This is a genomic window from Fictibacillus sp. WQ 8-8, assembly GCF_024494405.1.
GTDB lineage: Bacteria > Bacillota > Bacilli > Bacillales > Fictibacillaceae > Fictibacillus_C > Fictibacillus_C marinisediminis.
Window position 1 is genome coordinate 171,960 of the sequence record NZ_JAMXKG010000005.1, and the last position, 115,343, is coordinate 287,302.

Annotated in this window: 109 protein-coding genes and 3 other annotated features (1 of these 112 only partly in view); of the genes, 21 read left to right on the forward strand and 88 right to left on the reverse strand. The window is 43.3% G+C overall.

Annotated features, from left to right (window positions below):
* Nucleotides 1-49 precede the first annotated feature (49 nt).
* Nucleotides 50-643: a TVP38/TMEM64 family protein gene (locus M1K46_RS12785; protein WP_091004027.1), complete on the reverse strand. Its 594-nt coding sequence runs from the start codon at nucleotides 641-643 to the stop codon at nucleotides 50-52.
* A gap of 160 nt (nucleotides 644-803) precedes the next feature.
* On the opposite strand from M1K46_RS12785, the gene M1K46_RS12790 reads away from it, so the two are divergent.
* Together M1K46_RS12790 and M1K46_RS12795 are read left to right on the forward strand one after the other, a co-directional pair.
* Nucleotides 804-2,150, forward strand: a complete 1,347-nt coding sequence (locus M1K46_RS12790) for a cytochrome ubiquinol oxidase subunit I (RefSeq protein WP_053357617.1) — start codon at nucleotides 804-806, stop codon at nucleotides 2,148-2,150.
* Nucleotides 2,151-2,170: 20 nt separating this feature from the next.
* Nucleotides 2,171-3,196: a cytochrome d ubiquinol oxidase subunit II gene (locus M1K46_RS12795; protein ID WP_256226265.1), complete on the forward strand. Its 1,026-nt coding sequence runs from the start codon at nucleotides 2,171-2,173 to the stop codon at nucleotides 3,194-3,196.
* Between the two features lie 9 nt (nucleotides 3,197-3,205).
* Here M1K46_RS12795 and M1K46_RS12800 read toward each other — a convergent pair whose 3' ends face one another.
* The 28 genes from M1K46_RS12800 to M1K46_RS12935 form a co-directional block, all read right to left on the reverse strand.
* Entirely contained in the window at nucleotides 3,206-3,460 is a 255-nt protein-coding gene (locus M1K46_RS12800) for a DUF1294 domain-containing protein (protein ID WP_062233929.1), read from the reverse strand.
* 68 nt (nucleotides 3,461-3,528) lie between these two features.
* Complete coding sequence (gene rplT / locus M1K46_RS12805; RefSeq protein ID WP_053357614.1) at nucleotides 3,529-3,888, reverse strand: 50S ribosomal protein L20; 360 nt, start codon at nucleotides 3,886-3,888, stop codon at nucleotides 3,529-3,531.
* A gap of 36 nt (nucleotides 3,889-3,924) precedes the next feature.
* Nucleotides 3,925-4,128 (reverse strand): 50S ribosomal protein L35, encoded by a 204-nt coding sequence (gene rpmI / locus M1K46_RS12810; RefSeq protein WP_053357613.1) that lies wholly within the window; start codon nucleotides 4,126-4,128, stop codon nucleotides 3,925-3,927.
* Between the two features lie 25 nt (nucleotides 4,129-4,153).
* Nucleotides 4,154-4,657 (reverse strand): translation initiation factor IF-3, encoded by a 504-nt coding sequence (gene infC / locus M1K46_RS12815; RefSeq protein ID WP_053357612.1) that lies wholly within the window; start codon nucleotides 4,655-4,657, stop codon nucleotides 4,154-4,156.
* Nucleotides 4,658-4,725: 68 nt separating this feature from the next.
* Nucleotides 4,726-4,851, reverse strand: a sequence feature (ribosomal protein L20 leader region).
* A 331-nt stretch (nucleotides 4,852-5,182) separates the two neighbouring features.
* A complete protein-coding gene (gene thrS / locus M1K46_RS12820) occupies nucleotides 5,183-7,114 on the reverse strand; it encodes a threonine--tRNA ligase (protein WP_256226266.1) in 1,932 nt (643 codons plus the stop codon).
* Nucleotides 7,115-7,163: 49 nt separating this feature from the next.
* Nucleotides 7,164-7,389, reverse strand: a binding site (T-box leader).
* 59 nt (nucleotides 7,390-7,448) lie between these two features.
* Nucleotides 7,449-8,306, reverse strand: coding sequence for a sporulation protein YtxC (ytxC, locus tag M1K46_RS12825; protein WP_256226267.1), 858 nt, complete (start codon nucleotides 8,304-8,306; stop codon nucleotides 7,449-7,451).
* 108 nt (nucleotides 8,307-8,414) lie between these two features.
* Complete coding sequence (locus M1K46_RS12830) at nucleotides 8,415-9,074, reverse strand: amino acid ABC transporter permease (RefSeq protein ID WP_053357609.1); 660 nt, start codon at nucleotides 9,072-9,074, stop codon at nucleotides 8,415-8,417.
* 27 nt (nucleotides 9,075-9,101) lie between these two features.
* Nucleotides 9,102-9,887, reverse strand: a complete 786-nt coding sequence (locus M1K46_RS12835; RefSeq protein WP_053357608.1) for a basic amino acid ABC transporter substrate-binding protein — start codon at nucleotides 9,885-9,887, stop codon at nucleotides 9,102-9,104.
* Between the two features lie 130 nt (nucleotides 9,888-10,017).
* A complete protein-coding gene (gene mqnC, locus M1K46_RS12840) occupies nucleotides 10,018-11,124 on the reverse strand; it encodes a cyclic dehypoxanthinyl futalosine synthase (protein WP_256226269.1) in 1,107 nt (368 codons plus the stop codon).
* Nucleotides 11,125-11,290: 166 nt separating this feature from the next.
* Nucleotides 11,291-12,079 (reverse strand): glucose-1-dehydrogenase, encoded by a 789-nt coding sequence (locus M1K46_RS12845; RefSeq protein WP_256226271.1) that lies wholly within the window; start codon nucleotides 12,077-12,079, stop codon nucleotides 11,291-11,293.
* A 16-nt stretch (nucleotides 12,080-12,095) separates the two neighbouring features.
* Nucleotides 12,096-12,950, reverse strand: a complete 855-nt coding sequence (locus M1K46_RS12850; protein ID WP_091004011.1) for a GRP family sugar transporter — start codon at nucleotides 12,948-12,950, stop codon at nucleotides 12,096-12,098.
* A gap of 118 nt (nucleotides 12,951-13,068) precedes the next feature.
* Nucleotides 13,069-14,007, reverse strand: a complete 939-nt coding sequence (gene dnaI / locus M1K46_RS12855) for a primosomal protein DnaI (RefSeq protein ID WP_256226272.1) — start codon at nucleotides 14,005-14,007, stop codon at nucleotides 13,069-13,071.
* Between the two features lie 14 nt (nucleotides 14,008-14,021).
* Nucleotides 14,022-15,401, reverse strand: coding sequence for a replication initiation and membrane attachment family protein (locus tag M1K46_RS12860; RefSeq protein ID WP_091004008.1), 1,380 nt, complete (start codon nucleotides 15,399-15,401; stop codon nucleotides 14,022-14,024).
* 98 nt (nucleotides 15,402-15,499) lie between these two features.
* A complete protein-coding gene (gene nrdR, locus M1K46_RS12865) occupies nucleotides 15,500-15,961 on the reverse strand; it encodes a transcriptional regulator NrdR (RefSeq protein WP_053357602.1) in 462 nt (153 codons plus the stop codon).
* A 75-nt stretch (nucleotides 15,962-16,036) separates the two neighbouring features.
* Entirely contained in the window at nucleotides 16,037-16,432 is a 396-nt protein-coding gene (locus tag M1K46_RS12870; RefSeq protein ID WP_053357601.1) for a hypothetical protein, read from the reverse strand.
* A gap of 91 nt (nucleotides 16,433-16,523) precedes the next feature.
* Nucleotides 16,524-16,910 (reverse strand): adenosylmethionine decarboxylase, encoded by a 387-nt coding sequence (speD, locus tag M1K46_RS12875; RefSeq protein ID WP_053357600.1) that lies wholly within the window; start codon nucleotides 16,908-16,910, stop codon nucleotides 16,524-16,526.
* A gap of 309 nt (nucleotides 16,911-17,219) precedes the next feature.
* Nucleotides 17,220-18,257, reverse strand: coding sequence for a glyceraldehyde-3-phosphate dehydrogenase (locus tag M1K46_RS12880; protein ID WP_256226273.1), 1,038 nt, complete (start codon nucleotides 18,255-18,257; stop codon nucleotides 17,220-17,222).
* A gap of 130 nt (nucleotides 18,258-18,387) precedes the next feature.
* Nucleotides 18,388-18,981 (reverse strand): dephospho-CoA kinase, encoded by a 594-nt coding sequence (gene coaE / locus M1K46_RS12885; protein ID WP_091003999.1) that lies wholly within the window; start codon nucleotides 18,979-18,981, stop codon nucleotides 18,388-18,390.
* 18 nt (nucleotides 18,982-18,999) lie between these two features.
* Nucleotides 19,000-19,632, reverse strand: a complete 633-nt coding sequence (ytaF, locus tag M1K46_RS12890; RefSeq protein ID WP_053358507.1) for a sporulation membrane protein YtaF — start codon at nucleotides 19,630-19,632, stop codon at nucleotides 19,000-19,002.
* A gap of 59 nt (nucleotides 19,633-19,691) precedes the next feature.
* Complete coding sequence (gene mutM / locus M1K46_RS12895) at nucleotides 19,692-20,513, reverse strand: DNA-formamidopyrimidine glycosylase (RefSeq protein ID WP_256226274.1); 822 nt, start codon at nucleotides 20,511-20,513, stop codon at nucleotides 19,692-19,694.
* A gap of 60 nt (nucleotides 20,514-20,573) precedes the next feature.
* The gene (gene polA, locus M1K46_RS12900; protein ID WP_256226275.1) at nucleotides 20,574-23,213 is read right to left on the reverse strand and encodes a DNA polymerase I; all 2,640 of its coding nucleotides are present in this window, start codon (nucleotides 23,211-23,213) and stop codon (nucleotides 20,574-20,576) included.
* Between the two features lie 213 nt (nucleotides 23,214-23,426).
* Nucleotides 23,427-25,166 (reverse strand): two-component system histidine kinase PnpS, encoded by a 1,740-nt coding sequence (gene pnpS, locus M1K46_RS12905; protein WP_256226276.1) that lies wholly within the window; start codon nucleotides 25,164-25,166, stop codon nucleotides 23,427-23,429.
* Complete coding sequence (locus tag M1K46_RS12910) at nucleotides 25,166-25,876, reverse strand: response regulator transcription factor (RefSeq protein WP_053357594.1); 711 nt, start codon at nucleotides 25,874-25,876, stop codon at nucleotides 25,166-25,168. Before M1K46_RS12910 ends, pnpS begins: the two co-directional genes overlap by 1 nt.
* A gap of 547 nt (nucleotides 25,877-26,423) precedes the next feature.
* Nucleotides 26,424-26,900, reverse strand: coding sequence for a MaoC family dehydratase (locus M1K46_RS12915; RefSeq protein ID WP_091003982.1), 477 nt, complete (start codon nucleotides 26,898-26,900; stop codon nucleotides 26,424-26,426).
* 93 nt (nucleotides 26,901-26,993) lie between these two features.
* Nucleotides 26,994-27,935: a malate dehydrogenase gene (gene mdh / locus M1K46_RS12920; protein WP_256226277.1), complete on the reverse strand. Its 942-nt coding sequence runs from the start codon at nucleotides 27,933-27,935 to the stop codon at nucleotides 26,994-26,996.
* 134 nt (nucleotides 27,936-28,069) lie between these two features.
* On the reverse strand, nucleotides 28,070-29,338 hold the full coding sequence (gene icd / locus M1K46_RS12925) for an NADP-dependent isocitrate dehydrogenase (RefSeq protein ID WP_062233885.1): 1,269 nt from the start codon (nucleotides 29,336-29,338) through the stop codon (nucleotides 28,070-28,072).
* A gap of 98 nt (nucleotides 29,339-29,436) precedes the next feature.
* Nucleotides 29,437-30,552, reverse strand: coding sequence for a citrate synthase (gene citZ, locus M1K46_RS12930; protein WP_256226278.1), 1,116 nt, complete (start codon nucleotides 30,550-30,552; stop codon nucleotides 29,437-29,439).
* A 189-nt stretch (nucleotides 30,553-30,741) separates the two neighbouring features.
* Nucleotides 30,742-31,200, reverse strand: coding sequence for a DUF441 domain-containing protein (locus M1K46_RS12935; protein WP_062233879.1), 459 nt, complete (start codon nucleotides 31,198-31,200; stop codon nucleotides 30,742-30,744).
* Between the two features lie 54 nt (nucleotides 31,201-31,254).
* Here M1K46_RS12935 and ytvI point away from each other — a divergent pair, with 54 nt between their 5' ends.
* Complete coding sequence (gene ytvI, locus M1K46_RS12940) at nucleotides 31,255-32,367, forward strand: sporulation integral membrane protein YtvI (RefSeq protein ID WP_256226279.1); 1,113 nt, start codon at nucleotides 31,255-31,257, stop codon at nucleotides 32,365-32,367.
* A 226-nt stretch (nucleotides 32,368-32,593) separates the two neighbouring features.
* Here the strand turns inward: ytvI and M1K46_RS12945 are convergent, their stop codons facing one another.
* From M1K46_RS12945 to M1K46_RS12980, 8 genes are all read right to left on the reverse strand, one after another.
* Nucleotides 32,594-32,989, reverse strand: a complete 396-nt coding sequence (locus tag M1K46_RS12945; RefSeq protein ID WP_053357586.1) for an FxsA family protein — start codon at nucleotides 32,987-32,989, stop codon at nucleotides 32,594-32,596.
* A 106-nt stretch (nucleotides 32,990-33,095) separates the two neighbouring features.
* Nucleotides 33,096-34,847 (reverse strand): pyruvate kinase, encoded by a 1,752-nt coding sequence (gene pyk / locus M1K46_RS12950; RefSeq protein ID WP_256226280.1) that lies wholly within the window; start codon nucleotides 34,845-34,847, stop codon nucleotides 33,096-33,098.
* A 49-nt stretch (nucleotides 34,848-34,896) separates the two neighbouring features.
* A complete protein-coding gene (pfkA, locus tag M1K46_RS12955; RefSeq protein WP_256226281.1) occupies nucleotides 34,897-35,856 on the reverse strand; it encodes a 6-phosphofructokinase in 960 nt (319 codons plus the stop codon).
* A gap of 116 nt (nucleotides 35,857-35,972) precedes the next feature.
* Nucleotides 35,973-36,950, reverse strand: a complete 978-nt coding sequence (locus tag M1K46_RS12960; RefSeq protein ID WP_053357583.1) for an acetyl-CoA carboxylase carboxyltransferase subunit alpha — start codon at nucleotides 36,948-36,950, stop codon at nucleotides 35,973-35,975.
* Nucleotides 36,951-36,952: 2 nt separating this feature from the next.
* Nucleotides 36,953-37,807: an acetyl-CoA carboxylase, carboxyltransferase subunit beta gene (gene accD / locus M1K46_RS12965; protein WP_053357582.1), complete on the reverse strand. Its 855-nt coding sequence runs from the start codon at nucleotides 37,805-37,807 to the stop codon at nucleotides 36,953-36,955.
* A gap of 30 nt (nucleotides 37,808-37,837) precedes the next feature.
* Nucleotides 37,838-38,467 carry a FadR/GntR family transcriptional regulator gene (locus tag M1K46_RS12970; protein WP_256226282.1) on the reverse strand — a complete coding sequence of 210 codons (630 nt, stop codon included), beginning with the start codon at nucleotides 38,465-38,467 and terminating at the stop codon, nucleotides 37,838-37,840.
* Between the two features lie 25 nt (nucleotides 38,468-38,492).
* A complete protein-coding gene (locus M1K46_RS12975; protein WP_053357580.1) occupies nucleotides 38,493-39,731 on the reverse strand; it encodes an NAD(P)-dependent malic enzyme in 1,239 nt (412 codons plus the stop codon).
* Nucleotides 39,732-39,900: 169 nt separating this feature from the next.
* Nucleotides 39,901-43,293: a DNA polymerase III subunit alpha gene (locus M1K46_RS12980; RefSeq protein WP_256226283.1), complete on the reverse strand. Its 3,393-nt coding sequence runs from the start codon at nucleotides 43,291-43,293 to the stop codon at nucleotides 39,901-39,903.
* 118 nt (nucleotides 43,294-43,411) lie between these two features.
* Between M1K46_RS12980 and M1K46_RS12985 the strand changes: the two genes are divergently transcribed.
* The 3 genes from M1K46_RS12985 to M1K46_RS12995 all read left to right on the forward strand — a co-directional run bounded on the left by M1K46_RS12985 (nucleotide 43,412) and on the right by M1K46_RS12995 (nucleotide 44,553).
* Nucleotides 43,412-43,741: a YtrH family sporulation protein gene (locus M1K46_RS12985; RefSeq protein ID WP_053357578.1), complete on the forward strand. Its 330-nt coding sequence runs from the start codon at nucleotides 43,412-43,414 to the stop codon at nucleotides 43,739-43,741.
* A 1-nt stretch (nucleotide 43,742) separates the two neighbouring features.
* Nucleotides 43,743-44,246, forward strand: coding sequence for a sporulation membrane protein YtrI (gene ytrI, locus M1K46_RS12990; protein ID WP_256226284.1), 504 nt, complete (start codon nucleotides 43,743-43,745; stop codon nucleotides 44,244-44,246).
* Nucleotides 44,247-44,370: 124 nt separating this feature from the next.
* Complete coding sequence (locus M1K46_RS12995; RefSeq protein WP_053357576.1) at nucleotides 44,371-44,553, forward strand: hypothetical protein; 183 nt, start codon at nucleotides 44,371-44,373, stop codon at nucleotides 44,551-44,553.
* 39 nt (nucleotides 44,554-44,592) lie between these two features.
* On the opposite strand, the gene M1K46_RS13000 is transcribed toward M1K46_RS12995, so the two are convergent.
* On the reverse strand, nucleotides 44,593-45,543 hold the full coding sequence (locus M1K46_RS13000) for a DHH family phosphoesterase (RefSeq protein ID WP_053357575.1): 951 nt from the start codon (nucleotides 45,541-45,543) through the stop codon (nucleotides 44,593-44,595).
* Nucleotides 45,544-45,639: 96 nt separating this feature from the next.
* Between M1K46_RS13000 and M1K46_RS13005 the strand changes: the two genes are divergently transcribed.
* Entirely contained in the window at nucleotides 45,640-45,948 is a 309-nt protein-coding gene (locus tag M1K46_RS13005) for a YtpI family protein (RefSeq protein WP_053357574.1), read from the forward strand.
* A gap of 124 nt (nucleotides 45,949-46,072) precedes the next feature.
* On the opposite strand, the gene M1K46_RS13010 is transcribed toward M1K46_RS13005, so the two are convergent.
* From M1K46_RS13010 to M1K46_RS13020, 3 genes are all read right to left on the reverse strand, one after another.
* A complete protein-coding gene (locus M1K46_RS13010) occupies nucleotides 46,073-47,389 on the reverse strand; it encodes a DRTGG domain-containing protein (RefSeq protein WP_256226285.1) in 1,317 nt (438 codons plus the stop codon).
* 85 nt (nucleotides 47,390-47,474) lie between these two features.
* Complete coding sequence (locus M1K46_RS13015; protein ID WP_256226286.1) at nucleotides 47,475-47,729, reverse strand: hypothetical protein; 255 nt, start codon at nucleotides 47,727-47,729, stop codon at nucleotides 47,475-47,477.
* 61 nt (nucleotides 47,730-47,790) lie between these two features.
* A complete protein-coding gene (locus M1K46_RS13020; RefSeq protein ID WP_256226287.1) occupies nucleotides 47,791-48,468 on the reverse strand; it encodes a metal-dependent hydrolase in 678 nt (225 codons plus the stop codon).
* A gap of 205 nt (nucleotides 48,469-48,673) precedes the next feature.
* On the opposite strand from M1K46_RS13020, the gene M1K46_RS13025 reads away from it, so the two are divergent.
* Nucleotides 48,674-49,774 carry a M24 family metallopeptidase gene (locus M1K46_RS13025; protein ID WP_139223354.1) on the forward strand — a complete coding sequence of 367 codons (1,101 nt, stop codon included), beginning with the start codon at nucleotides 48,674-48,676 and terminating at the stop codon, nucleotides 49,772-49,774.
* A gap of 43 nt (nucleotides 49,775-49,817) precedes the next feature.
* Here M1K46_RS13025 and ald read toward each other — a convergent pair whose 3' ends face one another.
* The 5 genes from ald to M1K46_RS13050 form a co-directional block, all read right to left on the reverse strand.
* On the reverse strand, nucleotides 49,818-50,936 hold the full coding sequence (gene ald / locus M1K46_RS13030) for an alanine dehydrogenase (protein ID WP_062233842.1): 1,119 nt from the start codon (nucleotides 50,934-50,936) through the stop codon (nucleotides 49,818-49,820).
* 99 nt (nucleotides 50,937-51,035) lie between these two features.
* Nucleotides 51,036-51,797 (reverse strand): SDR family oxidoreductase, encoded by a 762-nt coding sequence (locus M1K46_RS13035; protein WP_062233839.1) that lies wholly within the window; start codon nucleotides 51,795-51,797, stop codon nucleotides 51,036-51,038.
* Between the two features lie 193 nt (nucleotides 51,798-51,990).
* Nucleotides 51,991-52,149, reverse strand: coding sequence for a hypothetical protein (locus M1K46_RS13040; RefSeq protein WP_156316352.1), 159 nt, complete (start codon nucleotides 52,147-52,149; stop codon nucleotides 51,991-51,993).
* Nucleotides 52,150-52,223: 74 nt separating this feature from the next.
* Nucleotides 52,224-53,597, reverse strand: a complete 1,374-nt coding sequence (gene argH, locus M1K46_RS13045) for an argininosuccinate lyase (RefSeq protein ID WP_062233836.1) — start codon at nucleotides 53,595-53,597, stop codon at nucleotides 52,224-52,226.
* Nucleotides 53,594-54,799: an argininosuccinate synthase gene (locus M1K46_RS13050; protein ID WP_256226288.1), complete on the reverse strand. Its 1,206-nt coding sequence runs from the start codon at nucleotides 54,797-54,799 to the stop codon at nucleotides 53,594-53,596. Before M1K46_RS13050 ends, argH begins: the two co-directional genes overlap by 4 nt.
* Nucleotides 54,800-55,024: 225 nt before the next feature.
* On the opposite strand from M1K46_RS13050, the gene M1K46_RS13055 reads away from it, so the two are divergent.
* Complete coding sequence (locus tag M1K46_RS13055) at nucleotides 55,025-55,339, forward strand: hypothetical protein (RefSeq protein WP_091003940.1); 315 nt, start codon at nucleotides 55,025-55,027, stop codon at nucleotides 55,337-55,339.
* Nucleotides 55,340-55,456: 117 nt separating this feature from the next.
* Here M1K46_RS13055 and M1K46_RS13060 read toward each other — a convergent pair whose 3' ends face one another.
* The 6 genes from M1K46_RS13060 to M1K46_RS13085 form a co-directional block, all read right to left on the reverse strand.
* Nucleotides 55,457-56,293 (reverse strand): EcsC family protein, encoded by an 837-nt coding sequence (locus M1K46_RS13060; protein WP_256226289.1) that lies wholly within the window; start codon nucleotides 56,291-56,293, stop codon nucleotides 55,457-55,459.
* Between the two features lie 376 nt (nucleotides 56,294-56,669).
* On the reverse strand, nucleotides 56,670-57,860 hold the full coding sequence (locus M1K46_RS13065; protein ID WP_091003936.1) for an acetate kinase: 1,191 nt from the start codon (nucleotides 57,858-57,860) through the stop codon (nucleotides 56,670-56,672).
* Between the two features lie 198 nt (nucleotides 57,861-58,058).
* Entirely contained in the window at nucleotides 58,059-59,051 is a 993-nt protein-coding gene (locus M1K46_RS13070; protein ID WP_053357562.1) for a class I SAM-dependent methyltransferase, read from the reverse strand.
* 126 nt (nucleotides 59,052-59,177) lie between these two features.
* Complete coding sequence (gene tpx / locus M1K46_RS13075; RefSeq protein WP_091003931.1) at nucleotides 59,178-59,675, reverse strand: thiol peroxidase; 498 nt, start codon at nucleotides 59,673-59,675, stop codon at nucleotides 59,178-59,180.
* 507 nt (nucleotides 59,676-60,182) lie between these two features.
* Complete coding sequence (ytfJ, locus tag M1K46_RS13080) at nucleotides 60,183-60,692, reverse strand: GerW family sporulation protein (protein WP_256226292.1); 510 nt, start codon at nucleotides 60,690-60,692, stop codon at nucleotides 60,183-60,185.
* Nucleotides 60,685-61,362: a DUF2953 domain-containing protein gene (locus M1K46_RS13085; protein WP_256226454.1), complete on the reverse strand. Its 678-nt coding sequence runs from the start codon at nucleotides 61,360-61,362 to the stop codon at nucleotides 60,685-60,687. Before M1K46_RS13085 ends, ytfJ begins: the two co-directional genes overlap by 8 nt.
* Before the next feature lie 134 nt (nucleotides 61,363-61,496).
* Here M1K46_RS13085 and M1K46_RS13090 point away from each other — a divergent pair, with 134 nt between their 5' ends.
* Nucleotides 61,497-62,300 (forward strand): NAD kinase, encoded by an 804-nt coding sequence (locus M1K46_RS13090; RefSeq protein ID WP_256226293.1) that lies wholly within the window; start codon nucleotides 61,497-61,499, stop codon nucleotides 62,298-62,300.
* 70 nt (nucleotides 62,301-62,370) lie between these two features.
* Here M1K46_RS13090 and M1K46_RS13095 read toward each other — a convergent pair whose 3' ends face one another.
* The 6 genes from M1K46_RS13095 to ezrA form a co-directional block, all read right to left on the reverse strand.
* Nucleotides 62,371-63,969 carry an amidohydrolase gene (locus M1K46_RS13095; protein WP_256226294.1) on the reverse strand — a complete coding sequence of 533 codons (1,599 nt, stop codon included), beginning with the start codon at nucleotides 63,967-63,969 and terminating at the stop codon, nucleotides 62,371-62,373.
* 105 nt (nucleotides 63,970-64,074) lie between these two features.
* The gene (mbcS, locus tag M1K46_RS13100; protein ID WP_091003913.1) at nucleotides 64,075-65,661 is read right to left on the reverse strand and encodes an acyl-CoA synthetase MbcS; all 1,587 of its coding nucleotides are present in this window, start codon (nucleotides 65,659-65,661) and stop codon (nucleotides 64,075-64,077) included.
* 149 nt (nucleotides 65,662-65,810) lie between these two features.
* Nucleotides 65,811-66,014: an alpha/beta-type small acid-soluble spore protein gene (locus M1K46_RS13105; RefSeq protein WP_053357555.1), complete on the reverse strand. Its 204-nt coding sequence runs from the start codon at nucleotides 66,012-66,014 to the stop codon at nucleotides 65,811-65,813.
* A 106-nt stretch (nucleotides 66,015-66,120) separates the two neighbouring features.
* Entirely contained in the window at nucleotides 66,121-67,326 is a 1,206-nt protein-coding gene (thiI, locus tag M1K46_RS13110) for a tRNA uracil 4-sulfurtransferase ThiI (RefSeq protein WP_091003910.1), read from the reverse strand.
* 5 nt (nucleotides 67,327-67,331) lie between these two features.
* Nucleotides 67,332-68,471 (reverse strand): cysteine desulfurase family protein, encoded by a 1,140-nt coding sequence (locus M1K46_RS13115; RefSeq protein WP_256226295.1) that lies wholly within the window; start codon nucleotides 68,469-68,471, stop codon nucleotides 67,332-67,334.
* Between the two features lie 260 nt (nucleotides 68,472-68,731).
* Nucleotides 68,732-70,423 carry a septation ring formation regulator EzrA gene (gene ezrA / locus M1K46_RS13120; RefSeq protein WP_256226296.1) on the reverse strand — a complete coding sequence of 564 codons (1,692 nt, stop codon included), beginning with the start codon at nucleotides 70,421-70,423 and terminating at the stop codon, nucleotides 68,732-68,734.
* A 276-nt stretch (nucleotides 70,424-70,699) separates the two neighbouring features.
* On the opposite strand from ezrA, the gene hisJ reads away from it, so the two are divergent.
* On the forward strand, nucleotides 70,700-71,536 hold the full coding sequence (gene hisJ, locus M1K46_RS13125) for a histidinol-phosphatase HisJ (protein ID WP_256226297.1): 837 nt from the start codon (nucleotides 70,700-70,702) through the stop codon (nucleotides 71,534-71,536).
* Here the strand turns inward: hisJ and refZ are convergent.
* A complete protein-coding gene (gene refZ, locus M1K46_RS13130) occupies nucleotides 71,504-72,187 on the reverse strand; it encodes a forespore capture DNA-binding protein RefZ (RefSeq protein WP_256226299.1) in 684 nt (227 codons plus the stop codon). The genes hisJ and refZ overlap by 33 nt on opposite strands.
* Nucleotides 72,188-72,340: 153 nt before the next feature.
* Between refZ and M1K46_RS13135 the strand changes: the two genes are divergently transcribed.
* A complete protein-coding gene (locus M1K46_RS13135; protein ID WP_053357549.1) occupies nucleotides 72,341-72,826 on the forward strand; it encodes a GAF domain-containing protein in 486 nt (161 codons plus the stop codon).
* A 176-nt stretch (nucleotides 72,827-73,002) separates the two neighbouring features.
* Here M1K46_RS13135 and megL read toward each other — a convergent pair whose 3' ends face one another.
* The gene (megL, locus tag M1K46_RS13140; protein WP_256226457.1) at nucleotides 73,003-74,214 is read right to left on the reverse strand and encodes a methionine gamma-lyase; all 1,212 of its coding nucleotides are present in this window, start codon (nucleotides 74,212-74,214) and stop codon (nucleotides 73,003-73,005) included.
* A 347-nt stretch (nucleotides 74,215-74,561) separates the two neighbouring features.
* Between megL and rpsD the strand changes: the two genes are divergently transcribed.
* Nucleotides 74,562-75,164: a 30S ribosomal protein S4 gene (gene rpsD, locus M1K46_RS13145; RefSeq protein WP_053357547.1), complete on the forward strand. Its 603-nt coding sequence runs from the start codon at nucleotides 74,562-74,564 to the stop codon at nucleotides 75,162-75,164.
* A 368-nt stretch (nucleotides 75,165-75,532) separates the two neighbouring features.
* Here the strand turns inward: rpsD and tyrS are convergent, their stop codons facing one another.
* Nucleotides 75,533-76,792, reverse strand: coding sequence for a tyrosine--tRNA ligase (gene tyrS / locus M1K46_RS13150; protein ID WP_256226300.1), 1,260 nt, complete (start codon nucleotides 76,790-76,792; stop codon nucleotides 75,533-75,535).
* A 53-nt stretch (nucleotides 76,793-76,845) separates the two neighbouring features.
* Nucleotides 76,846-77,063, reverse strand: a binding site (T-box leader).
* A 143-nt stretch (nucleotides 77,064-77,206) separates the two neighbouring features.
* On the opposite strand from tyrS, the gene M1K46_RS13155 reads away from it, so the two are divergent.
* Entirely contained in the window at nucleotides 77,207-80,032 is a 2,826-nt protein-coding gene (locus M1K46_RS13155) for a transglycosylase domain-containing protein (RefSeq protein WP_256226301.1), read from the forward strand.
* Between the two features lie 25 nt (nucleotides 80,033-80,057).
* On the opposite strand, the gene acsA is transcribed toward M1K46_RS13155, so the two are convergent.
* Nucleotides 80,058-81,773, reverse strand: a complete 1,716-nt coding sequence (gene acsA, locus M1K46_RS13160; protein ID WP_256226302.1) for an acetate--CoA ligase — start codon at nucleotides 81,771-81,773, stop codon at nucleotides 80,058-80,060.
* 165 nt (nucleotides 81,774-81,938) lie between these two features.
* Between acsA and M1K46_RS13165 the strand changes: the two genes are divergently transcribed.
* From M1K46_RS13165 to M1K46_RS13175, 3 genes are read left to right on the forward strand one after another with little or no spacing between them, the layout of a single operon-like run.
* Nucleotides 81,939-82,571 (forward strand): GNAT family N-acetyltransferase, encoded by a 633-nt coding sequence (locus M1K46_RS13165; protein WP_256226303.1) that lies wholly within the window; start codon nucleotides 81,939-81,941, stop codon nucleotides 82,569-82,571.
* Nucleotides 82,572-82,592: 21 nt separating this feature from the next.
* Nucleotides 82,593-83,240: an acetoin utilization AcuB family protein gene (locus M1K46_RS13170; RefSeq protein WP_256226304.1), complete on the forward strand. Its 648-nt coding sequence runs from the start codon at nucleotides 82,593-82,595 to the stop codon at nucleotides 83,238-83,240.
* Nucleotides 83,237-84,397 carry an acetoin utilization protein AcuC gene (locus M1K46_RS13175; protein WP_256226305.1) on the forward strand — a complete coding sequence of 387 codons (1,161 nt, stop codon included), beginning with the start codon at nucleotides 83,237-83,239 and terminating at the stop codon, nucleotides 84,395-84,397. The genes M1K46_RS13170 and M1K46_RS13175 overlap by 4 nt, the downstream gene beginning before the upstream one ends.
* Before the next feature lie 34 nt (nucleotides 84,398-84,431).
* Here M1K46_RS13175 and M1K46_RS13180 read toward each other — a convergent pair whose 3' ends face one another.
* The 7 genes from M1K46_RS13180 to M1K46_RS13210 all read right to left on the reverse strand — a co-directional run bounded on the left by M1K46_RS13180 (nucleotide 84,432) and on the right by M1K46_RS13210 (nucleotide 91,327).
* On the reverse strand, nucleotides 84,432-85,133 hold the full coding sequence (locus M1K46_RS13180) for a 5'-methylthioadenosine/adenosylhomocysteine nucleosidase (RefSeq protein ID WP_091003861.1): 702 nt from the start codon (nucleotides 85,131-85,133) through the stop codon (nucleotides 84,432-84,434).
* A gap of 138 nt (nucleotides 85,134-85,271) precedes the next feature.
* Entirely contained in the window at nucleotides 85,272-86,279 is a 1,008-nt protein-coding gene (gene ccpA / locus M1K46_RS13185; RefSeq protein WP_053357540.1) for a catabolite control protein A, read from the reverse strand.
* A 222-nt stretch (nucleotides 86,280-86,501) separates the two neighbouring features.
* Nucleotides 86,502-88,406, reverse strand: a complete 1,905-nt coding sequence (locus M1K46_RS13190; protein WP_256226306.1) for an LTA synthase family protein — start codon at nucleotides 88,404-88,406, stop codon at nucleotides 86,502-86,504.
* Between the two features lie 442 nt (nucleotides 88,407-88,848).
* Complete coding sequence (locus M1K46_RS13195) at nucleotides 88,849-89,910, reverse strand: bifunctional 3-deoxy-7-phosphoheptulonate synthase/chorismate mutase (protein WP_256226307.1); 1,062 nt, start codon at nucleotides 89,908-89,910, stop codon at nucleotides 88,849-88,851.
* A gap of 126 nt (nucleotides 89,911-90,036) precedes the next feature.
* Nucleotides 90,037-90,363: a bacillithiol system redox-active protein YtxJ gene (gene ytxJ, locus M1K46_RS13200; protein ID WP_053357536.1), complete on the reverse strand. Its 327-nt coding sequence runs from the start codon at nucleotides 90,361-90,363 to the stop codon at nucleotides 90,037-90,039.
* A 77-nt stretch (nucleotides 90,364-90,440) separates the two neighbouring features.
* On the reverse strand, nucleotides 90,441-90,869 hold the full coding sequence (locus M1K46_RS13205) for a YtxH domain-containing protein (protein ID WP_053357535.1): 429 nt from the start codon (nucleotides 90,867-90,869) through the stop codon (nucleotides 90,441-90,443).
* Between the two features lie 11 nt (nucleotides 90,870-90,880).
* On the reverse strand, nucleotides 90,881-91,327 hold the full coding sequence (locus M1K46_RS13210) for a DUF948 domain-containing protein (RefSeq protein WP_053357534.1): 447 nt from the start codon (nucleotides 91,325-91,327) through the stop codon (nucleotides 90,881-90,883).
* Nucleotides 91,328-91,518: 191 nt separating this feature from the next.
* On the opposite strand from M1K46_RS13210, the gene M1K46_RS13215 reads away from it, so the two are divergent.
* A complete protein-coding gene (locus M1K46_RS13215) occupies nucleotides 91,519-92,631 on the forward strand; it encodes an aminopeptidase (RefSeq protein WP_091003854.1) in 1,113 nt (370 codons plus the stop codon).
* Nucleotides 92,632-92,739: 108 nt separating this feature from the next.
* On the opposite strand, the gene murC is transcribed toward M1K46_RS13215, so the two are convergent.
* From murC to M1K46_RS13250, 7 genes are all read right to left on the reverse strand, one after another.
* On the reverse strand, nucleotides 92,740-94,068 hold the full coding sequence (murC, locus tag M1K46_RS13220; RefSeq protein ID WP_256226308.1) for a UDP-N-acetylmuramate--L-alanine ligase: 1,329 nt from the start codon (nucleotides 94,066-94,068) through the stop codon (nucleotides 92,740-92,742).
* A 297-nt stretch (nucleotides 94,069-94,365) separates the two neighbouring features.
* Entirely contained in the window at nucleotides 94,366-95,463 is a 1,098-nt protein-coding gene (locus M1K46_RS13225; protein WP_091003848.1) for a nicotinate phosphoribosyltransferase, read from the reverse strand.
* Between the two features lie 215 nt (nucleotides 95,464-95,678).
* The gene (locus M1K46_RS13230) at nucleotides 95,679-98,453 is read right to left on the reverse strand and encodes a DNA translocase FtsK (protein ID WP_256226309.1); all 2,775 of its coding nucleotides are present in this window, start codon (nucleotides 98,451-98,453) and stop codon (nucleotides 95,679-95,681) included.
* A gap of 316 nt (nucleotides 98,454-98,769) precedes the next feature.
* Nucleotides 98,770-99,582 carry a DUF1444 domain-containing protein gene (locus M1K46_RS13235; protein ID WP_053357529.1) on the reverse strand — a complete coding sequence of 271 codons (813 nt, stop codon included), beginning with the start codon at nucleotides 99,580-99,582 and terminating at the stop codon, nucleotides 98,770-98,772.
* Nucleotides 99,583-99,697: 115 nt separating this feature from the next.
* Nucleotides 99,698-100,114 (reverse strand): preQ(1) synthase, encoded by a 417-nt coding sequence (gene queF / locus M1K46_RS13240; protein ID WP_062233742.1) that lies wholly within the window; start codon nucleotides 100,112-100,114, stop codon nucleotides 99,698-99,700.
* A 69-nt stretch (nucleotides 100,115-100,183) separates the two neighbouring features.
* Nucleotides 100,184-100,513: a thioredoxin family protein gene (locus tag M1K46_RS13245; protein WP_053357527.1), complete on the reverse strand. Its 330-nt coding sequence runs from the start codon at nucleotides 100,511-100,513 to the stop codon at nucleotides 100,184-100,186.
* Nucleotides 100,514-100,528: 15 nt separating this feature from the next.
* The gene (locus M1K46_RS13250; protein ID WP_305585190.1) at nucleotides 100,529-101,524 is read right to left on the reverse strand and encodes a PTS transporter subunit IIC; all 996 of its coding nucleotides are present in this window, start codon (nucleotides 101,522-101,524) and stop codon (nucleotides 100,529-100,531) included.
* 197 nt (nucleotides 101,525-101,721) lie between these two features.
* On the opposite strand from M1K46_RS13250, the gene M1K46_RS13255 reads away from it, so the two are divergent.
* Entirely contained in the window at nucleotides 101,722-103,869 is a 2,148-nt protein-coding gene (locus M1K46_RS13255) for a methyl-accepting chemotaxis protein (RefSeq protein ID WP_256226311.1), read from the forward strand.
* 39 nt (nucleotides 103,870-103,908) lie between these two features.
* Here M1K46_RS13255 and M1K46_RS13260 read toward each other — a convergent pair whose 3' ends face one another.
* The 5 genes from M1K46_RS13260 to queD all read right to left on the reverse strand — a co-directional run bounded on the left by M1K46_RS13260 (nucleotide 103,909) and on the right by queD (nucleotide 107,462).
* A complete protein-coding gene (locus tag M1K46_RS13260; protein WP_053357525.1) occupies nucleotides 103,909-104,409 on the reverse strand; it encodes a DUF84 family protein in 501 nt (166 codons plus the stop codon).
* 20 nt (nucleotides 104,410-104,429) lie between these two features.
* Nucleotides 104,430-105,494: a M42 family metallopeptidase gene (locus M1K46_RS13265; RefSeq protein ID WP_091003836.1), complete on the reverse strand. Its 1,065-nt coding sequence runs from the start codon at nucleotides 105,492-105,494 to the stop codon at nucleotides 104,430-104,432.
* A 97-nt stretch (nucleotides 105,495-105,591) separates the two neighbouring features.
* The gene (gene queC, locus M1K46_RS13270; RefSeq protein WP_053357523.1) at nucleotides 105,592-106,263 is read right to left on the reverse strand and encodes a 7-cyano-7-deazaguanine synthase QueC; all 672 of its coding nucleotides are present in this window, start codon (nucleotides 106,261-106,263) and stop codon (nucleotides 105,592-105,594) included.
* Nucleotide 106,264: 1 nt separating this feature from the next.
* Complete coding sequence (locus tag M1K46_RS13275) at nucleotides 106,265-106,996, reverse strand: 7-carboxy-7-deazaguanine synthase QueE (protein WP_256226312.1); 732 nt, start codon at nucleotides 106,994-106,996, stop codon at nucleotides 106,265-106,267.
* Nucleotides 106,980-107,462 (reverse strand): 6-carboxytetrahydropterin synthase QueD, encoded by a 483-nt coding sequence (queD, locus tag M1K46_RS13280; protein WP_256226313.1) that lies wholly within the window; start codon nucleotides 107,460-107,462, stop codon nucleotides 106,980-106,982. The genes M1K46_RS13275 and queD overlap by 17 nt, the downstream gene beginning before the upstream one ends.
* Before the next feature lie 243 nt (nucleotides 107,463-107,705).
* On the opposite strand from queD, the gene M1K46_RS13285 reads away from it, so the two are divergent.
* Nucleotides 107,706-108,035, forward strand: coding sequence for a PepSY domain-containing protein (locus M1K46_RS13285; protein ID WP_256226314.1), 330 nt, complete (start codon nucleotides 107,706-107,708; stop codon nucleotides 108,033-108,035).
* A 36-nt stretch (nucleotides 108,036-108,071) separates the two neighbouring features.
* On the opposite strand, the gene M1K46_RS13290 is transcribed toward M1K46_RS13285, so the two are convergent.
* The 3 genes from M1K46_RS13290 to trmB all read right to left on the reverse strand — a co-directional run bounded on the left by M1K46_RS13290 (nucleotide 108,072) and on the right by trmB (nucleotide 110,334).
* Nucleotides 108,072-108,614 carry a hypothetical protein gene (locus M1K46_RS13290; protein WP_091003824.1) on the reverse strand — a complete coding sequence of 181 codons (543 nt, stop codon included), beginning with the start codon at nucleotides 108,612-108,614 and terminating at the stop codon, nucleotides 108,072-108,074.
* A 121-nt stretch (nucleotides 108,615-108,735) separates the two neighbouring features.
* Nucleotides 108,736-109,569, reverse strand: coding sequence for a YtnP family quorum-quenching lactonase (locus M1K46_RS13295; protein WP_256226315.1), 834 nt, complete (start codon nucleotides 109,567-109,569; stop codon nucleotides 108,736-108,738).
* Between the two features lie 117 nt (nucleotides 109,570-109,686).
* A complete protein-coding gene (gene trmB, locus M1K46_RS13300) occupies nucleotides 109,687-110,334 on the reverse strand; it encodes a tRNA (guanosine(46)-N7)-methyltransferase TrmB (protein WP_256226316.1) in 648 nt (215 codons plus the stop codon).
* Nucleotides 110,335-110,535: 201 nt separating this feature from the next.
* Between trmB and M1K46_RS13305 the strand changes: the two genes are divergently transcribed.
* Nucleotides 110,536-110,820, forward strand: coding sequence for a YtzH-like family protein (locus M1K46_RS13305; protein WP_256226317.1), 285 nt, complete (start codon nucleotides 110,536-110,538; stop codon nucleotides 110,818-110,820).
* Between the two features lie 48 nt (nucleotides 110,821-110,868).
* On the opposite strand, the gene M1K46_RS13310 is transcribed toward M1K46_RS13305, so the two are convergent.
* From M1K46_RS13310 to M1K46_RS13325, 4 genes are all read right to left on the reverse strand, one after another.
* Complete coding sequence (locus M1K46_RS13310; protein ID WP_256226318.1) at nucleotides 110,869-111,663, reverse strand: phosphotransferase family protein; 795 nt, start codon at nucleotides 111,661-111,663, stop codon at nucleotides 110,869-110,871.
* 142 nt (nucleotides 111,664-111,805) lie between these two features.
* Nucleotides 111,806-113,977: a type I pullulanase gene (gene pulA, locus M1K46_RS13315; RefSeq protein ID WP_256226319.1), complete on the reverse strand. Its 2,172-nt coding sequence runs from the start codon at nucleotides 113,975-113,977 to the stop codon at nucleotides 111,806-111,808.
* A 198-nt stretch (nucleotides 113,978-114,175) separates the two neighbouring features.
* On the reverse strand, nucleotides 114,176-115,111 hold the full coding sequence (locus M1K46_RS13320) for a diacylglycerol/lipid kinase family protein (protein ID WP_256226320.1): 936 nt from the start codon (nucleotides 115,109-115,111) through the stop codon (nucleotides 114,176-114,178).
* Nucleotides 115,112-115,165: 54 nt separating this feature from the next.
* Nucleotides 115,166-115,343 carry the 3' portion of a hypothetical protein gene (locus M1K46_RS13325; RefSeq protein WP_256226321.1) on the reverse strand. Its footprint extends 569 nt past the window's final position, so only the last 178 of its 747 coding nucleotides appear in the window; the start codon falls outside the window, past its right edge; the stop codon is at nucleotides 115,166-115,168.

The window sequence follows — 115,343 nt, forward strand, 5'->3', positions numbered from 1 at the left end:
ACACACCAAAAAACCCCAGGTTGGAGTCCCCTGAGGCTGGATCGCGTTATCATGCACTTTTCGCAGGTGTATTCTCTTTTTTTTCAAAAAAGTCCTCCCATTTGACAATCCATTCTTTCTTTCTGAGGAGATGAAACAGGACGAGCATCATGGCTGCAATTCCGATTCCCCAAACCACAGAGAGATGAAAGATATAATGGCCGAACGTAGAGTACATGAAGGCAAGCGGAACGTTGGATACCACGCTTGCTTTTGTATATTCCTTAAAACTTTTCGTTATCTCCAGGACAAACAGAGAGAGCAGGGAAAAATGGATGAAAGGAATTAGCTTTAAAATTGCGATTTGGCCCAATGAGAACGGCATTCGTTTGCCTACGATTTTCCGCTTGATTTTCATGAACCGGTTGAGCGACTTCGGCATTTTTCTCAGCAGTCCGTAGAACAGCAAACTGGACAGGGTAATGCCGATTATCGAATAAAGCGTCCCATAAACCGACCCGAACAAGACCCCGCCTGCCATACAGATCAAACCTACTGGCAGAAAAAGAAACTGCCTCATCATATGGAGCAGAATGAAAAAGACAGGAGCAAAAATACCTGCAAACTTCAAAATTCCAAGGATCTCTGTGAGCTCATGCTGCATGATTCAACCCTCCTTTATCGCCATCTTATGACATAAGACGAGCAGTTATGCTCTTCCTTCTTCCAGATCCATGAATATTTCCATAACTTTTATGACAGGTTAAAGATTAGAAAAGCTGGTTTTCTTTTACAGATAACCATTAGGTTGAGGAGTGGTTTTCATGGATACAGTCGTGTTGGCTCGTGCTTTTTTCGGAACGTCTCTTGCCTTTCATATCATTTTTGCAACGCTTGGTGTTGGTATTCCCCTCATGATCGTCATCGCAGAAATTCTTCATCAAGTAAAAAAAGACAATGATTATGCCATAATGGCTAAACGCTGGACAAAGGCCTTTGCTGTTCTGCTCGGTGTGGCTATCCCTTCAGGAACGATCGTCGGGGTCCAGCTTTCTTTGCTTTGGCCAGGTTTTATGGAGATTGTAGGAAAGGTTATCTCGCTTCCTTTCCAGATTGAACTTTTCGCCTTCTTTATTGAAGCTTTGTTCATGTCCATCTACGTTTACGCAGCAGACAGGCTGCCAAAGTATTTCAGGATCATCTCTGTCATCTTGGTGGCGTTTGGAGCTGTAGCATCCGCCATTCTAATCACCGCTGTCAATACGTGGATGAATACACCTGACGGATTTAAGATTACAAAGGACGGCACTATTTATGATGTCAATCCATGGGATGCCTTTTTCAATCCGAGTTTTCTTTCAACAGCCTTCCATGTATCAGTGACTGCGTATATGACTGGCGGTTTTGCCCTGGCTTCTGTAGGGGCTTATAAGCTTTTAAGAGGGAATCTTACGAAGAAAGAATCTGTCTATCATAAAAAAGGATTTTTAATGGCCATTGTCGTTGGTTTGATTTTTTCATTGATTTCAAGTTTTTCAGGTCATCACTCTGCACAGATCCTGCATGAACACTCACCCGAGAAGCTAGCCGCAGCCGAAGGCTTATTTGAAACCCAGCGATATGCTCCTCTTGCGATCGGAGGTTTCACCGATCCCAAAACAGAAGAAGTGAAATATGGAATTGAGATCCCATGGATGCTCAGCTGGCTCGCTGCCGGCAAGTTTGATACCGAAGTCAAAGGCCTCTATGAATTCCCGCGTGAAACCTGGCCTCCTTTTTATGTGCACACCCTGTTTAATATCATGGTTGGGATTGGGTTTTTCCTGTTGGGACTGGCTGCAGTCGCTTTGTTTTTCTGGTGGTATTACGGCAAAAGAAAACAGAAGCCTTTTCCAAAATGGCTTCTGTTCACCTTAATCTTTTCCGGTCCACTTTCCATGCTTGGCATCGAATTCGGATGGATTTTCAGCTGCAGCGGAAGACAGCCCTGGACGATTTACAGGGTCCAGACCACAGCAGAAGCAGCTACACAATCAGAAAATCTTGCTCCCTTGTTTCTATTGTTCATCGGTCTCTACCTGCTTCTGAGCGTCCTGACGATCCTGATTCTTACAAGCTATTTTAAACGGCATCCGGTATCCAAGGACTTTGAAAAATACTCTGGCTATTAAATGACGAAAGAGGGAGCATAATGAACGAAGAAGTTATTGCCATATTGGTCTTATGGACCTTTATCTTCATCTATAGCATTTTTGGATCGATTGATTTCGGGGCAGGATTCTGGGCGATGATCTACAATGACCATCGGACCTTTGCAGGAAAAATAGCCAACCGATTTCTTTCACCGACCTGGGAAATTACAAATGTTTTTCTTGTTCTTCTCGTAGTCGCCTTTGTCGGTTTTTTTCCGAAAGGCGCCTTTACACTCGGAACCGTGCTGCTGATCCCGATTTCGCTGATCTTGTTTCTGCTTTCCATACGGAGTGCCTTTATGGTTTTTTCTTATTCCGTTCAAGGATACAGAAAGACGATGTTCTTTATTTCCGGTGTGTGCGGAGTTTTGATACCGGCACTCCTGATCACGGTACTCCCTGTAAGCCAGGGTGGTTTTATTGAAGGTATGAACGGAAAAGATACCCTTCTCCTTGGAAAGCTGTTTACGAGCCCTTCCTTATATATGTACATTTTGTTCGGGCTTACTTCTGAACTGTTCTTGTCATCCTTGTTTCTCGCGGATTACTCAAGGGTCTCTAAACAAGAAGGCGCCTATAGGCTCTACAGGGGGAACGTACTGATTCTTGGCCCCTCCACCCTTCTTGCTGCTGTGATCACACTGCTGGTCATACAGCCTGAGGCCGGGTGGCTGCTCGATAATCTGTATGATCAAAGGATATGGTTCATCCTTTCCACCCTGGCATTCATCGTGGGCTATGCCTCTCTATGGCTCAGTAACAAAGATGGGAAAGCAGCAGGTAAACCCCGTGTGGCTCTGCTCGCAACTGTCGCACAATACGGCTTGGCGAGTTACGGATATGGAATGGCTCACCTGCCTTACATCGTTTATCCGAGCCTGACCATATACGATGCCTTTACAGCGAAAGAAACGTTCTATTCGCTCATGATCATGTATGCTGTTGGTTTAGCGATCCTTACTCCCGGCTTTTATGTGTTTTGGAGGCTCTTCCTTAAGGATAAACGCTATCTGCAGCAGGATTAAGAGTGCAGATTAAATGAAGTACCTGGCAATGATGAAAATGTCGGCAAGCACAAGCAATGGCACTCCGACTTGAAAGCTTGGATGCTTTGTTTTATGCCGAAATTGCACCATCCCTGCCCAAATCCCGCAGGCGCCTCCTATGATCGCAAACAGCCACAGGCGGCGTTCCGGCGTCCGCCACTTCCCTGCCTTGGCCGCTTCCTTATCATGATGCATCAGCCAAAAGGCAATAACGTTAACGAGAATTAAATAAATGTAGATCATACAAACTAAATCTCCTTTTATAGAAAAAAGCCATTTCCTTCATGGAAAATGGCTTTTTGGTTCTTAATTTATGCTTTTAGGCTGTCTTTTGCTTTAGAAGCAAGTTCACCGAATGCTTTTTCATCAGAAACAGCGATTTCAGCAAGCATTTTTCGGTTGATGTCGATGCCTGCAACTTTTAGGCCATGCATTAAACGGCTGTAAGAAAGACCGTTTGTGCGAGCTGCCGCGTTGATACGAGTGATCCAAAGTTTACGGAAATCACGTTTCTTTTGACGGCGGTCACGGTATGCATACATAAGAGATTTGAAAACTTGCTGTTGAGCAACTTTAAATAACTTATGTTTGGATCCGAAATAACCTTTAGCTAACTTTAATACTTTTTTACGACGACGACGTGACACATAGCCACCTTTTACTCTTGGCATTTTAATACCCTCCTAGATATATACGATCAGTTATTATTATTTTTTCTTGTAAGTTAATAGTGTACGGATACGTTTGTAATCTCCGCTTGTAACAATCTTCGCTTTGCGAAGTTTACGCTTGGCTTTAGTAGATTTGTTAGCGAACATATGGCTTGTAAACGCACGTGCACGCTTAAGTTTACCTGTTCCAGTCTTTCTGAAGCGCTTTGCAGCACCTTTATGTGTTTTCATTTTAGGCATGATTGGATTCCTCCCTGGAAAGTAATTATTTTTCGGTTGTTGGTGCTAAAATGAGGAACATGCTTCGGCCTTCCATTTTTGGTCGAACTTCAACCGTAGCAACGTCTTCACATTCTTTAGCTAATTTTTCAAGCACAGTTTTTCCGATCGAGGAGTGCGTGATGGCACGGCCCCGGAAACGAATGCTTGCTTTCACTTTATCGCCTTTTTCAAGGAACTTGCGGGCATTTTTAAGCTTTGTGTTAAAATCATGCTCCTCAATTGTAGGGCTTAAGCGAATTTCTTTCGTTGTAACAATCTTTTGATTCTTACGTGCTTCTCTGTCTTTTTTCTGCTGCTCAAACTTAAACTTACCATAGTCCATGATACGGCACACTGGCGGTTTAGCGGTTGGTGCAACAAGTACAAGATCAAGATTGGCATTTGCCGCAATATCAAGAGCTTCATGACGTGTTTTAATCCCTAGCTGGCTGCCATCAGCCCCGATAAGTCTTACTTCACGAGCACGTATGCCCTCATTGACAGACATGTCCTTACTAATAGTAAGTCACCTCCAAGAAATTTATGTGAGTAGTCATTAACTCAGCACTTTGTAAACAAATAAAAAAAGCGTCGGCACATACTGCACCCACACGACCTCATCATCATTTCTGAAAGTTCGGTTGACCAGCCAACAGCACAATGCGTTGATCAGGTGAGAAGCGGGTGCTTCTGCTTTTGTTCGAAACTCAACTTATTTAATTACCTAAATTAATATACCATTGACAAGAACCTCTTGTCAACTAATGTTCTTTGTTCTTCACAACAGAATTTATTTTACAGTACTACTTGTTGTTTTGCAAGCACTAAAATAGTTTTTTCCTCGCACTCAAGTGATTAAAGAAGGGAAAATCAATTTACAGGCCAAAATTGATATTTACCCGCCGAAATGAAGGATTTACCCTCCAAAACATCAGGCTTTACCCGCTAAAACTCAGTTATGTAAACAGGGTGCCAGGCACCGCTAAGGGGCTGCAAAAAAAAGAACTGCGAATGAATTCGCAGTTCTCTAATTTTATCCTCTTTTATTCACTTGCTCAAGAATGCTTGATTTGAACGCATCAAAGGATACAGTTTCTGATTTTTGCTCACCGTATTTACGGACGTTGACGGCTTGATCGGAAATTTCCTGATCACCGAGCACGAGCATGTATGGGATTTTTTGCATTTGCGCTTCACGGATTTTATATCCCAGCTTTTCATCGCGGTTGTCGACTTCGACGCGAATGCCTTCTTCCAGCAGTTCCTCACTAATCTTTCTTGCGTACTCTTCATGAACAGTGGATACAGGAATAATCTGTACCTGTACAGGAGCAAGCCATACCGGGAACGCACCCTTGTATTCCTCGATCAGGAAGGCGACAAAACGTTCCATTGTGGAAACGACTCCGCGGTGGATAACGACCGGACGGTGATCCTTTCCGTCGCTTCCTTTGTACGTTAGGTCAAAGCGTTCAGGCAAGTGGAAATCAAGCTGTACAGTAGACAGCGTCTCTTCTTTTCCGAGCGCAGTCTTCACCTGAACATCAAGCTTCGGCCCGTAGAACGCGGCTTCCCCTTCTGCTTCTATATAATCCAAGTCCATATCTTCCATAGTTTCTTTAAGAAGAGCCTGTGCTTTTTCCCACATCTCATCGTTGTTTACGTATTTTTCTTTGTCCTCAGGATCACGGTAAGAAAGACGGAACCTGTATTCTGTAATGCCAAAGTCTTTGTACACACGCTGGATGAGCTTTACTACGCGGATAAACTCATCTTTTAATTGATCCGGGCGGGCAAAGATATGAGCATCATTCAATGTCATGGAACGGACACGCTGAAGGCCAGCCAATGCTCCTGACATCTCATGGCGATGCATCGTTCCAAGCTCAGCAATACGGATTGGAAGATCACGGTAGCTGTGCATGCTGTTCTTGAACACCATCATGTGATGCGGACAGTTCATCGGACGAAGAACAAGCTGCTCGTTGTCCATTTCAATCGCAGGATACATATCTTCTTTATAATGATCCCAGTGTCCTGATGTTTTATAGAGCTCTACACTGCCTAGATGAGGAGTGTAGACATGGTCGTAGCCAAGTCTTACTTCTGTGTCGACAATATAACGCTCGATGATACGGCGGATCGTCGCACCCTTTGGAAGCCAGACCGGCAAACCTTGTCCAATCTTTTGGGAAACAGTGAAAAGATCCAGCTCTTTTCCAAGTTTCCGGTGATCTCGCTCTTTCGCCTCTTGAAGGTAGACAAGATGCTGATCCAGCTCTTTCTGGTTAAGAAAAGCTGCTCCATAGATGCGCTGAAGCATCTGGTTATCGCTGTCTCCTCTCCAATAAGCGCCTGAGATGCTCATCAATTTAAAGGACTTGATTTTTCCAGTGGATGGAAGATGCGGCCCGCGGCAAAGGTCAAAAAACTCGCCTTGTTCGTAAATGGTAATAACCGCATCCTCCGGAAGATCACGGATGAGCTCCAATTTTAAATGGTCGTCAATGCCTTCAAAAATCGCGATGGCTTCTTCCCTGGTCACTTCTTTTCGGATGATCGGCAGGTTTTCGCTTACGATCTTTTTCATTTCCTTCTCAATCTTAGGCAAATCTTCCGGTGTTAAAGCTTCTTGAAGATCGATATCATAATAAAAACCGTTCTCGATGACTGGCCCGATGCCGAGTTTGACATCCTTATAGATGCGTTTGATCGCCTGTGCCATCAAATGGGCTGTACTGTGGCGTGTCATCTCGAGTCCTTCAGGTGAATCTTGTGGAACGATCTCAATGGATGCATCCGCCTCGATCGGACGTGTGAAATCGTACAATTCCCCGTTTACTTTACCGGCAACGGACTTTTTCTTCAGGCTGGAGCTGATGGATTCTGCTACTTGTTCTGCAGTGATTCCTTTCGGATACTCACGGATAGAACCATCAGGAAAAGTAAGCTTAATGTCTGTCATTCATAATCTCTCCTTGTTCAAAATAAAATACAAAAAACACCCGTCCACAAAAAGGGACGAGTGTTGTACTCGTGGTTCCACCCTTGTTCCACTGCAGGATTCTGCAATGGCACTCGGTCAAGATTTAACGGCTTTGGGCCGTCAGCGATTACTCTACCTTCACCGCTGAAGTTCAAAGGGGGTAAGACATTTTTCCGTGTTAGAATGCTTTCAGCCTCAGGCATCCCTCTCTATAAACCGTAAAAAATATCCGTTGTCCTTATCTTTACTGATTTTGGTATCCAATTTATACAATTATTATATTCATACTATACTGCAAAATCAAGAGCAATCCTTATCTACCGTCCATCTTTTCGATAAATTTGTTTCTTGAACCATAAAACAGCTGAAGGGGCCTTTTAATCAGTCTCTCCTGGAATACGTTCTGCAATGTATGTATCATGCCGTGATTTTCTTCTTCCAGGTACAAATACAACACTTCCGGAGCTAAACCCATGATCGGACCCAGCACTTTTTCGTCGAGATTAAACTCCTTGGTCAGAACCAATGCTCTTTCATGCATAAGCTGAAGCATTTTTTCACTGTATAGCCGGTATTCCTCATCATACAGCTTAAATTTACCGTCGAAGGCCACGTGAACCTCGGCTGTGAGAAACGGCTGATTGGCTGCACACTTACGCAATTGATCGATGAAGGACTGGTATTCAAGCTCGAGTTTGTATTCATCGATCGCACATTCGACGTAAATTTGTAGAAGATCAAGGTACTCCCGTAAACGGAACTGTACAAAAGACTCAAATGTAAATGATAGCCCTTCTTCGGTTAAGATTTTTCTCCAGGCTTCTTTCACATGATAATCGCACGTATCCAGATCTTTTACCGCCGGCACTTCCTCCCGTTCCTGTTCGATAAATTCCTTGGCGATCGCTGCAATTTCTGCTTGCTCCTGCTTATCCGTGAAATAAAAAAAATGTTCAATAAAAAACAGGATTCGTGATTCCTCCAGTTTTTTACGAGTATAGCAAGCCAGCACCTGAACAATTGAATCCAGATGCTCTTTTGTATTCAATAATAATGAACGGCTTTCGGATTCTAAAAAGGAAGGTTTTATGTTAAGTGATCGAGCCATCTGCTTCAGTTCCTTTTGTAATTGGTTACATTCTTCATGATCTGCAAATATAAGTTCTGCCAACCCTGTCCCTCCCCCAAACACTCGATGTTACACTATATGGGACAACGTCATGAAAAATGAACTCTTTTAAAAGATTAATAAAAAAACAGCAGGTTTCCCTGCTGCCGGTTAATCCAGTGCATATTTGCGTTCAAGAAAGTTTAGCAGTTGTGTCAACGTAAGAGTAAGAATCAGATAAATAAGCGCTACCGTCAAAAAAGGTTCCCAAGGACGATAGTATTCTCCCATCATCGCTCTTCCCCAGTACATCAGTTCTTCAGTCGCAATGACGGCTGCCAGTGAAGAATCTTTAATTAAAACAATGAATTCATTTCCTAAAGGAGGAATCATGCGTTTAGATGCCTGAGGAATGATAATATGCCTCATTGTCTGTCTATGCGTCATCCCCAGCGAACGGGCTGCCTCGGTCTGGCCTTTATCAATAGATTGGATACCCGCCCTAAAGATCTCCGCGATGTAGGCCGCTGCATTTAAGGAGAGAGCCGTAATGGCAGAAACAAGTGCAATAGGAGGCTTCATGAAAAGCGGCATGACCGCAAAGTGAATCAAGAAAAGTTGAACAAGTAGCGGTGTTCCCCGAAAAAAGTTTATATACCAAATGAACGGCTGCCGAATCACCTGGACTGAAGACATTTTTCCGAGTGCGATGAATAGTCCCAAGAGGGTTCCGAAAATAATGCTCGCAACTGAAATTTCGATCGTAACCCATGTTCCTTTAATAAAAAAAGGTAAATACTTCTCTACGAGATCAAATTTATAGAAATCCATGTGTTCCTCCGGTCATTCTGAGTAGGTTTATTTTTTCAGCACATCCAGGTTCGGTTCTACTTTAAACCACTGTTTATAAATTTTGGTGTAGGTTCCATCAGCAATGACCTTCTTCAAAGCTTTGTCAACTTTTGCTTTATCTTTGCTGCCCTTAGGAAAAGCAATACCATAGAATTCAGATTCAAAGTTTGTTTTATCATTTACGACTGAGAGCTTTTTGTCCGGATTGTTTTTTGCATACTCATCTACAACAGTGTTATCAGCAACAACCGCATCCACTTCACCGCTTATTAGTGCCTGAATAGCCAACACATTACTGTCGTATTTTTTGACATTGGTATTTTCTTTCCCAAATTTCTTTTCCAAGGCAGCTTGTCCGGTCGTTCCATTTTGAACACTGACCTTCTTTCCTTTTAAATCATCCACACTTTTTATCGGTGACCCTTCTTTTGTAAGAATCTTATTAATGGACTCAAAATATGGAGATGAGAAGTCATATGATTTTTTTCGATCATCATTAATGGTTATCGCTGAAATACCAGCCTGGACCTGTTCGCTTTGTAAAGAGGTAAACAGAGGATCCCATCCTGTGTTTTTCAACTTATAATCCAGCTTTGCTTCCTTCATAACGGCCTTGAGCAAATCAACATCAAAACCGACAATCTTCCCATCTTTTAAATACTCAAATGGAGCATATGCAGCGTCTGTTCCTACAACCAATTTCTCAGACGGGCTTCCTGACGTGGATTTCCCTCCACATGCTGCCAATGTCAGCAAACTCCCAAGCAATAATAACAACACTACTTTTTTCATCTTTGTCCCCCTTAAATTATGTAATCCTCTTTATTATAACAAAATTATCAAAAATGAGAATATTCCAATAATTAATTGTGCAAAAAAACCCAGCCCTCTACAAGAAAGGCCGGGATTCTATGTTTTTCTATCAGTTCTGCATGACAAAGTCTTTTTCTGCGGTTTCTTCTTCGTCGAACACACGCAGCGTTTCGTATTTGGTGTTGCGCTGTGCCGGGATTTTACCCGCTTCCCGTATAAGGCGCAGTGTCAGATTCGTATTGACTTTATGGGTCGTTCCGGCAGCTGAGACCACGTTCTCTTCCATCATCGTGCTTCCGAAGTCGTTGCAGCCGTAATGAAGAGACTTTTTGCCGACCTCAGGTCCCATCGTCACCCAGGAAGACTGGAAGTTTGAAATGTTATCCAAGAAGAGGCGTGAGATTGCCACATTTTTAAGATATTCTCTTGGCGTTGTTTTCTCACCCTTTAAGTTCGTGTTATCTGGCTGGAACGTCCATGAGATAAAGGCTAAGAAACAGTTGGTCTCATCTTGAGCATCACGGACACGCTGAAGATGCAATGCTCTCTCTTCAAAGGTCTCGCCGAAACCGATAACCATGGTAGCCGTGGAATGAAGACCGACTTTCTTCGCCGTTTTCATGCAGTCGATCCACTCTGTCCATGATCCTTTTAAGCGGCTGATTTTTTTCCTCGTACGGTCATCAAGGATCTCGGCTCCGCCGCCAGGCAGAGAGTCAAGTCCTGCATCCTTCAGCTCTTTTAGGACTTCTTCCAGTGAGAGGCCTGAAACTTCGACCATCTTCCAGATCTCAGCCGGAGAGAAGGAGTGCATCGTAATATCAAAGCGCTTTTTAATATTGCGGAGCAGATCAGTGTAATAAGAGAACGGCAGATTCGGGTTTGTTCCACCCTGCATCAAGATCTCTGTTCCGCCTACATCGATCGTTTCCCGGATTTTTTGGAAGATCACTTCATCATCCAGCACATAACCTTCCTTGCTTCCAGGCGGACGGTAGAATGCACAGAAACGGCAGTATGTATCACAAAAATTGGTATAGTTCACGTTTCGCCCGATAACAAAAGTAGTAATCGGTTCTGGATGCCACCGCTTCATGATGACGTCGGCCGCCTCACCCATTTTTTCAACTTCATCACTCTCATACAGAGCAACAGCATCCTTAACGGTCAATCGTGTACCATCAAGGGCTTTCTGCAAAATCGCATCAATGCTCATCTATATTACCTCCAGTTACGGACATCTTATGTAGCATTCTATTATCCTATCACATTTTAAAAAATTTTGCGAAATGAATACAGCTGCAGGAATGCAATGATAAAAGAGAAAGACAAACCGAGCAAGCCGGTTTGTCTTAGTTCGTTTCATCTTAATTATTTAAGGCTTATCCACGGCCTGCCTGGAAAGAAGGATATAATGTCATTCCTCCATCAGCAATGAGCGTATGTCCTGTTACATATCTTGATTCCTTGGAAGCGAGCCACACGGCGACAGAAGAAATTTCGTCAGGTTCAGCAATATAGCCCAATGGAATTAGTTTTTCTACATCCGCTTTTTTGCCAGGATCTGAAAACTTTTCGGCATTGATTGGTGTGTTGATGGCACCTGGCGCAATGGCATTTACCCTGATTTTCTTTGGTGCATATTCCATCGCTAGCGTCTGAGTCATGAGCTTTACACCGCCCTTACTCGCTGCGTAGTGCACAAAGTGCGGCCAAGGGATGATCTCATGAACGCTCGACATGTTAATAATACTGCCTTCAATGTTATTCTTCAGAAAATACGAGATTGCTTCACGGCAGCCAAGAAATTGCCCCGTCAAATTCGTGGAGATAACCTTATTCCAATCTTCAAGAGATAGCTCGTGCGACGGAACCTCATTTTCAATCCCCGCGTTGTTAATCATAATATCCAGTCTTCCAAAGGATTCCACTGTGCGTTCGACCAGATTTTTAATATCTTCTTCCTTTGTCACATCTCCCTGAACGGCGATCGCTTCTCCGCCGAGATCTCTTAATTCCTGGAGAAGTTCTTCCACTTCATTATCCTTTTCACTAAAATAATTTACAGTGATCTTTGCTTTTTCTTTTGCAAAACGTTGGGCACAGGCTTTTCCGATTCCTGTACTCGCTCCTGTGATAATGACTGCTTTTCCTTCTAGATCTGTAAACATGTTTTTCATCCGCTCCTTAACGTTTTGTAATCCCGAGCATAACACCGCCCGCGATAATAAGTAGACATCCTGCAATAACGAAGATGATCTGCCGTTTTGATTTCTTTTCTTTTAAAATAAAAATTCCGCCGAGAGTGGAGATGATGATTCCCGTTTGTGAAAGCGAAAAACTTGTCGCTACACCAATCTTCGGCAATGAAAGCAACAAAGTGATGTTTCCTGTACTCCATAGAATTCCGGTTAAAATATTTCTTACAGCAAATTTATTAAACGGTTTACCTGTAAAAGTGAGAAGTAAACCGCCGATAAACATACCCGCTGCCTGTGGAAGTATCGCTTCCCATCCTCCAACCTTAAACCAATTGACAATAACCACATAGCCAACATAGCCTGCGGTGGATAGCAGCAAGATAAGGTAACCTCTTTTATAATTGGTCCTGCCGTCCTCTTTGTTGTTCTTATCCCTGATCGATGTAAAGACGGCTCCTAAAATGATAACAACGATAGCGATGATTCCAATAATGATCTCTGTCTTTGTTTTCCACTCATGAAACACGAGTACGCCAAAGAGTGTTGTCCCAAATAGCTGCATACCCGTTGAGAGAGGCACCGTTTTTGCCACACCGAGGTGATCAACAGTCGCAAATTGAAACCGTTGGCCGACAACCCATAAGGCACCCGAAATCGCTCCTACAATGATTACAAGAGAGTTCATATCAGGTTGAACGATAAAAAATGTAATTACCGAAAAGACAAGGGCACCGATGGTCATCCCCAATGTCTGGCTGTATGAATCTCCCCCCAGTTTTTGGCTGACCAATACAATGCTTCCCCAGCAAACTGCTGTGATGACTGCAAGAATTATTCCCATATTCATTTCCTTTCTGTCTGCTGATTCTATAGGTAGTATTTGCATCTTCCCGAAGATTCATCAGACTAAACAAAAAACCTCTATCTTTTATGATAGAGGTTAATCAAGTAGATCTATTTTACTGAAAAGTTCTGAAGTTTTTATCTCCACCGATAAAGATCGGCACGGCAAGATGGCGAATACGCTCCATGATCCGTTTTGCTTTTGCTTGCTCGAGGCCGCCTTTTTGCGAGTAGGAAAAATGCTCTTCAAGCAAGGTAAAATCATAATTGGAGGAGTACAGCGTCGGCAGCCTCTCCATCATACGATATTGAAGTATGACACCAATGATTTCATCCCTGACCCAATTTGTCATGTTTTCGGCACCAAGATCGTCAAGCATGAGGACAGGAACGGTTTTGAGCAGCTCCATTTTTTCGTTGAAACTTCCGTCAGAAAGGCTGCTTTTTATCTCCCGCAAAAACTCGGGAGTATGAACGAGCAATGAAGGAATCTGCCGCTCAGCCAACGCGTTGGCTATCGCACCCAGCAGATAGGTCTTTCCAACACCAAACTTGCCGTAAAAGTAAATCCCTTTCGCCCCTTCTCCAGAAGAAGCCGCTTTGACAAAATCCCATGCAGCACCAATCGCTTCTCTTCTGTCTTGATCAATGCTGTGAAGACGGTCAAAGGATGCCTGCAGGATATCTTTCGGGATAAAATAGCTTCGGATGAGGGCACTCATCGACTTCTGCTTTTCATCCTGTTTTTTCAGCGAACATTTTTCATAATAAATTTCGATCGTATTTCTTTCTGCCGCCAGTTCCGGCTGATACCCTTGCATCAGGTTTGGGCAAAGATTCAGCCCTGGGCAATTGGAACAATGGTTCTTTTCCTTGGAATATTCATAGAGCTTCGTCAATCCTTTTTCAATGCTTGATTGATTCAAATCAGGGTTCTGCTCCAGGAATGAGATAACATAAGGATCTGTGAGTACATGCTGCTTAATTCGGTCATATTCCTTTTTAAGCTGACCGTACCCTTCCATTTTTTTAACGGCGTCCATAATCGATTCCATTTTCGTTCCCCCCTTTAGATTTCTTTAAGCAGGTTTTCAAGCCATTGCTGGTTTTGCTCTTCAAGCTCATTATTATTATTGTTCTTTTCTTTTTTCTCTGCCGTTGCCTCTTCATCCTTCAGCCAGTCGGGCAGACGGGCGCTCTTTTTCTGGGTTCCATTACGCTTATAATTTGTATTCTTACGCTCCTGCCACTCTTTGTACTTCTTCTGTTCTGAACGAGCTAGCGCCATGGCTTCCTGAACGGTTTGTACTTTTTTCCTGGCCCAGTGGCTCGCAATTTTTTCGACGAATGAACGTGTAAGTTTTAGATCATTGGTCTTCAGTACATAGTCGATCAAAACATTGACCACACCCGGAGTCATTTTTTGCTCAAGCATGAGATACGTAACAATATTCAAATCCACTTCCGCCGGCTTTGTTCCAGATTGGAGTTCCAGCAATTGAAAAGGTGATACTTCTTCAAAGAATTTTATCACTTTTTCTTCTTCTGTGACAGGCTCTCTGCCTGCAGCTGATTTTAAGCTCTGCGGCTGAGTACGGAGAGCCATCTGCGGCAGCTGGTTGTTGTTTTCAATCCTGTACCATTTTTGAACTTCCTTCCGGAGATTTTCGGCAGTCAACTCTCCATGAAGATGGTACGCGTTTTGGATTTGCCTGCTCATCTCAAGCGGTCCCATCTGGTAAACGTATGCCAGTTTAAGGATGGATTCCCTTATGGAAGGAGTTATGACTTCTTTCGGAAGAATAAAGCTTGAAATGCTGGAGATCAACAAATCAAAATCAAAGTCCTCAGAAGTGATGGACAACGGATTGCCTGGTTTTCTTTCTGCCAGACTTCCGCCTGATCCCTCCTGAATTTCCGAATAAGTCCCTGCTGTCATTTCAGAGGGATGAAGCGATACGAAAACATCATTAAATGATGACGTCATCTCCACGTATTCTTCCATCTCAGTTTCTTCTTGAATAAAATGGTCTCGCATCTCGCAATATTTTGTTTTGCCTAATCGATTATAAAGATAGATGTTCAAGACCCCATCGTTGAAAAATTCATCCGGTGACAGAGGGGTTTGCAATTCATATAAGTAAACCCTCGAATCTTCTTTATCCCGTTTATAAGTTTTCAGCAGGCCGATGGCTTCCAGCTTTTTTCGGGCGGCAATAATATCCTTCAATGAAAATTGGGTCACATTCATGAGCCTCTGATGCGTTTGCTCTTTTGGCGTTTTCATTTCGGCATCACACCAAAATGTCATATATAAACTATAGGCAAAAGCGCCTATTAACGGCTGGTACAGCATGGTCAATACTTTGCGGTCTATATTATGGAGATAGCCGCTAAATTGAACCTCATATGTATCCACCGGGACAATTTCTTTCCAGTGTACACTCATGGTTCTCACCTTTCAAAAAAAAGTTTTTTTCTAAGTCTATAGAGAAAAACAAGCATTCCGATAAAAAAAAGCGTAAAACTGGTACTGTCTTACGCAAGTTAGTGCTCGTCTTTTTTTATTAATTCTTTCAGTTCCTGTATGAATACATTGATGTCCTTAAATTGCCGGTAGACCGAAGCAAATCGGACATAAGCTACTTCGTCCGTGTCCGCAAGATAATCCATGACTTTTTCGCCGACTTCTTTGCTGTTTATTTCAGAAACCCCTTGGTTCCGCAGGTCCTTTTCTATGTTGTCCACGATATTTTCAAGAACTTCTAAAGGTACAGGGCGTTTCTCACAAGCTTTTATAAGTCCGCGAAGAATTTTTTCACGGCTGAATTCTTCCCGGGTACCTTCCTTTTTCACAACAATCAGCGGTATTTCTTCAACCGTTTCAAAGGTTGTAAATCGATAGGTGCAAGACTCGCATTCCCGCCTGCGGCGAATCGATCTCCCCGAATGGACCGGTCTAGAATCAAGCACTTTTGTACCGTTATACTGACAGGACGGACAACGCAAAGCAGATCAACTCCAAAAATTAATTAACCTCTATTATAATTCTATCTTAGACAAAAGGAGGGCATGTGACAAGAATTAATTGTTTTCAAGCAGAGATGTGCCAATAAATTCAAGCTTTCCTTTCAATCCTTCATTAATAGCAAGGATCACCTTTCTGCTGTATCCAAAATCGATCGGAAGCGGCGATTCAGACGTGACATTAATATCGACTGCCGTTTTAAATGGTCTGAGAGAGGTCGCAGTGATCACGGCAAAAGCCTTCCTTGGAGCTGTAACTTCAAAAGATAGCTCGCCCCGTTCTTTTGATGATCCAAGCAGTTTATAATGGCTTTGCTGCCGGACAAGTTCTTCAATGGCATCCATGACTTTTGTGCGGTTCGCTTTGAAATAATGGGTTTGCAGTAAAGGATCTTGGTGGTTCTCGGAAGTTTCCGAATGATTCTTCAAGATATTTTGCAATTGTCTAAGCATGGTACCCCTCCTCTAAACTCCTCCATGCAAAAGCGGAAAGTAAAAAAAGAGGTGCAAATAACACACCTCTTTTTCGACTTAGCATTCATTTTTATTTATTAGCAGCAACTTTATTTTTAGCAACTTTAACAGGACCCATTCCACGTGGAACTTCTAAATTTTCACGGCTGTTCGCTTCCAAAGCCTGTGAAATGTAATCAGCAGCCACATTTGGATCAATACGATCCCCACAAGTGTATACGTCAATGCTTGCATAACCATGCTCTGGAAAACTGTGGATTGTCAAATGTGATTCAGAAATAATAACAACCCCACTCACGCCATGCGGCGCAAACTTATGAAAAGCAACCTCACGAATTTCTGCACCTGCTTTAAGGGCAGCGTCAACAAACGTCTCTTCAATAAACCTCATATCATTTAGCTTTTCACTGTTGCATCCCCATAGTTCAGCAATTACGTGTCTTCCCATTGTATCCATATTAGCATAGTCCCCCTTAAAAATTTTTCATGCCTTCAAGCATGCGGTATTGAACATCTACCACGGGGGAAAGTTAGTCCTAAGAGGTCCTAACCCTTTAAGTAGAATCCAACGCCTTGGTTTGCTTTATTTGAAGTTCACGAATCATAGTATACTTGTTTTATTTTTCATTTGCAATAATTTGTTTGAAATTTCCCTCTAAATTTTCATATGAAAACTAATGACATAAAATAGGTGGATTTTGTTTAAAAACAAAAAGAACGGACAGCGCCAGAAACCGGCTCCATCCGTTCTTTTTTAATTTTTGCTTTATGAAGGAATCCTCATATCCGCCTTTTGAGCTAAACCTGCAGCAACAAGACCTGCCAGATCAACAACACGGCAAGAATAGCCCCATTCATTGTCATACCAGGCAAGCACTTTTACTTTTTTATTCTCAATAACCATTGTTGATAAACCATCAATGATTGAAGAATTCTCATTACCGTTATAATCAATGGAAACCAGCGGCTGTTCGCTGTATCCAAGAATACCGTTTAATGCACCCTCAGACGCAGTTCTTAAAGCCTCATTTACCATCTCTTCTGTCACATCCGTTTTTAGATCGACCACTAAATCAACTAATGATACATTTGGAGTCGGGACTCGGAGTGCCATTCCATTCAATTTTCCTGTGAGATGAGGAAGAACCTTGGAGATTGCTTTTGCCGCCCCGGTAGACGTTGGAATGATGGATTGGCCGCAAGCTCTTGCACGTCTGAGGTCCTTATGCGGGTTATCAATATTTTTTTGATCATTTGTATAGGCATGTACGGTAGTCATCATTCCTGATTCAATCCCGAACTGTTCATCGAGTACTTTTACTACAGGTGCCAGACAGTTCGTTGTGCATGAAGCATTGGATAAGATATGATGTTCGTCCGCTTTGTAATCGCTGTCATTTACACCCATAACAATCGTGATGTCTTCATCTTTTCCAGGTGCAGTAATAATAACCTTCTTCGCTCCAGCTTGCAGATGGTAGCCTGCCATTTCCTTTGTTTTGAATTTTCCAGTGGCTTCAATCACGATATCGATGCCGAGCCCTTTCCATGGCAGTTCTCTTGGGTTGCGGGAATTGAGCAGAAGCACTTTTTGCCCGTCCACCATTAAGTAGCCTTCATGGGCACTAACTTCACCATCAAACATTCCGTGAATTGAGTCATACTTAATCATATGTGCTAACGTTTCAGGAGGATAGCTTGCGTTGATTGCTACAACCTCAAACTCGTTATTTTCCTCCATCATCTTACGAAATACCATTCTTCCGATCCGCCCGAGTCCATTAATCGCTACTTTTGCTTTCATGGTGTGCTCCCTCCATATATGTTATACTTTTTTGCCTCTTTTTCTACAATTAGTATAGCATATTTAAATAAAAAAAGAACATCATTTTATAAAAACGGGCAAAAAATAAACCCTCTGCCTAGACAGAGGGCTAAATAATATTCCATTCCTTAAGCTGGGCATCCAGTTTCACTTTGAGCTCTTCCAAAGATCCATTGTTTGTGATCACCGCATCCGCCAGCTTTACTTTATCTTTAAGGGGCATCTGGGAAGCAATCCTGCTCCTTGCCTCATCCTCCGTGAAGTGGTCTCTCATAACTAATCGGCTGAACTGGACTTCTTCATCAACAAAGATCAGGAGTGTGCGGTCCACCATATGGGTCAAATCGCTCTCAAACAACAGTGGAATATCCATGACCACATGGCTGAATCCATCATTAAGATAATGTGCTGCCTGGCTCTTCATTTCATGCCGTACAGCCGGATGAACAATCTCATTCAGCACCTTCCGTTTGGCAGAATCGTTGAATATGACGCTGCCAAGTTTTTTTCGATCGAGGTTCTTTTCTTCATCTATTACTTCTATCCCAAAGTTCTCGACAATTTTAACGTAGGCGGGCTGGCCTTGCTCCACAACCTGACGCGCGATTAAATCTGCATCAACAACAGGTATGTTATAGCTCCGCAAAAGGTTGGAAACTGTGCTTTTTCCACTGGCAATTCCGCCGGTCAGGCCTATGATCATGATTTTACGATCCTCCTGTTACATTTTCAGTAATCCTATAATAATCAGTAATATCCCTGGAAGAAAGGTAAGCTTCTTCATCCACGTAATCCTGGACACTGCAAACCCTAATTTCATGCCACCAAGTACAAATATCGAGCTCATGGAGGCTACCGTAAATGCTGTAAGAAAAGGAGGCATATCAACCATCGCTGCTCCGATTCCCGCTCCGAAAGCATCCAATGAAAGCGCGACGCCCAGCAAGACCGCCTCCCAGCCATTGATAGAGCCGGATTTATCAAGATCTGCGATTGTCGGCTTACTTAAGATTTGAATCATGATTCCCAGAGATTTTATTTCTAATTTTACAATAGTCTTCTCTTCAGGTACAGCCGCGGCCTTTTTTTCAGGTTTGGCTACTTGGTACAAAAAATATGAACCGAGACCTAAAAGGATCAAGCCGCCAGTTACCTGCCCGGCATGCGGCGATAAAAAGCGTTCTAAAAAATGGCCGAATCCCATTGCAATAAAAAAGGTAATGGCCGAACATGAGGAAATGATAATGACAGATTTTAACGGAATCTTTATTTCCTTCATGCCATAAGTCAGCCCCGTACCAAAGCTGTCAAGACTTACTGCAAACGCCAGTAAGAGCATCGAAAAGGACACCATAACGGCAAAAGCTCCTTTCATACCACGTTCTGTAGTATATGAAAGGAGCTTGGAAACTGTTATTTTTGGCAGCTGCTGCAAAAATGAGTGCCTCGTCCTGCAACAACGGATCTAGTAATTTCACGGCCGCATTTTTTGCATGGCTCTCCCTTTTTTCCATAAACAAAAAGCTCCAGTTGAAAGTTACCGGCTTTCCCTTCGGAATTCACATAAGAGCGAATCGTACTGCCGCCTTTTTCGACTGACTCTTTCAGGATCGATACCATGTTTTCCTGCAGCTTTTTTAATCGCTGCAGCGATAATCCGTTCGCTTTTTGTTCGGGGTGTATACCCGATGCAAAAAGAATTTCATCAACATAGATGTTTCCCAGACCTGTTATGAGAGACTGGTCCAGCAGGACTGCTTTCACCGGCCTGCTTGTCTTCGAGAACATCTTCTTTAAAAGAGATGGAGTAAGTTCTGTGGAAAAAGGCTCATAACCGAGTTTGGATAACGGCTGCCGCTGTTCTTCTTCCCCTTTTCGATACAGATGCATCGTACCGAATTTCCTGACATCCCGGTACCGGAGTTCACTTCCGTCAGTAAACTCAAAGAGAACATGCGTATGTTTATCAAACGGTTCTTTCTTTTGGTTTAAGGCATACTTCCCCTCCATTCTCAGATGGGAAACAAGAACGTCATCATCAAGAAAAATCTTAAGGAACTTGCCTCTTCGCTCTACATGTTCTATGGTCTGGCCGCTGAGCCGGATTTTGAATTCATCGAGCTCAGGATGTTTAATAATATTGCTCCATAAGACTCTAACTTCTTTAATCGTTTTTCCGCCAACCAGTCTGTTCAGTGTGTTTTTTACGTTTTCTACCTCTGGCAATTCAGGCATATCTTTCACCTCAAATCAAACGGAAAACAGCCAAATCGGCTGTTTTCTCTTCTCTTTTTTTTATTTTGCGTCGTACCATGTATCTCCGTAATTCAAATCAACTTTTAATGGAACATCAAGGCCGAGTGCAGATTCCATCACTTGCGGAACGAGAGTACACAGCTTTTCAATTTCATTTTCCGGTACCTCAAAGATCAGCTCATCATGCACCTGAAGCAGCATCAAGGATTCCAGATTTTCGTCTTTCAGCACCTGATCCATTTCAACCATCGCCTTTTTAATAATGTCAGCCGCTGTTCCCTGAATCGGAGTATTCATGGCTGTACGTTCAGCAAAACTTCTTAAATTGAAGTTTCTGCTCGTAATCTCTGGCAGGTATCGGCGGCGGTGCATAAGCGTTGAAACATAGCCGTCCTGTTTCGCCTGTCGGACGATCGATTCCATATATTCTTTTACACCAGGGAAAGTTTTCAAATACTGTTCAATGAACTCTCCGGCTTCTTTTCTTGTAATATTCAAGCTTTGCGACAAGCCATAGTCACTAATTCCGTATACGATACCGAAGTTAACTGCTTTGGCATGCCTTCTCATTTCTGAGGTCACTTCATCCATCCCCACATGAAAAACATCCATTGCGGTCTTCGTATGAACGTCCATTTCCTTTTTAAAGGCTTCCATCAGGTTTTCGTCCTGTGAAATATGGGCAAGGACACGAAGCTCAATTTGAGAATAGTCAGCGGCAAGAATTTTCCAGCCTGGTTTTGAAGCAACGAAGGCTTCCCTGATCTTTCTTCCCGCTTCAAGCCTTATCGGGATATTTTGCAGATTTGGTTCTGTTGAACTCAGCCGTCCTGTTTGAGTCAGCGCCTGGTTAAAGCGTGTGTGGATCTTATCAGTATCTTCGTCGACAACCTTCAGAAGCCCCTCAATATAGGTAGAGCTTAATTTTCCAAGCTGGCGGTAAACAAGGATTTTCCTGATGATCTCATGCTTGCCTTCCAGTTTCTCAAGCACATCCACCGAAGTACTGTAACCGGTCTTTGTCTTTTTAATGGCCGGCAGATTCAGCTTTTCAAACAAGATCTCTCCTAACTGTTTCGGAGAATTTATATTAAAAGATACTCCGGCAAGTTCATGAATCTCTCCTTCAAGTATTTTCAGTTGCTCTGTGAGCTCGTGTCCCATCGCTTGAAGCCTGCCGACGTCCACCTTCACTCCTGTTGTTTCCATTTCACCCAGCACCAGTGATAATGGGAGTTCAAGATCGGCAAAAAGTTCATACTGTTCGTTTTCCTTCAGTTCTCCAGAAAGCTTGTCCTGAAGAGAAAAAATAGCATTCGCTTTGCGAACGAGATGTTCGGATAGAATTTCTTCTTCAGGCACCTTTCGTTTGGCACCTTTTCCGTACGCCGCTTCTTCTGTATCAGTGTCATGTATACCGTAGCGTTTTGCAATTCCAGCTACATCGTCCCCGGACTCGGACGGATTCAGCAGATAAGAGGCGATCATTAGATCAAATTCTACACCCTTCAATGAAATACCGTTCCAGTCCAATGCGACGTACGCTCTTTTGGCGTCAAACACGTATTTAATTTTACTTTCATCTTCCGCCCATTCCTTAAACGATGCTGAAGAGAGCGCTGTTTCAGCAGGAATAAAATACTTTCCGTTGCTGTTTACGATCGCCAGCCCGTTGACCGGAGCTTTATGGTAGGTTTCCGGTGTTGTTTCTACTATAAGAGCGGCAGGTGATGATAAGATTTCATGACTGAGTTCTTCAGCCTTTTCAAAGGAAATCTCTTCTTTTTCCTGTTCGCTCAGCTGTGTTTCTTCACTGTCCCCGCCGATTCGTTCCAGCAGCGAGTTGAAGCCAAGATCTTTAAAGAGTGGAATCAGCTGTTCTGTTTGGTACCCTTCGTAAAGAGAATCGTTTATGGAGATTTCAATTGGTGCCTCATGCGTGATCGTTGCCAGCTCTTTGCTCATCAAGGCCTGTTCCTTATTGTCCTTGAGTTTCTCCTTCAGCTTTGCACCTGAAACCTGATCAATTGATTCCAGCGTTTCTTCCAGAGTGCCGAACTGTTTGATTAGTTTAATGGCTGTTTTTTCTCCGACTCCTGGAACTCCAGGGATGTTATCGGATGGATCGCCCATGAGGCCCTTCATGTCGATAATCTGGTGAGGAGTTAAGCCATATCTCTCTTCCACCTGTTGAAGGTCATAAGCCTCTACTTCCGAGATCCCTTTGCGGGTCAGTGCAACCTTGACGTTTTCTGTTACAAGCTGAAGCAAGTCCTTATCACCAGTAAAGACTTTAACGTCCCAGTCACCATTTTCAGCCTGTTTAGAAAGCGTGCCGATAATATCATCCGCTTCATAATTTTCAAGCTCGTACCGTTTAATTCCGAACCCGTCCAAAAGCTGGCGGATCAGCGGAAATTGTTCGGAAAGCTCAGAAGGAGTTTTCTGGCGTCCTCCTTTATATTCGGTAAACGTTTTATGCCTGAAGGTTGTTTTCCCCGCATCAAATGCAACAAGCACGTGGCTGGGCTTTTCATCCTCCAATATTTTAAGCAGCATCGTCGTAAATCCGTATACTGCATTTGTATAGACACCTTTATCATTGTTGAGCAGAGGAAGCGCGAAGAACGCACGATATGCGATACTGTTTCCATCAATCAAAACTAATTTATTTGCCAAAATAATACCCCCTGATCGGTTGTTTTCTAATCTTTATTGTACCATTCGGCTATAAGAAAAGAAAATTGGCCAGCCATCGTCTGTTTGAAGATTAGAACAAAAAAAGAGAGAACCCGTAATGGATTCTCTTAAAGGGGGTACTGAAAAAGGATACTTAAAGCATAACGATAAACTGTTAAGCTGGCACGAATGCAGTGTTAATAGTTTGTAAATTCAATCATTAAATTCTTTTTTGAAAACAAGCGTGAATGTCGAGCCTTCTCCCGGCTTGCTTTTCACATGGATACGGCCCCTGTGGGCTTCTACCAAGTGCTTGACGATCGCAAGGCCAAGCCCCGTACCGCCAGAGTTCCTGCTTCTCGCTTTATCCACTCTGTAGAATCGTTCGAAAATACGCGAGACTTCCTCTTTATGGATACCAATACCGGTGTCGGATACACTGAAGGTTACTTTTTCACTGCTTTCCTTCAGGCGGATCGTAATCCTTCCGCCTTTTGGAGTGTAGTTTAAGCTATTGTTTATAAGGTTGATGAAAACCTGCTTTAATCTCGGTGAATCACCTTCAATCATGGTGTTCCCTTCTGCAGAATACTTGATCGTTATCTCTTTTTCCTGCGCTTTTGTTTCAAGCATGACGATCACTTCTTCTACGATCGTCGACAGGCTGACTTTTTGCAGGTTCAAAGAAAATCCTTGTTCCACCTTAGAGAGATCAAGCAGATCTTGAATGAGGTGCTGCAGCCTGTCGCTCTCATTCCACATGATTGTAAGAAATTTTTTGCGGATTTCCGGATTGCCGTCCGCTCCATCCAGCAGCGTTTCAGCAAAACCTTTCAAAGAAGTGACCGGTGTTTTCAATTCATGGGATACGTTGGCAACAAAATCCTTTCTCATCTGTTCAAGTTTTTTCAATTCCGTAATGTCATGAAAAACGAGAACAATGCCGCGGAGCTTCCCGAGACTGTTGAGGACCGGTGCGCTGTAAACATCAAAGTTCTTTCTCTCAATATGAAAAGGAAGCACGACTTGTTTCCGTATGTTGGTTTCCATAATAAATGTATCTTCAACGATTTCTTTAATTTCTTTATATGGAAAGACTTCATGAAACAAGTGGCTCGTCCAGGAATCGGTGTACTCTTTAAAAATTTCCTTAAAGGCTCGGTTAACAATCGTGATGTAGCCATCAGAATCGATGAGAATGAGACCGCTTCCCATGTTCTCGATCAGTGTCTTCAGACGGTCCTGCTGCGATTCATAGGACTTTGTCATCTTCTCAAGGTTTCTTGCAAGCACATTTAAAGAAAAGTTCAGTTCACCGACATCTCCCTTATATTCATAAGTTCTTGCCTTAAAATTCCCTCTCGCCAGCTCCTTCGCTGTGCTCGTTGCCTCTTCTACTGGTTTAACAATCCGATTCAGCACACGGATTGAGACAAAGAGGATGATGACCAGGCTGATGAGAAAACCAAGAGACATGGCAAGCCAAATGGATCTCTCCGTGCTGTTGGCTGTCTTTTCAGGAATAACTAGCTGGACATACCCTTCAAGTGAACCGGATGTTTGATTTTTAACCGGCAGTGTATAAACGAGACGGTCCATATCTTTCGTTGAAACCAGTGAACTGCCTTTATATTCGTCCAATCCATTTAAAGGCTGATCAGGAACAGCTTCTTTCTCACTTTTTGATTGCGCCAAAACTTTGCCTTTGGGAGATAGATAGAGAAGTTTTCCACCTAAATCTTTTTCAGCCCGATCCAACTGCTTTTCCAAGAGGCCAGTATCCTTATTAACAGCAGCAAGGGAAACAAGCTGGAGCTCACTATGGTAAGATTGCAGACGCTTTTCCTTTACGTTATAGTGCACCAGACCTCCGACAATTAGAGCAAGCAGGATAAAAACAAGCATAATTCCAACCAGGAAAAAAGAGAGTACCCGGTTTTTAAAATCTGGCATTATTGCGGAACCTCAAGCTTATAGCCCATTCCCCTGATGGTTTTAATATAGACCGGTTTTCTTGTATTCTCTTCTATTTTTTCCCGCAGGTGGCTGATATGCACATCAACAATCCTTGTGTCGCCGACAAAATCATAATTCCATACAGCAGACAGAAGCTGTTCCCTGGTGAGTACCCTGTTTTTATTCTTTGAGAGGTACACAAGCAGTTCAAACTCTTTCGGAGTCAATTCAAGTGCTGTCCCTTTATAAAAAGCTTCATAGTTCTCGGGATAAACTTCTACTTCTCCAATCGTCAGCTTTTCCGATTCCTCTGCTTGAGCAGGTTCCTCGATAGCCGCCTGCTTGGTACGCCGAAGGATGGCTTTCACCCGGGCAACCACTTCACGGGGACTAAACGGCTTTGTCATATAATCATCTGCCCCTAATTCTAATCCTAACACCTTATCAAATTCATCGTCTTTTGCAGTCAGCATGAGTATGGGAATAAAAAGCTGCTTTTGTCTCAAGTTTTTACAGACCTCGAGACCATCCATTTCAGGCAGCATAAGATCAAGAACCATTAAATCCGGTTTTTCCATTTCAGCCAATTCAAGGCCCTTTCGTCCATCCATTGCGGTGATCACTTCAAAACCAGCTTGTTCTAAATTAAATTGCAATAATGTTGAGATCGATAATTCGTCCTCGACTACCATGATTTTCTGGCTCATCTTTTCCCACCCTTTTTTAGTTACGTTTCACCTTATTCATTACAATCATACTATTTTTTTCTTCCAAGCACAAAAGGGTCAGATTAAAGATTTCGTAAAGTTTGTAAATTTTTAAAAAGAAAAGCTGAAGCGCCCAAAGACGAAATGTGTTTATATTTCGTCCTTCGAGGACCTAAGATGAAATAAGACTCATATTTCATCATTTAAGACAAAAATAGAATTCAATTTTCATCCTCGGGCGCTAAAGCTAGACACTGCTTCTATGCCAACAAAATCTTATACTTTCCTTCAATAAAAAAGGCTGTTTTCGTAACCTTTGTTGCTCTTAGGAGTAGTTGATTTCCGTTTCAGGATGCTCGCTTTCCGCGGGGCGCGCGGTGAGCCTCCTCGGCGCTTAGCGCCTGTGGGTCTCACCTGTCCCGCTTCTCCCGCAGGAGTCTCCGCACCTTGCACTACAATCAACTTGTCAATGAAGACTCTTTACAAAAATGACCCAAAAGCAACAATCTTTTAGAAAAGAGCCATAAAAAAAGACCGGCTGCCCGGTCTAGAAGTTGTCCAACGTGTTGGAGGTTATGGATTTCGGCTGATATGGAGGGCATATTTCAAGATCCCCTTCCATTACCAGCTCGCTTTTTTCATTTTTCCCCTCAACCCTCATCTTGATGGAATGAGCTTCCTGGTCAATGTCTGTCACCTGAAACAAAAAATGAACTTTGCCGTAATGATAAACAGGTTTTGGAAAAGATAAAGATTGTTTTTTAATGCTGCTTCCTGGTCCAGGTAAATACTTGGACACCGCAGCTGTTACCATGCCAATAAGCATAACCTGCGGAACAATTGGTTTTTTAAATGGCGTCATGGATGCATAATCATGTTGAATGAATAAAGGGTTGTTGTCATTGGTGAGTCCGAGGTACAAAAGCAAATCCTTATCTTCAATCGTTTCGGAAAGTTCGAGTTTTTCCCCTGTTTGGATCTCTTCTATTTTTCTGCCCAGTTTACGCTTTTTTCCTAACAACATACAAGACCACCCCTCATTAAGCCCTAAGTAAACGCTTACATTTGTGAAGTGATAAAAAGATCCGGAAAAACCCGAACCTTTTTACCTAATGATTTATGCTAATACGTTCATTAAGCTTTTCACAGATTCTGCAGAACGGTCTAGCGCTGCTTTTTCATCTGCTGATAATTCAAGCTCAATGATTTCTTCAAGGCCGTTTCCGCCTACGATTGTAGGAACGCCAAGGCAAATTCCATCATAACCGTATTCGCCTTCGAGGTAAGCGATAGTCGGAAGAACACGTCTTTGGTCTTTCAATACCGCTTCTACCATTTCAACCAATGAAGCAGCAGGAGCGTAATAAGCGCTTCCGTTTCCAAGAAGGTTTACGATTTCTCCGCCGCCTTTGCGAGTACGTTCAACAATCGCATCCAAACGTTCTTGTGGAATTAATTTTTCTAATGGAATTCCGCCTGCATAAGAGTAGCGTACGAGCGGCACCATGTCGTCCCCGTGTCCGCCAAGAACAAAACCGGTAATATCTTTTACAGAGAGGTTCAATTCTTGAGAGATGAACGTACGGAAACGAGCAGAATCAAGGATACCGGATTGGCCGATTACACGGCTTTTCGGGAAACCGGATTCTTTAAGAACTGTGTAAGTCATCGCATCAACCGGGTTAGTTAGAACGATGATTACAGTGTTCGGAGAATATTTCACGATTTCCTGTGTAACGCTTTTCATGACTTTTGCATTTGTGTTCACAAGATCATCACGGCTCATACCTGGTTTACGTGCAATTCCTGCAGTGATAACTACTACATCGGAATCTTTTGTATCTTCATAGTTGGAAGTACCAATGATGTTCGCATCGAATCCTTGTACAGGGCTTGCTTCAAGCATGTCCAACGCTTTTCCTTTAGTAGGATTTTCTGCTTGAGGAATGTCAACAAGCACTACATCCCCAAGTTCTTTTTGTGCTGCGATAAATGCTGTTGTTGCTCCTGTAAAACCTGCACCAATGACTGAAATCTTTTTGCGTGTGTTCACTGCCATAAAGAATCCCTCCAAATTATCCTGGTTCTATTTAGAAATGCGCAAGCGCTCCTTTTTTGGTTTGACAAGCGCTGGAGCTAGACTTGACTTCCTTGATTTAAACAGTGGCCCCGGCGAGCCGGGGCCATCTTTTATTACATGTTGCTGATGAGTTCGTCGGCAAACTCAGAACATTTCACTTCTGTAGCGCCGTCCATCAAACGAGCGAAATCATAAGTGACTACTTTGCCGGCAATCGCTTTTTCCATAGCATTTGTAATGAGTTTAGCTGCTTCTTGCCATCCAAGGTGTTCAAGCATTAATACACCTGAAAGGATAACAGAAGAAGGGTTAACTTTATCCAAGCCCGCATATTTAGGAGCTGTACCATGTGTAGCTTCAAAGATCGCATGTCCAGTTTCATAGTTGATGTTTGCTCCAGGAGCAATTCCGATTCCGCCTACTTGTGCAGCAAGTGCATCAGAAATGTAGTCTCCGTTAAGGTTCATTGTCGCTACAACATCGAACTCTGCAGGACGAGTAAGGATCTGTTGAAGGAAGATATCAGCAATAGAATCTTTTACGATAATTTTGCCAGCAGCTTCTGCATCAGCTTGTGCTTTATTCGCAGCATCTTTTCCTTGCTCTTCAACAATACGGTCATATTGAGCCCAAGTGAATACTTTATCGCCGAATTCTTGTTCAGCAAGCTCGTAGCCCCAGTTTTTGAAAGCACCTTCTGTAAATTTCATGATGTTTCCTTTGTGGACAAGTGTTAAGCTCTTGCGTCCTTCGCTGATTGCATACTGAAGGGCAGCACGAACAAGACGTTTTGTCCCTTCAGAAGAAACCGGCTTAATTCCAATACCTGAAGTTTCAGGGAAACGGATTTTCTTTACTCCCATTTCTTCCTGAAGGAAAGAGATAACCTTCTTCACTTCATCAGAACCGCTCGCATATTCAATTCCAGCATAGATATCTTCTGTATTTTCACGGAAGATGACCATGTCTGTGTCTTCCGGACGCTTAACAGGTGAAGGTACACCTTGGAAATAACGAACCGGGCGAAGACAAGTGAATAAGTCCAGCTCCTGGCGAAGCGCCACGTTTAATGAACGGATACCTCCGCCAACCGGCGTTGTAAGAGGTCCTTTAATTGCGATTATGTAATCGCGGATCACATCAAGTGTTTCTGACGGAAGCCATTCACCAGTTTCGTTGAATGCCTTTTCTCCGGCAAGAACTTCTTTCCAGACGATTTTCTTTTCACCGTTGTATGCTTTGTCTACTGCTGCTTCAAGAACACGTGATGCTGCCGCCCAAATATCAGGGCCAGTCCCATCTCCCTCAATAAAAGGAATAATTGGCTGGTTAGGTACGTTTAATACCCCGTTATCTACTGTAATACGCTCTCCATTTGACATGTTGCTCGTCCTCCTATCTAAAATCTCTTACTTTTCTATCCTACTAAAATAACTTTCAAAAGAGAAGAGTAACCCCTCTTCTCTTTTCTTTCTAAGAATTAGCGTTCAGAAAGCGGTGTGTACTTTTGCATGGATGGTCCGGTATAATCTGCACGCGGACGAATCAGACGGTTATTCTCATATTGTTCCAGAATGTGGGCAATCCAGCCGGATACACGGCTCACCGCAAAAATCGGTGTGAAAATATCGTGAGGGATGCCTAGGCTGTGGTATACGCTTGCAGAATAGAAGTCTACATTCGGAAGAAGTTCTTTTTCTTCTTTCAGCAGCTCTTCTAATTTCACAGACATGTTATACCATTTTTCTTCACCTGTTGTTGTTGTCAGCTGTTTGCTCATTTCACGAAGATGTTTCGCGCGAGGGTCCCCGCTCTTATATACACGGTGCCCAAAGCCCATGATCTTTTGTTTGTTATCGATCGCATTTCTTAAGTAGCTTTCCACGTTCTCTTCACTTTTGATTTCGCTGAGCATTTTCATAACTTGCTCGTTTGCTCCTCCGTGAAGAGGTCCTTTTAGGGCACTGATTGCTGCAGTAACACCAGAATACATGTCAGATAATGTAGCGACCGCAACACGTGCTGTAAATGTTGAAGCATTTAGCTCATGGTCCGCATGAAGAACCAAAGCCTTGTTAAACGCTTCCACTGCAACTTCGTCTGGCTCATTGCCAGTAAGCATGTATAGGAAGTTTGCCGCGAGACCGAGATCCTTGCGCGGAGCAACCGGTTCTTTTCCTTCACGGATCCTTGCAAACGCTGTGACAACTGTTGAAATCTGCGCTTGAAGTTTTACCGCTTTTCTGTAATTTCCTTCGGTAGACATATCCTCAGCATCTTCATCATACATTCCAAGCATGGAAACCGCTGTACGAAGAATGGCCATTGGATGTACACCTTTTAAAGGAAGCGATTTCAAATGTTGGATTAAATCATCAGATACAGCGGCTTGCTCAGCAAGCTCTGCTTTGAATTGATCAAGTTCCTTTTCATTAGGAAGTTTTCCATTCCACAATAAATATACTACTTCCTCAAATGTTGCGTGGTCTGCCAAGTCATCAATACTGTACCCTCTGTATGTCAGTACATCATCAATGATTGAGCTGACAGATGAGGTTGTGGCTACTACACCTTCTAATCCTCTTGTTGCTGTCATGGTTATCTCTCCCTTTCTAAATTCTCTTTCTCCTTTAATAGAAAAGCACAAAACCAAAAAACTCTTATAAGTAAGAGCTTACATTTCTAGCATATAAAGAAATGTAGACTATTTAAAGGAATTGGAACATATAAGTCAATTATAAACAATAAACAGGGCTTTGTGAATGGAAATGGCTTTTTTCGTTGTTTACGCACTGAAAAATTCGACAACTTTCATTGCCATATACGCAATTCCTGCCCCGATTAATGGGCCTACAGCAACTCCGTTTAAGAAAGCTACAGCAAGAATGGTGCCGAAAACAAGAGCTGCTGTTATATGCGGATCATCTTGAAGAAGGGTGATCCCTTTTGATGCGATGATGGCTACAAAAATTCCTGAAAGCAAGGCAATCCACGCAAAGGAGGACTTCAAAGCTTCCTGAAGCTGCTTAAATCCGATGTCACCTGTAGCGATCGGAATCAAAACGGCAATCGTGATTATCGTAACGCCCCAATTGATGCCTTTCTGTTGGATCAGCGGAAAGACCTTATCTCCAATGCCTGTAAATTTAAGGACAAGCAGTACAGAGAGAGCAATAATCAGGGACTGATTTTTCGCTATGATTCCAATGGCCAGCAAGATGACCAAAAATAATGTTGACTGCATGATGGGTAGCCCTTCTTTCTATTTTGCTAGTGACCGGGAACGGATGGTGAAGATATGAACAATGAGTATTTGCACCGAATTCTGCGCTTCTTCCTCATAGTATGTTTATTTTCCATTGTCTTACTTGCCTGTTTTTTTCTTTCCAAAGTGACGTACCCTTTTATCCTTGGTGGAATCATCGCCATGTCGATCAATCCATTCGTTAACTTTTTAGAAGAAAAGGGTAAAATGCACCGGGGATTTGCCGTTTTTACAGCTCTTCTGCTTCTTATTGCCGCACTTGCAGGAGCGGTTTTGCTCCTGATGCGAGAAATTTTTTCAGGTTTCGCCTACTTGGCACATATTCTTCCTGATTACAGTAAAACGCTGGTACAATACATGGAAATCTATTTCAAAAATAAAATCCTGCCGCTTTATAATGACATCAACCGCATGTTTAACAATCTCGACAACGGCCACCAGCAGACAATCATGAAAAATATCGATGAAGTCGGAACCCACATTACTACAACAGTCAGCAACCTGGCGCAGGATACCGTCAACCTGATATCTGCTGTTCTTGTCAGTCTTCCAAGCCTTGTTTCTGTGCTCGTATTTTCAATTCTCGCTGCTTTTTTTATTTGCAAAGACTGGTATCGTTTTTCCGGATATCTCCGAAAGATTTCTTCCGATAAGTGGATAGCGAGTACCCGGACCGTCTATATCGAGCTCCGCAAAGCACTGTTTGGTTTTGCGAAAGCTCAATTGACGCTCATATCCATTACAGCCTTTATCGTATTAATCGGCCTATTGCTTCTTCGGATAGAATATGCCATTACGATTGCTTTGTTAATTGGTGCGGTGGACCTGCTGCCCTATTTAGGAACAGGAGCGGTATTCATGCCCTGGATCGCCTATACTTTTGTTTCCGGCAATTACCCGTTAACTGTCGGGCTTTCCGTCCTCTATGGCGTGGTCATCATCCAGCGTCAGCTGACTGAACCAAAAATCCTTTCCTCGACCATAGGGCTCGATCCTCTTGCCACACTCATTGTTCTGTTTGTCGGGTTCCAATGGTTCGGATTCCTCGGCCTTCTGATTGGACCAGCCTTCCTTGTTATCATCCGTGCCCTGCACCAGGCTCAGTTCTTTCATGAAGTGTATTATTTTATTAAAGGGAAGAGCTGAAACGCCTGTTTCGGGTTGGTTGTTTACCATAAACGTGTTTTGGCGGATAAAAGAACGATTTTGGCGGGTGAATTTTTAATGTTGGAGGGTATTTCATTCGTTTCGGCGGGTAAACCTCTCATTTCCGCGCGTATTCAGATGACGCTCCAATTTAAACCTCAGCCAACACCTTGAATAAACTTATTTGTTCAAAAAACAAGAAGAGAGCCTCCGAATGGATGCTCTTTTATCGTTTCCAATAGAAATTATACTGTCCGGACTTAATTTTCCGCTGAAAATAACGCAATAGCTGAACTTTAGCTATTGAACGAGTCGGCGGAAAAAGCAGCAGGAAGCCGAAAATGTCAGAGATGAACCCTGGGGTGAACAAAAATACGCCACCCGCAAGGATACAGATACCGTCAATCAGTACGGTGCCTGGCACCTGGCCGTTTTGCAGCTGGCTCTGTGCATTTCTGAGAGCGTTAAGCCCCTCTCTCTTGGCCAGCCATGCTCCTAAAAGGCCTGTGAAAATGATTAATGCTACGGTAGGAATCGGGCCAATCAGATTCCCTACCCACACCAATATTCCTATTTCAGCGGCGGGTATGATCAGCAGCAATACAAATAAGATCCTGAACATAAAAGTTGCTCCTTTTAGAAAGGTTTCCATTTTGAAAATCAACAATTTGGATTAACAAAGCCTAAGAAAAAAGAGAAGGATGGACTCCTTCTCTTTTTATTATAAATTATAGAACGTTTTTATGCCCGTCGTAGATATCGCCTTTAGAAGCGTCAACTGTAATTTCCTGTCCGTCTTTTAGAAGCTTTGTAGCGTCTTGAAGGCCGACAATAACTGGTTTGCCCAGGCTGATGCCGACTACTGCTGCATGGCTGGTCAAACCGCCTTCTTCAGTAATGATCGCCGCAGCTTTTTCTATTGCTGGCATCATTTCACGGTCTGTTCCGATGGTTACCAGGATGTCGCCTTCGTTAACGTTTGAAGCTTCTTCTGCATTTCGTGCAATAACAACCTTACCAGTTGCAGATTTCTGTCCGATGCCTTGTCCCTTAGCAAGTACATCACCGATAACGTGAACTTTCATAAGGTTGGTTGAACCTGTTTTGCCTACAGGAACTCCAGCCGTAATTACGACTATGTTTCCATGTGCAACCAGGTTGCTTTCAAGTGAAGAATCGATTGCAATCTGGAACATTTCATCCGTAGTATTGGCTTTCTTCCCTTTAACAGGGTGTACTCCCCATACGAGTGATAGCTTTCTCATTACATCTTCATGGCTTGTCACCGCGATAAGAGGTGCCTTAGGGCGGTATTTAGAGATCATGCGTGCTGTCATTCCGCGTTCAGTCGCAGTGATCACCGCATCTGCTTCAAGATTTAAAGCTGTAAAGGAAACCGATTGAGAAATGGCATCGGTGATCGTTGTTTTGCTTTCCTTGCTGCGCTGAGATAGGATGTTTCGATAATCTAATGCAGATTCTGCACGTTTAGCAATCTTATGCATCGTTTGAACCGCTTCAACAGGATACGTTCCTGCAGCTGTTTCACCAGAAAGCATGATCGCATCTGTACCGTCAAAGATTGCATTAGCCACATCACTTGCTTCTGCACGTGTCGGACGAGGGTTACGCTGCATGGAATCAAGCATTTGGGTTGCTGTGATGACAGGTTTCCCTAGTTCATTACATTTTTTGATCAGCATTTTTTGTACAAGAGGCACTTCCTCAGCAGGAATCTCCACGCCTAAGTCACCGCGGGCAACCATCAAGCCGTCAGATACTGCCAGAATCTCATCAATATTTTCGACACCTTCTTGGTTTTCGATCTTAGGGATGATTTGAATGCTTTGTGCATTGTTTTTTTCAAGGATCTCACGGATCTCTAGAACATCTGTTGCACGGCGTACAAAGGAAGCAGCGATGAAATCAATTCCCTGCTCGATACCAAACTCAATGTCCTTAGCGTCCTTTTCTGTAATACCCGGAAGCTTCACGCTTACGTTTGGAACGTTTACGCCTTTTTTATTTTTTAAAGTTCCGCTGTTCAAAATCTTTGTCGTGATTTCTTTGGAACCAACGTGTGTAACTTCAAGCTCAATCAAGCCATCGTCAAGCAGGATTTTAGAGCCGACATGAACATCATCAACAAGTCCCGGGTAGGTTACAGAAATCTTCTGGCTTGTCCCCATTACTTCTTCCATAGAAATAACAAGCTCTTCACCTGACTGAAGTTCCGCAACTCCGCCTTCAAGTGTTTGTGTACGGATTTCCGGGCCTTTTGTATCTAAAAGAATCGCAACAGTCTTACCAAGCTTGGCAGACGCTTCTCTAATATTTTTGATACGCGCCCCATGTTCTTCAAAATCTCCGTGGGAAAAGTTTAGACGAGCTACATTCATACCTGTTTCAATGAGCTGTGTTAACTTCTCCACACTTTCACTTGCAGGTCCGATCGTACAGACTATTTTTGTTTTACGCATGGGTCTTCCTCCTGTATTTTGCACTTCATAAAACATGCATTTAGTTAAATTAGATAGATAGTTCTTGAGACAGACGATACATGCCTTGGTCGATCTGGTGTTTGCTTGCCAATACTTCTGTAATGTCATGATCTACCAAAACATTTTTTTGCACACCAACTGTTCGCCCGGCTTTGCCTTCGAGCAGCAATTCAACAGCTCTGGCGCCCAGACGGCTTGCAAGCACGCGGTCAAATGCCGTAGGAGATCCTCCGCGCTGGATGTGCCCCAACACCGTAACCCGTGTCTCAAGGTTTGTTTTTTCTTCGATCTGCTTGCCGATCTCAACGCCGCTGCACACACCTTCAGCCACAATGATAATACTGTGCTTCTTGCCACGTTCAATTCCAAGTTTCAATCGATTGATAATCTGTTCCATTTCATGCTTTTCTTCAGGTATAAGAATGGATTCTGCGCCATCGGCAAGACCAGCCCATAAAGCAAGGTCCCCCGCGTCACGCCCCATAACTTCAATAACATAGGTTCTGTCATGAGAAGTTGCAGTATCACGAATTTTATCAATCGCTTCAATGATCGTGTTTAAAGCAGTATCAAATCCAATGGTAAAGTCGGTGCCCGGAATATCGTTGTCAATCGTACCAGGAAGTCCAATCGTAGGAAAACCATGTTCAGTGAGTTTCTTCGCCCCTTGGAACGATCCGTCTCCGCCGATCACGACAAGGCCTTCAATACCATATTTTTTTAGCTGTTCAATCCCTTTAGCTTGTCCTTCATGTGTTTTGAACTCTTCACATCGTGCGGTACGAAGCATCGTGCCTCCTCTGTGAATGATATCCCCAACAGAACCAACCTCAAGTTTTGTAATGTTACCAGCGATTAATCCTGCATAACCATTGTATATGCCATAAACTTCAAGATCATGAAAAATCCCCTTACGAACTACAGCACGAATGGCAGCGTTCATACCTGGTGAATCTCCTCCACTTGTAAGAACCCCAATTCGCTTCATCTAATTTCCACCTCTCAAGTATTCTCATCTTATTAAAATATCATGTTCAAAACTTCAGCACAATAGACAACAAAAGACAAAAAATGCGCTCTCTCACTAGGGAGAGAGCACATTCCTTATTTCATCGCAATGGAACCGTTTACAAACGTAAATTGTCCCATTTTTTTGTATTTTTCATATCGCTGTTCAACAAGCTCTTCTTCTGACATTTTTTGGAGGTCGGAGAGTGATTGCTGTAAAACAGCATCGATACGCCTTGCCTGTTCAGCGGAATCATGATGGGCGCCGCCTTTAACTTCTTCGATCACTTCGTCGATTACACCAAGTTTCTTTAGATCAGGAGCTGTAATTTTCATAGACTCTGCAGCCAATTTTGCTTTTGTAGAATCTTTCCAAAGGATTGAAGCGGCTCCTTCAGGAGAAATAACGGAGTACCAGGAGTTTTCCAGCATATGAACATGATTCCCTACTCCAAGGGCTAAGGCCCCGCCGCTGGCTCCTTCACCGATGATGATGCAGATGATCGGTACAGTAAGCCCTGCCATCTCTATAAGGTTCCTTGCGATCGCTTCGCTCTGTCCTCTTTCTTCAGCTGACTTCCCGGGAAATGCTCCTTTCGTATCAAGAAGGCAAATGACCGGGCGGGAAAACTTTTCAGCCTGTTTCATCAATCGAAGAGCTTTGCGGTAACCTTCCGGATGCGGCATCCCAAAGTTTCTTCTGATGTTTTCTTTCGTATCTCTTCCGCGCTGCTGTCCGATCACCGTTACCGGCTGGCCATGGAACATTCCGATACCGCCGACAATGGCTTCATCTTCACCAAACAGACGGTCCCCATGAAGCTCAATAAAGTCTGTAAACAGGGAAGGGATGTAGTCTAGTGTTGTTGGACGCTCAGGATGGCGGGCAACTAGTACACGGTCCCATGGAGTCATATTCTCATACGTATCATTTTGAAGAGCGCTCAGCCTCTCTTCCAAAGAGCTGATTTCATCAGTTAAATCGATGCCTTTTTCCTGCATGAATGACTTTAACTCAGCGATTTTCTTTTTAAGCTCTGTGATAGGACGTTCGAATTCTAATTCTCCGACCATGTCTATTCCCCCCTTCCTGAATGGATTTTTAATACTGTAGTCAATGTATCTTTCATTTCGTCTCTTGGAATAACTTTATCGAGCTGTCCATGCTTAAGCAAGAACTCTGATGTCTGGAAATCTTCTGGCAAATCTTCGCGAATGGTCTGTTCGATGACCCTGCGGCCGGCAAAACCGATCAATGCCTTAGGCTCTGCAAAATTATAATCTCCAACCGATGCAAAGCTTGCGGAAACGCCGCCGGTAGTCGGATGCGTCATGACCGATATAAATAACAGTCCCCGGTCGCTCAGCTTTTTAAGTGCCACACTTGTTTTGGCCATCTGCATTAAGCTAAGAATTCCTTCCTGCATCCTGGCTCCTCCGGAGGCAGTGAAAATGAGAAATGGAATCTCTTTTTCAATGGCTTGTTCGATCGCTCGTGTAATTTTTTCTCCAACGACCGATCCCATGCTGCCCATCCTGAAGCGTGAATCCATGACAGCGATAACGGCCGGATAGCTGTTAATCGTGCCGTCACCTGTAACAACAGCTTCGTTTATCTTTGTTTTTTTTCTGTCACTGTCTAATTTTTCAAGATAACCCGGAAATTCAAGCGGGTTTACTGAGACCATATCCTGATCGTATTCTGTAAAGCTGCCTTCATCTACAAGGCTTCCAATTCTCTCATAAGAGGACATCGGATAATGATAGTTGCAGGATTGGCATACGAGCAGATTCTTTTTCAGTTCTTTTGTGTACATAATGTGTTTGCATTCAGGACACATGGTCATGAGTCCCTCAGGCACATCCTGTTTCATTTTTTCGGTTGGAATTGTGGCATATTTCTTCTTCTTGGCGAAAAAATCCTTTAACAAAATAACACCACCTATACTATAAACTTAATGTCACAATTCACTAGACATTAGCTGAATGACTTTCTTGCTGTCCCCGTTTATTAAATGCTCCACAATCTGTGAGCATTCCCCTGAGTCAAGAAGAAATGAATTCCCATGCAGCGATGAACCATAACCGGACAATTCAATCCAGAGCCTGTAAAGCAAATGATTATCGCATAATTTAATCACAGTATCCTTAAATTGATAAGAAAGCAGCTGAAGTTGATCGGGATGATCCACTTCGTTTATTTGGTGAAGCAAATCATTCAGGCTTTCAACATCTGCATCATTGATTCGTTGTACAGCAAGTTCTATACAATCACGGATGATAATCGATTTTGTTTCTAAGAGATCCTGCTTCGCTTTTTTGTCGTGCAAAATAAACGAAGCAAGAACCTCTACAAGCCGGTGGCCTGTAGCGGGCTTTATGAACGTGCCCTCTCCCCTTCTCGTTTCAATCAGTCCAAGAAGCTCCAGAGACCTTAAAGCTTCTCTTACGGAAGACCGTCCAACATGCAGACGGTCTGTGAGTTCACGTTCTGACGGCAGCTTGTCACCGGCCTGAAGGTTATCTTCTTCAATAATCGTTTTAATCTTCTTTATGATCTCAACATAGACTTTTTCAGATGTGCCTGACAACTGTCCAGCCTCCCCTGAGAACCTTTTATTCTTTTCCAATCAATGAAAGCTGCATCGTTTTTTCAGCAATTTTCTCAGGATCTACTTTAATCCGTGCAACTCCTGTTTCCATAGCTGCTTTGGCAACGGCTGCTGCAACAGCAGGCGCAACACGCGGATCGAATGGAGCCGGAATCACATAGTCCGGATTTAATTCACTTTCGGCAACAAGATTAGCAATCGCGTTAACTGCGGCAATCTTCATTTCTTCGTTTATGTGCGTTGCTCTTACGTCAAGAGCACCCCGGAAAATCCCTGGAAAGGCTAGCACGTTATTAACCTGGTTAGGAAAATCGGAACGACCTGTACCAATGACCATCGCGCCTGCTGCTCTGGCGTTCTGCGGCATAATTTCCGGATTCGGATTAGCCATCGCAAAAATGATCGGGTTCTCATTCATGGAACGGATCATCTCTTCAGTCAGTGCTCCCTCAACGGATACTCCGACGAATAGATCGGTTCCGTCAATAACCTCTTTAAGTGAACCTTCTTTTTTGGAACGATTAGTAAACTTGGCCACTTCGCTTTTTACACTGTTCATTCCAAAAGGACGGCCTTCGTAGATCGCACCTTTAGTATCACACATCACGATGTCTTTTACACCGAAACGGTCCAGCAGCTTAATGATAGCGATACCTGCAGCTCCGGCGCCGTTAACGACAACTTTAATCTCTGACATCGAACGATTAGAGAGTTTAAGAGCGTTAACGAGACCTGCCAATGTAACGATCGCTGTACCATGCTGATCATCATGGAAGATCGGAATATTGGTCTCTTTTTTCAGACGTTCTTCCACAAGAAAGCAGTTAGGGGCCGCGATATCTTCCAGGTTTACACCGCCGAATGTAGGCTCAAGAAGCTTTACGGTCTCAACAATTTTATCCACATCTGTTGTGTTCAGACAAATCGGAAACGCATCTACGCCCGCAAAGCTTTTGAAAAGAACTGCTTTTCCTTCCATGACCGGCAATGCTGCTTCCGGACCGATATTTCCCAGTCCGAGAACAGCTGTACCATCAGAAACTACAGCAACAGTATTGCCCTTCATCGTATATTCATAGACCTTGGACTTGTCATCATAGATATCTTTGCATGGCTCTGCCACTCCCGGAGAGTAAGCAAGACTCAAATCCTTTGCATTTCTGACAGGAACTTTAGGAGTAGATTCCAGCTTTCCTTTGTTCACTCTGTGCATATGCAGGGCTTCTTCTCGTAAAATAGACATCATTTCATCTCCTAATTTTATTAAGTTAAGTAATATCAAATGGTTTGGTGAAGCAATGTCCTTAATTGGCAATGTGTGCTTATATCCATCATAAAACAATCTAATTGGTGGTCAGACCACCATTCATTGACTTATTTATTATAACAGATGCATGCAGGCTGTAAAGACATTACTTCCCTTTTAAAACCACGTTTTCAGCCCCAATAAGCTCTTTAATTTTCGAGAGAAGCTCTGTGGTGGGGGCAATCAATTGGGATAGCTTTACGCTTTTGCGGTCCTGTTCATAATACAGAATGACTTCGGCATTTCCATGGCTGGAACGCAGAAGATCCTTGAGATGATTCAAGCGGGTAGAAGACGGATTCTCTTGTATTTTTAAATACAGCACTTGCTGTTGTTCTTGAACTTCTTCCCGTTCATTGAGGGAGGAGAGCAGTCCCGCTTTATTAAGCAGTACCTGCCTTGCTCCTTCCTTCTCCTCAAGAGTACCTTCAACTAGCAGAAATTCACCTTTCTGCAAAAGGTCGTGATAGGCTTTGTAAACCTTAGGAAAGGCGACAAATTCTATTTCTCCAGACTCATCGCTTCCCGATAAGAAAGCCATCAGTTCGCCTTTTTTCGTCTTAATGGTTCTTGCTTTGGTCACCATGATGCCTAAACGTACTGCGGATTTGGCACTTTGCCTTAGCGCCTGCCCGATCGAAACGGCACTGAATCTGCCAAGGACAGGCTGATATTTTTTCAGAGGATGGCCGGATAGATAAAACCCGAGCGCCTCTTGTTCAAACTTCAAGCGTTCTGTCTCTTGAAAAGGAGGAACTTCCACATATTCCGGCTTCCTGATGCTGTCCTGTTCTTCAAACAGCTGAAATTGATTTTCTTCACGATAAGCCTGCACTTTATCTCCATACTCTATCGCCCGGTCCAAAGAGGCGAGAAGACAAGCTCTATCCTGTCCAAAATCGTCAAGCGCTCCCGCGAAGATCAACGATTCGAGCGTGCGCTTGTTTACAGCCTTGGCAGGAGAAAAGGCACAAACATCGAACAAATCGTGAAACGGATGCTGTTCCCTTGCGGCAATAACATGTTTCATTGCTTGATAACCGGCGTTTTTTATGCACAACAGACCAAATCTAACACAATCTCCTTCAACAGTAAAATGGAGAAAACTGCTAATAATCGAAGGAGGCTTTACCGTGATGTTTTTCTCTGCACATTCTTTAATGTATTGTTCAATTTTTTCAGGATTGCCGGTGACGCTTGATAATAGAGCGGCCATAAAGTAGAGCGGGTAATTGGATTTTAGATAAGCAAGCTGGTAGGCGATGACACTGTATGCTGCAGCGTGGCTTCTATTAAACCCGTAATCCGCAAACCGGACGATTAAGTCATAGAGGCCGTTCGCGGTATGCTCATCATGTCCTTTTGTTAGACAGCCCCGCACAAAGTGCTCCCGTTCCCGATCAAGTACATCCCGCTTTTTTTTACTTACCGCTCGCCTCAGAAGGTCAGCTTCACCAAGAGAGAAACCTGCCATTTCCGAAGCAATTTTCATGATCTGTTCTTGATAAACGATAACTCCGTAAGTGGGTTTCAGGATCGGTTCAAGATCGGGATGGCGGTACTCCACACTGCGCTGTTTATGTTTTCCGGCAATATAATCCGGGATGTTCTGCATCGGACCCGGCCTGTAAAGCGCATTTACTGCCACGATGTCTTCAAATTCTGTCGGCTTTAATTGCTGAAGCACCCTTCTCATCCCGTCTGATTCCAGCTGAAAAATGCCAGTCGTATCTCCTTTGCTCAGCATTTCAAATGTAGATGAATCATTAAAAGGAATTTCGCTAAGATTGATCTTCCTTCCTGTTCCTTTCTGTACCAGCGAGCATATTTCTTCCAGCAAGGTAAGATTTCTCAGTCCAAGAAAATCCATCTTCAGCAGTCCGATCTCTTCAAGCCATTCCATGCTGAATTGAGTCAGAGGAATTCCTTCATTTCCAGCCTGCAGAGGAGTGTATTCGGTTAACGGCCGGCCGCTGATAATAACGCCCGCCGCATGGGTGGAAGCATGACGGGGCAGCCCTTCGAGCGTGCCTGCAACTTCAAGGAGTTTTTGGACCTGCGGTGATTCTTTTATCAGCTTCTGCAGTCCGAATGATTCCTCTGCTGCCCTTGACAGGGTCATCCCTGGACGAGAAGGAATCTGCCTGGATACCGAATCCACCAAGTTTCCCGGCAAATTAAGCACTCTTGCTGTATCACGGATCGCTGCTTTTGCCGCGAGTGTCCCAAACGTAATAATCTGTGCTACACGCTCATTCCCATACTTTTCTTTTACATATTGAAGCACTTCATCTCTTCTGATGTCCGGAAAATCAATATCGATATCGGGCATCGTGACCCTTTCAGGATTTAAAAACCGTTCAAACAGGAGATCATGCTTAATCGGGTCAACGTCCGTAATACGCAATACATAAGCTACGAGCGACCCTGCTGCTGATCCCCGCCCCGGACCGGTTATCATTCCTGATTCATGGGCAAATTTCATAAAATCCCAGACGATTAAAAAGTAATCATCGAACTTCATCTTATGGATAATGTCCAGTTCATAATTGAGCCGTTGAAGTACCTTTTCATTTGTTTCACCGTATCGTACTGCTGCACCCTGCAGACAAAGCTCTCTCAAATATACTGAAGAATCAGTGCCTTCAGGAAGTGGAAACTCGGGAATCAGCTGCTGGCCGAACGCCAATTCCACATTACAGTCGGCAGCAATCTTTGCGGTTGCGTCAATGGCACCAGCCAGATGATTAAACCGCCGTTGCATTTCCTCAGAAGAGATCAAATAGAACTCCTCTGTCGGCAGAACTTCCCGCTCTGGTTCATTGAGCTTCTGCCCGTTCTTGATGCAGAGCAGCACTTCGTGTGATTCGGCTTCTTCTGGATGAATGTAGTATGTTTCATGGGTGGCTGCGAGAAGAATATTTTCTTCTTTCGAAAAATGTTCAATCTCAAAATTTATATTTTTTTCTTTTCCTGTTCCATGGTCCTCTACCCCTAGATAAAAATGAGGGCCAAACCAATTCCGGTATAGCCGGCAAGCCTCTTTCGCCCTGTCTTCTTCTCCCCTTGCGATAAACTGCTGAATTTCCCCTTCTGCTCCGGAAGAAATGGCCAGAAGCCCGCCATTATGGCCCTTCAGCACGTCTTTTTGCAATGCGGGCACCGCAGACGTTTCTTGCATGAGTTTCGTGCTGATCTTCAATAAGTTCTGATATCCTTCATTATTTCTGGCGTAAAGCAGGAGCTTGCCGATCTCCGGTTTTTGCCGTTTGTCAAACACTGGGCTGAGCAGGAGATTTACCTCAAGCCCAATAATCGGTTTGATGCCCTGCTTCATACATTCTCTATAAAAAGGGATAACCCCGTACATGTTCAGCTTATCCGTGATGGCAAGAGCACGGAATCCAAGTTCCTTTGCCCGATGAATAAGCGGCTTCAGCCGGCAGGAACTTTCAAGCAAACTGTATTCTGTATGTATATGCAACGGAACAAATGTCATTGCACCACTTCCTAACATCTCATTTAATTCTTATTATAATACATCATCCTAACGTATAGAAAACATGCATATTCCCTTCAGCGTGTCCATAAAAATAATACAAAAGGGAGGATGGCGTATGAGGGATTTTCTGTCCACGATCATTATTACTTTTTTTATTGCATTCGGCGTCATTCTTGGAGGAGCCATCATCGGCGGCCTTGCTTCTTTTCTTGTTGGAAAAGCCCCCTTGATGGAAACAGTCGACCTGGCCAAAAAGCTGAAGATCTGGGCAATTGTTGCTGCAATGGGCGGTACGTTTGATACCATAACAAACTTTGAGCGCAGTTTTTTAAACGGTGCTACCTATGAAATTGTGAAACAGCTGGTCATCATTTTCATCGCGATGGCAGGTGCCAACACAGCGATGCTGCTGCTGCAATGGCTGACTCAGGAGAATTTGAACTAACATGAGAATTCCTCCTTATTTCAACCGAAAAGGCTATCAGCGTTTCTTTTCAGGAATAATGCTGGGATTCATTATCGGATGGCTCTTTTTCTTAATGCAGTACGGTATGACTGTCGAACATTACGTCAGCACGATAAAGGAACAATCCCATCATATCGCTGATCTTAAAGAGCAGATCGCCCAGTGGAAGAGCACCTATGAAAAAAGCAACGAAGACAATGAAAAAAAGCTGCGCGTACAAAAAATAAAAGTATTCGTCACCAACAATCAAACACTTAAACTTTCACAATTAACGATTTACGAGATCTCTGAATCTGTGCAGGATCAGCTTGAAAACCTGCTTGGAGAAGATCTTGAATCCATTTATAAAACGCGGATGCTCCTCTATAAGGCGATTGAAAACAAGAACTATGAAGTTGATGGCGAAAAATACAAAGTTGTCGTCGATCAGTTATTTTTATACACAACCGTGGATGTTCATGTGAAAATCATACCTGAAGGATGAACCGGCATGTCCTGAAAACAATCCAGTTTTACTGTTTTGTGACAATTCAAACAATCTGATAGCATTTTTATGCAGGATTGTTTAAAATATAAGAAAAGAAAGCAAGACAGAGGGGGTATTTTGCTTGATTATTAATCGTAAAGAAATCGCGCGTGAGCAGGTCAAAAAAATACAGAACGGTTTTTCTGCCTTTGCCGAAACAAAAGAAGTAGCCGAACTCATAAAAAAAGAACTGATGAAGCTGAATATTCCCGTTCATGAAGATGTGACGGATATCGGTTCATGGTTCATCCCGGAAAAATCCTAAACAAGAAGACCCTGACTAGCAGGGTCTTTTTGTTTGCTTTCAGTTTGCAGATTGATAATCTTTGCATAGCTTTACCAGGTCTTGGACCAGCCGTTTTGATTCTTCTTCACTGTAGATGGTAGCACCTGATGCTCTTGGATGCCCTCCCCCGTTATAACGCATCGCAAGCGTATTGATCACTGGCCCTTTAGAGCGAAGCCGTGCTCTGATCTGTCCGGGCTCGTCAACGAAAAACACCCACGCCAGCATTCCTTCCACATTGGCAAACGCGTTGACAAGCAAAGAAGCTTCACTGACCGTAACGCCATACTCTTTTAAAATCTCCGCCGGCAGATGAATATACCCTGCGCATCCATCAATAATTTTAAAGTTCTGCAGAACATAACCATTCAGCCTTGCCGTATTCTCATGAACTTTATAAAGATTATCAAATATCTCCTGAGGATTGATCCCTTTCTTTACGAGTTCTCCTGCTGCATAATAGGTTTTCACAGTCGTATTGCTGTATAAAAATCGGCCGGTATCACTTACAATTCCCGCGTACAGCAAACGTGCAGCATCCTTGGTTAAAACCAGTCCTTTTTCCTTCCCATGTTCGTACCATTCATAAATCATCTCGCTCACGGAACTGGCCCCCGTATCGACCCATATCTCATCGCCGTATGGATCTTCATTCGGATGATGATCGATCTTAATCAGTTTCTCTCCCAGTTTAAACCGTTCATCACTGATTCGTGGTGAATTTGCTGTATCACAGACAATGACCAGCGCACCCTTATAGGTCTCATCTGTAATCTCATCCATTTTCACGAGAAAGGTTAGTGAAGGATCTTCCTCACCAGTTAGATAAATTTCTTTTTTCGGAAAGCTTGCTTTGATGATCTCGGCAAGTCCTCCCTGTGAACCAAGTGCATCCGGATCTGGCCGTATATGCCGGTGTATAATGATTTTATCGTAAGCTTTAATCATTTCCAGTATCTTGTCTTTCATCGAATATCTCTCCCTTTTCTTTCCTAAGCTTCTGGCAATTCTTTTCTTCAACGATTACAATGGAATAGGATTACTAACATGGAGGTCAGAAGAAATATGCCGTTATTTGTAATTTTAATTGTGGTTTCTCTTTCATTTTACATCTTTTATAAAGTAAAAGAAGTCCGATCTAAAGCTTCCTATGAAAAAAGCTGGATTGGTTCTAAAGCAAAAGTGGCACTGGGCGTATTCTTACTTTCATTCGGACTGAATGAATTCACGATGGTGGATGACAAAATCCAGCTTTGGATCGCTATCGTTTTTTCAGTGTACGGCTTGTTTATGATGGTTGCCGGATATAAAATGTACAAACATTTTCTTCCCCTGGCCATTGAGGAAGCAGAGAATTCCCGTTCGGTTCAATGAATAAAAAAAGGGTGACTCAAGTGAATACAAGCTTGAGCCATCCTTTTTTTGAATTTAAGACAAAGAAGTAGTGTCCAGCTTCAGCGCTTGCCGGACCAAAACATGAGCGCTTGCGCTTTTCTTATTATGACCGGTGACCGATCAATTGTGCCAGGAGCAGCGCCTTGCCAACGACCGCTCCATCATGATAGAGCTCAACATCCACTTTTCCAAACTTTCTGCTGACCTCAAGTACCCGCGGAACAATCTCAATCATACTTTCCATCTGCACAGGTTTGATAAAATAGAACGTTAGATTCTCGACGACAATGTCGCCTTTTTTTATCTTTTTCAGTGCCCGGCTTGCCCCTTCAATAACCAGTGTTGTCATAACGCCGTAGGATACCGTCCCCAGGTAATTCGTCATCTGCGGAGTCACTTCGAATTTATACCTTGGGCCTTGTCCATCTTTAACCTCTGAGATGGAAGCGGTGATCAGATCGTCAAACGTTTCACCGACCTGAGGCTGCTTTTGAATCATCTGCAAAGATTTCAGGACATCTTGCCGTGTCAAAATCCCAAGCAGTTTTTGGCTGTTATTAACTACAGGTAAAAGCTCGATCCCTTCCCAGATCATAATGTGAGCGCAGGAAGCTACCGAAGTCTTATGGTTCACTGTGATCGGCGAACGGGTCATGACCTTGTCAACGGGCGTATACCTGTCCATTCCAATAATATCCTTTGACGTAACAATGCCGACTACCTTCATCTGACTGTCAATGACAGGGTACCGGCTATGCTTGGTTTCATGATTCAGCTCATACCACTTTTCTATGTCATCTGCGGTGGTCAGCAAATGGGTGTTCTCAGCCGGTATCAAAATATCGGAAGCCAAAACGATTTCCTTTTTGATCAATTGGTCATAGATGGCTCTGTTGATCATGGTTGCTACTGTAAATGAATCATAGCTCGTTGAAATGACTGGAAGCTTAAGTGAATCAGCAAGCCTTTTCACCTCTTCTGTCGTGTCAAACCCACCCGTGATCAGTACAGCTGCACCGGCGTTCAGTGCCAGCTCATGGACTTTCTCCCGGTTCCCGACAATCAGAAGGCTGCCCGGGTCGACATATTTCATCATGGCATCGAGCTTCATCGCACCGATGACAAATTTGTTCAGTGTTTTATGTAATCCTTCCCTGCCGCCAAGCACTTGGCCGTCCACAATATTAACAACCTCGGCAAAGGTCAGTTTTTCAATGTTCTCTTTTAACTTCCGCTCAATCCGTATCGTCCCCACTCGTTCAATCGTGCTGACGACTCCCTGGTTCTCAGCTTCCTTGATCGCCCGGTAAGCTGTACCTTCACTGACAGATAAGGCTTTTGCTATCTGCCGGACCGAGATTTTGGAACCGATCTCAAGAGACTCAATATATTCAATAATTTGCTCATGTTTGGTAGCCACGTTTTTCCACCGTTCCTTTGGCTTCTGTTTTATCTGTTCTACTAAGATTGATTAATACAGATTATACAGACATTAAAACAGAAACTCAATAATTCTTAAGGCGGGTTTCCCTAGAATCCTCATTATATTCACTCTTGCGCTGTTTTGGATCTTCCGATAATTCCCCCAGTGCCATCCAAAAACCTTTCGTCTGTGCTATAAAAGCAATGCAAGCAAATGTGAGCCAAATGACAGAAAATACAAAAGAAGGACTGCCGGACTTTGAAAAATGCAGGTGGGGTATTCCATATACAAGAAGCGCCAACAGACATAAAGCTTTTAACGTACGGTTACTGACCATAATAAAAACCTCCTTATCCCATGCTTATGCATCATGACAAGGAGGCAGACTAAACATACAGCTATCTTTCGATGGATTCACCCGGTTTCAGAACTTTACCTTCCACTTTTAAAGAAGATACAAACTGATCCGCATCCTGCTCTATGAGTGGGAACGTATTATAATGGATCGGCACCGTAAGCTTGGCGTTCACCCATTCAGCAGCCGTGGCAGCGTCTTCTGGCCCCATCGTAAAATTGTCACCGATCGGCAAAAACGCCACATCAACATTATTTCTCTCACCAATCAGCTTCATATCCGAAAATAAAGCTGTATCACCTGCATGATAGATGGTCTTTCCTTCAGCAGTAAATAGGATACCTGCAGGCATCCCGGTGTATACGACCGTGCCGTCTTCTTCCGTAAAGCTGGAGCCGTGGAAAGCCTGGGTCCATTTCACATGGCCCCACTCAAATTGATGGCCGCCTCCGATGTGCATCGGATGGACGTTCAGCCCCTTGGTTCCAAAATATTCAGCCAGTTCAAATGGGGCAACAATTAGACTGTTATTCTTTCTTGCGATTTCTTCCGCATCGCCTGCATGGTCATTGTGTCCATGTGTCAGCAGGATGACATCCGGCTTTACATCCTCAATATCCACCACAGCAGTATCATTGCCTTTAATAAAAGGATCAATCCAGATGGAATGTTTTTCGGTCTGGATCTCTACCGCAGATTGTCCGTGAAAAGTCAGCTTCATGTTCAACATCTCCTTTTACTTTCTCATTTCTACAATTCGAAATAGTACCTTCATTTCCTTCTCATTTCCGTTTTTTCTGCTTCTTAAACGCCGCTTTTCTTGAGGGGCTTCGTTTACATCCCATATCCATAGTGATACATTGAAAGTATAGGATATCTCCACCGTTACCAATATAATCCGTCATACATAAGAAAGGAAGATAAAGATCATGCAAAAAATTGAAGCACTCTCAACTTGGCTGAAAGAACAAAATATTCAAGGGGCTTTTGTTACGTCAACGGCCAATGTTTACTATTTGTCCGGTTTTCGGTGTTTTCCACATGAGCGCCTTTTAGGAGTTTTTGTTTTCCAGGACAAAGAACCAATTCTTGTCTGTCCCGGAATGGAAGAGCTGCAGGCAAGAAACGCCGGATGGAAGCACGAGATTATTGGTTTCTCAGATACTGACAACCCTTGGGAGATGCTTTCTGAACGCATCAATGACCGAGGCATTACTTCAGTGGATTCCATCGCCGTTGAAAAAGAACACCTTTCTTATCATCGCGGCATGCAGCTGTTGAACCTGTTCCCCAATGCATCCCTCGTTTCAGTGGAGCATGAACTGAACGCCATGCGGCTGATCAAAAGCGAGGACGAAATCTCTATTCTTCGTGAAGCAGCCCGTCTTGCTGATTTTGGAGTAGAAACGGGCATTGCTGCTATCGGAAAAGGCGTTACTGAACTTGAACTCGTTGCTACCGTGGAATACGCACTTAAGAAAAAGGGAGCAGCAGAAATGTCGTTTTCAACCACCATTCTGGCAGGGGAAAAATCGGCCATGCCTCACGGAAACCCTGGAATGAAAGAGATCCAGCCCGGAGATTTTGTCTTGTTTGATCTTGGTGTAGTCGTGGACGGATATTGTTCAGATATTACAAGAACAGTCGCTTATCAGTCTGTTTCTGAAAAGCAAAAAGAAATTTATGAAATCGTTAAGAAAGCACAGCAGGCATCTCTTGATCTCAGTAAACCAGGCACCCGTGTCGGAGATCTCGACCTGACCGCAAGAAAAGTGATTGAAGATGCCGGCTATGGCCAATATTTCCCGCATCGCATCGGCCACGGCCTTGGTCTTGATGTTCATGAGCATCCTTCCATGAACGAAAAAAATAACGATAAGCTGACCAAAGGCATGGTCTACACGATCGAACCAGGGATTTACCTCCCAGAAGTTGGCGGCGTCCGAATTGAAGATGATGTGTATATCACTGAAAACGGCCATGAGTGCCTCACTCAGTTTACGAAAGAACTGGTAATCGTTAAATAAGAACAGACATAAAAAAGCGGATCCGCAAAGGATCCGCTTTTCTTTATTTATCAATAAACTCGTGCACAGATTTATATTCCAGTCCATGAGCTTCTGCTACGGCTTCGTATGTGACATACCCTTCCAATGTATTGATTCCTTTTAAAAGAGCTTCATTTTTCCGGCAAGCTTCTTTATATCCCAGATTGGCGATCTGCACGGCATATGGGACGGTTACATTCGTAAGAGCGATCGTTGAAGTTCTAGGCACCGCTCCAGGCATATTGGCTACAGCATAATGAAGAACACCATGCTTTTCATAGGTTGGATTGTCATGCGTCGTGATCTTATCTACCGTTTCAAAAATTCCGCCTTGGTCAATGGCTACGTCAACTATCACTGATCCCGGCTTCATGGATTTGATCATTTCCTCAGTAACCAGCTTTGGTGCCCGAGCTCCCGGAATAAGAACTGCACCGATCACCAGGTCTGATTCACTGACCGCCAGTGCGATATTTAAAGGATTGGAGATCAGGGTATTGATTTCCGCACCAAAAATGTCATCCAGGTGTCTTAGCCTTTCAGGGCTTAAATCAATGATCGTAACATCTGCCCCGAGACCCATTGCAATTTTCGCTGCATTCGTTCCGACGACACCGCCGCCGATAACGGTTACTTTTCCTCGTTTTACTCCCGGTACGCCGCCAAGCAGAATTCCTTTTCCGCCTTTTGGCTTCTCAAGGAATTGAGCACCAATCTGTGCAGACATCCGTCCCGCCACTTCACTCATTGGCGTCAAAAGAGGAAGTGAACGGTTGGGCAATTGTACCGTTTCATAAGCAATGCCCACTACTTTGTTATCAATCAGCGCTTTTGTTAACTCAGGTTCAGGAGCAAGGTGCAGGTAAGTGAAAAGAATGAGTCCTTCCCTAAAATATCCGTATTCCTCAGGAAGAGGCTCTTTCACCTTCATGACCATATCCATGGACCAAGCCTGATCTGCGGTCTGAACAACCGTACCTCCTGCCTTTTCATACTCGCTGTCATGAAAACCCGAACCTTCTCCCGCGCCGGTCTGAATGTATACCTCATGGCCGGAAGCCACTAAGTTCAGGACGCCTGCGGGTGTCATTGCCACACGGTTTTCATTATTTTTCACTTCTGTAGGAACACCGATCTTCATTTTTTCATCCTCCTCATTGTATGCCAATGATTATTTATGTAAAAACGTGTCAATGCATTGTTAACATACCACTAAAAAAATAATATAAAAACCAATTAATTATTTACGATGCCTATTGATCACATCGAGCCCCCCGGTAGCTGAAATGATGCTGCCTGTTACCATGTCTGAGTTCTCTTCGCAGAGAAACGCGATCAGGCGGGCGATATCCTCCCCTGTGCCAGAACGTCCAATCGGAGTGTCTTTATCTTTTAAAACTCTCGCTTCTTCAATTCCGGCTTCCTTCATGTCTCCGATAATATTTCCTGGACAGACCATATTTGCCGTTATGCCATGTTCTGCTTCCTCTAGCGCGATCGTTTTTGTTAAAGATACGAGACCCACTTTCGCTGCGCTGAAGGCTGAACGGTACACCCAGCCAGGAGTATATTCTGCATCCTGGAATCCATAGGTGATAATGCGGCCAAAGCCATTTTTTCTCATCACAGGAATTGTTAATTTGAGGAAATGGTATACGGAGCTCAGATTGCCATCGATCATCTCATACCATTCATGGTCTTCGTAATCGGCAAGTTTTTTCCGTTCAAACACATAAGGACCTGCATTATTGATGAGATAGTCGATGCGTCCAAACCTTTCCATTGCGGATTCACAAATGTGCCGGATATCTTCTTTTTTTGTCACATCACCTTTTATAAACTGTATCCGGTCCTCATCGCTTTTCCATTCCCGCTTTAGCTGACTCACTGCATTTTCGTCACTTCGATAGTTTACAGTGATGGAACACCCCTGCTTGATTAGCTGTTCTGACACTTTTTTGCCCAGTCCTTTAGATCCTGCTGTAACAATGGCATGCCTCACCGTTCCACCTCCCAGAAGCCTCGTGTAATAATAATGTCTGAATGTCTTATCTTACTACTTCATTATCATTGTAACCATTTCCACATAACTAAGTCTATTCAGGACCATAGCGATCCGATATTAAATACAGACAAAAAGGTAAATTAAAAAAAGCAGAATGACAAAGGTCATCCTGCTTTTTCTGTCTTTCTAATTATTGGAGGCTTTCTTCATCTTCAGCTTTTGATTCAGACTTTCCTTGATCGAGGTAGTCCACTACCCCGCTTTGGTAGGATTCGTTGATCTGCTGCTGTACGGTAATTTCATTTTCCTGATCAAAATCCACAAATGATGCTGGTTTTTTTTCTGGCATGCTCATCCTCCTTCATGATTTTAACCATATTGTTCTCTAATGAAGGAGAAAATAGTGTGCCACAATCTGGGTAATCAGATCTTAGTTTTAGCAATCTCAAGCGCAGCTCGAACGGCTTCAAACCCTGTTCCGCCTGCGGAATTTCGTCTAGAAACAACGGTCTTCGCCTGAAGGACATCAAACACATCCTTTTCAAAACAAGATGAAGCCGCTAGGTATTGATCAAACGAAAGATCCAGCAGGTACACGTTCTTCTGGATACAAGTCAGCACCAGTTTACCTACAATTTCATGCGCCTCACGGAATGGGATGCCTTTGTTAACAAGATAATCAGCAAGTTCTGTCGCATTGGAAAAATCGGATGAGACCGCTTTTTGCATGTTTTCCTGGCGGACCGTAATGCTCTCTATCATGCCGGTAAAGATGGACAATGAACCCTTTAATGTTGTAACTGCATCAAATAAAGGCTCTTTATCCTCCTGCATATCTTTGTTGTAAGCAAGTGGAAGTCCCTTCAACACCGTAAGCAATGTGGTAAGGCTTCCATATACACGGCCTGTTTTGCCGCGGATCAGTTCAGCCATATCCGGGTTCTTCTTCTGCGGCATCATGCTGCTTCCTGTTGCAAAGGAATCACTGATCTCAACAAATTGAAATTCCTGAGATGACCAAAGAATCAGCTCTTCGCAGAATCGTGACAAATGCATCATCACAAGGGAAGCATTACTGCAGAACTCGACCAAAAAGTCACGGTCGCTTACTGCATCTAGGCTGTTTTGATAGATATCTTCAAAGCCCAGAAGCTGAGCCGTGAACGCTCTGTCGATCGGAAAAGTCGTTCCCGCAAGTGCACCGGCACCGAGAGGACATAGATCGATACGCTTCATGCTGTCAGAAAGACGTTCCTTGTCACGCTGAAACATCCAGAAATAAGCCATAATATGGTGAGCAAAGGATACAGGCTGAGCTCTTTGAAGATGTGTATAACCTGGCAAGATGGTTTCCACGTGCTCTTCAGCAAGAGACACTAATACTGTTTGAAGCTGATTGATCTGCTCGATGAACGAAGAGACCTGCTTTTTCATGTAGAGGTGGATGTCAGTGGCTACCTGGTCATTCCTGCTTCTTGCGGTATGAAGCTTACCGCCAACAGGGCCCACCTCGTCTGTCAAAAGCTTTTCCAGGTTTAGATGGATGTCTTCATAGTCCACTTTGTACTCCAGTTCACCGTTTTGTGCTTTTTTTAACAGCGTCTGTAGTCCGCCTCTGATTGTCTCTGCTTCTTCCTCTGTAATGATTCCGCATTTGGAAAGCATTGTAACATGGGCAATGCTTCCCGCGAGATCTTCTTCTACTAGTTCTTTATCAAATGAAATGGAAGCACCGAATTCATCGACCCATTGTTCAGCCGCTTCGGTAAATCTTCCTCCCCATAATTTAGTTGTCATACTTTCACCCCGTTATGCTGCACCTTGCTGCTCACTTTTGTGGGAAGCCCCCATAGGGAGATGAAACCAACAGCATCCTGATGGTTAAATGTATCCTGTGTTGAGTAAGTTGCAAGTTTTTCATCATAGAGAGAGAACGGTGACTTACGGCCTTCTACGATGGCATGCCCTTTGAACAGCTTAACACGTACAACACCTGTCACATGTTTTTGTGTTTCCTGTAAAAAGGCTTGCAGTGCCTGGCGGATTGGAGAGAACCAAAGACCTTCATAAATAACTTCTGTAAGCTTCTTCTCAACGACCGGTTTAAAGTGTGCCACTTCTTTCACAAGCGTGATGTCTTCCAGCTCACTGTGTGCTTTCAGCAATGTAACCGCAGCAGGACATTCATATATTTCTCTTGATTTAATTCCCACCAAACGATTTTCCACATGATCGATACGTCCGATGCCATGGGCTCCGGCCACTTTATTCAATTGCTGGATCAGCTGTTCCAAGCTGAAAGGAATGCCATTTAAAGCTACCGGAACACCTTCTTCAAATGTAATTTCGATCATATCCGGTGTGTCAGGTGCTTCCTCCAGAGGAGCCGTTAAATCATACGCATCCTCTGGGGGAGCCACCCATGGGTCTTCCAATATTCCGCATTCGTTGGCTCTGCCCCAAAGGTTTTGATCGACGGAATAAGGACTGTCCAGTGTGGCAGGAATCGGGATGTTATGTTTTTTTGCATATTCAATCTCTTCATCACGCGACCATCCCCACTCACGTACAGGAGCAATGACTTCAAGATCAGGGTTCAACGCAGAAATGGAAACTTCAAATCGAACCTGATCGTTTCCTTTCCCGGTACAGCCATGGGCCACAGCATGAGCTCCGTACTGTTCTGCAACCTCGACCAATTTTTTAGCGATCAGCGGTCGGGAAAGCGCTGAAAGTACAGGGTATTTCCCTTCATACATTGCATGGCCTTGAAGAGCCGGCAGTACATAGTCCTTAGCAAACTCTTTTTTTACATCTAAGCTAATGGATTCGATCGCTCCAACCATCAGAGCCTTCTCTTTAACAAACTCCAGGTCCTTTCCTTCTCCTACATCAAGACCAAGTGCGATCACATCGTATCCTTTTTCTTGAAGCCATTTAATTGCTACTGAAGTATCCAATCCGCCTGAATACGCTAATACCACTTTTTTATTTGCCATCTATAAAACCCCTTTGCATTAAAATACTTAATTATAAATTTTTATACATTCATAAATAAAAATAAAAGAAGCTGCTCACTGCAACTTCAGATTATATCTTCTGAAACCACTATAACAACATTTGAGTATTTTTTCAATAATTATTTATCAAAATGTATAAATATTAGTTTTTATTCATTCGCAGCAACATGCTTTTTCATGTAAAATAAAGAAGAGGTGATACACGTGGCAACCGAATTTGTTTTTAATGAACGGCTTGGCATTGAGCTTCCCTTATTGCAAAAGGCTTGGGAAGACTACGCTCCCGCCAGACAGGAAGGAATATTGGCACAATGGGAATCCATACGGGGTACCATTCCTGACCGTATCCACGACATTGAACAGATCATCAATACAAAACAGGATCAGCTCGGTGTTGAAGAAAACTTCGAACGCTCATGCAAACTCAATTGGGAGATCGCTGAACTAGCATCTGTAATTAATGATTTATGGCTTTGGTACAGAACCCATCAAGATATTAACTTAAAGCTGCATTTATAAAAGAATAGCACAAGTGCCCTGTTAAAATCCTCGCAATGGAGCTATCCATTACATCATTGGATACAAAAACACCCGGATATTGATTCCGGGTGTTTTTGTATGCTGTATGCATACTAATTATGATTGTTTCTCCAAGAGAAAACGCTTTTGATAAAATTTTTGAGCGAATTCTGTTACTTCTCTGGACTTTTGATAGTTCATGGCAGCTCCAAACAAAACACCAAGCAAAGGAATACCCTGTACCATCTTTTTCTTGAGCATGGTAATAATGATTCCCTTCATTCCCTGTTTAAGCGGCATAGAAAGCCAGGATACATCGGCAACGGATTCATCACCAACATAAAAGAACGAATCACGCTCACCATTCGAAATCTCCTCAAGGAGTTCGTTCCAGCTTTCATACTGATACCGTTTTGGAAGCGTGGAAGCATGAAATACCTTCAACGACATCATCATTTCAGACGGTTTCTGTATATCATATCCGTAATTCATTGCGATGTATTGTATGGAACGTACTTGCAAAGCAATCATTGCCGGAATATCCATCCCGAGCAGCAAGAGTCCCCCTGTTCCAGAAAGCCCCCCTTGCGCTAAAGAAAGCATCCGGCTTCTTGCGATTTGCTGCTGCGCAATATATGTAAGCTGATCAATCGTACATGATTGTAAATCTTCAATAATCTCCACTTCGGGATTAAAAATACGTGCTTCTGACAGCAGCCTCTCTCTTACATCCGTTTGGTATCTTGAATTCTGAATCAATGCGTGAACATGAAACAATGCAGAATCAATGAAATTATTCATTTTTTCAATGAGTGCCGGGTTCAGTTGGTTCAGCTGATTTTTAATCCATCGTTCATAGGTCGCTTCAAAATCTGTCGGCTCATAATCAAAATAATTGGACTCCCACTGGGTGATGGATTGCCATACTTTTTCCTCTCTTGAAGTTAAGCTCACAATTCAACCTCCTGCCATTTGCACATTTATAAGATGATATCTGTCGAAGTGCTGTCTAGCTTCAGTGCCTAGGGCAGAAAACATGTTTCTTGTTTTCTGCATTGGTCCTCGGAGGACGAATTGAACAATTCGTCTTTGGTCGCTTCACTCTTACCCCACAACACAAAAAGCGTGTTGCTGTGTAAGAGTTCCAGCGCTTGTCGGACCTAAGCAAGGCACTTACGCTTTTCTTAATAGTATTATACATTCTTTTGATCCATAAAAACAAAAAACCGGCAGAAGAGTTTTACCAACGCCCCGTATCCCAACATGAAAAGTGAAAGTTGGATACCTATAAAAAAAGAGCTGGTACCTGATACCAGCTCTATAAACATTATTATTTAGATAGTCTTACTGTATCTCTTGCGATCATCACTTCTTCATTCGTAGGTATGATAATAACCTTAACCGGTGAATGAGGATAGCTTATGAATGCTTCTTTTCCGCGTACTTTGTTTAATGCAGGGTCCCAGTATACGCCCATAAATTCTAAACCGCGAAGAACACGCGCACGAACGGTATCACTGTTTTCACCAATTCCAGCTGTAAAGATAATCGCATCGATGCCAGCCATACGAGCAGCATAAGAACCGATGTATTTATGGATTCGGGAAGCAAAAACTTCCAGAGCAAGTTCTGCTCTTTCATTTCCTTCATTTGCCTTCTGCTCAATATCACGAAGATCAGAAGAGAAGCCTGATACACCTAGCATTCCGCTCTTATTATTCAAAACGTTTAGTACCTCTTCAGCCGTTTGGCCTGTTTTTTGCATGATATAAGGAATCAATGCTGGGTCAATGTTTCCAGAACGCGTTCCCATCGTAACACCCGCCAATGGCGTGAAGCCCATAGAAGTGTCAATGGATTTTCCGCCTTCAATGGCAGCAATACTCGCACCGTTACCTAAGTGGCAGGATAGAAGGCGAAGCTGTTCGACCGGACGGCCAAGCAGTTCAGCTGCACGTTCTGTAACATACTTATGAGAGGTACCATGGAAACCATATTTACGGATGCCGTACTTTTCATAATATTCGTAGGGTAAACTATACAAAAATGAGAGCTCAGGCATGGATTGGTGAAACGCCGTGTCAAAAACAGCTACAGCCGGTACGTTCGGCAAAATTTCTTTGAACGCTCTGATACCGACAACGTTAGCCGGATTATGAAGAGGTGCCAAGAAAGACAGTTCCTCAATTTCCTCCAAGACCTGGTCAGTGATTACAGCTGAATCATTGAACTTTTCACCGCCATGAACAACACGGTGTCCGATCCCTTCAATCTCATCATAAGAAGAGATGACCTGGTGGGCCGCCGTCAATTTTTCAAGCAGCATTTTAACCGCTACCCCATGATCAGGAATATCTGTTACTTCTTTTATTTTTTCTCCATTTACTTCAATGGTAAAAATGGAGTCATTTAATCCGATACGCTCAACTACACCTTTTGTTAGAACTTTCTCTTCAGGCATTTCAAGCAGCTGAAATTTCAGTGAAGAACTCCCAGCGTTGATTGCGATAATTTTAGCCATTCTTTTTAGCTCCTTAACTGCAATGAAAAAAGAAGTGCACGAATGACATGAACTTCTTTCCCATTATAAATTCATAATATCCTTAACCATTTAAACACCCTTGCACACTTATTTCAAGTTTGTTAAGCGTTTTCCAGGCATATTCATTATATTCAGAAATGAATTCGTTTCCACGGAAGGAGTTTTTCATCATTTTTATTATGAACGTTTTAGTTCAGAGCTAAACCACGCATTCATCTGGCTCATTACGCTCCCCATCGCTTGCTTTTTAGAAAAGGATGGCAAATTAACAAGGAGTGCCTGTTTTGGTTTGATGGTGTGTTCTCCGTTTTTTTGCAGCAGCAGAATGCTTTTTGCATGGCTTTCCTGTTTAAAGAGCGACATTGGCAGCTGGATCATGCCTAAAATTACTGCACGTTCCTTCAGCATGTCTTGAAGCAAATGAGCTTGTTCGCTCGAAAACAACGAATTAGGAACGAGGAAAACGCCAAAGCCGGATTCTTTTAAATAATTGATGCTTTGTTCGATGAGTAAATGATGTGCGTACGTATGGCCCTTCTCTGCAAATACCTTGAATTCTTTCGCAGTTTCATCCCCTGGATAAAAGCCAACAGGCAGATCCGCAACAACGATATCTACAGGATCTACATACAAAGGCTTAATGCTGTCCTGATGATATAATTCTACATTATGTTTCTGCAAATTGGCGACGATCCAAGCTAATCGCAGCAAAGTCTCATCCACTTCAACACCAAAGCTTTGGACTTCTTCGCCAAACTGGTTCAAAACGGTTGTAAGCAGGTTGCCCGATCCGACTGCGGGATCCAAAAGGACAAATTCTTTCTTCTGCTGCATGAGTTTTTGTACAAGGTACCCAACAAAGAGACCTACAGCATCCGGTGTCATGGCATGATGCGGCTGTATGGCTTCTTTCATTCCTTTTAAGACGGCGAGCTGGAATGCTTTCCGAATTTCTTCCGCTCCCATCGTATCGAGATTGATTTTCGCGTATTCTTTTTCTAAAAAAGCTTTTGTCACTTGTGATACGTCTTCCGGTATCTCTTGATGAAATAAGTTTTCACCTGTATCCACAAGCGCCTCAAGATAGGTTAATTCTTTTTCTTGTTTAATTCTCTCAGATGACTGATCAATAACCGTAAAAAGCTTCTCTACATTCGAAAGGCTGCTCATATTACTTCCTCCTATATCCTTACCCCGCATTCAGCATGCGTTTCGTTCTATATTAATCAATGAAGCGTTACATGGGAGATGGAACACCGTTAAAAAACTCCGGAGCATGCCTCCGGAGTTTTTCGTTTAATTAGCAGCTTTTGCAGCTTCGATGGCAGCTTCATAATTTGGATGGTTGGTCACTTCATCCACATATTCCACATAAGTGACTTTGTCTGAACTGTCTACGACGAAAACAGCCCGTGCAAGGAGGCGCAATTCTTCAATCGCCACTCCGTAAGCTTGGCCGAAAGACAAATCACGGTGATCAGAAAGTGTCTGCACGTTCTCTACACCAGCAGCGGCGCACCAGCGTTTTTGAGCGAATGGAAGATCCACTGAGACAGTTAAGATCTTAACATTATCCAATTTCGACGCTTCCTCGTTAAAACGGCGAGTTTGCGCATCACAAACGCCTGTATCAACGGAAGGTACGGCAGAAATCAATCGAACAGATCCTTTAGAATCCGCTAGTGTCACTTCTGACATGTCGTTGGCCAGAACCTTAAAATCTGGAGCCTGGTCACCAGCCTTTACTTGCTTCCCTGCTAACGTAACCGGTTTTTCCTTAAATGTTACTCCCATGAAAAAGCCTCCTTTATTTGATTATGTACATGTTTCATAATATAGCGAAGAAAGCGATTGTGCAAATAATATGTAATGCTGAAACGGCCGTTGAAAAGCGTGAGGCGTTGGAACTCTCAAACTTCAACACGGTCTTTGTGTTGGGGTGAGAGAGTGAAACGACCAAGCTTTTGGCCAGTTGAAGCTGGATCAAGTAATGCAGAAGCGCCTGGTTAGAGACGAAAGGCACTGGAGGTCTCTGCCATAAAACTCTTTTTGTTTTCTGGCAGAGAGCGAAGTGACCTAGTCTCTAGGCGCTGAAGCTGGATCAAGTAATGCTGAAACGGCCGTTGAAAAGCGTGAGGCGTTGGAACTCTCAAACTTCAACACGGTCTTTGTGTTGGGGTGAGAGAGTGAAACGACCAAGCTTTTGGCCAGTTGAAGCTGGATCAAGTAATGCAGAAGCGCCTGGTTAGAGACGAAAAGCGGTAAAGATGAAAAGAAAAAGCTAACTGATGGACAGTTAACTTAAAAAGGGTTTTGCTGTTGATTTTGCTGCTGATTTTGATTTTGCTGCTGATTTTGGTTTTGCTGCTGATTTTGGTTTTGCTGAACGTTTCTTTGTCTGTTTCGGTTGTTCATCATATGCTGAATCTTTTCCACAACACTTGGAGCCAAATCTAGAAGGCGTTCATAAAGATGAGTGCTGTTATCCAAGTGAATGGTTTTGATACCTGTTGAACCAACGATTAAAAAAGCAATCGGAGTGATGGAAACACCGCCGCCGCTTCCTCCCCCAAACGGAAGTTCTTCACCGGAATCCTGCTGGCCCTGCTGGCCTCCACCCTGGCTTTGATGATCACCGCTGCTGAATTCACTTCCTCCTGCTGCAAAGCCAAAACCTACTTTGGAAACAGTTAAGATTACACTTCCATCAGGCGTTTCTACCGGATCGCCGATAATGGTATTCACATCGATCATTTGTTTTAGATTTTCCATCGCCGTTTTCATAAGGCCTTCAATAGGATGCTCAGACATGTGATGTTCCTCCTGCTATATATTTTTTTGATTTTTTACTTTTGCTGGAGCTTATTTTTCTCCAATGTTTCAACATCTGTAACATGACGACAATAGCATGCCCGATTTTAAAAGAAATCATACAGGATAGCCTGGTTTGCGTAAGAGTCCCTCGATAAACAGGTATGACCTGAATGGAAGGCACTCCTTTTAAAGAAACAAAGTGCGACAGCATGCCAAGGGCATTGCCTTTTAAAGCCCAGACCATGCCTGATGCAACAGCTGTTGAAGCCGCATCTCCAAGGCCGAACCGGCTGTCCCACCTTACCTGTGAAATTGTAACTTTCTTTAAGAATCGGCGAAGAATTCTATAAAAGCCCGTCACATGGACAAGGAGCCTGCTGTATTTCCTGTGGCTTTCCTTAATGGTCTGTACGGTGATTTTTGTTTTCTTCTTTTTGACCCCTGCAGCCCCATTTGATTTTTTTTTCGCTTCAATCTTTTTTTCGGAAGTATTGACTTTAACTTCGGGCACCACGACGGAATAGGAGATCACTTTCCACAGGGAAACTTTAATACGCAAAAAATCATCGTCCCCTTTGTGTGTGTATAAAAAGGAAACGTGTACTGTTGAAAAAAGCAGAATGATAAATAAGAGCAGTAAAATAATGAGTACGATAAAAAAAATCATCACAGGCCATACTTCCTTTCATTACCATTATGGTCGGCATAAAGAAAAATAAACCTGTTTCGATTCACAAAAGGATTTACAAAGTGAAAGTAGAACATGATATAGTGACAGAAACATCGACAGGAGGACTTTACATGGCAGACGAACGCAGAAATCTATACTTGTTTTATAAGCAGGAAGATGAAGTATTGAGAAAAGTGGAACCTTTAATTGCCTTTGCTGAAAATTATGGATTTAAGATTGTAGATGATCATAAAAAAGCTAATATTATTGCTTCTATCGGAGGAGATGGAGCATTTTTACAGGCCGTCAGAAAAACGGGTTTCCGTGAAGACTGTCTGTATGTAGGTGTCAGTACGGGAGAACTGGGTTTCTACTGTGACTTTAAAATAGATGACCACCAGGGAATGATATCAGCTATGGATAATGATCAAGTTGAGGTCAGAAAATATCCAACCTTGGCCGTGTCGATGGATCATGACGATTCTACTTTTTATTGCCTGAATGAATGCTCACTCCGTTCTTCCATTATCAAAACGTTCGCTATGGATGTGTTCATTGATGATTTGTATTTTGAAACGTTCAGAGGTGACGGCATGATCGTTTCCACCCCTACCGGAAGCACGGCATACAATAAATCAGTCACTGGTGCAGTCGTTGATCCCAAGCTCCAGTGCTACCAGGTCAGCGAGATGGCGTCATTGAACAACAACCTTTACCGGACGCTCGGATCTTCTTTTATTTTGAGCAATGAGAGAAAGCTGACATTTAAGTTTGAACAGGACAATAACCAGTACCCGATCATCGGCATTGATAATGAAGCACTAAGCATCAGGCATTCAGAAGTGATCCGTTTTGAGCTGTCCGATCGAAAAGTAAAAACGGTTAAACTCAAAGACAACTCGTTTTGGCATAAAGTCAGGAGAAGTTTCTTATAAGCTCAAAAATAGCTTCTAACAAAAAACAACCAGCCCGGTAGTTGCGGGTTGGTTGTTTTTTGTATATGGCTTAGTGGTGAAAGGCGCTGAATTCGATCGAATTATCAATGATCGTATAAAGGACTTTTGCTTCGAGGATTTCATTCGGATCACTGGCAAGGATATCTCTGTCCAGCACAGTAAAATCCGCTTCGAATCCCGCTTCGATCCGTCCTCTTGTATGTTCTTTGCTGATCGCATAAGCACTTCCCGCGGTATACAGTTGAACCGCCTGGTAGGCTGTAAGTTTTTCTTCCTTCTGATACCCTTCATGGTTCTCATCCGGTTTTTTCCTTGTCACCGCAGCGTAAATTCCCTCTAATGGATTCACTGCCTCTATTGGAGCATCGGAACCGCCTGCACAGTGAAGCCCATGATCAATGAGGGTTTTCCATGCTAATGCATACGGTATTCTTTCCAGGCCTAACCTTTCGATCAGCCATGGAAAATCAGACGGAACAAAGCTTGGCTGTATATCGATAACGATCGGCAGCTGTTTTATTTGCTCAATCAGATCAGGCCTGACGAGTCCAGCATGAATGATCCGGTCCCTCTTCTCGGTTACGGCCGGATGTGCCCGGATAGCCTCAAGTGTGTATTCTAATGAAAGATCACCTATCGTATGGACAGCGACAGCCATCATATGATTTCTTGCAAGGTGAACAAGTTCTTTTAACTCTTCCGGCCGATGGATTGCAACACCTGAAGTATCCGGAGCGTCGTTATACGGTTTGCTTAACAGCGCGGTTCGGCCTCCGAACGCTCCGTCACTGAAGATTTTCATTGCCCCAAATTCAATATACGGAGAATCTGTTTCGGAAAGCTTTGATTCTTGATAATCACTGACCACACTATGATGAACAAGAAGATGTGCTTTAAATTTTATAGAATCACCATTCAGCACTCTCCTGAATGCGGACACCGTCTTTTCAAAGCCGCCGTAATACCCTAAGTCTTCGGTATGTCCTCCTGTAAGCCCTAATGAGAGCAAATCATGCACAGAAGAAGTTAGGGCATTCGATATGTATTTTTCTGTCACAGGCGGCACAGCCTTTTTGACAAGGTCTGCAGCGCTGTCCAGGAGATAACCTGTTGCCTCACCGTTTACATCACGGACGATAATGCCTCCCGGAGGATTTTCTGTTTCTTTCGTAATTCCCGCAAGTTCCAAGGCTGCACTGTTGGCCAAAAAAGCATGTCGGCAAACACGTGAAAGGAGCATTGGATGATGAGGTGACAGCTCATCAAGCTCAAGCCTATGGAAGATCTTTCTGTCCAAAAAATTATTTTCATTCCATCCATCACCGATGATCCAATTTCCTGGCTTTTCTTTTTCTGCCTCGCTTTTTAGATAGTCTCCCATCTCTTCTGCTGAAGTAAAATGAGACAGATCTCTTCTGATCAGCTTCTCTCCATGTCCGATGATGTGAAGATGGCTGTCTACAAACCCAGGAAACATCACAGCCCCTCCCAGATCAATAGATGAATCAATTTCATCGCTGTACTTTTTTAATAACGACTGAGCTGTTCCAGTTTCTTTTATTGTTTTGCCTGCTACATATACCGCTTCCACGGTCTCACCTTCTTGAGCAAGCGTGTAAATGATGCCATTCGAATATAACGTTCCCATGCCACACCTCTTTATGTCTAAGCTTTCCCTTATTTAACCACAAATTTAGCACGCCGCGGTATTTTTCCGCACATAAAAGGGCAGGCCTTTTGCCTGCCTTCATTTTCAGCTGCCTTTTACTTCTTTTTGCCGCAGTTCGATGCGCCGTATTTTTCCAGACGTCGTTTTTGGCAAATCTGAAACAAATTCAATGCTGCGCGGATATTTATATGGAGCTGTTAATGACTTCACATGCTCCTGCAAATCCTTTATTAAAGTCTCCTGATTTTGTGGTTTCTCATCTTTCAGCACCACATAGGCTTTCACAATATGGCCTCTGATCTCATCAGGGCTGGCTACAACCGCACATTCTTTAACCGCAGGGTGTTTAACAAGAGCATCTTCTACCTCAAACGGCCCAATCGTATAACCTGAACTGATGATAATATCATCACCCCTTCCTTCAAACCAGAAATATCCGTCAGCGTCTTTCTTCGCCTTGTCTCCCGTTAAGTAATATTCACCGCGGAACGCCCTTTTCGTTCTTTCCGGATCTTTATAATAGGTTTTAAAAAGAGCTGGTGAACTTTGATGCACCGCGATATCTCCTACTTCGTTAATTCCGGCAGGCACCCCATCCTCATTAATGATGTCCACCCGATTCCCAGGCGTCGGTTTCCCCATAGAACCTGGGCGGAGCTCCATTCCGTCCATCATGCCGACAAGAAGTGTATTCTCCGTTTGACCGTATCCATCTCGTACAGTGACATTGAAACAGCGGACAAACGTGTCAATCACTTCTCGGTTCAATGGCTCTCCTGCAGAAACCGCACTGCGGAGATGCGGCAGCGAGTACTGTTCGAGGCCATCGGCTTTCGCCATCAGTCGGTATTCTGTCGGTGTACAGCAGAGAACAGAAATTTCTTGTTCCTGCAATAAGCTGAGATACGTTGAAGGATCAAACTTCCCATTATATACAAACCCTGTCGCTCCGCAGCCCAACACAGACACAAAGGGGCTCCAAATCCACTTCTGCCAGCCTGGTCCGGCTGTCGCCCACACTTTATCTCCTTCTTTGATGCCAAGCCATCCTTTTGCGGCTGTCCTTAAATGAGCAAAAGCCCAACCATGTGTATGTACAGCACCTTTTGGCTGGCCTGTCGTTCCGGATGTATAGGATAAAAAGGCCATATCATCTTTTTCGGTTTTCTCCCCTTCATAGAAACCGTTTTCATTCTGTGATAAATCATCAAGTGAGGCCCAGCCGTTCGCATGTCCGCCAACAGACAATTTGTGTTGAAGAGAAGGCAATTCATCTTCGATGGCGTCGATACTGGAAAGGAAAGCAAGGTCCGAGATGACAGCCTTTGCTTCACTATGGCTGATGCGGTAGCTTAAATCCTTTGGCCGAAGCATTTCTGAAGAAGGAATGACAACAATACCTGCTTTCAGGCATGCCAGATATACAACATACGTTTCAATCTTTCTCGGCATCACAACAAGAGTTCTGTCACCTTTAGACAAACCGAGCTTTTTAAGTGCATTTGCCGTTTTGTTGCATGCTTCAAAGAGAGCTTTATAGGTCAATTCTTTGATGGTTCCTTTATCGTCTTTCCAGATCAGTGCTTTGCGTGAAGCATCCTGTGCGAATTTCTCCATTTCCTCTGTTACATTATAGACAGGCGGTGCTTGTAAATCTAAAAGATTCTCCATTTCCGTAATCCTCCTCTATGTATGCAAACCGTGGTCTTCTTTAGTATACAATATTTTTGGAATATTTTTAACATTTACTGCAGGAGTATGCAGAAACATAAATGGAGCGGGCAGCAGCCCCGCTCCTAAGCCATCTTGTATTCAATTGGTTATTTTTGTTGAGATCCGCTGAATTGCTGCTGAGACATTGCCACTAAGCGTTTTGTGATCTCTCCTCCTACAGACCCATTAGAACGGGAAGAGTTGTCAGCACTAAGGTTTACACCTAATTCAGAAGCGATTTCGAATTTCATTTGATCAATCGCCTGTTGTACACCAGGTACAAGAAGTTGGTTTGAGTTGTTGTTTGCCATGTTGTTTCACCTCCTGTACCTATAGATTGTGAAGGAAACAAGGATTGCAACCGTGGTAAATATTAAATGAAGTACCAAAAAAAAACCTGCAGAGAGATTCTGCAGGCTAAAATAAATCTTCAAATTCCTTAGCTTCTTTTTGTTCTTCAAACGAGATGGTTTCGATCGTAGAAAGCGCTTCTTCAATCAGCTCTTCCATGTTTTCGATATTCTGCTCAAAACGATTGGCTTTTTCGCGTTTCGGCTTTGTTTTAGGAGCAGCTGGAACAAAAATAGTGCAGCAGTCTTCATAAGGACGGATGGAGATATCATAAGTCCCGATTTTCTGAGAAATGTCAATGATCTCGAGCTTATCCATCGTAACGACCGGCCGTATGATGGGAAGGTTGGTCACTTCGTTGATCGTATGCATGCTGTACATCGTCTGGCTAGCCACCTGTCCAAGATTTTCTCCGTTTGTGATCGCCATCGCATTTCGTTCCTCAGCCAGCCGCTCAGTAATGCGAAGCATCATGCGCCTCATAATGGTCATGCTGTAGCTTGCTGGAATTTTGTCTTTTATGATTTGCTGTATTTTTGTAAAGTGAACCACATGCAGTTTCATCTTACCGCCAAAGCGTGTTAATTCCTGCATCAAATCTTCTGCTTTCTGTTTGGCGCGGTCGCTTGTGAACGGGGGGCTGTGAAAATGGACAGCTTCTATACGCACTCCGCGTTTCATGGTCAAATACCCGGCAACAGGGCTGTCAATTCCACCAGACAGCATCAGCATCGCTTTCCCGCCAACTCCGATTGGCAATCCTCCGGCACCAGGATAGGTTTTGCAGCTGATGAACGTACCGTTATCTTTAACTTCTACTTTAACTTCAACATCAGGATGATGGACATTGACAGAAACATTTTCTGTGTGGGTTAAAATATAACCGCCGACTTGACGGTTGAGCTCCATCGAACCGACCGGGAAATGCTTATCACTTCTGCGTGCAGACACCTTAAATGTCTTTGGGGCAGCCCCGTTTTCAAGGAAAGCGGCTAATGCAGCTTCCTTGATTGCTTCAATTTCACTTTCCGTTCTGATCGCCAGGCTGATGGCATGAATCCCAAAAACCTCCTGCAATTTAGCGATCATCTTTTCGTGATCTTCTCCATTGATCTCTACAAGAATCCGGTCATATGATTTTAGAACCACTGCATTTGGAAATACAGATAACTTTCTGCGTACCGTTTCCCTCAGCTGGCTCTCAAAATGTCTTCGGTTTTTCCCTTTTAATGATAACTCACCAAAACGGATAACAATGTGATTATATTGCATTCTATTTACCCCATTACTGTTTGCAGCTGAACCACTGCGTTTTTTAATTCTTTAAGCACAACTTCTGCTTCGTCTAACGTATTATCGAACGACAGGCTCATCCGTATAGCTGTACCTGCCTTCTTCTCCCCAAGCCCCATTGCGAGCAGAATCCGGCTCGCTCCTGCCTGTTTAGATGAACAAGCAGAACGTGTGGAAACATAAATTTCCTTTTGATCAAGGGTATGGATCATTACCTCTGGCTTTACTCCATGAATCGAAAAATTGATGATATGGGGAGCAGAGTTTGATGGTGTATTGATCGTTATACCTTCCATAACAGACAGTTCATCCATCATTCTTTGTTTAACCGTCTCCATAGACCGTATTCCGTATTCCATGCGATCAAACGTCATGCGCAGCGCTTTCGCGATGGAAACAATACCCGCGACATTTTCAGTTCCCGCACGCACGCTGGCTTCTTGCTCTCCACCAGTCAGAAGGGGTGAAAGGGTAACACCTTCTCTTTTGTAAAGGATACCCGTTCCTTTTAAACCGTGGAATTTATGCCCAGACATCGTGCAAAGATCGATTGCTGCTTCCTTAAATGGCAATGGTACTTTTCCAATTCCCTGAACATGGTCGACATGAAAAAATACCTTAGGAAAATTCTTCAGGATTTTCCCTGCATCCACGATTGGCTGTATCGTGCCGACTTCATTATTTACATGGATCAGTGAGACTAGAATTGTATCTTTTCTGATGCTCTTCTCCAGTTCTTCCAAGGAAATTTCTCCAGAAGAGTTTACCGGCAGATACGTCACTTCAAAGCCAAGCGACTCCAGATAATGAAATGTTTCGTAAGAGGAAGCATGTTCTACCTCACTTGTAATCAAATGTTTGCCGCGCTCCTGATGCTTTAATGCAATTCCTTTAATGGCTGTATTATTGCCTTCCGTCCCTCCGGAAGTAAATATAATTTCGGCTGGTTTTACTTTCAGCAGTCCTGCTACAGTTTTTCGAGCCTGGAATATAAGCCGTTCTGTTTCTCCGCCCTTGGAATGAATGGAGGATGGATTGGCGAAATAATTCTGAGAAACAGTAACAAATGCATCCAGTACTTCTTTATATGGTTTCGTTGTTGCACTATTGTCAAAATAAATCATGGTTGACTCCTCCGCCTAGCTCACTTATTCTACACATCAATCTATAATACCACAACCGAATAAAAGAAAAAATTGTATTTTAAACAGAAAACTGTTTTTGCATATCTCTCTTTATCCTTCCATAAATCCCTCTAAATTAATGGATGGCATCAATGAAATCAAAAAGATATTTTGATTTTCAGAATCCGATTTCCTCAAGCTGCTGTACTCATACTATTACGCACAGAAAAAGCTGGAACTTTGAGGTCCCAGCTTTTACATCAAATCTTTTGCTTTAAATTGATTTCCATTTCTTTTAGGATTCCCGGCTGTACGCTTTCGATGGCAGTTCCTGCAATGGTAAGTGCTTCTTCATATTGGTAATTACGGAAAGCAATTTCCGCTTCGATGAGACGTACTGAAACAGATGAATAAGAGCTTCTGTACCGGTTTCCATATTGGATAAGCTTTTCTGCCAGCAGCGCTGTTTCGATAATCTCAGCAGTTTCCCTGTAGCCTTCTTCAACGGCTTCCAGTGCTTTTTCGAGAACTTCTGTTACATCTGCAATTTCCAAAGGCTTATCATCAAGCCGTTTAGAAACTTCTATAATATAGCTTTCAGCTTTTTCAATCGTGACCAGATAGTGATCAGGAAGTCCTGGCAGGTTGCTTTTTTGTACCATTCTTCTTGCCTCAAGCAGCTTCCTGCGGAGTTCTTTCAGCCTTTCTTTTGTCTGTAGCTCATCTTTTCTCAGGCTGATAAGTTTTTCTTGATACTCATGGTTTGATTTTTTCACATCTTCCAGCTGAACCGCCATCTCTTCCATCATTTCACGGATGACCGAATACGAGTCCTTCTTTTCTTCGATAGACTGTTCAATGATGGAGAACCTCGTTTGGAGCTTAGTGAACAATTTTTCTAATCGCTTATGAACTTCTACATCGGAGTGATCAAGCTGGTAGCTGAGCGCTACCATATCAGCTTCGGCACGGATCTTTTCCATATCCAGCTGAAGATCAGAAAGTGATTGAAGGATGACTTCCTTCTCTTTAATCACAAACTGCTTTGAGACCACTTCATTTTCAAGAAGATCGTACAATTGATCGATTTCGGCGTTTAATTGTTCAATGCCTTTTTGCGTTTCATCGATTTCCAGTGCGTATACCTTCTCGAGCAATTTGGTGATCGTCTCATTCATCGCTGTGATTTCTTTATCGATCCCAATGTGATTGAGAACATAGCCTTGCTGTTCCATATCAAAGAATCCATCCTGAAGATCCTTAAGGCTTGAAGGCAAATCAGATAAAAGCATGACTAGCAGTTCAGGAACTGATTCCATTTTCGATCTGGCTTCTTTTAATTTTTCAATACTTTCAACGAGAATTTTTCGGGCTTCGAGGTGGTTGCCCTGTGAGGTCAATTCATCAAACCGAACAAATTTTGCATTGACTTCAGTAAACTCCTCTTCAAACAGTACGGCTGTTTTCCCTAAAGACCGGGAATGTGTCAGAAAGTACTTCTTAGCCTCACTGAATTGTTCCTTGGCCTCAATAATGTCTTCCCTGTTTAATTCTTCGCTTGTGATCAGTTCGTCAATCTCAGCTGATATTGCTTTGATCCGCTCTTCCATGGCTTGCATCCGGGATTCAATATGATGCAGAATCCCTTTTGCCTTTCCAAACCGGTATTTGTCCGCACTTTCCTCGGCATCAAACAGAGCCTCTTCCATATTTGGAAGTTCAACTGTGACCATCTCATCCCAGTCGCTGCGCCATGACTCAAATTTCTCTTCTGTTTCACCAACCATTGTAAGCCCTTTGACCTTTGAAATCTCTTCTGTTAGCGGACGGTTCATGATATCCATTTTCCAGGATTCCAGACGGTCAATCTGCTTATAAATCCGTTTGCGTGAAAAGGAGCCAAAAACAACGACAGCTATTAAAACAACTACTGCGGCAATTATGTATGTCATAGGAAGCACCCTTTCTTCCTTTCTGCAAAACTGCAAAATCTATGTAATAATGATGTTACAATTGTTTAATTTTAATTGTAATAATAATTAATGAGTGCAATTTTTTTATTAAAGGCCAGTGTTTTACAGTGCTTTTCACTTGTCCAAAGCTAACTCAATGTTCTTATGATAACATGTAAAACTGAATTTTGACTAAAAAAAAATGAAAAAAACCATAATTTTTTTCCATAAATATCAAAGCTTTCTTATCCTTTAACAAAACTCAGGAGGTTAACGATGTCTACTTTTTATGATGGCCATGTCCATACCCCGTATTGTCCGCATGGCACCGCCGACCCGATTTCTCTATATATTGAACGGGCAATTGAATTAGGATTATCCGGAATGACCTTTACCGAACACGCCCCCTTGCCTTCAGGGTTCATTGATCCGGTACCAGAAAAAGATTCAGGCATGGAATTAAGCAGGCTATCTTCCTACTTGGACGAACTGGGAGCTGCAAAACAATATTACAGCAAGACGATCTCCATAAATATCGGATTAGAGGTAGACTTTATTGATGGATTTGAAAAGGAAACAAAAGATTTTTTAAATGAAGTCGGTCCCCGGCTTGATGATGCCATTCTTTCCGTCCATTTCATTAAGCAGGAAAGCTCCTATTTCTGCATTGATTACAGCGAGGACATGTTCGGTGAAATGGTTCGTTCATTCGGCAGCACAGACAAGGTGTACAGTGCCTATTATAAGACACTATCAAAGTCCATCACATCAGACTTGGGAAATTACAAGCCAAAACGGATCGGCCATATGACCCTTGCCCAGAAATTTAAGAAGCAGTATCCAACGGATCAATCTTATCAGGAAGAAATCCGAAAGATTTTGGAACTGATTAAGCTGCACGGCTATGAACTTGACTACAATGGAGCGGGATTATTCAAGCCATTGTGTGGAGAGTCCTATCCTCCCCATTGGGTGATTGAGGAGGCCATAAAACAGAAAATCCCTTTTGTCTATGGTTCAGATGCCCATAGTGCAAAGGAATTGGGACAAGGCTATGATATACTCATCCACCAAGATCTTTTATCCGTTCCACTTTCCCTGCAAAGAAAATAGCGGATTCTGCACAGCAGACAGAAGCGGATTCTTTTTAGGCGGGATACAAACCGACTGCTCCAGCCATTTATTGATGAAATTCACATAAGACGTAACGAATAAGGGATCATGTGGAGCCGTATAGAAGACTTCAGATATATATAACGGATGAAGGAAAGGCATGATGAGCAGATTTCTCAGCTGCATGGTCAGGAGCAAGACAGGCTGTTTATGAAACTCCCTTTGTTTCATGCCTTTTTCAAATAGGGTGTCATAAAAATATTTTTCTTTAGAGAGGTAAGTGGTCATCACTTCCCTTACTAATGTAGAATCAAGCGTCATTTCCCGATGGACAAAACGTGACAGATCAGGCTGCTTCAGCTGGTAATGCAGGACACTTTCAATCATGGTCAAAAGCTGATCTTTAACTGTATAGTCCATCGATGTATGGTACACCACTTCAATCTTGCGAATATACCCTTCATAAAATGATGAAATCAGCTCTTCAAGCAAGCCTTGCTTCCCGCCAAAATGATAGGAAACGAGAGCAAGGTTAACACCGGCCCTCTTGGCAATCTGCCTGACCGAGGTGCCCTGATACCCCTGGTTTGTAAACAATTCAATCGCAGCTTCGGCAATTTTAATTTTGGTAGCCATCTGATCTTTTGACATTTAGTATCCACCACCCTTCTTATTACTTATTTTTCGTTGGAAAACCTGATATTCCCTTTAATAATCGCTCGACAAATACACCTGTTCGGATGTAATCTTCTACAATTTTTGATAAGATAGGGAAAGACGGCTAGCATAAAAAGGGGGATGTTCATGTTTACAGTCGAAAAATACAGTCAAAATCGCGAAGAGGGATACGATCTGCTCCTCAAGCAGCTCCGTGCTCTTTTAGAAGGCGAGACAAGCATTACCGCTAACCTGGCGAACGCCTCAGCGCTTTTAAACCAGTTCCTCCCCGCTATTAATTGGGTTGGATTTTATGAATATGAAGAACTGTCAGACCAGCTCGTCCTCGGACCGTTTCAAGGACTGCCGGCCTGTGTAAGAATTCCTTTGGGAAAAGGTGTCTGCGGTACGGCTGCAAAAGACCAGCAATCACTGGTTGTGGAAGATGTTCACCAGTTTCCCGGGCATATCGCATGCGATGCTGCATCCCAATCTGAGATTGTTGTGCCCATTGTAAAAAATGGCCAGCTGTTTGGCGTGCTTGATATTGACAGCCCTGAAAAAAACAGGTTTGATGAGATCGACAAAGTTTGGCTCGAACGGTTTGTTGATGAACTGAACAAGCATATATAGAAAAGAGTAAGCGACCTAAGACGAATTGTGAGTTATTAGATCGTCCTCCGAGGACTAGGGATGATTTCATCATTATGCTGAAAACAAGAAACACGTTTTCAGCCCTGGGCACTGAAGCTAGACATTACTTCTATGTGAAAGAACGGCTCCGGAAAACTTCCGGGCCGTTCTTTTTTTTATCTTACGACCTGATTTTCTTTTTGATAAACACTCTGAAGAGCCTGCTCGAGATCTGCCCATATATCCTGCCAGGCTTCAAGCCCCACGGATAAGCGCAGCAGATTCTGTTTGATCCCCATCTTCTCCCGTTCCTGTTCAGGCACTAAGGCATGTGTCATCGTCGCCGGATGCTGGATAAGCGTCTCAGCGTCCCCAAGACTAACAGCAATTTTGACAAGCTTTAATGCATTCATCATCTGCTGAGCTTCCGGCTTGCCTCCTTTTATCAAAAAGCTGATCATTCCGCCTGCCTTTTTCATCTGCCTCTTCCCTGCCTCATACTGAGCAAAGTCCGGATCTCCCGGAAAAAAGATAGACTCAATAGAGGGATGGCGTTTTAAAAGAACAGCGATCCTTTCGGCATTATCACAGTGGCGGTCCATTCTGACAGGCAGCGTTTTAATGCCCCTTAAAAGCAGCCATGCTTCAAAAGGGGACATGATCCCACCGATATCCTTCTGGGCGGTCATTGCAATCTGCTGCATCACGTCCTGCCTTCCAACTGCAACGCCTCCGATGACATCTCCATGGCCGCAAAGATACTTCGTCGCACTGTGCACGACAATGTCACAGCCCATTTTCAGAGGCTGCTGCAAATACGGAGAACAAAACGTGTTGTCCACAATGACTGGAATGTTCTTTTCTCTGGCAACTCTAGACACCATTTCTAAATCTACAAGTTTCATTGTCGGGTTGATCGGCGACTCGATGTAAATAAGTGAGGTGTTAGGCAAAATCGCAGCTTCTAAAGCGGCTTCATTCTCCATTGGAATAAGGGAGTGCCCGATCTGAAGATGATCTTCCATATATTGCAGAAGCCCGAAGGTACATCCATAGACCCCTTCCGAACAAAGGATATGGTCCCCTGTTTTCAACAGGCCGAGCAATACTGCTGATACTGCGGCCATACCGGATGCAAAAGCCAGACCCTTCTCCCCGCCTTCCAGTTCTGCCATTCGCTCCTCAAACATAACCACTGTCGGATTTTTCAGCCGGGAATAAACATATCCTGCTTCATTTCCGGCAAATCTCCGCTCGCCCGTTTCTGCATCCGGAAAAACAAAAGTCGAGGTCTGGTAGATCGGCGGAGACAGACTTCCTCCATGCTTGCTGTCCTCATACCCAGCGTGTATGGCATTGGTTTCAAAATACTTGGACTTCATAGATATGCACCCCTTTTTTATTTGTAAGCGCTTTCTATAAACTTTCTCCCACAGAAACGCAATTCCTTCCACTTTGCCATTATTGTATTCAGCCATCACTGCCATGGCGCCTTTATATTAAGACTAGCCCTTGACTTGTTTCCCGAAAAAACATATACTAATCTTTGTGTAAAATAAAGCGGCACTGTGTTCGTCATTTGTTTTATTTTGTTACATGTTTGAAGAAGCATGGTATATCTCGTAGCTTCAAAGGCTGCTGAAGTGAAGGTATAGGCAAATAAAATATGCAGATGAAAAGAAAACAGTCACTGTTGTGTTTTACTAAAACAAAACAAGTGAAGGAGGAGTCATTCATGGCTCGATATACTGGCTCTACATGGAAGATTTCCCGTCGTTTAGGTATTTCCCTAAGCGGAACTGGAAAAGAATTAGCAAAGCGTCCTTACGCTCCAGGACAACATGGTCCTAACCAACGTAAAAAACTTTCTGAATACGGTTTACAATTACAAGAGAAGCAAAAGCTTCGTCATATGTATGGTGTAAACGAGCGTCAATTCCGCCGTATCTTCAACGATGCAGGCAAAATGACAGGAATTCATGGTGAAAACTTCATGATCCTTCTTGAGTCTCGTTTAGACAGCATCGTTTACCGTCTTGGTCTTGCTCGCACTCGCCGTGCAGCTCGTCAATTGGTAAACCATGGCCATGTTACTGTAAACGGAAAGCGCGTTGATATTCCATCTTTCCGCGTAGCACCTGGTTCAGTTATCGGTGTTCGTGAAAAGTCACAAAACCTTAGCGCTATTAAAGAAGCAATCGAAGTGAACAACTTTGTTCCTGACTTCTTGACTTTTGACGAAAACAAACTAGAAGGTACATTCACTCGCTTACCAGAGCGTTCTGAATTACCGGCTGAAATTTCAGAACAGCTTATCGTTGAGTACTACTCTCGTTAAGTTTAAGAAAACGCTCCGTTTTTACGGAGCGTTTTTTTTATTGCAAATATCAGGACAGCGAAGAACTGCAGCAGTTCGACTTTTTAGGATCATTTTTTAAAAAAATCGAACCCTTTCATGAGAAGTTTTAAGGATTGCTAAAAATCCGCCCTTTTGAAGCGAATTTAGTGACAAATCCAGTCCAAAATATAGCTCTCACCCTTCAATAGTGGCATCTCTTTGCATTTATTATCGAAAACCAAAATTTATTATTGAAAATCGAATTTTATTATCGATACAATTTTTTTATTATCGAAAACGCACTTTTTATTATCGAACACAAAAAAACCGGCCCATTCACAAGGGCCGGTTCTCCTTATTCAGCATAATTAGTATCGGATCAAGAAATATTTCTTCTTCCCTCTTCTGATGACGACGAATCGATCATCAATACGAGAGCTTCTTCCCACCACTTTTTCAAGGTCCTGGCAACGTTCGCCATTGATTGAGATCGCTCCATTGGTTATATCCTCACGAGCTTGGCGCTTTGATGGAGAGATTTTGCTTGCTACAAGCAGGTCGATCAGACCGATATCCTCTTTAGACTCCATTTCAAAGGAAGGCACGTCTTTAAAGCCTTGCTCAATTTCAGCTCCAGTCAATTCAGAAAGCTGTCCGCTGAACAGTGCCTGAGAGATTTTGATGGCTTGTTCCAATGACTGTTCTCCATGCACAAGAGCAGTCAGTTCTTCTGCAAGCGCCTTTTGCGCAGCACGTTTTTCAGGTGCGCTCTGCACTTGTTCAATAAGTTCGTTGATCTCTTCATGGCTCTTGAATGAGAAGTACTTCAAGAATTTAATCACATCACGGTCATCCGTGTTGATCCAGAATTGATAGAACTCGTAAGGAGTGGTTTTCTCCGGATCAAGCCAGATCGCTCCGCCTTCTGTTTTCCCGAATTTCGTTCCATCACTCTTCGTTACGAGCGGGATGGTTAATCCGAATGCTCTCTCTTCTTCTCCGGCTTTGCGGATCAATTCCAGACCAGCTGTGATATTGCCCCATTGGTCGCTTCCGCCAAGCTGCATACGGCACCCTTCCTGGCGGTACAATTGAAGGAAGTCATAAGACTGAAGGATCATGTACGTAAACTCTGTAAAAGAAATCCCAGCTTCCAAACGGGATTCTACGGAATCTTTTGCAAGCATATAGTTCAGCGGAAAGTATTTACCTACATCACGCAAGAATGAAATAACGTCCATGCTGCCGATCCACTCATAGTTGTTGGCGATTTTCGCAGGATTTTCCTGAGCGTTAAAGTCCAAAAACTTAGAAAGCTGCTGTTTAATTCGTTCGCTCCATTGTTGAACCACACCGGCCTCATTTAACGTCCGCTCTGCCTTCTTCCCGCTTGGGTCCCCAATCATTCCTGTCGCTCCTCCCACAAGAGGGATCGGCTGATGGCCTGCCTGCTGAAGGCGCCGCATCGTCATGATCACAAGCAGATGGCCCACATGCAGGCTGTCTGCTGTCGGGTCAAAACCGCAATAAAAAGGGGTTTTTCCGCTCTGCAGCTTTTCTTCCAAACCTTCCCGGTCAGTCACTTGATTGATGAGACCTCGAAATTCCAAGTCTTGTAAAATTGTCATTATAGTTGCTCCTTTCAGTTTCTGGATGAAGACAAATAAAAAACGCCCCTGTAATAAGGGACGTGATTACCGCGGTACCACCCTCGTTGAAGGAAACGTATTTCCTCCCACTCATATCCATTAACGGCTTTTCAACCGGTCTTTGCTACTTTCATTTCACAAAGAAAGCTCCAGGGTGTAATTCATAAACAGTCTATGTACTGGTTTGCAGCGGCCACCAGCTTTCTGTAACAGGGAGACGGTTACTACTAAATCCTATCTTCGCTTCTGCTTTATCCAATTGACATATATTCTTCATTTTTACCACAGGTTATACGCATTGTCAATTCCTCATCCACTGACAAAATTGTCTTAAGTCCCCCTTCAAACGACATGGGATATGATATAATTAGTCAGATAGGGGGGAATTTACAAATGTCTCATCTAGAGGAAATTAAGGAAAAATGGAGGCGCTTTATTGCGTATCTAAATGAGAAAAAAATTATACAGGCCGCAGATAAAACATACACATTCACCTGGAACTTATTCTTAATTATCGTGGTATTGTTCTTGCTTGGCGGCTGTTTGGCTGCTGGAGCAGGGGCTGGCTTTCTGGCCTCGCTTGTAAAAAACGAGCCAGTCAGAGCTTACAGCACCATGAAGGATGACATTTACAATTACGAAGAAACGAGTACGATGTATTTTGACAAAGATCAACTGATCGGCAAGCTGCGTGCTGACCTTGACCGCCAGGAGGTTCCTTTAAAGGAAATCTCACCATACGTAAAAGATGCCGTTATTTCAACAGAGGATCAATATTTCTATGAGCATGACGGCATTGTTCCAAAGGCTATCCTCCGGGCAACGCTTCAGGAAGTAACAGGCTCCGATAACCGATCGGGCGGGAGTACTCTTACTCAGCAGCTCATTAAAAACCAGATCTTAACGAACGAGGTTTCCTTCGACAGAAAAGCGAAAGAAATCCTGCTCGCACTCAGACTCGAGCACTTGTTTACAAAAGAGCAAATCCTTGAAGCATATTTAAACATCGTTCCATTCGGACGTAACTCATCCGGCAGAAACGTAGCCGGCATCCAGGCGGCCGCTCAGGGAGTTTTCGGTGTTGACGCTGACAAACTGAACTTGCCGCAGGCAGCTTTCCTTGCAGGCATGCCGCAAAACCCGTTTGTATATTCTCCATTTACACAACAAGGAGCAGTTAAAAAAGATATTACATATGGTACCAACCGCATGAAAACGGTTTTGAACCGCATGCTGACAAATGGAGCCATCACACCTGAACAATACGATAAAGCACTGAAATATAATGTGAGAAAACACTTTGTAACGAAGAAGGAATCTTCTTACGAAAAATATCCTTACTTAAGCATTGAAGTCGAGCGCCGTTCAGCAGATATCCTTGCGAGGCTCGCCGCGAAAAAAGACGGCAAGAACTTTGACAAGCTTAAGCAGAACACAAAAGATGAATACCGTCAGAATGCTTTTGTACAGCTGCGCCAAAAAGGCCTGAAAATTCATACGACAATCAATAAAAAGATCTATGAGGAAATGGAGAAAACAGCGAAGAACAAATATCTCTTCGGCTCTACCCACCTCGTCCGCGTGAAGAACGCCAAAGGAAAATGGATCTATGAAAAGCAGCCGCAGGAAGTAGGCTCCATACTGATCGAAAATAAAACAGGATCTATCATCAGCTTTGTCGGAGGGCGTGATTACAACCGTGAACAGCTGAACCATGCAACTCAGGCATTAAGACAGAATGGTTCAACGATGAAGCCGCTGCTCGCATATGCTCCGGCCATTGAGGAAGGTAAAGTGCAGCCGGGTTACATCATTCCTGATACACCGCTGACCATTGGCAATTACGCACCAAACAACTATGATAACCGTTTTCATGGACTCCTTTCCGCAAGGACCGCACTTGCCAAGTCTTATAATATTCCTGCACTGCGCAGCTTCATGAGAGCGAATCGGTCCGATGCTTTCAATCGATTGGAGAAAATGGGATTCACAACAATTACTGATACAGACAGATCGGCTACATCTGTTGCCATCGGCGGGTTGACCCACGGGGTAACCGTAGAAGAGAATACGAACGCTTTCGCAACCTTTGCTAACCAAGGCAAGTTTGTGGATGCCTACCTTATTGAAAAAATTGAAGACAAACATGGAAAAGTTCTATATAAACATAAATCTAAGCCGGTACCAGTATATTCTCCGCAAACCTCTTATCTTATCCTTGATATGATGAGGGATGTACTGAAGCCAGGCGGAACCGCAGCAAGCATTCCAGGCAGACTGAACTTTTATGCAGATTGGGCCGGAAAAACCGGTACCACATCCTCTGCCAAGGATTCTTGGTTTGTAGCGACAAATCCTAACGTAACGCTTGGTGTATGGCACGGATATGATAAACCTGAAGCACTTCCAACAGGACAACAGCATATTAGCCAGACCCTGTGGGCAGCTTTCGCCAATGATGCCTATAAATACGCGCCATCACTCATGGCCCCGAAGCATCGTTTCTCCATGCCTTCGGGAATTGTCAGGAAAGAAATTTGCGGGATCTCCGGAAAACTTCCGTCTGATCTCTGCCGGTCAGCAGGTCTTGTAACAACAGATCTATTCAATGTAAAATATGCTCCAGATTCAACAGATAACAGCTTGGATACCGGGCTTTATGTTATTGCAAACGGAAAGAAATACAAAGCGTCCGAATCGACACCAAAAGAATTTACTCAAAAAGGCGTCCTCATTGACGATGCGCTGTTTGACGGAGTCGACTTGAAGAAAGTGACCGGAGAAGAAAATTCTGACCATCTTCTTCCTAAGACAAACCTTCCAGAGAACGGAAAAAACCCTGATACAGTCAGCGGACTGTCATCCAAAGGCGGGAAGCTATCCTGGTCTGCGTCAGGAGAAAGTGATGTAGTCGGCTACCGTGTCTATTATTCTGCTACCGGAAACGGTCCGTTTAAGAAAATCGGCAGTCTAACATCAGATAAAACCTCTCTATCTGCCCCATCAGGCGTGCTGTATGTTACAGCAGTAGACGTCTCGGGCAAGGAATCGGCGCCATCTGAGAAGATTAAAAGCGGCAAAGAAAAAGCAGATCCAAAGAAACCAGACAAACCGGGAACGGATGACAAAAAAACGGAAGATCCAACGGCAGGCAAAAAGCCGAAGAATCCTCCTCCCCAAAATGATGATAAAAAGAAACCAAAAAAGCCCGCGAATTAATTCGCGGGCTTTTTGCTTTAAATGATTAGTCTTCCATCGTGGATAAGTCGCCTGTCGGCAGATCCAATTCCCACGCCTTGAGTACACGGCGCATGATCTTGCCGCTTCTTGTCTTAGGCAGCTTGTCTCTGAACTCGATTTCTCTTGGCGCAGAGTGAGCGGCCAAACCAGATTTCACAAACGATCTGATTTCCTGAATCAATTCTTCGCTCGGAGAATAACCCTCACGCAGTGCGATGAATGCTTTAATGACTTCACCGCGAACCGGGTCTGGCTTCCCGATTACCCCCGCCTCGGCAACTGCAGGGTGTTCGACAAGCTTGCTTTCTACCTCAAAAGGCCCTACCCTTTCACCCGATGTCATAATGACATCATCAATACGGCCTTGGAACCAGAAGTAGCCGTCTTCATCCATATAGGCTGAGTCTCCAGACACATACCAGCCGCCAGGGGTAAAGTAAGATTCATATTTTTGAGGATTGTTCCAGATTGCTCTCATCATGGAAGGCCATCCTTTTTTAATCGCCAGGTTCCCCATTCGGTTAGGCGGCAGGATATTATCCTGATCATCGATGATAGCCGCTTCAATGCCCGGGAATGGTTTGCCCATTGAGCCCGGCTTAACTTCAACTGCCGGGAAATTGCTGATGAGCTGAGCTCCTGTTTCCGTCATCCACCAGTTATCATGGATGCGCAGGTTAAAGACCTTCATGCCCCAGCGGACTACTTCAGGATTCAGCGGCTCGCCAACACTCAGGATGTGTCGGAGCGAAGAAAGATCAAAGCGTTTTACGACCTCATCCCCGGCTCCCATAAGCATACGGAATGCGGTTGGTGCACTGTACCAAACCGTTACGCCATACTTTGCGATCGTACCGTACCAATCTTCCGGGCTAAACCTGCCGCCCCGGACCACATTGGAGGCACCGTTCAGCCAAGGCCCGAAAATACCATAGGAGGTTCCTGTCACCCAGCCGGGATCGGCCGTGCACCAGTAAACATCCGATTCTTTAAGATCAAGTACCCATTTAGCGGTCTGATAATGCTGAATCATCGCATTATGAACATGGAGGACGCCTTTTGGTTTACCGGTTGAGCCTGATGTATAGTGAAGGATCAGCCCGTCTTCACGGTCTACCCATTCCAAATCGAGCTCCTTGTCCGCTTTTTCCATTCGGCTGAAATAATCGACATACGGCCCTTCTTCCTTCACGTCCTCACCAACGAGCACAACGTGTTTTAAATAAGGAAGTTCGCTGACTGGCACGCGCTCCAAAAGCTGAGGAGTTGTGATCAGTACTTTAGCTTCGCTGTCTTCCAGACGGTCTCTGACTGCTCCTTCCATAAATGCTTCAAACAGCGGGCCGACGATGGCTCCCAGTTTGATTGCCCCGAGCAGTGAAAAATACAGCTCAGGAGAACGCGGCATAAAAATAAACACCCTGTCCCCTTTTTCAACATCAAGCTGGCGGAGCATATTGCCGGCCCGATTAGATTGTTCCTTCATCTCTTTAAATGTATACTTCTCGTCTCTTTTCTGATCTGAGAAATAAAGTGCTACTTTATTTTTTCTATCGCCTTCTGCATGTCTGTCAACCGCTTCATAGGCTAGATTGACTCGCCCCGTTTCATACCAGGAAAATTCTTTTTCTATGCTTTTCCAGTCAAATGCGTCATATGCTGCTTGATAGTCTTCAAGGTTAAAGTTACCCTTTACACTCGGAAGCGTTTCCACTTTCATTAGCCAATCTCCTCCTATGCCAAGATATTCAAAGCCATTATATCATAATCGTTCTAAATTTTTAAATTTATTAGAATTGTCACACCAAATAAGTTGAAAGCCCTTACAAACAGCCTTGTTTATGTATAATAGAATAGGATAACTTTCAAATTGGGTGGTGTATAAATGAACCATAAGAAAACATACAACTGCCTTGCCATTGATACACCTTTGGGCAAGGTCATTATCGAAGGGCCGATTTCGCCTGAACATCTGGCGAGCTACGAGTTTCATGCCGGCTTAAAGGCGTTCAGGCCCCCGCACCAGCAGCGTGAAGCTCTCATTGAGATTGCAGGACTTGATGAAGGAAGAATCATAATCGCCAGAAATAAAGAGACAATTATCGGCTATGTGACCTATGTCTATCCCGATCCGATGGAAAGATGGTCACAAGGAAACATGGAGAACCTGCTTGAACTCGGTGCCATTGAAGTCATTGCGGATTACCGCAATTGTAAAATAGGGAAAAGCCTATTAAAAGTATCGATGATGGATGATGCGATGGAAGATTATATCATTATCACAACGGAATATTATTGGCATTGGGATCTGAAAGGAACCGGCTTGTCGGTTTGGGATTACAGGAAAGTGATGGAGAAAATGATGAATGCCGGAGGCCTGGAATATATGGCAACAGACGATCCGGAGATCAGCTCACACCCCGCAAACTGTTTAATGGTCAGGATCGGAAAGAGAATAACGATGAATTCTGTACAGCAATTCGATAAAATCCGTTTCCAGAACCGCTTTATGTATTGACCGGAGAAAGGAGAAATAAAGATGATTGTTCAGGACATGATGAATAAACAGGCTGTTACAGCACTGCCACAAACGACGATTAAGGAAGCTCTGCTTCTTTTAAAAACTCACCGCATCCGCCATTTGCCGATTGTTGATGAAGAAGGATTGCTTGTCGGCATTATTTCTGATCGTGATTTAAGAGACGCCAGCCCATCCATCTTTGATGCTGCCGATCATCCTGAAGAATTTCAGCGGCCCGTTTCTGAGATAATGAAACGTGATGTGATCACTGCACATTCACTTGATTTTGCCGAAGACCTTCTTGGTGTTTTTTACGAGCATCAGATCGGCTGCATCCCCGTCCTTGAGAAGAAAAAACTGGTAGGGGTCATCACTGAACGGGACATGCTGTACACTCTCATACAGCTTACAGGTGCCCATCAGCCCAGCTCACACCTTGAGGTTAAGGTTGAAAATATCGCTGGCAAACTGGCTGATGTTGCTTCTCTGATCAAGAATTTTAAAATTAACATCAACAGTGTTCTCGTCTATCCGGACAAACAAGAAGAACACCAAAAGATTCTGGTGTTCCGGATCGGGACAATGAATCCATACCGCATCGCTTCTGAACTAAGGCAGAATGGTTATGACGTCATTTGGCCGCAGGAACCGGAAGTGGAAAGATGAAGAAACCGGTTTTTATCTATTCCGAGGACATGCTTCGCTATAAATTCAATGAAGATCATCCCTTTAACCAGCTGCGTGTCCAATTAACATATGAACTTCTGCGTTCTTCCGGTGCCTTGGAGGACAGCCAGATCGTAAAACCCAGGATGGCTACAGACGAAGAAATCGGCCTCATACATGACGAAGCATATATTGAGGCAGTAAAAAAAGCAGGCGAAGGAACATTGAACGCTGTTTCCGCTGAAAATTACGGCCTTGGAACAGAGGACACGCCCATTTTTCCCGGCATGCATGAAGCCAGTGCACTTATTGTCGGAGCTACCTTAACTGCTGCAGATATGGTCATGGAGGGCAAAGCTTCTTATGGTTTCAACGCCAGCGGAGGCCTTCATCACGGATTCAGAGGGAAGGCATCCGGTTTTTGCGTCTATAATGACTGCGCGGTGGCTATTGCATATTTAAAAAAGAAGTATGGCGTGAAAGTGCTGTATGTGGATACTGATGCCCATCACGGTGACGGAGTCCAATGGGCGTTTTATGAGGATCCGGATGCCTGTACGCTATCCATTCATGAAACAGGCAGATACCTGTTTCCCGGAACCGGAAATGTGACAGAAAAAGGCCAGAGTGACGGATACGGCTACTCTTTCAATTTACCGGTAGACGCCTTTACGGAAGATGAGTCCTGGCTCAGCCTCTATGAAACCGCCCTGAATGAAGTAACCGCCTTCTTTAAGCCCGATGTGATCCTCACCCAGAACGGTGCTGACGCCCACTACCTTGACCCGCTGACACACCTGTCAGTTACGATGAACTCGTTCCACGCCATACCGAGAATCGCAAAAAAAGCAGCAGACCGGTACTGCGGTGGAAAATGGATTGCTACAGGAGGCGGCGGATATGACATCTGGCGTGTCGTGCCGCGGGCATGGTCGGAAATCTGGCTTGCCATGAACGATATCGACTTAAAAGGATCTTTGCCGATGGAATGGGTGGAAAAGTGGCAAAAACAAGCACCTGTCACGCTTCCTCTTACTTGGGAGGATCCTGACAAGCTGTATAAACCGATTCCCCGCAAACAGGAGATCAAAGAAAAAAATGCGCTGACCCTTTCAAAGGCACTTCACCATATTCGGGATTATACAAAAAACACCTGATGGAATCTCTCTATCAGGTGTTTCATTTTTTCTATTAAATCGTCTTTAGCATTTCTTCAACAATGGAGGATGATCGTTCGGCAGCAAGCTTAGTGAATTCTGTGAAATTTACCGTTGCTTCCCCGTTGGCTTTGTCTGAAATCGAACGAATGACCACAAACGGAACATCATTTAAAAAGGCAGTCTGCGCTACAGCTGAGCCTTCCATCTCAATACATGCGCCATCAAACTGCTGAAAATACTTTTCAACGGTCTCCCGGCTGGCAATGAATTGATCCCCGCTTAAAATTCTTCCTTTGCGGACATGAATATCCCGTATCTTTGCAGCTGCCTGTTCAGCAAGCTCAACAAGGCTCGGACAAGCTGTAAAATCAGATTCATAATCGAACATCGGTATTGTTCCCTGTGGAAAATGCGGCCCAAGAGCCGAAGCATCCATATCATGCTGCAGTGCGCTGGTGGAGATGACAATATCCCCAATCTCAAGCTCAGGATGAAGAGCTCCTGCAACTCCTGTAAATAAAATATGAGTCACTTTAAAACGGTCGATCAAAACCTGTGTGGTAATCGCAGCATTCACTTTTCCCACACCTGATTTACAAAGGACAACTTCTTTAGTTCCATAGGTGCCTTCATAATATTTACCTTTGGCATGAACGCTTTCCCCATAAATATCAAGGGCTTGTCTCATGTAATGAATTTCTTCATCCATGGCCCCAATTATGCCAATTCTCAATTCTTCTCCCACCTTTATCTTCTTGGCTTTGTTAAAACGGCTGATTTGTGAAACAAATGAAGCGCCAGAAAAGCAGATGGGTAGAAGCTTGCTTGTTCCCTTCTGTTTTTCAGAGGCGCTTCAATCACACCAATTTTATTAATCGTTGTTCTTTGTTGTGTTGCGGAACTGAATACGGTGAGGAAGAACGACTGTGTTCTCTTCCACCTTTTCTTTGTTCATCAATTTTGTCAATAGGCGCATCGCAACTGCACCGATATCATACATCGGCTGTACGACGGTTGAAAGGGTTGGTCTGACCATGGTTGCAAGCCTTGTATTGTCAAAACCGATTACTTCAAGGTCCCCCGGTACAGTCAATCCTTTATCCTGTGCGCCGTGGATAACACCAAGTGCCATTTCATCTGTGCCGACAAAAATCGCTGTAGGCATGTTTCCACTCTCAAGGAATGTTTCAACTGCTTCAATACCGGAATCATACGTGTAATCACCGACAAAAATCTGCTTTTCGTCAACTGTTTTTCCTGCGTCCTCCATCGCTTTACGGAAACCCGTAAACTTATGGTAGCCATTGATTGGGTCTTCAAGTGGACCAGTGACCATAGCTACTGATTCATGGCCAGATTTCAGAAGATGCTCCACTGCATCATACACGGCTTGCTGATAGTCAATGTTAACGGATGGTATTTCCTTTTCCATATCAACCGTTGCAGCCATTACAACCGGCACAGGGGATTTTTTAAATTCTTCTACAAGCTCTTCTGTGATTTTACCGCCCATAAAAACGATTCCATCCACTTGCTTGCCAAGCAATGTATTGAGAAGGTGTATTTCTTTTTCTTTGTTTTGATCCGAATTACACAAAATAATATTGTATTTATACATCGTAGCAATGTCTTCAATTCCACGGGCAAGTTCAGCGAAAAAGATGCTTGCAATATCAGGGATGATCACACCTACTGTTGTTGTCTTCTTGCTCGCAAGTCCTCTTGCAACAGCGTTAGGACGGTATCCTAGGCGTTCGATTGCTTCAAGCACCTTTTTTCTTGTAGATGGTTTTACATTCGGGTTTCCATTTACGACACGTGAAACAGTTGCCATAGAGACTCCTGCTTCACGGGCCACATCATAAATTGTTGTATTCAATTTGATAATCCTCCTTTAATTCCACAATCCAGACAGGTTATGTAATGTTATTGATATCATACAGTAAAGGACTGCAGTTAGGCAACGAAAAGCAGTGACAGCGCTGTAATCCAGCGGGGAAAAGTGAATATTTTACAAATTCTTTTGTATAGTTTTCTCCATTCCCCGTAAGTACATACAAAACAGCAAAAACCGGCTGAAATCAGCCGGTTAATTTTACTGTTATTTTGTTTCTTGGTTTGGGACAATTTTTCCGTCTTTAAAGAATCGGAGTAAGTCTCCATAAACCACTTTATCTGACAGATTCAGGTCTTTTTCAGCCTTTTCTTTTGCAGGCTTACATAGCTTATTAGCCACTTCTTTTCCATCTGTCTGATTGTAGCATTTTTCTTTTTCTCCGGAATAAACATAATCTTTCGTAATCGCACTTCCGTCCCTTTGAACGGTGAAATCATCACGTTCAGGAGAGAAAAGGTCAGAGCCGAACTGAATGTCACCTTTTGTTTTTATACCGAGCAGATGCAGAATGGTCGGTTTCAAATCAACCTCTCCGCCGATCGTATGCATCGTTTTTCCTTTTTGGCCCGGAACATGAATGAACAATGGTGTTTTTTGAAGCTTAAGATGCTCATAAGGTGTAACTTCTTTTCCTAAAATCTTGCTCATCGCTTTATTATGGTTTTCTGAAATACCATAATGGTCTCCGTACAAGATGACAACTGAGTTATCATAAAGCCCTGAAGCTTTCAGCTGCTGGAAGAACTGTTTTAATGCCTCATCCTGGTATCGAGCGGTAACAAAGTAATTATCCACTGTAGGATCTCCTGTGTTAGCCGGCTGGATCGACTTTTCCTGATCATTGTTCAAAATGAAAGGATGATGATTTGTCAATGTGATGAATTTACTGTAGAACGGCTGTTTGAGATTTTCAAGCATCGGCATGGATTGCTTGAAGAACTCCTTATCTTTTAAGCCATAGTTTACTGAGTTCTGGTCCGTAACATGGAAATAAGGCTTTGAATAAAACTTGTTGTAGCCTAACGTATCATACATAATATCGCGGTTCCAGAAGCTTTTATTGTTTGCATGGAAAACGACCGGATTGTAGCCCCTCTGTTTTACAATTTCAGGTGTTGCATGAAATTTGTTTTGAGCTTTTGTCGTATAAACGGCACCGCCTGGCAGCCCATATAACGAGTTATCAATCAAAAACTCTGCATCGGACGTTTTACCCTGTCCGGTATTATGATAAAAATTATCAAAGTAATAACTGCTTTTCGTTAAATCGTTCAAAAATGGCGTTACTTCCTGCCCATTTATTTTCTTGTTGATCAGGAAGTTCTGTGTTGATTCCATCGACACGAGGATTACGTTCTTTCCTTTCGCCGCACCAAACATTTTATCATCTGGTTTTTTATAATCGGAATCCACATAGTTCTTAACGTCTGAAAGGTCGTTGCTGTCAGCTAACGCCCGCTGTGTTGACGATTTCGTGCTCATTACTGCGTCATATACATGATAATTGTATATCCCCATTAGCTTTACAAGAATGGCACGGTCAAACGTCCTTGTTAACAACTCTGGACGCTGAATTTCTGCCATGCCGATGTTGGCAATAAAGATACTTAAAGCAGATGCAAATACAAGGCCAATGGTTTTCTTTTTAATCTTTTCTGCAGGCTTAACTTTTTTAAGCAATACGATGGTCAATAACAGTAGAAAGTCCAAGAAATATAGAACATCAAGCGGGTGCATTAAGCTTTGTGCGCTGCCGCCGAGATCCCCAAAGTTCTTAAATTGAAACAGTACTGGAATGGTAATAAAATCATCAAAAAACCGATGGTATACAACATTCGCATATAAAATAAATGACATGATAAAGTGAATGGTTAATAATGCTTTATTTCTGCTCTTTGCCGGTGCAAACAAACTCAAGCCCAGAAAGAAAATCGCAGAACTTAGCGGTGTAATCACCAAAATAATCTGCTGCATAACATTTTCAAGATCAAGATTTAATCCAAATTGAAAAGCTAAGTAGGATTTAATCCAAAGCATTGTTACGGCAAGCAGGAAAAAATGCAATGATTGTTTCGTTGTTGTTTTTGTGTTTGATTCAAGGTTTCTCATCAAGTTTTCCCTCCTCTAAAAGGTAAGGACATTGCTACAAATTGACCAATTTGCAGTCGTTTTCTGGTTCACCCTACTCATTATACGCAGTTCAAACAAGAAGTAAAAATACCTTTATCTTGATTATCAGGCAAATAAACATTCATATGAAGATAGCACATGTCTGACTGGAGCGATTCTTTAAATTCCTTACATATGCTCTTTTATGCTCAGGTATTGCTGTTTTTCTTTTCCTTTATATTCATGGCCAGCCATATTAATGAAAAAACCCTCCACTAGGGAGAGTTTTTTGGTTAGGCTGTTTTCGTAACCTTTGTTGCTCTTAGGAGTAGTTGATTTCCGTTTCAGGATGCTCGCTTTCCGCGGGGCGGGCGCTAAGCCTTACAAAGACTCTTTTCAAAAAAGTTCCCAAAGCAACAATCTTTTAGAAAAAAGCCTTTGGTTAAGCGTAGATTCCCGTTCTTTTATATAAACCGCTGCTGCTTAGCTCATCGACAAACAGTTGAAATTCTTGAGGATTCATTTGCTGTGCCGAATCGGATAAGGCAAGCTCAGGATGAGGATGAACTTCTGCCATAATGCCGTCTGCACCGATTGCCAGCGCTGCCTTTGCAGCAGGAACGAGCAGATCCTTCCTTCCGGTCGAATGGGTAACATCCACAAAGACTGGGAGGTGCGTCTCTTGCTTAAGAATCGGAACAGCAGTAATGTCCAATGTATTTCTCGTCGCTTTCTCATAGGTCCTTATTCCGCGCTCACATAAAATGATCTGATCATTTCCGCTTGCCATAACATATTCAGCACTATAAATAAATTCCTCAATGGTAGCCGCAAGTCCACGCTTTAACAGGACTGGCTTGCTCATTTTGCCGGCTTCTTTCAGCAGTTCAAAGTTTTGCATATTCCTTGCACCAATTTGAATGATATCCAAATACTCTTCGGCCGCCTCAAGGTCTCTGGGGTCAACGATCTCGCTTATAACAGCCAAGCCATGTTTGTTACCGGCTTGCCTCAATAACTTAAGACCCTCAATTCCCAGACCTTGAAAATCATAAGGTGACGTTCTTGGCTTGAAAGCTCCGCCTCGCATAAACGTAAGTCCCTGTGCTTTTACAGCTTTAGCCGCTTCATCCAGCTGCTGTTCACTTTCCACTGCACATGGACCGGCGATCAGATAGGGAATACCATTCCCAATCTTTTCTCCTTTGATCGAAACTACCGTGTTTTCAGGATGTCTTTTTCTTGAAACAAGAAGATGGCGGGCTTGCATTTGATCAAGATTCTGTCCAGCATCTTCGAGTACTTTAATAATGTTCAATAGCACGTCTTTGCACAAAGGCCCTTCCTTTTGCCTTTTGGCCTTATCACGCAGTGCAATCGTACTTTCCAGCCTTAGGGCTTCATTCTCTTGCAGCATCGCTTCCCGTCTATTCAACAGGTCCAGCAGCTGCAGGTCCAGACCTTTCACCAGGTCTCTCAGCTCGTCTAACTTACCTATGCTCATGTTAACCTCTCCTATGCTCTGTTTTTAAAACACATACATTATAGTCGAAACCAAGAGGAACTGTCACCTGTAAAAATATAAAAAAACCTGTTTTGCTCGGCTGAATCCGGGCAAAACAGGGATATATTATTGATTAACCTTATCCTGCAGCGCAGAATAGGTGATGGACCAATGGGAATCGTTCCATTTTACCTCACCATTCTCAAAAAGCAAGACCTGAGGAGATTCATGTTTGATTCCATAAGCCTCGGCAATTTCATTGGAAAGCGGCCGCGCTTCCTGAACGTTCAAGTAGTATAAGTTCCCACTTTGATCTTCAGCAAATTTTTTGTACTCTTCAAAAGCCGCATGACTGATCGGGCAAGTTGTGCTGTTCTTCAGTACAAACACTCTCCCATTTTCGCTTATCGCCTTTTTAAAAGCTTCTGAATCTGAAATTTTCGTTAATGGCATATCGTTTCCTCCTTTATATAAAAAAAACGGAGAAGATCATCTTCTCCGCTTATCATTTCACATTTATTCAGATGGTATCAATATTTGTGCTCAACAAGTTCTTCTTCAGTTACCGTATTCGGCTGACGGTTAACTTCAGTTTCTGCTTGGCTTGTAATTTCACCATATGCATCAGCACTCTCATCCATCACATCTTTGCCTTTATTTCTCCAATTATCAAGGTCTCGGCGGATGCTGGTCGTTAACTCCTTCACCTTGCCAGCCACTTGATTGGACTGCTCGGAAACGGTACGAGCAATATTGGATGATTTATCTTTCGCCATCGCAGACCATTCAGTGCTCTTATCCTTAATTGTGCCTGCCTGCTCATTGATGTCATTCCTTAATTCCTTACCGCTTTTAGGAGCCATCAATAGTGCAGAAGCAGCACCTACAATTCCACCCACAAGAGCACCAATAATAAAATCTTTACTGTTAATGTTTTGGTTGTTGTTTTCGTTACTCATGATTCTCCTCCTTATTGGTATTGTTTTCTTCGGGAAGATTCCAATTTGGATTTTTTAATCTTCCATTTTTCCCAAAGGTTGATTGCAACGTTACCCCATTGAACCGCCTGGGAAATATTCTCAGACTGCCGCTCAGCACCAGTAGAAATTTTCTCTGTTACTTTGCGGACAGATTGATTCACATTATGAATAGAGCTTCCTAAATCCTGTACGGCAGAAAACACAGTGTTCAAGGAATCTGCCTTGGTTTGGACATCTTCAGCAAGTTTGTTTGTTTTGTGAAGCAGCTGAGCTGTCTCTGAAGTCACTCCGTTTAATTGGGTTTCTAGCCCATCTAATGTTTTCGCTACGTTATCAAGTGTTCCCTGCAAGGATTTTAAAGTACGGGCTAAGAAAAACACGAGGACAACAAATGCGAGGGCAATGATTGCGACACTTATTGGAATCAGTACGTTCATATTTCCGCGACACCTCCTGATATGATTGGTTTTAAAATTACCCTATGCCCATAAAACTAAACATGTATCCTACTATTCTACAATATTTACCGATTTCCTTCTAGAATTGGGGTTTGAACATTACAAATTGTTTAAATTGAGTTAAAATAGATACGTTAGGCCTATCAACATAATTCGAGGGGGAAATTTCTTTGAGAGATCCACGCATTCAACAATTAGCCAAAAATCTAATTACATACTCTGTTAATCTCCAAAAAGGGGAAAAGGTTCTTATTGAAAACTTCGGCTTTCAAAAAGAGCTTGTCAATGCACTTGTACAAGAAGCATACGCAGCAGGCGGATATCCTTTCGTATTGCTGAAAGACCATTCCGTGATGCGCCAGCAATACATGGAAGCGTCTGAGGATCAGATGAAACTTATCGCTAAGCATGAAGGCGATCTTATGTCGCAAATGGACGCGTACATCGGTCTGCGTTCAGGAGACAATATCAACGAATTATCTGATGTGCCTGCTGAAAAAATGGCGCTCTATGAAAGAACAGTCTTCGCAATGCACCGCGATATTCGTATTAAGAAAACGAAATGGGTCGTTCTTCGTTACCCTAACGCATCCATGGCTCAGCTTGCCAGCATGAGCACCGATGCTTTTGAAGACTTCTACTTCCAAGTATGCAACCTGGATTACGGCAATATGAACGAAGCGATGAAATCTCTGGAAGATCTTATGAACAGAACGGATAAAGTCCATCTTAAAGGACCTGGAACCGATCTTACTTTCTCTATTAAAGACATTCCGGCAATCCGCTGTGCGGGAGCCAACAATATTCCAGACGGAGAAGTATTCACTGCGCCAGTGCGCGACTCTGTAAATGGAACGATCACGTATAATACTCCTTCTCCATATCAAGGCTATACGTTTGAAAACGTATCTCTTACTTTCGAAAACGGTAAAATCGTAAATGCGACTGCCAATGATTCAGAGCGCATCAACAAAATCTTTGATACAGATGAAGGATCCCGCTATATCGGAGAATTTGCCATCGGTGTAAATCCTTTCATCCAGCATCCGATGAAAGACATCCTGTTTGATGAGAAGATTGACGGAAGCTTCCACTTCACACCTGGACAAGCATATGAAGAAGCATATAACGGCAATGACTCTAACATCCACTGGGATATGGTTATGATCCAGCGCCCTGACTATGGCGGCGGAGAAATCTATTTTGATGATGTATTGATCCGTAAGGACGGACGTTTTGTTCTTCCTGAGCTTGACAAGCTTAACCCTGAGAACCTTAAATAAGTGATATTAAAAGCGCCGGAGGATAAACCTTCCGGCGCTTTTTTTACTGGAGTTCATTTTCATTCATATAAAAAAAGGGGGACTCTTCCCGAGTCCCCTTTTTCATCGTTATCCAATTCGTGTACTTTTCCCTTTGTTTTCTTCAACTTCCTGTTCATAGGACTTTTGAAACTTTTGAATATCTCCAGCACCCATAAACAATAGAATACCGTCTTTGTGCTGTTCCAGAATGCCTACTTCATTCTCTGTGAGAAGCTGTGCATTCGGAATTAGGTCCTGCAGGTCTTTTATCGTGAGTGTACCTGCATTTTCACGTGCGGAACCGAAGATATCACACAGATAAACATAATCGGCTTTGCTTAAGCTATCACCGAATTCTTGCAGAAACGTTTTCGTTCTCGTGAAAGTATGGGGCTGAAAAATCGCCACAACATCACGGTCTTTGTACTTATATTTAGTGGCTTCAATTGTAGCACTGATTTCTGTTGGATGATGAGCATAGTCATCGACCAATACTTGATTGCCAAACGGCTTTTCAGAATAACGGCGCTTTACACCACTAAACGTTTTTAGACGGTCAGAAATAATATCAACGGGTACATCCTCATAGTGGCACAACGCAATAACCGCTAACGCATTGAGAATGTTGTGGGTTCCATACCCCGTAATCGTAAATGTGTTATAAAAAGTGTTGCGCACAAAAACATCAAATGTAGTGCCGATCTCATCACGCTTAATATTGGCTGCCTGAAAATCGTTGTGTTCTCCAAGGCCATAAAATACGACGGGTACGTTTGCATGGATCTTCTGCAGATGCTGATCATCACCGCAAGCGATGATTCCTTTTGTTACCTGCATGGCCATCGCCTGAAACGCGCTGATCACATCATCGATATCCTTAAAATAATCAGGATGGTCGAAGTCAATGTTCGTCATGATTCCGTATGCGGGCTCATAGGAAAGAAAATGGCGGCGGTATTCACAAGCCTCGAATACGAAATATTCGCTGTCTTCTACCCCTCTGCCCGTTCCGTCACCGATAAGAAACGAAGTCGGCTTCGCTCCTCCAAGAACATGAGCAAGCAGGCCTGTCGTTGATGTTTTACCGTGCGAGCCTGTTACGGCAACGCCTGTATACTTCTTAACAAAGTCGCCAAGGAAGTGATGATAACGGTAGATCGGCAAGCCAAGCTCCCTTGCTGCTATCAGTTCTTCATTGTCATCCGGGAACGCATTTCCAGCAATAATCGTCTGGCCTTCTTTAATATTGTTTTTATCAAAAGGAAGTATTGTAATCCCGCGCTCGTCAAGAGCCTGCTGGGTAAAGAAATACTTTTCAACGTCAGACCCCTGAACCTCATTTTGCATATCATGAAGTATTTGAGCCAAAGCACTCATTCCGGTACCTTTAATTCCTACAAAGTGATAATGTGTCATGTTAAGACCTCCACAATCAAAAACCTTCTCAGAACCGCCTGTTCAGGCAGTCCATTTTTCAAGGCCTATTTTCTGTCAGTATATGCCTGCTTATAAAGTAATGATAATCATCAAAAAGCAAAGCGGTAACCGACTCATTTTCTCATTATAGCAAAAAACAATGTCTATCTCCATTACTTCTGGAGGATTGGCCAAAAGAGGCATTTAGTTACAGATTCTTTCCTATTTTGCTCTCGTTTTCCAAATTTATATAGTCCTAAATGAGGGAAAAACTCTTAGACATAAATCTAAGAGTTTCTACTCTACTTTTTCAAGACGGGCATTTGGGCGATAGATCCGGCCCGCTTTAGCTTGAGGCTTTCCATGCATCAAGACGTTATCCCCGGTAAACCCAATATTAATTTTAAGGAGATTGCTCCCTACTCCATATATATCGACTGGTACACCATGTTTTTCAAAAGAAGTGATCCGTTCTTCAGTAAAGCCGCCGCTGACCACGATTTTAACATGCTGAAATCCTTCCTGATCAAGCGCTTTTCTCAATGCAAAAATCAGTTCGGGGTTTACTCCCCGCGGATCGAAGCTGCCTAAAACCTCAGGATTGCGGAAGAAATGCTGATCGACCATCGTTCGGGATGTGTCGATACGCACCCCTTTTAAAACACTGCCAAATTCTCTCGCTACTTTCAGAGCGTCTGTGATCGCATCATTGTTGTAATCAACCAGCGCCATCAGTTCATCTTCCGGATAGGTTTCGTGATAAGCTTTTGTCGCTTCAACAATGTCCCCGCCAAACAGTTGAATAAGAGCATGAGGCATCGTCCCCATTCCCTGCTTCCCCCACCATTCATTCATCGCATGGGTGGCCTGAGCTGTTGAACCGCCGATGTATGCAGCGTATCCGTCACCCGCCTGCTGAGCGAAGTGGTCGTCGCGGTCACCCATAAAGATAACGGGCTTTTGAACACCCGATATACTGGCCGCTTTAACTACGTTATATACATTTGTCGCCACAGACGTCCTTCTCGCTAAGATCCCATCAAGCATCCCTTCAAGGAATCCAAAATGCTGATAAGGTCCGGTAATGGTAAAGACCGTCTCAAAAGGAGAAATCTTATCGCCATCCTTGAGTGAATAAATTTCCAGGTCATCCGCGTTTTTTGCAAATGTCTTGATTAAGGCAATTGCTTCATCTGTTCCGCAAAGAACAGACTCGTTTTTTTGAAAAAATTGCATCGTTACTATATTGTCGGGCTTGAATTTTTTTACGATTTCACATGTTTTCAGGAAGTACACAGCCGAGAACCAGCCGTCACCCGCCCGTTCATCAAATTTGAACGTCTGATTGGTCAAGCGTTTGATTTTTCCCTGTAACTTCAATTCAATCTCTTTCATATAAACTCCTCATCACCTGGTCAAGAAATTTGCAATTTGCTGTTTTCTTTATCTTAATAAAACCTGCAAGACTCATACTTTCTTATAATATAGAACTACTCTTCAGAAAACAAGAGAAACTGATTAGTATCCTTGCTGGCAATGAAGCCGAAAAAAAGAGGCGTCCTTTGGAAAGCCGCTTGGCTGTCCCAGGACACCTTTTTTAACAATCACAATTAAACTTCTGCTTCGCTGTACATTTTGCTTTGGAATTCTTCTTGTGACATGAGGACGTTTCTCGGCTTGCTTCCCATCGCTTCCGATACAAGACCGAACGCTTCCATCATTTCTACGAGGCGGGCGGCACGGTTATAGCCCACCCTGAACCTCCTCTGGATGCTTGATGACGAGGCTGCGCCAACATCCAGTACATAATAACATGCTTCTTCAAAAAGATCGTCTTCCTGTTCAACCGTCTGATTGGACTGGATCAATTCTTCTCTGCTGAACAAATAATGCGTCGGATACTGTTCTTTGACGAAAGCCGTAACTCGTTCGATCTCTTCATCAGAAACAAAGTTTCCTTGAATCCGGACCGCTTTGCTCGAACCATTTTCCATGAACAGCATATCTCCGCGGCCGAGCAGACGTTCTGCCCCGCTGATATCAATGATAGTTCTGGAATCAATCGCTGAAGACACAGCGAACGCTGCGCGAGTCGGGATATTCGCTTTAATCAAGCCAGTAATGACGTCAACTGAAGGCCTCTGGGTTGCCAGCAGGAGATGAATGCCGCAGGCTCTGGCTTTTTGGGCAATCCTGCAGATCGCTTCTTCTACGTCCTGCGGTGAGACCATCATAAGATCTGCCAGTTCGTCTATCACCACCACGATGTAAGGCATCTTGTTGGCATAGAGCTGTTCACTCTTCATTTTGTCATTATATCGTTTAATATCGCGAACGCCATTTCTGGCAAAGGCTTCATACCGGCGCTCCATCTCCTCTACTGTCCATTTCAGGGCCGTTGTCGCTTCCTTTGGATCTGTAATAACAGGAGTTACGAGGTGCGGTATGGCATTATAAGGAGCCAGCTCCACCATTTTAGGATCAACCAGAAGAAGGCGAACATCCTCTGGTGATGCCTTATACATTAAAGAAACCAAAATGGAGTTGATGCATACACTTTTACCCGATCCGGTTGCTCCTGCTATAAGTCCATGGGGCATCTTCTGCAGATCGGTCACGATAGGTGAACCTGAGAGATCCAGCCCCAGTGCGACGGTAAGTGGAGAAGAGCTTTCCCTGAATTCCTCACTCTGCAGAATTTCACGCAAATACACGGCCTGGCTGTGACGGTTTGGAACTTCAATTCCTATCGTGTTTTTTCCGGGAATCGGCGCTTCAATCCGGATATCCTTGGCGGACAAGCTTAATTTAATGTCATCGCTAAGATTCGTAATTTTGTTAACCTTTACGCCGGGTGCGGGCTGAACTTCCAGTCTTGTAACGGAAGGGCCCTTGGTCATATTTACTACTCTAGCGTTCACATTAAAGTTATCAAGCGTCAGCTGAAGGAGGTCTCTCTGTTCTTCCATCCAAAGGCTGTCATCCTCTTCCTGTACGGGCGGATGATGCAGCAGGTCCAGCTGAGGAAATGAAGAAGCAGAAACAGGTTCCGGCGAATGTCTTACAGCTTGTTCTTTCTTCACAAGCGAATTTTTCACCTCTGGCTGCCGATCTGCCGGTTTGCGGTCTTTTTTCAACATCAGAACATTAAAGGGAACATAGGAGCCCCCAGGCTTTTTCACCGGCTCTTTTTGGTGCTCAGCAACTTCCCGTTGTCTCTCATCAACAGCGGGTGATAGTATTTCTTCTGGCTGTTCATGATACTCTTCCATTGGTTCTGATTCTGGTTCTGCAGATGCAGATTCCATTACTATAGGTTCTGAATTCAAAGATTCATAAACCGTTTCCGTTTCTAGTGCTGGAAGGCTTTCTTCCATTCTCTGTTCAACTGCTGTTCGTTCTGTCTTAAGTTCCGGGGAGCTCTCCAGCTGAATTACTGGTTCAGATGGTTCAGTCAGCTCGATCGTATCTTTTTTAAATTCATCAAGCAGGAGAATCGGTTCATCTTTGGAACGGACGAGTCCAAGCGGTTGTTCCTCCTTCTCTTCATGCAATACAGGCGGCTCAACTTCCTCATCTCTCTGAAGTACGACAGGTTCTTTAATGGTAATCGGTTCTTTTAACAGCTCTTCCATCAATTCATTATCCGGAATTTTTTTCTTTTGAATTTCTGATAGCTTCCATAGCCCCGGATTTAAAATTGTGTCAGGTCTTCTTTCACCATAACCATATATTGGAGATGGTACCTGTGACGGCTTAAAATTGCTTTTTGGCCGTTCCTCATATGCAGTGGGAATGCTTTCTTCCTTATTGTCCTTGCTGCTCTTATCCCTGCTGCCAAACCCATAAATGGGTGAAGGAATCTCGGTCGGCCTAAACTGGCTTTTTGAAGAAGGATTGCTGTATCGATTATCAGCCGTATTCGAGTTTTCCTTTCCAATTCGCCCTTCCCTGCTGCCAAATCCGTAGATGGGCGAAGGGATCTCAGAAGGCTTGAATACTCTTGCCTTTTCTTCTTTGGATGCTGATGCCTGTTTTTCCTTTATAGGGATTTCTTTTTTTTGTTCTAACGCAGGTTGATAGGTCTCTTTCACATTCTTATAAGCTGGTGCCTTTGAATAGCTGGGTTTATTCGCTCTGGCTGACCTGTATGTACCTAGTTCTTCTTCATCTGATACGAGCGGAAAACGAAATTTCCCTTCTGATGGATAGCGGCTCACCATCCGAGGTGCAGAATTGTATTGGCCGTTCTGAAAACGTCCAACCGTGCGTTGATTTCCAGATTCTGTTTTCTCTTGCTTATGTATTTCTTGATTTATTGATTCTTCTGTTTCAGAAGGTTCATCATCAAACATAAAATTCATCATCTTTTTAAACCACGACATTGCCATCACCTTCTTTTTTTCTAGGTCTATCTTTTTATTGTAGCGGAATTTGTCACATTCTTTAAGAAAAAATTGCCAACAAATTCAAAAAATATAAAAACCACTAGATTTCTCTAGCGGTTATGGATAAAGGCGAGCTTACCGGCCATTGAACAGCCACCTAAACTGGAGGAAAAAAGCCGCCTAAAACTTCCTGTCATTCAGCAAGATTCGGGTGATTCTGCTTTTCTTCAACATACCTTATAATAAATTTCGGTCTAAGATAAGCTTTTATGACTTTTTTACAGCCATTTTTACCAAGAATTTCTTTGGTTCCCTACTCTCCTTCTGTTTCATCGACAGGCTTGTTTTTTGCCAAGATGAAAACAGGTTCAAGTTCACCGTTCTCATAAAGGAAAGGCAGGGCGGTTACTGGCACACGGCCGTTCATAAAGAACTGCATCGCCATCTGAGCCAAGATATCATAACCCTGGTTATTCCGAATATCTGCCAAGATGAGGACGTCCTGATGCGGAACGGCAGCAGCAAGAGTACCTGACACTTCCTTTTCCATTCGGTCAAGCAAAGCCGAGTTGAGAATTCTGCTCGCATCATATCCATCATTATGGTTGATAAAGTAGAAGGTGTTGCCCGCAACCTCATCTCTCTTCATCTCTGTATCCAGGGAACGAACATTAAAACGGGCGATCTCCATTAACTGTTCTCTGCTGATGTTTAAATCCTGAAGCATTTTTTCACTAATAAGCCGGTATGTGTTCCCAAGATCCAGAGCATAAAAGACGGATGTTTCAGCTGTATGCTCCTCATGGATTAAAGCGTCTCCTTCAGGCGATTCTGTCGGAAAAGAAGTTGACCGGATGACAGGAAAGATATTCTTTTCCTTTTTGGTTTCAGGAGATGCCTCGATGGCATTGAGAGCTTCTTCCACATGGTAAACAAGCTCATCCAAAAAGGCGTCCTTTTTCTTTTGCCATTCCACAGTCAGCCCAGGAAGAGAAAGGGTAATTCCCTTCTGATGCTCTTTATGTTCTATTCTAAGCTGTTCGTTTTCACGGTCATACGACAATTGCCATTCAGGCCGGTTCAGTCTTTCTTCAAGCACCTTTTTCAGTTTAAGGCTTGTACTCATGCTATCCCTCCAGTTATGAAAGCATAAAAAACCTCCTGAACGGAGGTTTTTTGAAGTAAATTCGTTGATGTGATGTCCCGCGCAAGTTCTTAATCAGGAAACTGCGCTTTTCTCACTAGTCTTGTTTATATTCTACAACAACTTCAGTGCCTAATCCTCCGCGTGCATTCCATGTCGCGACAATTTTAAGGTACTTTGGTTTAAGAAGGTCAACAAGGTCTTCCTTCATTTTGTTTGTTGCATGCTCCTGATAGATCCCTACGTTTCTGTAAGAAGTCAGATAGTATTTTAATGATTTCATCTCTACTAAATCTCCGTTCGGGATATAGCTGATGATGATGTCCGCAAAGTCAGGAAGGCCAGACCATGGACAAACAGAGGTAAACTCTGTTGTTGGAATGGTAACCAGTGTATCCTTGCCAGCATACTCGTAAGGAATGGTTTCTAAAATATCGACCAAAATGACGCTTTCATCTTCTATATCAAAACGAATGCCTTCGTATTTCTTATGATTTACTTCTACCTTTGCCATTATTAAACGCCCTCTCTAAATGTAATTCCCGACGTATAAACGTACTGTTACGATTTTAACATATTTCTCTTATTCGTTGGCGTTTACAGGCAAATTATTTATAAATGCGGTGATTTGCTCTTTTGTTTTGCGCTCCTTGTCTACATACCTGCCGATTTCTTTTCCTTCATGGAAAGCGACAAAGCTTGGGATACCGAAAATATCAAGTTCCTGGCAAAGCTCGATATGCTGGTCACGGTCAACAAAGACAAATGTATATTGGCTGAATTCCTGTTCGAGTTCAGGAAGAAATGGTTTAATAAACACGCAATCCGGGCACCAGCCTGCCGAGAAAACAGCAATAACGGTTCCCTGCATCGTCAATTCTTTAAATTCTCCGATTGATTCAAGCGTTCTCATGAAAAATCTCTCCTCTTACTGGTTTATTTTCATATCTCCTGGCTTAATGTATCCTTTTTTCCTCATCCATTCTGAAATTACCAGACTAATCAGTATTGGTCCAGCAAAATGCAACAGAAAAATATATAGGATCACATGCCAGCTGAATCCCATGGACCGAAGCGTCATGATCTGTCCAACGAGCCCGCTGGTCCCCATCCCCGCTCCTGCTGGAATGTTGACCATATGAAATACCAGCGTACCGATTGGGGCCAGTATGATTCCTGCCAGGGTTGGGGGAATTAATATTTTCGGATTGCGGACTACATTCGGAAACTGCAGCTTCGAAGTTCCAATTCCTTGAGTGATCCATCCTCCAAACCCATTGTCTCTGTAACTGATGGTGGCGAACCCGATCATCTGTGCCGCACATCCGATGGTAGCCGCTCCCGCAGCCAAGCCTTCTAATCCAAGCATGATAGCAATTGCCGCACTCGAGACCGGGCCAGTAAGAGCTAAACCGAGCAGTACCGCCACAAGGATGCTCATGATCAGCGGCCGCTGTTCGGTGGCCCACATGACAAGGTGTCCGAACGCTTTCATGAAATGTTCGATGCCTGGCCCTGCAAAATAGGCCACTGAATAACCGGCCAGAATGGTCACTGCCGGAGTAATAAGGATATCCACTTTTGTTTCCTTGGACACCAGTTTCCCGGCTTCAACCGCGACTAATGTTGCAGCAAAACAGCCGGCTACACTTCCAAGCTCGGCTCCTGCAGAACCTGCCACGACTGAAGCAAACAGGACGAGGGGCGGAGCTTCAAGCCCATATGCGACAGCTGCGCCAATTGCTGAACCAAGCAACGTCATGGCAAGACTGCCCATTTTTATAAAGAAAGGCAAGTGTGCCTGCTCTCCGATTGTTTTTAAGATCAAACCGATCACCAGTGACGACATCAAACCAAGGGCAAAGTAACTGAAGCTGGTTATAAAGTAAACTTTTGGTGAAAGGGAAACTCCTTTTCTTTTCATGAAATGACCCACATTTATTCTCCTCTTTTTTCTTAAATGGTTGATGAATAAGTTCAAACACAACTCATTTATTATACAAGAGTAATAACATCTGTAAAGACAGATGGGATTTTGTCGAAAAATTCACATTACAGACCAATACCTTAATAAACAAAATTAAAAAGATTCCGATAGTAAGGATATAAAGGGGGAACACAATGAACATGTCTATACGCAACAGGGTAAGAACCATGCTATTTATGAGCTTGATCGGATTGCTGATTATGATCGGATTTACGGCATGTTATGTCTGGTTAAGCGGGAAAATGGATCATGAAAAGGAACAATTGCAGCAAAACAGCAATCATAGCAAAGAAATATACAATGATCTAACAACCATCCGCAAAAAGGAACAGGATTATTTACGGCTTCCTTCCACAGAAAAAGCAAACGAAATCAACTCTTCTGTTCTTACATTGCAAAAGAAAGTAGAAAATTATTCAAAGAAAGCAAATAATGCTTCCATAAAGAAAGAATATAAAAACATCTCAAAAAAAATTGAACAATATGGTACATCCTTTGACTCTACTTCTTCTATGGCTGCTCAGATCAGCGGGCTGAAAGATTTGATGGCAGAAACGTCTTCAACCTTTGAGAAGAAAGTTTCCGGTATGAAGGACCTTAAACTATTTAATGAGTTTCTCATCATGAACAAATACGAAAAAGAATTTTATTTGTCCTTAAACGAAGAGAATGTAGCAAAATTCCAGGAATCTGCCGGCAAGTTTGAAAAACAGCTTGATAAATCCTCTCTTCCGGAAGATGAATTATCCGATTTCAAAACAAAACTGTTAAAATACACGTCCTCGGCTAGTAATATCCAAACGACATCTAAGCAGATCAAAGAAATGACAAGTGAATTTGAATCGATTGCAGCCAATGTTGAGACTTCCATCATGAAAATCGAGAAATCCAATGATCAGAAACGAGCAGAGCTGACAGACAAACAATCCGGATTAAAATCATTGCTCACCTGGCTCTTGATCGGTATCTCTGCAATCGTTATTACAGGCATGACTGTAGCTGGAATCTGGCTGACCCGTTCTATCGCCCGCTCCATTTCATTATTAAAAGAAGGAGCCACAGTCATCGGCAACGGAAATCTAGATTACCGGGTACAAACAGCCTCCAATGATGAGATGGGTGAGCTTGCTGAGACCTTTAACGCCATGGCAGAAAAAATGCAGCGGTCCATGAGTGAAGTGCAGCATGCTTCTGAACAGCTGGCTGCATCCTCCCAGCACCTTGCCGCGATATCTGAAGAAACGACCGCACAGACAGAGGAAGTTTCAGACGCAGTACAGCAAGTATCCATTGGTGCACAAAGCCAGGCGGATCATTTGCATGAAAGCACTCTGCTATTGACGGAAGTTACAGATGCCATCCAAGAAACTGCTTCCATCAGTGAACAGATCGCAATAGATACCCTTCAGGCGGAAGAAGACGGTAAGTCTGGAATGGAGACTGTTCAGCAGCTCAATACACATTCTGAAAAATTCATTTCGCTCGCGAATGATCTTATTTCTGAAATACAAGATGCCAATGCACAGTCCAAACAGATCCATTCTATCGTACATACCATACAAGAAATCGCGAGAAGCACTGATCTGCTTGCTTTAAATGCTGCCATCGAATCCGCGAGAGCCGGCGAGGCTGGCAGAGGCTTTTCCGTTGTAGCGGCTGAAGTCCGAAAGCTGGCTGAACGCTCCAAAAATGAAGCACAGCAGATTCAGCAGCTTGTTAAACTGATGGGAAGCCAGATGGATAATCTTACTCAGGAAACCGCAAGATTTGAGGACTACCGTAATGAGCAGCTTCAGTCTGTTTCCATGACCAAGCAGGCCTTTGAGTCCATCGTTACCAATGTTGCTGCAATTCACGGAAAGATCAGCCAGATCCAGACGTCGATCCGGCATGTTGGTGAAGCGAATATCGGCCTTTCTGAAAAACTTCATGAAGTCAGTGCCATCTCACAAGAATCAGTGGCTACAAGTGAACAAGTCAGTGAATCAAGTATCCACCAGAAACAGGCGATCAATGAAGTGAACTATGCGGCAAACGAACTACAGGAAATTGCGCTTAATTTGCAGAATGAAGTTCAGCAATTCCATCTTGGAGAATCAGTTAATCATGATATCGAAGAGCAAACTGTCCATGAAGCTGTAGAAGAAGCGTTCCTTGAAGCGGCTCCTGCTCAGCATGAGGAGGAAGTTTCCTATAATGAGAGTGAAGAAGAGTTGAATCACGGTGATGAGATATCTCTGAATCCTCCCCTTAACACTGAGGACGATGAAGAAGTAAAATAGAAAAGAAAAAAGCTCCCGAAATAGGGAGCTTTTTTTCTGCTATCTTTTTTGATAATACTCGTATTGCCCGTAGAGCATCTTGACAATATGTTCAAACATCTCGTCTCTCGAAAGCCGGCCATTCGTAAAAATTCCGATGGCACCCGCTTTTTTTCGAATGTCTTTATCTGATGTGAAGCTGGCCATCACATCGCCTAGTTCATGGCCTTTTCTGATTGGTTCAGCGATTTCCTCCGGCAGCGGAATCTTTGCACCGCTTGCCACGAGAACGTTCCCTTCCCTGTCAGACAAAGCCCCCCAGTTGCATAAATACAGTGTTCCCTCAGTCTCTGAAACACCGCCTTCTAAGCCGAATCCCAGCTCTGCACCGTTTTTAACACAAGCCTTTGCCCGGTTAACGGCTCCCAGCCTAGTCTCCTCGTCGGAGAAAGGCTGGGGAGAAACGCCAGAAGGCACATCCATCGATTGAACAGGCTCGTTCACTACATGTTCAACCGCCTTTATTTTTGCGGGATTTGCTGAACCTACTGCAAACTTCATAACATCACCCTTGTTTGCTGTTAATCGTTCAATATACTGTTCAATGTTGTTTGATCTGTGCTCTTTACGAGCTTGATCAGCAGTTCTTTTGCTGCCGCATAATCATCAATATGGACGATGGATCCGTGCGTATGAATATAACGGGAACAAATACCTACTACGGCTGAAGGAACTCCTTTTCCTGAAAGGTGGACACTTCCTGCGTCCGTTCCACCTGGCGAAACAAAGTATTGATAAGGAATTTTGTTGGTTTCAGCCGTATCTAAAATAAAGTCTCGAAGCCCTTTATGCGTGATCATCGTACGATCTAGGATACGAAGCAAAGTTCCTTTTCCCAAATGGCCAAACTCATTTTCATTGCCTGTCATGTCGTTGGCCGGACTTGCATCCAGTGCATAGAAAATATCAGGCTCAATCAGGTTGGCGGCTGTTTTCGAGCCCCTGAGACCAGCTTCTTCCTGGACTGTAGCTCCTGAATAGAGCTGATTCGGCAGTTTCGTATCCTTTACTTCTTTTAGAAGTTCGATCGCCAGGCCTACGCCATAACGGTTATCCCACGCTTTAGCAAGAATCTTTTTGGGATTGGCCATCGGTGTGAAAGGACAGATCGGCACAACCTGCTGTCCTGGACGGATGCCGATTTTCTCAGCATCTTGCTTGTTGTCTGCACCGATATCAATATACATGTGCTTGATATCCATTGGCTTCTTCCGCTGCTCCTCAAGAAGCAGATGAGGCGGTACCGAACCAATCACACCAACGACAGGACCCTGATCCGTGATGATCTGAACTCTTTGTGCGAGCAGGACCTGGCTCCACCAGCCGCCAAGCGTTTCAAAATGGATCATACCAGTTTTCGTAATTCTTGTTACCATAAAGCCGACTTCATCCATATGGCCGGCGACCATTACTCTTGGCCCTTCGCCATGCTTCACACCAAAGATGCTGCCAAGTCCGTCTTGAATAATCTCATCGGACAGCGGTTCAATTTCTCTTCTGACAAACTTCCGGACTTCATGCTCAAATCCCGGAGCGCCAGGAAGCTCTGTTAATGTTCTAAACAACTCCAGCGTTTCAGTATTCATTGTTTCTCCTTTCGGAAAGCTAGTATATGTATATCCCTATTGTAACGCTGGAAACAATAATTTTCCAATGCAGCAATAGGGGTGGTTGTTCAAACAATTATTTATAAGGAATCGGATCAGCGGCGCCTGCTTCTTCAAATCCTTTTAAACGCAGCTGGCAGCTGTCACATTCTCCGCACGCTTCTTCTTCTCCGTTATAACAAGAGGTCGTCAGACGGTACGGGACTTCCAGTTCAAGACCCTTTTCGATAGTCTCTTTTTTCGTTAAATGCATAAGAGGTGCACAGATTGAAATCTTTTCACCAGTTGTTCCTGCTTTTGTTGCCAGGTTGATGGTTTCATTCATGCTTTTAATGAATTCAGGACGGCAATCTGGATATCCGCTGTAATCAACTGCTGACACACCGATATAAACAGCTTCAGCACCAATCACTTCCGCATAAGCACTCGCCAGTGAAAGAAAAATCATATTTCGGGCCGGTACATACGTTGATGGAATTTCTTCCTTGTCATCCTTTTCAGTCGGCACATCAATCGAGGAATCTGTCAATGCACTGCCGCCGATCTGATTCAGAAACGCGATGTCCACAATACGGTGTTCATTCACGTTATAATGTTGGGCTACCTTTTTTGCCTGAAGCACCTCACGGCTATGCCTCTGACCATAATGGAAGGTTAGCGGATACAGCTCATACCCTTCATTTGCCGCAATCCCCATACAAGTTGTACTGTCCAATCCACCGCTTAAAACAATAACCGCTTTTTTCATCTTATACCCCTCTCTTATCCGGATGCCAAATGATTTTATGGAGCTGCATACTGACTTTGATATCTGACATGCGCTCTTCAAGGACTTTGTTTACAAGCTTTTCAGGCGGCATTGTTTCCCAGACCGGACTGAACAATACCTGTCCTTGTTTGTGATGTTGATTGACTACAGATGCAGCAAGTTCAAAATCTTCATCACTGCCGATTACAAATTTAATTTCGTCCTGCGGTTCCAAATGATCGAAATTCTCATGAACCATGCGATCCATCTCTCCAGAAGCCGGCAGTTTATAATCCATTACAAACCTTGCTTTGTTTTTAATTAATGGGTCGCTCTCCCTTAATAACTGAAACGCTTCAAGAGCAATAGCACCATTGGTCTCTATATGAATATCTTCAATTCTTTCAATTTCCGCCATCGCTTTTAAGAGCGCAGCCGATTTTTCTCTGTGGATCAGCGGCTCCCCGCCCGTAAAGCAGATCCGTTTTGATGCAAAAGAATTGATTCTCTGAATGATTTCTTCAATCGTTGCCTCAAATTCCGGCTTGGCTGGCGCATAGCTATAAGGAGTATCACACCATGTGCAGCGTAAGTTACAATGAAATACACGTACAAAAATGGTTGGAAAGCCTGCGGCCATTCCTTCGCCTTCAATAGTCTCGAAGATCTCTACCATCGGGACTTTCCACTGGGAGTAGACATCTGAGGATGGTAAGTTAAAGTGATTCGGCATGTTCCATCCACTCCCTTTTTAAGGTCGCATAGCTCGTGGGGGTTTCATATAAAACGATTTCTTCCAATCGGAATCCTTTATCTTTCCAACGATATTCCGTTAATTTTTTATCAAACTCTTCCCAGATCCAAACGATCATATTTTCAGCCGTTGTGTTCATCGGCGGCAGCACTTCATTTAAATAACGATGATCAAGCCTGCTCTCGATCGCCTCTTTATAAATTTTCTTAATGTCCCCAAAATCCATTGAGATTCCTACAGGGTCAACGAATCCGCTAATAGTTAGCACCAGCTTATACGTATGCCCATGCAGATTCTTGCATTTCCCTTCATAACAGTGAAGGTGGTGGGCGGCGTCAAATGTGAATTCTTTCGTTACAGCTACCCGTTTATGATGATACTTCAGCTTGCTTCGCTCAATATCCTCATCTATTTTTTGAACCTTTTTTGGAATTTCAAACTCCATATATTTTCATCCTTCCAAGAACATGGATAACCAATAAAAAAATCCCCATACAAACAGACGTATCGGGAGAGAGTGAAAGATTTTATAAGTTTCCACGCTCCCTAGTTTTTTTTAGCGAGGGGTGGGAATTTCGAACCCTCATTCATTGACTGCCTTTTAAGAATAGCAAAAAAGTCAGAAAAACTAAAGCTTTCTGTTATACTGAATGGGGAAAAGCTTACATAAGAAAAGGAGATGCTGAAAATGAAAGCAAGCAAATGGATTCTTGCCGGAGTCGCAGGCTTCGCAGCAGGATATGTAGCAGCAAAGCGAGCACCTCAGAACCTGACTCCTGAAAAAGCATTAAAACTGGTAAAGAGCCAGACCAAGGACGAATTTATGGTTACCGGTTCATGGATCAGCGTACATCCTGAGGAAGTAAAGCGCTTCGGGCTGCCGTTTACAGTATACAAAGGAGGCCTTTCCAGCACACTCAACTCCACCCTCACTCAATTTGATTTCATTATTGATGCCAAAACCGGAACGCTCCTTGATATCTCTAAACACGGTGAAAAAGCTAAAGTAATGGTATAGACACAAAAAAGCGCCGCAAACACTGCGGCGCCTTTTTTAGTTAAAGTTTTTCATATGATTGTACAAGTTGTTTTTAATTTTAAATTTAGTTGTTAGGTACTGGCCTTTCTCCCAAATGGTAAGGAGGTATAGCGGTACAAGCAAGACAAGGGAAAGAAGCAGTATGATCACAACAAAATCCATCTTCGTGCCTACTTGATCCTCATGTGTTTTTTTGTACTGCTGAAGTTCTGGACCGGCTTTTGCCACTTCCTGCTCTGTCAGCATCTTATTGTCTTTCGCATTGTAAAAGACAATATCTTTGTGTTTGAAGTAAAAAATGTTATCTCTAAGTGTCTTGTAGGAACCCATGCCTACGACGATCTCAGAAGTATCAAGCTTTGGATCATTGTTCGGAACAGTCTTAAGATCTGTAATCTCAATACTGCCCTTCTTGTAATCGTAGTGCTTTTCTTTCAGGCCTTTTTCAATGGCTGCTTTCATTTCATTGTCTGCTGTCGCTCCAGCTGCAGAAGCGATAGAGGCAAAGGAAAAAACAAGAGTAAAAACGGATAATAGTGCAATAATCTTCCTTTTCATTATAATCCTCCTTGCTTTCAGTACAATTCCAATTCTAATTCTAATCTCTTCCATCATATCATATTTTTCCTTTTTATTTACCCGCTTGAATTTGGAAATAATGTGACGGATTTTTGACAACCTAATCCTTTGGGCGAGCAATTCCCTCGATCATCTTTCCTTGGTCATCCCACTTGACTGCTCTGTATACCGCATCATGGTAAAAAAAGTACCACGTATCTGGCTTGATCCATTTTTGTTTTTCATAAATCGAAGTCATCGGATAATCATCATAAGCAAGCACCCAAAGCGGATTTTTATGCGCATGGGTCGGCATGATATCACCCAGATGATAGAGCACGGTTCCTTCTGTCTGTATTTCAATAATGCTGTGGCCGTCACTATGGCCTCCGGTATGAATCATCCTGATTCCAGGCAGAGGCTCAAAGGATTCATTAAACGTTGTCACCTGATGCTCGATGGGCCTCCAATTTTCTTCCCAATATGTATTTCTTGAACGGATATTCGGATCCTTCAGTTCCTTCCATTCGGTTTCAGAGGTATAGATGACAGCGTTTTCGAAAACGGGCTTTAGTTCGCCGTCTGCCATTTTCGTTAATCCGGAGGCATGATCAAAGTGCATGTGTGTCATCAAAACAATATTAATATCCCCCGCTGACATGCCCAAGGCTTCAAGACTTTCTTCAATCACTGATTCTTCATGAACGCCATAGTTCCGCTTTTGTTTGTCACTTAACTTCCCGCTGCCTATTCCTGATTCAATGAGAATATTCTTTCCGAATCCCTGCAGCAAAATCGGTTCTGTTCGTAATTCAATCTGATTCAGCTCATTCACAGCATACTTTTTACTCCATAGCGGTTTTGGAACCACTCCAAACATGGCTCCCCCATCCATATGGGTTACTCCGCCATCCAGCCAAGTTAACGTTAACTTGCCTACCTTCCACTGATCCATTGTGAGACTCTCCTTTGCAACATTAAAAATAATCTGAATTCAGTGTACCATACTTTTTTTAATGCAAGCTACCTGCTGAATGTCTGAAACATAAAAAAACCCGGGAGTTATCCCGGGTTACTTTTTTGAACGGAATTGCGCTTCAGTCCGATAGATCCTGAAGCCTTTGGAAGAAAATTTCTCTTCGTATTCCGTCATGATATTGCCTTCATAATCACTTTTATGCAAATCAAGCCAGACTTGTTTTAGAATCATGCCATATTTTGAGAAACTGTGGAGAGAATACTCAAATAATCCCTGGTTATCGGTTTTAAAATGAATTTCTCCCTCGTCTTTAAGGATGGTTTCGAAAATGGAAAGGAACGATTCGTACGTTAGACGGCGCTTTTCATGCTTGTTTTTCGGCCAGGGATCCGAAAAGTTAAGATATACTCTGTCCACTTCACCCGGCTCAAAAAAATCAGTCAGCTTTTGGGCATTTTCTCTTATCAGTTTAACGTTGTCGATCTCTCCCGTAACAATTTTTTCCAATCCAGAGACAATAATGCTATCGTAAATTTCCATGCCGATATAGTTGATATCCGGATGAGCCTTTCCCATTCCTGTAACAAAACTTCCTTTACCCGTTCCTACTTCAATATGAATCGGATGATCGTTCCCAAAATATTCGTGCCATTTTCCTTTTAAATCAGCAGGATTCGGGGCAACAACCTCTGGATACTCATTTAGCTTTTCTTTTGCCCATGGTTTAAAACGCTGACGCATACTGATCTCCCTTTCTAACATCAAATACCATTTAACACCTTCGACATTTTAACATGAAACGCTGTTCAGAAAAAGGCTTCAATAAAGCCTACGTTCAAAAAAAAGAACCCGCAGCTTTACGTCGCGGATAAATTCTTCCGTATTCCATACCCTATGATTACTGAATTTCATCAACAGTTTAAAAGAAGGACGTGAAGATATATGCCGCTTGATTATACCCATCAACTGACACTGTTAAGAGACATTCTTCAAGATCATCACACCGATTGCAAGGGCACGCCTCAGGAATGCGCCCAACTGGAACGCCTGGCTACCCGGCTGATGCAGCATGGAAGTTTAAATAATGAAATCAAGGATGTCTTGGGTCTCATTAACACGTACAGTCACGATGGTTCAACTCATGAGAACCTTGAAGAACATATAACAAATCATAAGCCCCATATCGAAAATTGGCTGAATACCATTCAACCCTTTCAAACTTCATAGCAAATTAACAGGGATTACCCGGGCAATAAATGGAAATTGTCGAATTTTTCAATTTATATAATAGCTTTCCTGCAAGACTTGCTTTAAAAAATTGTACCAGTATTCTTTTTCAGCTTCCTGTTTTCTCTCACTGTGCCAAAATACCGACAAAATGGTTTGTGCGATAATATACCAATGCATTCTCCGCTGAAGGTCCACGGTTAGTTCGACTCCATAGGTGGACAGCCATTTAGACCAATTTTCACGAGGAATATACCAGTATAGAAGCATACCAAGATCAAGAGCGGGATCAGCAATCATCGCACCATCCCAGTCTATAAGATATAACTCGTTGGTTTCGCTCAGCAGCCAGTTATTATGATTAACGTCACAATGGCAGACGACTTTATCGTCATGCTGGATGACGTTTTTTTGCAATTTTAAATAACGGACAGCCTCCTTTATTTTTGGAGGACATACCTGTTCAGCCTGGATTTTCGTTTCAATATCATCAATAATCAGATCAGGAGTGAGCGGCTGTTTACCCAAGCGTTTTAACATATCAAGAAGTTCAGAAGACTTATGTATTCTGCCTAAAAGTCTCCCCACGCCATCATTCAGCATTTCAGATGCTTTTAATTCCCTTCCGTTCAGCCACTTTTGTGCCGTAATTACATCTCCGTTGCCCAATCTTTTTGTCCATAATAATTTCGGAACAATTCCTTCCGCAGAAAGTACCGCGAGAAAAGGTGACGAATTGCGCTTTAGAAAAAGAGTCTGATCTTCATATTTAGCTTGATATGCTTCTCCTGTTGCCCCACCAGCCGGCATAATCTGCCAGCCCTTGCCTAGTATGTGTTCCAAAACGTTCACCTTCAATCTCATGCGGAAAATTATTATGTCCTCTTTTATATCGGTTAACATACACTTTGTTTAAAATTTAAAACCTCTACGAATACATTATTTTAACACAGCCTGAAGAAAAATCGTACATATTTATGTTTCGTTAAAATTTTTCGCTATACTGAACGGCCATTGTAAATCCAAGTGGCGGAATGATGAGCGTATCGGCATCTGTTTTATACAGCCCATCCTCTTTCACTTCCATTGCCTCTGCCGTAACTGTCCATTGGCCTGGAAACGGCAGCTGGTAAACCTTCTCGCTCTGATGGCCGTTGTATAAAAGGATAATATGCTTCCATGAATCCAGCTCGCCTATGTTTTTGATCATGTACCCGAACAATCCATCAGGCAGGTATTGAAGAAGAGATAAGCAGTCGGCAATTACCTCAGGTTGATCGATTCGGAAGGCGGGATGCTTCTTTCTAATTTGAATGAGTTCAGCCACATATTGTACGTCTGCTTCATATTTTGCTTTCCGTTCCCAATCAAGCCTGTTGATAATATCACCCGATTTATAGCTGTTGCCGTCTCCTTGCTTTGTTCTGAAAAACTCTTGGCCTGCATGAATGAATGGAACTCCCTGTGAAAAGATAGCAAGTGCTGTACCGAGCAAATGCCGTTTTCGCAGGACTGTCTCTTCTTCATAGGGATGCAGCGCACGAAGCCGGTCCCATAACGTGTGGTTATCATGGCATTCAATATAATTAATGCTTTGGCCTGGTGTTATGAACAACCCTTGCTCTCCCGAATTTCCGGATGCATTTTCATACATCCCTGCAATTTGGGAGGCGTCCCCATTAATGAATCCTTCATGTGCGTCATGAAAGATATTCCCTTTAACATGGTCACGGAAACGATCATTAAAGAATGAGATTCCCGGCATCTTAACTGCAGAATCAATACATGCCTTTTGGTCTTCATCCAGCCACGTATTCATCTTCCAGCCTTCTCCTAAAATAAAAACAGCAGGATTTACTTCCGCAAGTTCCCTGTAAATTTCGTTCATCGTTTTGATATCATGAATACCCATTAAATCAAACCGGAAACCATCTACTTTATATTCTTTCGTCCAAAACATCACTGAATCCATCATGAATTTCCTCATCATATATCGTTCTGAGGCTGTATCATTTCCTACGCCTGTTCCATTGACAGGATTCCCTCCATAATCAAACCTAAAGTAATAGCCAGGCACAATCTTTTCAAAATCAGATGTCTCCCTGATAAAAACATGGTTATAAACAACATCCATAATGACACGTAGACCATTTACGTGCATAGATGAAATCAGTGCTTTAAATTCCTTGATTCTTGAAATCGGATCTGCGGGATCGGTCGCATAAGAGCCTTCAGGCACATTGAAATGCAGCGGATCATAACCCCAGTTGTACTCCGTATCTGCCTTTGTTTCATCAATACTTCCGTAATCATTGACGGGCAAAAGCTGGACATGCGTAACACCCAGCTTTTTCAAGTGATCGATTCCTGTAACAGAATGGCCAGGACCTGCAGTGCCTGTTTCTGTAAACGCAAGGAATTTACCTTTATGCTGCATGCCGCTTAACGGATGAATAGAAAAATCCCTGACATGGACTTCATATATAATACTGTCTGTCTTTTTGATGGGAGGAGGGGAAAGAGCAGTATCCCAGCCCACAGGATCGGTCTTGCTTAAGTCGATCACAACTCCCCTTTTTCCATTGATCGTCACGGCTTTCGCATAGGGGTCCACAGCTTCATTGACCGCATGATTTACTCTGACAAGGTAACAATATTCATTTAAATGGTGATCACCTGCTATCTCCGTTTCCCATACCCCTCTATCTCCCAATCTCATCGGGTGTTCAAAGGCTGTACTCACACTCGTAAACAGCTTCAGCCGTACAGAAGAAGCGGTCGGCGCCCAGACTTTAAAACTGGTTTTTTCAGAGGTATACAAAGTGCCAAGATCACTTTTTTCATACGCGAAGACTTCATCAAACTCTTTTGTTCTTACAACCGCCCCCGTCTTTAACGGGATTCTTCCTCCGTTAGGGCACACAACCCAATAATCCCGTTGGATAGGAATTTTCTGATCAAGCACCATATGAAAAAGCAGCCGGTCCTCCAACCGCTGTTCAGAAATCTTTTTTAATGGGTAAACCCTTTCAAGGTCTGTTACGTAAAAATAGGCCTCCCTCGGCACTTCGGTAAAAATGACGAGTGTGACCATTGTAAATGTATCAAGATAGGCTTCGATCTGTTCTGCTTCCGCAACACGTTTATGATTGTTCAAAATGCCGATCCACCCCCTAAATAACCAATGCTTTCCGAGAATCATGCAGTATTCACCGTTCATTACAGTCTATGTATAACAGGCTCGTCGGGTTTTTTTGTCCAAAAAAACCCGACGAGCCTATCAGACGATACACTATTCTTATTTTATCCAAATGATAGAAAAACAGAATTCACTTTGCTCAACTTTCCCGCGAAATTAAACTTTTATAGACAGTGCAGAGGGAATGACGGAACATTCAACAGGTGTTGTGCCGAGCAATTCTCCATCCGCCTGAACCGTTAACGGCTCTTTACTTGCTATGGAGATCCTTCTTCCTTCGAGAATGGCTACACCATCCAGCTCCTTATGGTTACCCGAGAATACGGTAACAAAGAGAAATAGCAGCTTTAATGGGTGCAGGCCATGGACAATACACAGCTCAAGCAGGCCATCATCCGGTCTTGCAGAAGGGCATATTTTCATTCCGCCCCCGTAATAGGGCATATTGCCGGCAGCGATCAGCCAAACCGATGAAAACTGGTGCTCGCAGCCATCCACAGTAACGGCAGCATCCACCGGTGTATAGGAAAAAAGAAGACGGAACATGCTTACGGTATAGGCAAAGTTTCCTGCACCGAAGCGCTGGAACCATTTCTTGTACCATGATCGATTGGTCAGCTTGGTCACTTCCCCGTCAAACCCGATTCCGGCTGTACTCACGAATAATTCATTTCGTCTTTTATTGCCTGGAAAGCTGAGTACCCCAGCGTCAATGACTTTTTTAGGGTTCCGTTTATTTAAAAGGCGTCTTTTTAAAATATAGGCCAGACTCTTTTTCTTATTGAACCCCAACCCCCGAATAATGTCATTGCCAGATCCGCCTGGGAGAAAGCCGACCGGTACTTCAGGCATATCCTTCAGTCCGTTGATTACTTCATGGATGGTCCCATCCCCGCCTACCGTAATGATAGCTTCGATCTGATCCCGATTAATGTAGGAGATCTTTTTGGCAATTTCAAGCGCATGACCCTCACTCTCCGTATAGTAGGAGCGGTAAGGAACATCCTCGGCTGAAAGAATCTTTTTTACGGCCTTCCAGGTTTTTTGAGCCTTTTTATTGTTTGCATGAATAATAAATAAATAGAGTTTCATTTGCAGTCCTTATCCTTTAAATATGAATAAGATAGAATTCGACATAGACCGTCATTACTCCTCTAATCTGCTGTTTCCTTCCCATTCCGGCTGCGGAAGGGAGTTGGTGACAGAAGCCTTTAGCAGGGCATCGATGAATTTTAATTGGTGGCTCTTCGGCGGGCTTGGATCACCAGCCACTCTGGTATACCAGGATCCAAAGGTACGCTTATCGACCACCTGGACATCACTC

Excerpts from the sequence above, each read along its gene's own strand:
- M1K46_RS12980 (WP_256226283.1), bottom strand. The coding sequence starts at position 43,293 with ATGACATTTGTTCCGTTGCATATACATACAGAATACAGTTTGCTTGAA.
- M1K46_RS13155 (WP_256226301.1), top strand. The coding sequence starts at position 77,207 with ATGTCTCATCTAGAGGAAATTAAGGAAAAATGGAGGCGCTTTATTGCG.
- pyk (WP_256226280.1), bottom strand. The coding sequence starts at position 34,847 with ATGCGTAAAACAAAAATAGTCTGTACGATCGGACCTGCAAGTGAAAGT.
- mbcS (WP_091003913.1), bottom strand. The coding sequence starts at position 65,661 with ATGGAGAATCTTTTAGATTTACAAGCACCGCCTGTCTATAATGTAACA.
- M1K46_RS12910 (WP_053357594.1), bottom strand. The coding sequence starts at position 25,876 with ATGAGCCAGAAAATCATGGTAGTCGAGGACGAATTATCGATCTCAACA.
- queC (WP_053357523.1), bottom strand. The coding sequence starts at position 106,263 with ATGAAAAAAGCGGTTATTGTTTTAAGCGGTGGATTGGACAGTACAACT.
- M1K46_RS13305 (WP_256226317.1), top strand. The coding sequence starts at position 110,536 with ATGCCGCTTGATTATACCCATCAACTGACACTGTTAAGAGACATTCTT.
- queF (WP_062233742.1), bottom strand. The coding sequence starts at position 100,114 with ATGGCAAAGGTAGAAGTAAATCATAAGAAATACGAAGGCATTCGTTTT.
- rpmI (WP_053357613.1), bottom strand. The coding sequence starts at position 4,128 with ATGCCTAAAATGAAAACACATAAAGGTGCTGCAAAGCGCTTCAGAAAG.
- pnpS (WP_256226276.1), bottom strand. The coding sequence starts at position 25,166 with ATGCCAGATTTTAAAAACCGGGTACTCTCTTTTTTCCTGGTTGGAATT.
- tpx (WP_091003931.1), bottom strand. The coding sequence starts at position 59,675 with ATGGGAGTAACATTTAAGGAAAAACCGGTTACGTTAGCAGGGAAGCAA.
- M1K46_RS12945 (WP_053357586.1), bottom strand. The coding sequence starts at position 32,989 with ATGTTCAGGATCTTATTTGTATTGCTGCTGATCATACCCGCCGCTGAA.
- M1K46_RS12800 (WP_062233929.1), bottom strand. The coding sequence starts at position 3,460 with ATGATCTACATTTATTTAATTCTCGTTAACGTTATTGCCTTTTGGCTG.
- M1K46_RS13005 (WP_053357574.1), top strand. The coding sequence starts at position 45,640 with ATGCCGTTATTTGTAATTTTAATTGTGGTTTCTCTTTCATTTTACATC.
- ytxJ (WP_053357536.1), bottom strand. The coding sequence starts at position 90,363 with ATGCCATTAACGAAAATTTCAGATTCAGAAGCTTTTAAAAAGGCGATA.
- mdh (WP_256226277.1), bottom strand. The coding sequence starts at position 27,935 with ATGGCAGTGAACACACGCAAAAAGATTTCAGTCATTGGTGCAGGTTTT.
- M1K46_RS13205 (WP_053357535.1), bottom strand. The coding sequence starts at position 90,869 with ATGAGTAACGAAAACAACAACCAAAACATTAACAGTAAAGATTTTATT.
- M1K46_RS13320 (WP_256226320.1), bottom strand. The coding sequence starts at position 115,111 with ATGAAACTCTATTTATTTATTATTCATGCAAACAATAAAAAGGCTCAA.
- M1K46_RS12850 (WP_091004011.1), bottom strand. The coding sequence starts at position 12,950 with ATGGGAATAATTCTTGCAGTCATCACAGCAGTTTGCTGGGGAAGCATT.
- M1K46_RS12870 (WP_053357601.1), bottom strand. The coding sequence starts at position 16,432 with ATGCTTAGACAATTGCAAAATATCTTGAAGAATCATTCGGAAACTTCC.
- M1K46_RS13250 (WP_305585190.1), bottom strand. The coding sequence starts at position 101,524 with ATGAAAAGAAAAGGAGTTTCCCTTTCACCAAAAGTTTACTTTATAACC.
- mqnC (WP_256226269.1), bottom strand. The coding sequence starts at position 11,124 with ATGAGCATTGATGCGATTTTGCAGAAAGCCCTTGATGGTACACGATTG.
- rplT (WP_053357614.1), bottom strand. The coding sequence starts at position 3,888 with ATGCCAAGAGTAAAAGGTGGCTATGTGTCACGTCGTCGTCGTAAAAAA.
- M1K46_RS12860 (WP_091004008.1), bottom strand. The coding sequence starts at position 15,401 with ATGAGTGTACACTGGAAAGAAATTGTCCCGGTGGATACATATGAGGTT.
- M1K46_RS13290 (WP_091003824.1), bottom strand. The coding sequence starts at position 108,614 with ATGAAAAGGAAGATTATTGCACTATTATCCGTTTTTACTCTTGTTTTT.
- queD (WP_256226313.1), bottom strand. The coding sequence starts at position 107,462 with ATGGAGTTTGAAATTCCAAAAAAGGTTCAAAAAATAGATGAGGATATT.
- M1K46_RS13210 (WP_053357534.1), bottom strand. The coding sequence starts at position 91,327 with ATGAACGTACTGATTCCAATAAGTGTCGCAATCATTGCCCTCGCATTT.
- rpsD (WP_053357547.1), top strand. The coding sequence starts at position 74,562 with ATGGCTCGATATACTGGCTCTACATGGAAGATTTCCCGTCGTTTAGGT.
- M1K46_RS13000 (WP_053357575.1), bottom strand. The coding sequence starts at position 45,543 with ATGAAAGACAAGATACTGGAAATGATTAAAGCTTACGATAAAATCATT.
- M1K46_RS13015 (WP_256226286.1), bottom strand. The coding sequence starts at position 47,729 with ATGGTCAGTAACCGTACGTTAAAAGCTTTATGTCTGTTGGCGCTTCTT.
- murC (WP_256226308.1), bottom strand. The coding sequence starts at position 94,068 with ATGACACATTATCACTTTGTAGGAATTAAAGGTACCGGAATGAGTGCT.
- ytaF (WP_053358507.1), bottom strand. The coding sequence starts at position 19,632 with ATGGTGTCCTTTTCGATGCTCTTACTGGCGTTTGCAGTAAGTCTTGAC.
- hisJ (WP_256226297.1), top strand. The coding sequence starts at position 70,700 with ATGTCTACTTTTTATGATGGCCATGTCCATACCCCGTATTGTCCGCAT.
- M1K46_RS13090 (WP_256226293.1), top strand. The coding sequence starts at position 61,497 with ATGGCAGACGAACGCAGAAATCTATACTTGTTTTATAAGCAGGAAGAT.
- M1K46_RS13265 (WP_091003836.1), bottom strand. The coding sequence starts at position 105,494 with ATGAATACTGAAACGCTGGAGTTGTTTAGAACATTAACAGAGCTTCCT.
- M1K46_RS12830 (WP_053357609.1), bottom strand. The coding sequence starts at position 9,074 with ATGGATTTCTATAAATTTGATCTCGTAGAGAAGTATTTACCTTTTTTT.
- speD (WP_053357600.1), bottom strand. The coding sequence starts at position 16,910 with ATGGATACAATGGGAAGACACGTAATTGCTGAACTATGGGGATGCAAC.
- dnaI (WP_256226272.1), bottom strand. The coding sequence starts at position 14,007 with ATGGAATCGATTATGGACGCCGTTAAAAAAATGGAAGGGTACGGTCAG.
- M1K46_RS12975 (WP_053357580.1), bottom strand. The coding sequence starts at position 39,731 with ATGTCTATTTTACGAGAAGAAGCCCTGCATATGCACAGAGTGAACAAA.
- M1K46_RS13225 (WP_091003848.1), bottom strand. The coding sequence starts at position 95,463 with ATGAAAGAGATTGAATTGAAGTTACAGGGAAAAATCAAACGCTTGACC.
- M1K46_RS12785 (WP_091004027.1), bottom strand. The coding sequence starts at position 643 with ATGCAGCATGAGCTCACAGAGATCCTTGGAATTTTGAAGTTTGCAGGT.
- tyrS (WP_256226300.1), bottom strand. The coding sequence starts at position 76,792 with ATGACAATTTTACAAGACTTGGAATTTCGAGGTCTCATCAATCAAGTG.
- M1K46_RS13040 (WP_156316352.1), bottom strand. The coding sequence starts at position 52,149 with ATGCCAGAAAAAAAACCAGCATCATTTGTGGATTTTGATCAGGAAAAT.
- M1K46_RS12985 (WP_053357578.1), top strand. The coding sequence starts at position 43,412 with ATGAGGGATTTTCTGTCCACGATCATTATTACTTTTTTTATTGCATTC.
- pfkA (WP_256226281.1), bottom strand. The coding sequence starts at position 35,856 with ATGAAGCGAATTGGGGTTCTTACAAGTGGAGGAGATTCACCAGGTATG.
- M1K46_RS13230 (WP_256226309.1), bottom strand. The coding sequence starts at position 98,453 with ATGTCGTGGTTTAAAAAGATGATGAATTTTATGTTTGATGATGAACCT.
- M1K46_RS13190 (WP_256226306.1), bottom strand. The coding sequence starts at position 88,406 with ATGAGAAACCTTGAATCAAACACAAAAACAACAACGAAACAATCATTG.
- M1K46_RS13235 (WP_053357529.1), bottom strand. The coding sequence starts at position 99,582 with ATGAGTACAAGCCTTAAACTGAAAAAGGTGCTTGAAGAAAGACTGAAC.
- M1K46_RS13195 (WP_256226307.1), bottom strand. The coding sequence starts at position 89,910 with ATGAGCATAGGTAAGTTAGACGAGCTGAGAGACCTGGTGAAAGGTCTG.
- M1K46_RS12790 (WP_053357617.1), top strand. The coding sequence starts at position 804 with ATGGATACAGTCGTGTTGGCTCGTGCTTTTTTCGGAACGTCTCTTGCC.
- M1K46_RS13245 (WP_053357527.1), bottom strand. The coding sequence starts at position 100,513 with ATGAGAACGCTTGAATCAATCGGAGAATTTAAAGAATTGACGATGCAG.
- M1K46_RS12915 (WP_091003982.1), bottom strand. The coding sequence starts at position 26,900 with ATGTTGTTAGGAAAAAAGCGTAAACTGGGCAGAAAAATAGAAGAGATC.
- M1K46_RS13295 (WP_256226315.1), bottom strand. The coding sequence starts at position 109,569 with ATGGATCAGTGGAAGGTAGGCAAGTTAACGTTAACTTGGCTGGATGGC.
- M1K46_RS13170 (WP_256226304.1), top strand. The coding sequence starts at position 82,593 with ATGATTGTTCAGGACATGATGAATAAACAGGCTGTTACAGCACTGCCA.
- ald (WP_062233842.1), bottom strand. The coding sequence starts at position 50,936 with ATGAAGATCGGTGTTCCTACAGAAGTGAAAAATAATGAAAACCGTGTG.
- M1K46_RS12845 (WP_256226271.1), bottom strand. The coding sequence starts at position 12,079 with ATGTTTACAGATCTAGAAGGAAAAGCAGTCATTATCACAGGAGCGAGT.
- thiI (WP_091003910.1), bottom strand. The coding sequence starts at position 67,326 with ATGCAATATAATCACATTGTTATCCGTTTTGGTGAGTTATCATTAAAA.
- M1K46_RS12935 (WP_062233879.1), bottom strand. The coding sequence starts at position 31,200 with ATGCAGTCAACATTATTTTTGGTCATCTTGCTGGCCATTGGAATCATA.
- M1K46_RS13050 (WP_256226288.1), bottom strand. The coding sequence starts at position 54,799 with ATGGCAAATAAAAAAGTGGTATTAGCGTATTCAGGCGGATTGGATACT.
- M1K46_RS13275 (WP_256226312.1), bottom strand. The coding sequence starts at position 106,996 with ATGCCGAATCACTTTAACTTACCATCCTCAGATGTCTACTCCCAGTGG.
- M1K46_RS13175 (WP_256226305.1), top strand. The coding sequence starts at position 83,237 with ATGAAGAAACCGGTTTTTATCTATTCCGAGGACATGCTTCGCTATAAA.
- M1K46_RS13105 (WP_053357555.1), bottom strand. The coding sequence starts at position 66,014 with ATGGCAAACAACAACTCAAACCAACTTCTTGTACCTGGTGTACAACAG.
- M1K46_RS13020 (WP_256226287.1), bottom strand. The coding sequence starts at position 48,468 with ATGAAGCTGACTTTTCACGGACAATCTGCGGTAGAGATCCAGACCGAA.
- M1K46_RS12880 (WP_256226273.1), bottom strand. The coding sequence starts at position 18,257 with ATGAAAGCAAAAGTAGCGATTAATGGACTCGGGCGGATCGGAAGAATG.
- M1K46_RS13255 (WP_256226311.1), top strand. The coding sequence starts at position 101,722 with ATGAACATGTCTATACGCAACAGGGTAAGAACCATGCTATTTATGAGC.
- M1K46_RS13095 (WP_256226294.1), bottom strand. The coding sequence starts at position 63,969 with ATGGGAACGTTATATTCGAATGGCATCATTTACACGCTTGCTCAAGAA.
- thrS (WP_256226266.1), bottom strand. The coding sequence starts at position 7,114 with ATGACAGACATTAAGCTTACTTTTCCTGATGGTTCTATCCGTGAGTAT.
- icd (WP_062233885.1), bottom strand. The coding sequence starts at position 29,338 with ATGTCAAATGGAGAGCGTATTACAGTAGATAACGGGGTATTAAACGTA.
- M1K46_RS13285 (WP_256226314.1), top strand. The coding sequence starts at position 107,706 with ATGAAAGCAAGCAAATGGATTCTTGCCGGAGTCGCAGGCTTCGCAGCA.
- M1K46_RS12960 (WP_053357583.1), bottom strand. The coding sequence starts at position 36,950 with ATGGTCGGAGAATTAGAATTCGAACGTCCTATCACAGAGCTTAAAAAG.
- citZ (WP_256226278.1), bottom strand. The coding sequence starts at position 30,552 with ATGACAGCAACAAGAGGATTAGAAGGTGTAGTAGCCACAACCTCATCT.
- acsA (WP_256226302.1), bottom strand. The coding sequence starts at position 81,773 with ATGAAAGTGGAAACGCTTCCGAGTGTAAAGGGTAACTTTAACCTTGAA.
- infC (WP_053357612.1), bottom strand. The coding sequence starts at position 4,657 with ATGTCTGTCAATGAGGGCATACGTGCTCGTGAAGTAAGACTTATCGGG.
- M1K46_RS13070 (WP_053357562.1), bottom strand. The coding sequence starts at position 59,051 with ATGAGCAGCCTTTCGAATGTAGAGAAGCTTTTTACGGTTATTGATCAG.
- ytrI (WP_256226284.1), top strand. The coding sequence starts at position 43,743 with ATGAGAATTCCTCCTTATTTCAACCGAAAAGGCTATCAGCGTTTCTTT.
- M1K46_RS13115 (WP_256226295.1), bottom strand. The coding sequence starts at position 68,471 with ATGATTTATTTTGACAATAGTGCAACAACGAAACCATATAAAGAAGTA.
- ezrA (WP_256226296.1), bottom strand. The coding sequence starts at position 70,423 with ATGACATACATAATTGCCGCAGTAGTTGTTTTAATAGCTGTCGTTGTT.
- ytfJ (WP_256226292.1), bottom strand. The coding sequence starts at position 60,692 with ATGTCTGAGCATCCTATTGAAGGCCTTATGAAAACGGCGATGGAAAAT.
- M1K46_RS13065 (WP_091003936.1), bottom strand. The coding sequence starts at position 57,860 with ATGGCTAAAATTATCGCAATCAACGCTGGGAGTTCTTCACTGAAATTT.
- M1K46_RS13135 (WP_053357549.1), top strand. The coding sequence starts at position 72,341 with ATGTTTACAGTCGAAAAATACAGTCAAAATCGCGAAGAGGGATACGAT.
- refZ (WP_256226299.1), bottom strand. The coding sequence starts at position 72,187 with ATGTCAAAAGATCAGATGGCTACCAAAATTAAAATTGCCGAAGCTGCG.
- ytvI (WP_256226279.1), top strand. The coding sequence starts at position 31,255 with ATGAACAATGAGTATTTGCACCGAATTCTGCGCTTCTTCCTCATAGTA.
- argH (WP_062233836.1), bottom strand. The coding sequence starts at position 53,597 with ATGACAACTAAATTATGGGGAGGAAGATTTACCGAAGCGGCTGAACAA.
- M1K46_RS13260 (WP_053357525.1), bottom strand. The coding sequence starts at position 104,409 with ATGAAGTTTGCAGTAGGTTCAGCAAATCCCGCAAAAATAAAGGCGGTT.
- mutM (WP_256226274.1), bottom strand. The coding sequence starts at position 20,513 with ATGCCTGAATTGCCAGAGGTAGAAAACGTAAAAAACACACTGAACAGA.
- trmB (WP_256226316.1), bottom strand. The coding sequence starts at position 110,334 with ATGCGTCAGCGTTTTAAACCATGGGCAAAAGAAAAGCTAAATGAGTAT.
- M1K46_RS12835 (WP_053357608.1), bottom strand. The coding sequence starts at position 9,887 with ATGAAAAAAGTAGTGTTGTTATTATTGCTTGGGAGTTTGCTGACATTG.
- M1K46_RS13085 (WP_256226454.1), bottom strand. The coding sequence starts at position 61,362 with ATGATTTTTTTTATCGTACTCATTATTTTACTGCTCTTATTTATCATT.
- M1K46_RS13165 (WP_256226303.1), top strand. The coding sequence starts at position 81,939 with ATGAACCATAAGAAAACATACAACTGCCTTGCCATTGATACACCTTTG.
- coaE (WP_091003999.1), bottom strand. The coding sequence starts at position 18,981 with ATGATCATAGGCCTGACCGGCGGAATTGCCAGTGGAAAAAGCACAGTT.
- M1K46_RS12795 (WP_256226265.1), top strand. The coding sequence starts at position 2,171 with ATGAACGAAGAAGTTATTGCCATATTGGTCTTATGGACCTTTATCTTC.